Genomic DNA, 115,343 nt, shown 5'->3' with positions numbered 1-115,343 from the left:
GAGCTTCTGGAATCTCTATACCATCCTTAAACCATCGATAATGATTTTGAGCCCCCCTTACCACCGTTGTTATGGTGATGGTCTCCCCTGCATTTCGCGTGAAATTTTCAACAGCGTTCACTTTAGCTTGAGGGGCGTAGGTATATTCTCGAAATACAAAATCTGGTGAAGGTCCTATGGACATTGTTGTCAATAGGGCTACATAATCCAGATGTTCTTCTTCAAAATCACCAAATTCAAAGGCATTACCCCCAAACCTTAACGAAGACCTCCTGGTTTGTATGGCAGGATCATAGAGTCCAAAAAAGTCCGGCATTCTTCCGGATAACAAATTGTTTTCGACATTTAAAAAAATATTCAATCGACCCCGATTCAGCTGATGTGCATAGAATTGATCTAAAATAGCGGTTCCAGGGAACAAATTATCGTTGAGCACCAAAAAACTCAATTCGGTATTCTGGGTAATATCCAATGATTCAATTTCATTGAATGCGGCAGAAAAAGAAGAAAGCTCTAAATTTTGTGTCAAATCCAAACCTGTACCAGTGAATTGATTGGAATTAATATTGACGGATCTCAGCTCCGTATTTAAGGTCACATCCAGTGCTGGAAGTTCATTTTGCGATAAATTCAACCATTGTAGATTTAAGTTTTGCGATAGATCAATACTGGGCAATTGATTGGTGTAAGCGTCCAGTCTATTTAAATCGGGTTGATTGGTGACATCTAAAGTTGTTAAATTATTGGTATTGACATCCAGCGTTGTCAGCATGATATTTTGTGAAATATCAATACTATTCATAAGATTTCGGGGCAGAGTTAAACTCCTTAATTCTGTATTTGTCGTAAGATCAATGTCGAAAGGAAAAGTTCCAAAATTGTTTCTAATATCCAAACTCTGCAACTGAGGGACAGCAGCCATTGAAAAAGGAGCTGCGATCTCATGATTCCATATGGTTATATTGGTCAAGGTATTGGTATTCGGCAAGATGAAGGACTCAACATTTGTAGCAAAAAGCCCTAAACGTTCCAATCCGATCAATTCTGAAACATCCACCAAGGGAAAATCAATACTGCTTAGCTCCAAACGCTTCATAGCATCTCTTTGATTTGGATATAATATTGTAACATCTACCCTACTCCCAACTATTCTAAAGTCAATATCTCCTGTTAATAAGGACATATCAATAGTGGGTACGCTCAGTTGTGCAATATCAATATCTGTAAGGGTCGGAGTAACCGGAAAAGTCAGGGAGGTAATACTGGCGAATACGGATATATCCAGTTCTTCCAGATTTAAATTTTGTGAAAAATCAAGACTGGGAATTGTTGGAATTGGAGCAGCACTACTTGCCCTAATTTCAAATATCCTTAAAGCGGTGTTCTGAGATAAATCCAAACTTGCCAAAGCTTGATTGTTCCTAAATCGCAGCTCCTCAAGAAGTGTTAAATTGTTTAAAGGCAGGGTAGCAAATTGATTGGTTCCTGCATTGAGATTAACGAGATTGATAAACGCTTCCAAGCCTGTGAAGTCGGTTATATCATTTCGTGTTACCGATAGTACGGTGACTGCCTCCGCATCAGCATCTAAGATATCACCTGTTATTCCATTGGAATCAATCCCTTGATCTACCAAAAATTGTTCAAAATTAGGATCAGGCACCAAGGTTTGGCCGATGACTGTACTAAAAAAAAGTAAGCCTACAATGCATGTTAAAAACTTGTTCATTAGGGTCTTGTTTTTGTTAGAACCTTATTCTGAACGCAAGCTTATGTGCTATTATTGTAAGATGCGTACCACTCGCTCGGGTGGCACTCTTTTTTTGAAAAAACCCCTGTTTCCCGGGAGTATTAAAGGGATTGTTGCTTCCTGTATTCCGTAGGTGTCATACCGGTATGGCTCTTGAAAACTCTATTGAAGGATGTTTTACTTTTAAAGCCAGAGTCGAAACCAATGGCCAATATCTTTTCTTTATTCTTCGTGTCATTTTCCATGAGCCTCTGAGCCTCCATAACACGATAGGAATTAATGAAGTTGTAAAAATTTTGATCAAAACCAAAACGAAGCACTTCCGACAGATGATGGGCAGAAATCTCCAATAAAGTTGCCAAAGTAGCCTGGCTTAAATTCTGGTCTAAAAAAGGTTTATGTTCTTTCATATAAGCGGTAATATGAACCTTATAACGCTCATAATCTTCAGAGGTCAAGGAAGAATTCTTATAGGCCGAAGAAATTTTGGTTTCAAAAGCTTCTCTTTGCGGCTTTTTTTCCATTTCCGCTATATTTTGAAGCAATTTAGAATGTTCTTCCTGTAAATTCTCATGTGCCCTGTTCAATTGCAACTTTCGTTTTCGTACAACGACTAGAGAAAATAACAACAGAATACCCACGACAATGCTTAATGACAGTGTTTTTTTAAACCAACTTCCTATTTCGGCTACCTCCTTTTCTTTTAGGTTTAAGTCTTTTTCCATATCTAGAGTAACGGCTTCGCTATTGTTTCTGTTCAATTCTTTGTTCAGTTCCGTATAGGCCTTCTGCGCACGTAAAGAAGATTTCAAATCACCTAATTTTTCATAAGCCAAAGCACTATACTTTTCACCATCGGACAAAACAGTCTTCAATCCTTTGATTTTTGCCAAACCCCTTACTTTTTCGAGATAGGATAATGCTTCCTCATTTTCTCCCAATTCATAGAATGACTTCCCCATCAGTAAAAGGGCACTGGCCTGTTGTTTTGTGGAATCCCTCAATTGAGGCATTCGCAATCTTTCCATTACAATATCTACAGTTTTTTGGTATTCCCTCTTCTCAAAATAGACCTCGCCCAGCGCGCCTAGAGCAGAAGCCAATAACTCCTTATCCTCATAACGTTCGGCCAGAGCCTTGGTTCGTTCCGCAAAGACCGCGGCCTCCTCATACTTTCCCAACTCCAGGTAATTCATGGAAATACTATAAGTTGCGGCTGTTTTTACTCGATATCCTGTGCTATCCCCCAAAGCCTCATAGGTGGTGAGTACCTCTTCCATCGTATGAATAGATTTGTCGTAAGCATCAATATTATGATAGGTATTTCCCAAATTCACCATGACCACCAACTTGGTCCGTAAATCTTTTGGAATCGTTTCACAAATACGCAATCCTTTCAAGTATTGTGCAATGGCTTTTTGGGATTCTCCACGATTGTTGTAATACACAGCAAGGTTTACCAGCCCTAAGACCTGCATTTTTGGAAGCTTGTTCGCAGCAGCATATGTATAAAGGGAATCACTGAAAACCCTGTAAGTTTCATAATCCCCTTTTAAGTAAGCACTTCTAGCCTGGCCCAAATACCTATTGGCCAAAGCTTGGGGAGCATTATTGCTCACAGTGGTATCCTGACCATGTACGATAGTGCAGCTAAAAAGCAAGGACAGTACCATGAGTCTCAACGATAGATGCAAGGGAAACAAAAGGAAATTCGACATTTTAGGGGTTTTCGCTAAGATATAAAAAATGCTTTTTAAGATGTCTTGTATACTTTAAATCAGCCCTATCAACTTTAACATAAAAGTCATTACTGTCCCAGCTTTTTTGCAAGAATTATACTTAATTTTGCCTTACCAAAACAAACAACTTCCTTGAGAGTACTTCTCACATATTGGTTCATTTCATTATATTTTTTGGCCATGCTGCGCCCAGTGGCCCCTTTGTTTGAATATATTGTCAATCAGGATTATATCAGTGAATTTCTCTGTATCAATAAAGAGAATACAGCTTTGAATTGTAATGGGAAATGCTATTTAATGCAACGTCTTACGGAAGAAAATGAGGAAAAGAAAGGCAATCTTCCACCTATTGCTATGGAAGAATACCCCATTGGATTTGTATCTTTAATTTTCATTTCCATTCCCGAAGATATTCCTACCTCCAGTAAAAAAACAGCAGCCTTCCAAGATGGCTATGATTATTTATTTGAAACCTTCAATTTTCATCCTCCCAACACCATTGTTTAGTTCGTAATAATGCTTTCATACGGTTTTTCCTCCGCTATAGGAACCTATGCCGTATTTACAAGGATTTTGGCATTCTTGGGTCTTCATTAGGATTGCCCAATACACTGGGTATGCTAAAATTCTTAGAAAAATTATACCCAGAAATAAACAAAACAATACAAATAATGAAAATTATATATACCGTTTGTCTTTTCATGACAACATTGATACTAAGTGCCCAAGATACGGACAGTACCGATCAAAAATGGTCTGCGGGAAGACCCGATGGGCATGCTCCCATATCCGTTATGGCCGATCATATCCATAAAAAAGGAGAATGGATGTTCAGTTACCGCTATATGCACATGAATATGGAAGACCTAAAACAGGGCAGTGATGATGCTTCTTTTGCCGATGCCTTGGCCAATTATAGGGTTACACCTACCCAAATGCCTATGGACATGCATATGGTAGGGACCATGTATGCCATTAGCGACAACATTACGCTAACCGCAATGTTCAACTATATTTCCAAAAAGATGGATCATGTTACCCGTATGGGCGGTACCTTCAGGACCGAAGCTTCTGGCTTTGGCGATATTAAGATAGGTGCCCTTTATCAATTTTTCAATAAAAACAGGCAGACCCTACATGGTCAGATAGGTATTTCCATACCCACTGGTAGTGTTACGGAGGGCGATGTTACTCCCGCGTCTGCACCAAACGCAACAGTGCTGCCTTACCCTATGCAAATAGGAAGTGGTACTTTAGACCCTATTTTGGGAATTACGTATTTAGGACAAAACAACCTTCTTTCCTGGGGGTCTCAACTACAAAGTACTTTTAGATTTGGGGAAAACGAGCGGGATTTCCGCTATGGCAATCGTTATAGCTGGAATAACTGGCTTGGCATAAAAGCACTTTCCTGGCTAAGCTTCTCTGCACGAGTGGAAGGATTGATTGTTGAGGGAATCCAGGGAATAGATCCCAATTTAATCCCAACCATGGTCATCACAGCAGATACTGCTAATTCTGGAGGCACCTATATTAATTCCGGAATCGGATTTAACACCTATCTGCCCAATGGAGCACTGAAGAACCTTCGTTTTGGTTTTGAATTTGGATATCCTATTTATCAGGACCTAAACGGCATACAATTAAAAAACAAAGAAAATTTCACTATTGGAGCCCAATACTCCTTTTAAAATCTAACTACGATTTCCTTCCAAATTGAACTTAAAAAATTACTATTTGGAAGGAATCTTTTACCTTTATCAAAAGTTTACCCATGAAAAAAAGCACTTTAACTATTGTCTGTTTATTAGCCCTTTTTATATTTTCCTGCAAAGAAAAGAAAGAAGCTCCCGTTGAGCGTACTCAAATGCAACAAGTTATGGATATCCATGACGAAGTAATGCCAAAAATGGGAATATTGGGCAATTTGGCCAAGAAGATGCAACGTAAAGCAGACACTACGGCCCTAGGCTTGAAATACACTGCAGCCCAACAGGATTTAGAAGCTGCCCATACGGAAATGATGGATTGGATGAGTGGCTTCGGGGAACGATTTGACAGTAGTGAAATCATGAAAGGCAAAGCCTTGACGGATCAAAAACAACAATGGCTCAACGATGAGGAAGAAAAAGTCAAAGCCCTTCGCGAGCACATTAATAGTAGTATTAAAAATGCGGAAGCTTTACTAAAAGAAAATTAGGATAAATAAAACAATCCCTCCTTTTTATTTCCAACGCAAACTTTCCATAATGGTACGTATATCTTTTTGCAGATATATTGCCGCTGGTAAAATAGAATCATAATTGGGTCTCGCTTTAAAATAAAGAGACCCCGTTAGAAAGTGATTGATGCTGTCCGTTACATAAAATTGAGCCTGTGAAGCCGTATTCCCTTTAACCTCATAGAACATTCCGTACACCTTATTATCCGCATTGACAAAAGGCTGCTCAAAAAACCCATCAGCTTTTTTCATATGTTCCGAAGATAGTTTTTCGGCATCCAACACTAAAGCGCCAAGATTATCTTCAACAGCTTTATAGGTAATGAATATCGTAGCATTCATTGAGGGATACTCTAAAGTCAGGGCACAATCCTCATTTTTATCGGCCCATGCAATTTCATTGTACGCAAATGTATAGTCACATTGGGTTGCTAAGGTTTTTGTGATAGCTTCCGGATATTCTAACCGCAACATGGCCTCCGGTTTGGGAAGGACAGTTTCACCACAGCTCATAGCCAACAGGGCTACCGTTAATAACCCACAAAAAAGTCTATTCTTCATTTGGGAGGGTAATTTTAATTTGTTTCAATCTCTTTTTATCCAAACTCTCTACCACAAATTGATAGTTTTTGAACACTACTTTTTCGCCTCTTTTCGGGAAGTTTCCTGCAATCTCCAACACAAATCCCGCTATGGTCTCAGATTCTCCTTTTTGATCTTCAAAATCTTCTTCATCCTGGATATACACTACTCTATAAAAGTCTTTCAAGGTGGTTTTTCCCTCAAAGACGTAATTGTGATCGTCCAATTTGGAATACACCAGATCTTCATCATCAAATTCATCGCTAATATCACCTACGATCTCCTCAATAATATCTTCCAAGGTCACAATTCCGGAAGTACCTCCATATTCATCGACCACCACCGCTAAGTGATTCTTTTTTTCCTGAAATTCAGACAGCAAATTGTCCAATTTTTTATTCTCGGGCACAAAGTAAGGTTCTCTGATCAAAGAAGCCCAATTAAAGCTCTTCCGATCTAAATAGGGCAGTATATCCTTTACGTACAGCACTCCAAGGACATTATCCATATTCTCTTCAAAGACCGGAACACGGGAATACCCCTGCTTTTTTATTTCTTCCAGTACTTCAGAAAACTTCATTTCGGCATTCAAGGCAAAAATATCTATTCTTGGCCGCATCACCTGTTTGGTATCTGTATTCCCGAAGGAAACAATCCCTTCCAAAATCTTCTGTTCTTCTTTTGTCGTATCTCCTTCACTAGCCAGTTCCAAAGCTTGGGAAAGATGGTCCACACTCAGATTGGATTTCTGTTTCCCCAGTTTATCGTGTAAAAACAATGTCCCAGTGCGCATGGGCATACTCAAGGGCGTAAAAATAATATCCAATACATGCAAAGGGTAGGCCATAAAATGCGAAAAACTAATCCTATTTCGATTCGCATATATCTTAGGTAAAATTTCTCCAAACATCAATATCAAAAAAGTAGCCAATACAACTTCCAATAGAAATTTCACCGAAATAAAATCAAATAATGTATACTCCATATTGGCAAACAGAACATCGCCAATAGCACTGAATAAGAGTACCACTCCAATATTAATGGTATTATTGGCAATTAATATGGTAGCCAACAGCTTTTTAGGCCGTTCCAAAAGTTTTAGTACTGTCTTCCCGGTTGGTGTTTTTTCCTCTTCTATTTGATTCATATCTGTAGGAGATAGACCAAAAAAGGCAACTTCGGCCCCAGATATTAGCGCAGAGCATAGCAATAATAGAATAAGCACAATAAGTTCTAATGCGACTGCACTATCAAAAAAGGCAACATCCAATATAAAACTCAGGGGGTCAGGGTCCAATAGTTACGGTTTAATTTTAATTCTCTTAGAATGGTAAATCATCATCTTGTTCAGGTTCGTTTGCGGAGCTTGTTTCTTTGGAGGTATGCCCTGCACTTGTTGAAAGATGTTGCGGCGAAGTTCCTCCTGCATTGGATTGCGCATTGGAAATACTCTCTTTTTTCGTGGAGAGAAAAGTAAATTCCTGCACGTGCACCTCTGTAGTATATCGTGTAACCCCATCTTCGCCCTGCCATTGTCTATTTTTCAATCTTCCTTCCACATAAATCTTATCGCCTTTGCTCAGGTATTTTTCACATATCTCCGCTGCTTTATTGCGTACTACGATATTATGCCAATCTGTATTAGTGACCTTCTCTCCGGTTTGTCTATTGGTATACGTCTCATTGGTAGCCAAGGGAAAACGCGCAATACAATTCCCTCCTTCAAAATAATGCGTCTTTACTTCATCTCCCAGATGCCCGATCAACATCACTTTGTTTAATGTACCACTCATATTCTTTCTTCTTTTTTATGACACTCCATCAATAACATAAGATACGGATAAAGCCTTCTAATTTGAAAGCATTTTCTGCTTCATATATCAAAAATACGAATTTTTAAATGCATTTATAAAATCAGCAATCAAAACGGGGACAGCATAATCTTCCAGATTTTCTATAGCAATTCCATTTTTTAATTGCTCGTCGGTTTCCACGATCCAAAACTTCGTATGCAAATGTTGATGAGACAGTTTGTGTACAATCTTTTTGCCGGCATTGAACTCATAAGACCGTATTACCTTGCTAATGGGCACTACTTCAAAAAGTTTATCCTTTAGCTCTGACAACTCAATTTCCGTAGTAGATTCCCAAAGGGGAAATTCAAATAAGTTTTGCCAAATTCCTTTTCCCAATCGTTGCTGAAGTAGTGTTCTTCCTTGGGGATCTATTGCCATGATATAATTAAAGTAACGTTCCTTGACCTTATTCTTTTTTATTTTTACAGGCAATGTTGTCACCGTATTCTGTTGTAGGGACACACAGCTTTCATTGAGTGGACAGTGTAGGCAATACGGTTTTTTAGGGGCGCATTGAATAGCGCCAAATTCCATGATACCCTGATTGTAATCCCTAACATTGGAGGTATCCATTACTTCTCTTGCCAAGTTTTTAAAATAACGAATGCCTTCCGTGCTATTGATAGGAGTGTCTATTCCAAAGTATCGTGCCAGTACACGATATACATTTCCGTCCACCACAGGTTCGGGGGCATTGAAACAGATAGAGGCAATGGCGCTGGCCGTATAATCTCCCACTCCTTTTAATTTTAAAAGTCCTTTATACGAATTGGGAAAATTTCCCCCGTATTCTTCAGAAATCAGCTTTGCCGTGGCATGAAGGTTTCTGGCCCTGGAGTAGTATCCAAGTCCCTGCCATAACTTCAGCACCTTTTCTTCCGGGGCCTCTGCCAAATCGTGCACCGTGGGAAAATGTTCCAGAAACTTCAAATAATAGGGTGTTCCCTGTGCAACACGTGTTTGTTGCAACATGATTTCAGACAACCATATTTTGTATGGTTCGGTACTATTTCGCCAAGGAAGTGACCTCTTATTTTCGGCGTACCAAAGGAGAATTTTTTCAGAAAAGGACATCAATAAAAATACTAAAGTCCAAAAGTAATGGTTTAAAGACTTAAAATTAGTTCTTTAGGATAAAAGATTGAATTTAATTTATATATTTGCAACCCAAAAAAATTACACTAAGAAAATTATAAAAATAAAATGACTAAAGCGGATATTGTTACGAAAATCTCAGAAAAACTGGGAATTGAAAAAGGAGACGTTCAAGCAACTGTTGAATCTTTTATGGAAGAAGTAAAGTCTTCCTTGGAGAGTGGAGACAACGTATATTTAAGAGGGTTTGGAAGTTTTATCATAAAAACTAGAGCCGAAAAAACAGGTAGAAACATTTCAAAAAATACTACCATAAAAATTCCGGCGCACAACATTCCTGCATTTAAACCAGCCAAGGTTTTTGTAGAAGGAGTAAAAAGCAACGTACACGTTAAATAAAATATTAATCCAAAAAGTAGAATTTTATGCCGAGTGGTAAAAAAAGAAAAAGACATAAGGTAGCTACCCACAAACGTAAGAAACGTAGGAGAGCTAACCGACACAAGAAAAAGTAGTTCTAGCAGCTACTTTTTCCTTTTACACGTTCTTTGACATAGGAATTCTGAAAAAAGAATTTCGGCAGATGTATCTATCTGTTTCAATCATTGTTTAATCAATTTATCCCCTCGCGATACTATAATCGTGGCAGGGGTAAGTACAAATACATTCCAGGTGAATAGAGAATTGATCATACGATCTAGTTCCGATGCCGTAGATTTTGCCTTACTTAAAGATGGAAAACTAACTGAATTGCATAAAGACGAGGACAGTAACGATTTTGCTGTTGGCGATATTATGATTGCCAAAGTGAGAAAACCCGTTACTGGTTTAAATGCTGCTTTTGTAAACGTGGGCTATGAAAAAGATGCCTTTTTACATTACCATGATTTGGGACCACAGCTCTCCTCTATGCTTAAATTCATCAAAAAAGTCAGTACAGGTCGTTTAAAAGATTACACCTTAAAAGACTTTCCATTTGAAAAAGACATTGACAAAAATGGGGTCATCACAGACGTCATTAAAGCCAATCAATCCTTATTAGTACAAATTGTCAAAGAGCCTATTTCCACAAAAGGACCCCGTATAAGTTCAGAATTATCATTAGCTGGGCGTTATTTGGTTATGGTTCCTTTTTCCGATCGCGTTTCTGTTTCCCAGAAAATAGAGAGCAAGGAGGAAAAAGATCGCTTAAAAAGACTCGTACGAAGTATCAAACCAAAAGGGTTTGGTGTCATCATAAGGACTGTGGCAGAAGGCAAAAAAGTTGCAGAACTAGACAAAGATTTAGAAAACTTGCTGGACAAATGGTCCACCATGTGCAAAAAACTGTATAAAGCACCCCATCCGTCCAAAGTATTGGTCGAGTTGAACAGGGCTTCATCTATCTTAAGGGATATTTTTAACGATTCCTTTACTGCAATCCAAGTAGATGATAAAATGCTCTACGGTCAAATTAAAGACTATGTACAGGAAATTGCACCACAGAAAGAATCTATTGTAAAATTGTATAACTCTTCTGTACCGATTTTTGAAAAATTCGGAATAGAACGACAAATAAAAACTTCTTTTGGCAGAACTGCTTCCATGAGTAAGGGAGCTTATCTCATAATAGAACATACCGAAGCCCTACACGTTATTGATGTGAATAGTGGCAATCGTTCCAATAAAGCCAAAAATCAAGAAGACACTGCATTGGAGGTTAATTTATTGGCCGCTTCAGAAATAGCACGTCAACTTAGACTGCGTGATATGGGAGGCATCATTGTTGTGGATTTTATTGACATGTCCAGAGCCGATCATCGAAGAAAGCTTTTTGATCATCTTAGAGATGAAATGAAGGATGATAGGGCCAAGCATAAAATATTACCCCCTAGCAAATTTGGGCTTATACAAATTACAAGACAACGAGTAAGACCTGAGATGAATATAAAAACAAGTGAGGAAAATCCCAATGGCCAAGGCCAAGAAGTAGAAGCTCCCATTGTTTTAATCGATAAAATCAATGCCGATTTAGAAAAATTATTGAAAGGCCCTGCAGCGGGCAATGGCATTACATTGAACATTCATCCATTCATAGCAGCTTACTTAACAAAAGGGTTGATGTCCATGCGTTTCAAATGGTTTTTGGACCATAAAAGATGGATTAAAATACAACCAAGAGATGCGTATACGTATCTTGAATACCGTTTTAAAAACAACGACGGAAAAACCATATATTAAAACATTTAAAGGCGATACTAGTATTACTAGTGTCGCTTTTTTTTTACAATTAACTCTGGTTTTTGTACTTTGACAAAAAACTTAATCCCCGATATGAAAGAATACAAAGTAGAGTCGTTTATTCTGTATAGCAAGTTATCCTTGGATTCCAAACATATTTTAAAAGATTCCACAAAGAAAATTCAAGCTATTTTAGATGAATATGCTAAAGATGGTTGGCAATTATCTTCTACCGATGCGACTAATTTTGGTGCTGCCGTGTATTACTACCTTTATTTTGAACGTAGCATTTAAAGGAGATCGCCATTAGTATGTTTTTTTTACGCCTTCCTAAAATATTCTGGAGCCCTAAAGGCAACGATGTCCAAGGTTAAAATCTATTGGCTATTATCTTAAAAAATAAAAATTGCTATCTTGGCAATCGATGTGCCCTACAAAGCACTTCCTAACCAACTATAAAATGACTTGTAAAAATTGTACAGCGGCCCTATCTGCTGAAAATAATTTTTGTGCTTCTTGTGGTGCCAAAATAATCAAGGATCGCATTACTGTAAAAAACTTGATTGCCGATCTTTTAAATGCTATTGGATGGGATAATAAATACTTTAAGACCATTAAAGCGTTGATTCTTCAACCAGGGCAACTTTTCAGGGAATATCTAGGGGGAGCCCGAAAAAAATATATGACTCCTTTTAGTTTTTTGGGAATTGGGGTAACTATCGCTTTATTTATTTTCAACATTTTTTCGGAACAATTCATTGCAATTACAACGGAATCCAGTTCGCAAACGAATGAATTCATGATCAATTTTATGAAAGAAAAGTTTGGAGATGCCGTAGATACCGATCAAATGCGAGCCGATGCAGAAGCAACATCCCAGCAATACGCCTTACTATATTTAAAATATTTTAATGTGTTTGTCATACTTTTGATGCCATTATATGCTTTTATGAGTTCTCTTGTATATAGAAAATCCCATAGCTATGGAGAACATTTTGTGATTAATTGCTATATCCTTGGCCTGAGTTTTCTAGCAACTTCCATTTTCTTTGTGATCAGCCTTTTTACAGCTCCCTATTTTTATTATATCACCATCCTATTGCTTATTTTTTATTACACCTATGCCTATGGAAGATTGTATCAATTTTCCGTAAAACAGTCCGTAATAAAATTGTTAAAGTTTGTAGGGATACTGATCCTCTTCATTCCTGTTTTTCTAATTTTAATGGTCATTCTAGGAATTCTTGTGGCAATCATTATTGCTGTATTAAAAAGGTTTTAATTTTAATTGTTCCCCTTCCATTGCAACGAAAAACCTACACCCTGACTGAAGCTCAAAAAAAATTGGAACGTTATTGTGCCTACCAGGAGCGCTGTCATAGAGATGTTACTACCAAGCTAAAGGAAATGCATATGATTCCTGAAGCCATTGATAATATCGTATCAGCACTTATACAAGATAATTATTTGAATGAGGAACGTTTTGCCCGTAGTTATGCCCGAGGGAAATTCAACATTAAAAAATGGGGAAGAAATCGAATCGTAAATGAGTTAAAACAACGCAATATTTCCCGATACAATATTAAAGCGGCCTTGTCCGAAATAGATCCAGAACAATACCATGAGACGTTGGACACGCTTGTCGAAAAAAAATGGGCCAGTCTTACAGACACCGATCTTCAAAAAAAGAAAAGGAAATTATTGAACTACCTGTTATACCGAGGTTGGGAAAGCCAATATGTTTATGAAAAAATACAATCATTAGAGGTATAGTTTTCATATTCGAAAATTATTTCAAAATAACTACCCGCGATACACTACAATTTGTATATTTTTATTATTTTCGACAAATAGAAAATAATCACACCAATAACCAAATCATGAACACCAACAATTTCCTATTTTTTTTCTTGTTATTTTGTATCAATGCACATGCACAGGTTTCCTTCGAAAAAGGGTATATTATTGACAATGCGGGTAAACGGACGGATTGTTGGATTAAAAATGTGGATTGGCGACAAAATCCATCCGAATTTGAATATCGATTGACCAGTGATAATCCAATTCAAAAAGGATCATTGCAGAATATTACCGAATTTGCCATTCTTAACACACCTCACAAATACGTAAGGGCCAAAGTAAAAATAGAAGTATCTCCACGTGCCACAAAAGAGCTAAGCAAAACGAAAGAGCCATTGTTTGAAGAAAAAAATTGTTTTCTAAAAGTACTGGTAGATGGAAAGGCAAGGCTTTATGAATATAATAAGTCTAGAATCATCAATTATTTATTTCGTGTAGATAATGAACCTATTACAACATTAATCTTCAAGAAATATCTCCTTTCAACCTATAGCATAGCAGAAAACACTACCTATAAAAAACAGTTATGGGATGCATTAAAATGCCAGGATATTACTTCGAAAGATCTTAGTCGACTTAAATTTAAAAAAAAGGAGTTGATTTCTTTGTTTGGTAAATACCATCTATGCAATGGCATTGAATACACTGCATTAAAGAAGAAAAATACAAGAGAATCTATAAAGTTCGCCATTAAAGGGGGCGTAGGTTTTAGTCAAGCCGACATTACATTCAATGGGAGCAGTTCTCAGGATTTTGGCTTGGATTTCCCCAACGAGGCATCCCCTAGGATAGGAGTAGAAGTTGAGTTTATTTTCCCGTTCAACAAAAACAAATGGTCCTTTTTTGTGCAACCCTTGTTTCAATCCTATACCACTGATGGCACGAATCTTATGCCGTCGCAAGAAGTTGATTTTGACTACAAATCCATTGAAACTACCCTAGGGATTAGACATTATAGCTTTTTAACAGATAGTTCCAAACTATTTTTTAATGCCGGGATTATTATTGACGCTCCCATAAATTCCAGAATTGATTTTGAAAATAGAGTCAACGCCTTTGAAATTGAGACCCAAAGTGCCTTTAACTTAGGATTGGGGTATACTTTTAAAGATAGCTATAGTATTGAAGTTAATTATACTGCCAGCAGACAACTGCTTACAAATTTTGCAACAATATCCTCAACCTATACCAACTTCTCCTTAATTCTGGGGTATCGTATTTTTTAAGGTCTCTCAAAAAAACAATGGTTACACCTCCAAAGCCCTATGCGTTCTTAAAATAGCCTGTTCATTCTTCCAATCAATCCATTTTTGTCCTTTTACACGGCGCATCAAATTGTCATAATACCGCATAATAAATACATTATATAGGGCTTTGCCCAAATTTTTAGGGTTTCTGGGAATGGCACGAAGGCTCATGGAAAACCCAGGCGTAATATATTTCATATGGTGCCAGTATCCTTCGGGCATATACAGGATTTCCCCATGTTCCAAATGCGTTTTATACCCAGTGACATTTTTAAGGGCCGGCCATTGCTCATAATCCGGATTGGAGAAATCAATGCTTTCGTGGGTGATTAAGGCATGGGGAACTTTGTACAAAAATTTGTTCTGCGATTGCGAGAATAGAATACACTCTTTTTTTCCTTCAAAATGAAAATGGAAGATATTGGCCAAATCAATATCGTAATGCATAAAGGTATGGGAATCCATTCCTCCAAAAAATAACATGGGCAATCCTTTCATCAAGCGCAATCCAAAGTCCGGATAGCTAAAATCTTCCTGTAAGCGCGGCACTTCTTTTAAAATATTCCAAAGGAAAATGCGATATTTGGTAGGCTCTCTTTTCAAGAGATCAATATAATCCGTCATTTTCATTTTGGCATGAGGCTCATTGAAACCGTCTTCATGATCTACAGGTCGGTCATCATAAAGGGGTACCGTAATATCTCCGGCAATTTCCCTCATATATTCTAGGTTCCACTTGGTATAGGCGGGCCAATCTTTAACAAACTGTTCTATAACAACAGGTTTCTGAGGCTTAAAGTAATTGGCGATAAAAGCTTCTTTGGTAATTGTCTTTACCCTTGGAATATCCTTTAAATTCAATGATAGTCGTGTTGATGTTAACCATCAAATTTAAAAAAATACGGCAAATAAAATCTTAAAATTTTCTTATTCTCCTATCGTTTTTGGGCCAACTTTGCTTTTTCATTGCGTTCAATGGTATGATTTGGTCTCGTCCACTTTGGTTTTTCCCCTAAAGCTTCATATTGGGAATCAGCAGCTTCCACTGTTTTTGGCTGTGAAATCTTCGTAAAAGGCTTTTGCGGATTTAAGCCCAGTAATTTAAACATTTCCATATCCTCATTGACATCAGGGTTGGGTGTTGTCAGCAATTTATCGCCTGCAAAAATGGAATTTGCCCCTGCAAAAAAGCACATCGCCTGACCTTCCCTACTCATTTGAGTACGTCCTGCTGAAAGTCGCACTTGGGTCTCGGGCAGTACAATTCTAGTGGTTGCAACCATACGGATCATATCCCATATGGAAACAGGTTCCATTTCTTCCATGGGCGTCCCTTCTACAGGAACCAATGCATTGATGGGTGTGGACTCCGGCTGTGGGCTCAAAGAAGATAGGGCCACAAGCATTCCCGCTCTGTCTTCCAATTGTTCTCCCATTCCTATAATTCCTCCACTACAGACCGTTACATTACTTTTCCTTACGTTTTCTATGGTATCCAAACGATCTTCAAAAGCACGGGTAGATATCACATCCTTATAATAATCTTCAGAAGTATCTAGATTATGATTATACGCATACAATCCAGCTTCTGCTAAACGCTTCGCCTGATTTTCGGTCAACATTCCCAAGGTACAGCAGACTTCCATATCCAATTTATTAATGGTACGCACCATTTCCAGCACTTGTTCAAACTCAGGTCCGTCCTTGACATTTCGCCATGCCGCTCCCATACATACTCTTGAACTCCCGGAGGCCTTGGCACGTAATGCCTGTGCTTTGACATGGGAAACCGTCATTAAATCATTGCCTTCGATATCGGTATGGTAACGGGCAGCCTGAGGGCAATACCCGCAATCTTCCGGACATCCTCCTGTTTTTATGGATAATAAGGTAGATACCTGAACGGTATTAGGGTCATGATGTTCCCTATGAATAGTTGCCGCGTTATACAATAACTCCATAAGTGGGGTATTGTAAATTTCCATGATTTCTTCCTTAGTCCAATCGTGCCTAACTGTAGTCATATGTAATCTGTTATTGCTACTTCTGAAATTTTCATCAAAAATAGCCTTTAATAATTAGAAAACGTAAAAATCAAAACCTAAAAAAGACCTATCGACAAGATTATGTGACAGGCCTTTTCCTCGGTTTGGCTTGATTGAAAACTATTCTTCCGTTTCTTTATCCGAAGTATCCGCCTCTGCATCAGATGTGATCGTCGTCTCTTCGTCCACTCCTTTTCCTTTGAGGTATTCAGGCAATTGCATTCCCGCCATATTGAACATTTCCTGTAAAGGAGGTACGGATTTGTACATTCCAGAAATAAAGTTGGAAGTAGAATTTTTACCGTCTTTTCCGTTCCCACTATCCCAGACCGTAACTTTATCAATTTTAATATTCTTGATGGCCTCAGCCTGAGTTTTGACCAATTCCGGAAGTTTGTCCGCTACTAATAATAATACCGCATCCTTAGGGTTATCACCGGCTGCTTTCACAATTTCATCCAAACCTTGGGCCTGTTTGGTCAATACTTCGAACAATCCTTGGGCCTCTGCCTGTGCTTTGAACAAAATAGCGTCTGCTTCCCCTTTTGCTTTTCTACGGATACGTTCCGCTTCAGCTTCTGCATCGATCTCTGCTTTTCGTTTGTCAATTTCAGCAGGTACAATAACATCGGCCATCTGCGAACTTCGCTCCCGTTCTGCCCTGGCAATTTCTGCATCTTTTTCAGCCGCATAGGATTCTTCCAAAGCCTTTGCCGATTGTACTTTTTCTGCGGCAATCGCGGTACGCTCAGCTTCCGCCTCTCGCTGTCTTCGCAAAGAATCGGAATTCGCCACATTGATTTTTGCAATATTTTCCCCTTCTACGGCCTGGGCATTGGCCGCAGCAACCTGAGTTCGTTGATCTTGTACTGCATTGGCTTCCCCAATGGAACCATCTCTATTTTTTTCTGCTACGGATTTACGAGCAGCATTGATCGCATGTGCGGCCGCTTCTTTTCCTAGGGCCTCAATATATCCAGACTCGTCTACAATATCCGTGATATTTACATTGATCAATTTAAGTCCTACTTTCTTCAATTCCGATTCTACACTTTGGGAAATATTGGATAGGAACTTATCCCGGTCGGAGTTGATCTCTTCAATATCCATGGAAGCTACCACCAGACGTAACTGACCAAAGATGATTTCTTTTGCCAAATCCTGTACTTCTTGCATTCCTAATCCCAACAGACGTTCTGCAGCATTTTGCATTACTCCGGGTTCGGTAGAAATACCAATGGTAAACCTAGAGGGTACGTTTACCCTTATATTCTGTCTACTCAAAGCATTTGTTAAATCTACTTCAATAGAAATAGGTGTTAGATCCAAAAACTCATAGTCTTGGATCACAGGCCAAATGAAGGCTGCTCCACCGTGGATACATTTTGCGGAATTTCCGGATCCTACTTTTCCGTACACCACAAGAATACGATCGGATGGACATCGTTTATAACGACGTATGAATGAAATAATAATGATAAAGAGAAACAAGATTGCTACCCCGATGGCAATCAAGGTAGCGGATCCCGATTCTCCAAATTGTAATGGTAATGCTAACATAGTTGGTTATTTATTTAAGAGTTCAACAATTAATATTCCGTTATCGGTCACTTCCTTTACGCGAACAACATTTCCTAAGACAAGATCAGTATCTTCATCGGTCAAGGCATCGAGTTCCCGTAAGGTCCCTTGTACTGTAATACTCACTTTTCCCATGCTGCCGCGATCGGCCCCTATGGTCAAATACACTTCTCCTATAAGATTAAGGGCATTTTTTAAATTGAGGGTTCCACTGCTTTGCAGTTTTCCTAGATAGTAAAATAGGGAGGCCATGGCCAACATCATGAGCAAGCCACAAATGACCGATATTAAAATGGTAATTCCTTTTCCCAATCCGGCGTCCATACTGGCAATTCCAGCCCAGCCAAAGATGGCAAAAAAACCGGATAAGTTCTTAAAAGAGAGAAATTGAAAATCCACACCAGTATCCCCATCGATTTCGGCATCTACATCCCCATCGATTCCATCGGCATCTCCTCCAATGAACATGAGTAGAATAAATATCAGCATTACAAAAGTGGCTAATATCGCTGTAGTCCAATAAATCTTTTCAAACAAAGTCAAAGCGGTGAACCATGCTTCCATACATTTTCGGTTTTTAGGTTTACAGTGTTAAGATAGAAATAATTTGATTATTTTCTATGCGTTTTTGGTAAGTAGTACCGATACGGCATTTCCGCCGAAGCCTACGGCATTTACAATAATGGTATTGATTTTTTGTTCGGCCGGAACATCCTGTACATACGGAACTCCTATAAACTCTTGGCGCAGTAACATTAAAATCGCCAATTCTATGTTGAGCATTCCCGAAGCTCCGAAGGTGTGACCTACTTTCCATTTGTTAGTAGTCAACAAAGGCATTTTGTTACAAAAAATCTTTTCAATCGCATTTTTTTCTGATAAATCCCCTTTGATGGTTCCCGGCGCATGCATGACAATCACATCCACATCTTCAGGAGACATCCTACCTAAAGCCATCTTCATAGAATCCTGAAAACACTGGGCATCTGTCGAAATGGATATGTTGTGTTCCAAAGGTTCCGTTGCATACCCTATCCCTGCAATTATCGCAAGCGCATTTTTAACACCCCCTTTTTCCAAACAGGCCATTGCAGCCCCTTCTCCCAGTATCATGGAATTCTGTTTTTTATCCAAATCCATTGCTCGACAGGGATATCCCTGGGGTGTAATGGCTTTTTTCAAACTTCCATGTTCCACAGTGCTCTTTGCGTAAATTTTCAAGGCCTTCATTTGTGCCAAAGTAAAAGGCGTAAGAGGTGCTTCACTCCCTCCGACCATAAATTTATTCGCCATCCCACTGCTGATCCAAGCTACGCCATTTAAAAGTGCATGTAATGCGGTAGAACAGGTTATGGAATGCGAAATCTCGGGGCCCCTTGTTTGTAGATCATGGGCAATCCAGGATGAAATATTCCCTAAGGTAGTGGTAGGGGAGGCCAAGGTAGTAGCACGCTCTTTTTCAAGAAATTCTTCATGGTATTGCTCAAACAGCGCAGTTGCTCCTCTTGAAGAACCAACATTGATTCCAAAATTATCCTTTCCGGACCATCCTGCTATTTGCATTGCTTTTCGGGCAGCAAAGAGGGCATAAAGTACGCTAGCATCGAGATTCTTATATTTTGAATCTCCTTTTTTTAAGTCCGAAATCTCCTTTAAGGCATGTTCTGGCAAAGACGCCACCCAACTTGTACTGCCCCCAATTTTTTTTTCCGTAAAAGCGTGATTATGGTTCTTATAATTGTTCCAAATCTCTTCCAAAGAAATTCCTAAGGGAGAAATAGAAGCAATAGCGGTAATGGATATCAATTGCTGCAAGCTGGTTTTCTTTTCTGCAAAAATAAAAGTTCTTATCTTCATACTATACTTTAAAATCAAAAAAAAGAATGAATAATGAACTTGTACCGCAGCCAAGTTGGTGGAAAAGAAATTGGAAATGGGTAGTTCCCGTAGGTGGCTGCCTTACCATCATCATTCTTTTTGTTGTTTTTCTTGGCTCATTGTTTTACGGTATCACTACCGTGATGGAGGAATCACAACCCTACGAATACGCTTTTGAATTAATCAACCAAGACGAAAAAATCATTGAACTACTGGGCTCGCCCATTGAAAAAGATGGAATGGTACAGGGAAGCGTCAATTGGAACAATGGACGTAAATCCTCAAATCTAACCATACCCATTGCCGGTCCTAAAGGCAAGGGAACGCTATATGTTGATGCACGGGGCATCGATGATACTTGGACCTATGATAGGATAGAGGTTCTGATTCCCGATAATGGGCTCATTGACCTTCTTGAAACACAGAAAATAGAATAATATATATCTAGACAAGCTCCAGTGCTTTCTCGATACTGGAGTATATCTTTTGCAATTGCTGATCGGTGATTACATAAGGGGCCTGGATATAAATGGTATTGCCCAAAGGTCGTAAGAATACCCCATTGTCCATAAAGTGGGCAAAGAGCTTATCCCTTAGGTTTCCATAACGCTCCATTTGCACTTCCAAATCCAAGGCATAAATAATCCCCAACTGCCGCGTTTGTCTTACTTTAGGGTGTTTCTTTATCCGCGCATCGAACTCCTGATGCGCTGCGGTTATACGCTGAATGTTTTCTTGGATTTCCGTACTCTGCAGCAATTCTATTGCAGCCAAAGCAGCGCTACAGGCCAGCGGATTGCCCGTATAGGTATGTCCATGAAATAGTCCATGGGCAATTTCATCACTATAAAAAGCATCATACACTTTTTGGGAACAACTGGTGACCGCCATAGGAAGCAACCCCCCCGTTAAGGCTTTGGACATACACATGATATCTGGCTTGGATGCCATATGATCAGAGGCAAAATACGTTCCCGTTTTTCCAAAACCGGTCATGACCTCATCTGCTATGGTTATTACCTTGTGGGCTTTCAAGTATTCCAAAATGGTATTCAAGCCTTCCTTATCATGCATCTTCATGGCAGCAGCACCTTGCACCAAGGGTTCATAAATAATTCCTGCAACTTTTTCTTCTGCCAGATACTCTTTTAATAGATCCAAAATCGTCTGGATATTTTCCTTGCTGGGTACGGGAATCCGTTTTACCGCAATAAAGAAATCTTCAAAAGGGCCATTGTAGACCGACAGACCAGATACGGACATTGCACCAAAAGTATCTCCATGGAAGCCTTCTTCAAAAGCAAGGAGTACATTTCGTCTTTCCCCTTGATTAAAATGATACTGCAAGGCCATTTTAATTCCGATTTCAGTGGCTGTTGAACCATTATCCGAGAAAAAGAGTTTTTCCTGATTTTCAGGTAAAATCTTGATAAGCTCCTCCGAAAGTCGTACCGCTGGCTCATGGGTAAAACCACTAAAAACCACCTGATCTAATTGTTGCATTTGAGCATAAACCCGATCTAAGATATACGGATTGCAGTGACCGTACATACAAGTGTACCAGGAAGCAATGCCATCGATATAGGTTCGATCATTCTCATCGTATAGCAGTGACTCTTCTGCTTTTACAATTCCCAGCATCCTTGGATGTAATTTATGTTGGGTCAAAGGATGCCATAAGTGTTTTTTATCCCGTTCCGAAAGATTTTTGCTGCCCATAGAATTTTATATGTTGGCTTTATTTATCTTGCAAATATGGGAAATTCAGCCCAAATAAAATGTTAACCGACCATGCTTAAAAAAGCAATTCATTTTTTTACACCTGCTTACCAAAAATTGACCCATAGAACAGTACTTCTACTTTTAAGTGGTATTGCTCTCTTTGTACGCTTTCCTTTTTTCTTTCGCGATTATATAGATAGGGACGAGAGCACCTTTATTCTTTTGGGACAATCTTGGGTGGAAGGAAATCTGCCCTATACGGAACTTTGGGACTTAAAACCTCCTTTGGTGTATTTGTTTTTTGCAGGCATTATCGCTGTATTTGGAAAAAGTTTTTTTGCCATTCGACTTGTCGGTGCCCTGATGGTGGCCTCCACGGCCTTCTTCTCCTATAAAATCAGTGAACAACTGACAAGCTCCAAAAAAACTGCTTTCTGGACCGCCGTTGTTTGTATTGCCTTGCAAAGTATGTTTGGCAGCTTACAGGGGGTGATGTCAGAACATTTGTGCATTGCCTTCTTTATGCCCGCACTCTATTTGCTCCTTCAACGACCCAAATGGTACCTGTCTGCCCTGTCCGGGATTCTTATGGGGTGTTCTGTAATGATTAAATTAAATATGGCCTATCCCATTCTTTTTGTGGGACTCTATTTTCTTTTTGCCCGTTTTCGAAAAAAACAATTTAAGCTGGGTGTCTCCAATGCATTGGCTTTCGGTATCGCCATTGTTTTGGTCATCCTCGGAACTATTTTTCCTTATTACTTGGAAGGCCATCCAGAAATCTGGTGGAAATCTGTCATCCTCGCTCCTTTGGAATATTCAAGTTCAAAACGATATTCCATTTTTAAGCTGGCTCCTATGATTCTTGTCGTAGCTATGTTTTTGTTCTTAGCCTTTAGGAAAAAGCTTTTGGATAAGAAGTCTATGGAAATCCAAGTACTTTCCATTTCCATTCTTGGGGTATTGCTCTCCTTTATTCAGGGGGGAAGAATTAACGGGCACTACCTCATTCAATTGCATCCCATAATTATTGTCTTGGTTGGAATTGTAGTCAGCAAAATTTCTGTCTTTAAAAAATTTGACTATCGTCCTTTCGTATTTTTTTTGGTACTCCTACTCCCAATGGAAGCCTACCTAGAGTACACTGCCATTGTAAAGAATAAGATCAACAAAGGCCGTTTCTATAATGGGGAAGGAATAGATGTACCGCAATACCTCATGGACAATGCAATGGACACAAGCAATGTCCTATTTACAGAATATCATATTGGGTATTGGGTTTTAGGAACCAAACCTTTAACCAAGGCAGCCACACATCCCAGCAATATTTGCAGGGAAGAAATCTTTCCTTTTTATGACAATCCCAGAAAAACCACCATGGAAGAATTGCGGTTTATCCTTGAAGATATTCAACCCAAAACGATTGTAACGCGGAAGAATAGATTGGTTTTTGATAAAAAAGCCGTAGAAGCCAATACCTTTATCGATGCTTATTTACTAAAACACTATAAAAGCATCAAGACGTTGGGCAAGGCAGAAATTTATCAACGGTTAGAGCAATTCTAAGTTGCCCCTTAAAGCTGCCGCATACTTTTTAATCACCGCAGCATTGAAAGACGGTTCTTCTGAAATTCGTCCAATAACGGGGACTCCGGTTTTCTTTACAATAATGTCTTCTGTAGTCGGATGCGGATCTCCACTGAAAAGCAATGCTACTTTGTAGCCTCTTTGTTGCAACCATCCAATAGTTAAAAGGGAATGATTGATACTTCCTAAATAATGGCGTGAGACCACGATGACCTTATAATTGGGTTTAATAATATCTAAGATGGTATCATCATCATTTAAGGGAACCAAAAGACCTCCTGCCCCCTCAATGACAAGGGTATTTGTAGTACTTGGAGCTACAATTTTCCTCAAATCAATATGAACCCCATCTATTGCCGCTGCAGCGTGTGGGCTCATAGGTGTATTCAAAGCATAGCTATTGGGGTGTATTTTAGTTTTGGAATTAGAGATGAGATCAGCAATCTTATGACTATCCGAATGTGCTAAATCCCCTGCCTGAATAGGCTTCCAGTAATCTGCCTCCAAGGCCTCTGTAATAATGGCCGACGCGATGGTCTTTCCTACCTCCGTGGATATTCCCGTGACAAAAAATTGTTTCATTTGGACTAAGGTTTAGTGATCATATTACAGTTTAGACATTTGTATTTTCGCTTTTCAAAAAAAGGAAACAGTTTATGGAATATGCTCTTCCGTTCATAGTAGGTTTCCGATTTTTGAGCGCCACAATTTGGGCAAACAATAGGTTTGCCATGATCATCAATGGCATAATTTCTTATCTCATTATATATTTCCAGTGCTCTGTCCTTATCCAAGGTGTACACCTGGAGTTTTACCCCTCCAATGGCACTACTGATCAAAGGATCGGAATTCAAGGTATTTTCATCGCGTAAAAAGACGGGAATACCTTCCGATTCCAATTTCCCTTTAATAATTTGAACATCGGCCACGAATTCAAAAGCTCCCAACGTATAAAATTCTTGCTCCATTATTCTTTCAACTGATTTGACAATTCTTGTAATACTACTTTTATTTCTTCTTTTTTAGTATAACTATGGATACAGAAGCGCAAACGTTCCTCTCCTTCCGGTACCGTGGGCGAAAGTATCGGCTTTACCTCAAAACCTTTTTCCTGTAATTTCTTGGCCACAGCCTTCACTTGATCATTTCCCGGGATTATATAGCTATGAATGGCGGAATCACTGGGAATAAAGTTTTTTCGAAGTCCCACTTCCTTCAATTCTTCCTTAAAAGACGCTATGTTTTGTAGCAGTAACTTTCTGGATTGTTCCCCTTCTGAACTCTCCATAAAATTATAGGCCGCCAAAATACTGGCCAGGGCGTGCGGTGGCAAAGCCGTAGTATAGATAAAACTACGTGCAAAATTTATGAGATAATCCCTGAGTTCACCACATCCTAGGATTGCTGCTCCATGACATCCCATGGCTTTTCCGAAAGTGATAATGCGCGCAAACACTTTATCGGCAATTCCCAATTTTTGTACCAATCCTTCCCCATGGGTGCCGAAAACACCTATAGCATGGGCTTCATCAATAATTAAATGATAGTGATTTTCTTTACAAAAATGTCCAAAAGCCATCATATTGGGCATATCTCCATCCATAGAAAAAATGGCTTCGGTAACTATATATATTTCAGTAGCCTCATCGGTACGCTCTCTGGTAAGCAATGTTCCTATTTTCTTCTTGAGATCCTCCAGGTCGTTATGCTTAAACTTATAACTTTTGGCATTTCCCATTAGTATTCCGTCTCGAATACTGGCATGAACAAACTCATCATAAAAAACAAAATCCCCTCGTTGTGGCACTGCGGAAAAAAAACCGATATTGGCATCGTAACCTGAATTAAACACCAATGCTGTTTCTGCCCTGTGCCATTTGGCCAAATGACGTTCCACTTCCTGACAAAAGGCATGATTCCCGGAAATCAGACGAGATCCCGTTGCACCGTTCCTCATCGCATTTTTTTCACGTAATATCTCTGTTGTGGCTTCAAAAATGCTCGTATTTTTGGCAAACCCGAGATAATCATTGGAGGTAAAATCTACCGTATTCTGACAAACTGAAAGGGTACGAACTGCATTTACTGCTTCGCGCTTTTTCATTTTTTCTTTCAATTTTTTCGGAAAATTTACCATGGGCTAAAGATAAGGCATCCCATCATAAAAAGTAAAACCTCCTTCTTTTAAGGCTCTAATTAGCATTAAATAATATGATCACAACAGTGAAATCACGCACCCCAAATCATCAAAAACAAGACCTTATTTTCATTTATTTAGGGTACTCGCTTTAGAAAACACTTCGTTTTTGAATTACATTGTAGGAAATACAAACAAAAAATCCTTTATATCATGAAAAAAATCTTAAAGATTGATGGTGCCAAAGTATTGGGCAAAAAAGAACAAATTAAAATTATGGGAGGTTACGGAAGTTCTTTCAATTGTTGCGGCCCAAATAAATGTAGGGTAAACTTCCCAGGAGGGAGTTTTTGTGAGCCTGGAAGGTGCACTTCCAATGGCGGTTGTATTTTTTACTAGAAAATAAAGCCCATAGCAGGTAAAAGGATTCTTTACAGACAAGAATCCTTTTCTTTTTCTTAAAGTTTCCATATTCCATCATTGATTACAAGCAGCCCTAAAACCGTATACATTTTTAAATTATATTCGCTTTAGAAAAAGACTCTATATCATGCGAACTTTGATTTCTTTATGTTTTGTATTGGCAGGAACCGTATTCCTTCATAGCCAATCAACTTCTTATGAAATTTCCTTTGATAATGCGGTACACCATGAGGCCGAAGTAAAAGCGTCATTCCATGGGCTTTCCAAAAGAAAAACAGCTTCCTTTCGAATGAGCAGAACGTCGCCTGGGCGCTATGCATTGCATGAATTTGCCAAAAACGTTTATGGAGTAAAAGCTACAGACGGCAAAGGGAATGAACTGAAAATAACCCGGCCTAATCCCTACCAATGGGATGTAAAAGGGCATGATGGCACCGTTCATATGAAGTATACCTTATTTGCCAATCGCGGAGGAGGAACCTACGCACAAATCGATGAGACGCACGCTCATCTGAATATTCCAGCGACTTTTATGTTTGCCCCGGCCCTAAAAAACAACCCAATTCAAGTAACTTTTAAGACTAGGGAAGATTTGGGTTGGAAAATAGCAACACAATTAAAACCCCTTCAAAACAACACCTATACGGCTCCCAATCTGGATTATTTTATGGATAGCCCTACGGAAATAAGCAATTTCAGTATCCGGGAATTTCAGGAAACATCCAATGGAAAGTCATATAACATACGATTTGTACTCCTTCATGAAGGAACAGAGGCTGAATTGGATGATTATTTTGAGCAGGTAAAAGCTATTGTAAAACAGGAAAAAGCAGTATACGGGGAATTGCCCGATTTTGATTATGGCGAGTACACCTTTCTGGCATGTTATATGCCCAACGCTTCCGGTGATGGCATGGAACACCGAAACTCTACCATCCTTACGAGTACCCGAAGTTTAGCCAATGGTGGAATGCGCAGTAATATTGGAACCGTGTCCCATGAGTTTTTTCATGCTTGGAACGTTGAACGCATTCGCCCTAAATCTTTAGAGCCTTTTGATTATGAAGCAGCCAATATGAGTGGAGAACTATGGTTTGCGGAAGGTTTTACAAGTTATTATACAGGTTTAATCCTATGTAGAGCCAATATTAGGACGCCCAAAGAATACGTAGAAGGACTGACAGGGACTTTTAACTATGTTTGGAATTCACCCGCTCGGCAATTTTTCAATCCCATAGAGATGAGTTATCAGGCTCCCTTTGTAGATGCCGCTACTTCCGTAGACCCAGTGAATCGGGAGAATACCTTTATTTCCTATTATTCCTATGGCAGCGTTCTTGGCCTGGCTTTAGATCTTTCATTACGGGAACAAAATCTGAACTTGGACGATTATATGAAATTGATATGGAATACCTATGGAAAAACAGAAATACCCTATACCATTTCTAATTTGCACGAAGCGCTGAACAAATATGCCGGCAAGTCTTTTGGAGATCGTTTCTTTGATCAGTATATCTATAATAGCAACATGCCCAACTACGCTTCCTTATTCGACCAGGTGGGGGTTTCGTTGCAAAGAAATGATGACAAAGTTGCTTTTGGTGCCCGTGTAAATGATGCAGGAACTATCCAAAATAATCCTAGTATTGGTAGTCCAGCCTATCTTGCCGGAATGGATAAGGGCGATCATATTGTGTTCGTAGATAATAAAGCCGTGGATCAAAAGACCTCCTTTTCATCCTTATTGGAAAATTATGCGCCTGGAGATCAGATCAAAGTGACTTTTAATCGCTTTGGCAATCAAAAAAGTACTATAGTGACACTTTCCAAAGATCCAAGGTATCGAATTGGTTTCGTTGAAAAGCCATCTGAAGCCGCCTTAAGGAAAAGGAAAGCATGGTTAGCCCCAAAATAAGGTTGTTATGTCTACTTCCATTCAGTACACCAGAGCTTCGTCGGATGAAGAGCTAACTCAGATCCTAGCCATTCAAAAACGCAATATCAAAGCCCATTTGCAGGAGGGGGAAGATAAAATTGAAGGATTTATTACCGTGGGTCATGATTTTGAAATTCTTAAAAAAATGAATGATGCCTGTCCCCACATCCTTGCCAAGGATGGAGATACGGTTGCAGGGTATGCCCTGGTCATGCTACAATCTTTCCGCAATGAAATGCCCGTTTTAGCACCTATGTTCGAGACTGCGGACAAATTGTTAAAAGGAAAAAACTATGTGGTCATGGGGCAGGTTTGTATTGATAAACCCTATCGCAAAATGGGTATTTTTAAAAGCATGTATGCTTACTATAAAGATCAATTGAGTAGCATATACGATTGCCTATTTACCGAAGTGGCCACTGCAAACAAGCGGTCCTTAGGAGCACATCAGAGTGTCGGATTTAAAGTTCTGGATACCCAAATAACCGATGGAACTTCCTGGGAATTGGTGAACTGGGATTGGTAAACCATGTATGTTCAAAGGTCATTCAAGTTTTGGCACTACAATACTACCCCCCACCCAACATTTAAAGTAGACGGTTTTACCTGCCATATTCCGTGTAAAAATCATCTCCTTGGTTGGAGCTCTTCCTTCATAACTTTCTATTGCCTTACTAGCCCTTATACTTAATGAAGGGTCTACTTTAGCTGCTCTACGTGCCAAATCTGCCGCTTTCCAATACAAAGCTCTTTTATCAAAAGCATTGTCCCCGCAAATATTGGCACTATTGGCATACAACCTGGCAATCAGCAAAAAAGCGTTACCATGTGCTGGGTTTGCTTCGATGGCCTTTTGCGCAAAATTCCTTGCTTTGGGTTTGTTCTTTTTTTCGTAGGCACTTGCAATTTTATAGGCAATATTGGATTTTTTCAAGGCATTGGTTTCCAACTCCATTGCCTTATTGAAATCCGCAATGGCGCCAGGGTCATCTCCTTTTCGCTGCTTTAAAATACCGCTATACAGAAAAGCATCCGCAGAAGGATCTAATTGTAATTGCGCATCAAACAACTTTTGGAATATGGGTGCTTCCAGGCAATCTTTGGCAAACAATCTCCCCACCGCTTTTTTAATCCATACGATATCTTCTTTTCGTTCTTCGAATCTATTTTCGTAGAAAGGAATAAGGTTCTCACAAGCTGCCAAATTTCCCAACTTTACTTCAATGCTATTTAAAATCTTTCCATAATAACTGGAATAACTGGTATAGGATTTCAGTTTTCTTGATTCTTTTGTATTCAAATTCCCTTGCTCTTCTTTCATCAACAACTTCCCGATGGCCGCTGTCAATGTAGTGTTCTCTTCAGTGATTCTCTCAGTAACCTTATCGTAGACTTCGAACACCACCTCAATTCTCGTATGCTTGGCTTCATATAGATCCACAGCACTGGAAAAATAAAGGAAAAGCGCTTTAGGGTCTTTGAAATGCTTTGCCCCTTTCTTAAATGCCTGATCTAATTGTGCATAAATTTCCTTAGTGATAATCAATTTATGTTTGTATTTCAAGAGCACAATATCAACCATCACTTCCGTTTGCGATTTTTTTTCGGGAAAATAATTTATGCTATTGTTGTACAGCTCAATTAAATCATTGATGTACCTACTTTTCGCTTCAGTATTGGCCTCTTCTATTTTGTATTCCAAAATTCGCTCTCCATAGGAAAAATTGGCCCAATGTATATCAGGGCAGCTATCATACACTTTTTTCCAAGGTTCATAAGCTTCCCCATATCTTTTGGTTTTTACATAACCGTCATAAATAGAGAGATTTTCTTTACATTCAAGTTCTTGTGCGTTGCTCCATAGACTGCAGAGGAAGCCCATCATCAGGCAAATTTGTACTTTCATATCTGGTTGTATTTAATTGACATCCTATTCAACTTGATCGCCATGAAAAGTAGTAGTATTTGGAGGTAGAAAGTATTCATCAAAAATCGTGCCTTCAGCTCTTATTTTCGTCAAACAAGATAAAGTCGAGTAGTTTAGATGGTCTTTTATTCCCCATAGCATGGGAGAATTAAAAGGAGTGGAAAGGAAAGTTATCCCATATTGGGAAACAAAAAAGCCTTGGCATATATACCAAGGCTTTCTCTATATTTTAAAAAAAAAGTATTAATCTGCCAAGACAATCACTTTATTGTCTTTCATCTCTATGGTTCCACTATTGATAGGCAAAATAGTTTTCCCGTCCATACTGGAAAATTTATCTTGATATGCCTCATCGATAGTGATATCTCCTTGAATCTTAACAGTGCCTTCTTGAAGCAATGAAACGATAGGAGCGTGGTTGGTCAGCATTTGAAATTCTCCATTAACTCCAGGTACCGTTACTGAGGTAACTTCTCCTGCAAATAATGTAGCTTCTGGTGATACGATTTCTAAATACATTTTTTTAGTATTGTATACGTTATTCTACTTATGCCTCAGCCAGCATTTTCTCTCCAGCTTCAATAGCTTCTTCAATAGTTCCTTTAAGGTTAAAGGCAGATTCAGGAAGGTGATCTAATTCTCCATCCATAATCATATTAAATCCTTTAATGGTATCTTTTATATCAACCAATACTCCTTTCAATCCAGTAAACTGCTCTGCAACATGGAAAGGTTGTGATAGGAAACGTTGTACACGTCTCGCTCTACCTACAGCCAACTTATCTTCTTCGGATAATTCTTCCATCCCCAAGATGGCGATGATATCCTGTAACTCTTTATAACGCTGCAATAACTCTTTCACACGCTGTGCACAGTCGTAATGATCGTTACCTAATATTTCAGCCGTTAAAATCCTTGATGTAGAATCCAAAGGATCTACCGCAGGATAGATTCCCAACTCTGCAATTTTACGGGAAAGTACGGTTGTTGCATCCAAGTGGGCAAATGTTGTTGCTGGCGCTGGATCCGTTAAATCATCCGCGGGAACATATACGGCCTGTACAGAAGTAATAGACCCTCTTTTGGTAGAAGTAATACGCTCTTGCATCGCTCCCATCTCTGTAGCCAATGTAGGCTGGTATCCTACCGCTGAAGGCATACGACCAAGAAGGGCAGATACTTCAGAACCGGCTTGTGTAAAACGGAAGATATTATCTACGAAGAACAATACATCTTTTCCTTGTCCATCTCCGGCTCCATCACGGAAATACTCAGCAATGGTCAATCCAGAAAGTGCCACACGAGCACGTGCTCCAGGAGGTTCGTTCATCTGTCCAAAAACAAAAGTTGCTTTGGATTCTTTCATTGCAGCCTTATCCACTTTGGAAAGATCCCATCCGCCTTCTTCCATGGAATGCAAGAAATCGTCTCCATATTTAATAATTCCAGATTCCAACATTTCACGAAGCAAATCGTTTCCTTCACGTGTACGCTCACCCACTCCGGCAAATACGGAAAGACCCCCGTGTCCTTTTGCAATGTTGTTGATCAATTCCTGGATCAATACGGTCTTACCTACACCAGCTCCACCGAACAATCCGATTTTTCCTCCTTTTGCATAAGGCTCTATCAAATCGATTACCTTAATTCCGGTGAACAATACTTCTGTTGATGTAGAAAGCTCTTCAAATTTTGGCGCTTCTCTGTGGATAGGAAGTCCATCTTTACCCGCTTTTGGCAAATCTCCAAGGCCATCGATAGCATCTCCGATCACATTGAACAAACGTCCATAAACATCATCACCAATAGGCATTTGAATAGCACTACCAGTGGCATTTACTTCCGTACCTCTACTTAAACCATCCGTAGAATCCATAGAAATCGTCCTAAGGGTGTTTTCACCTATATGGGACTGTACTTCCAAGATTAATTTAGATCCATCTTTTCGAACTACTTCTAACGAATCGTAAATTTTTGGAAGATCTGTTCCTGATTGGAATTCCACATCAACTACCGGGCCGATAATTTGAGAAACTTTACCTGTAACTTTAGACATTACTTGCGAATTTATAATTTAGAATTATTGCTTTTAAAACCATTGGGCTCATTTCTTTACCCGTTTGTTTTTCAGGCTGCAAAGATATGGTATTCCCTTTTAAATAGAAATGGTTTTACCGCTTTTTTTAGCAATGAAAAAAGGCGCTGGATAAACAGCGCCTTTTATATTTTAATTTCTATGTTTTTTACTGGTTTATCGTCCAAGAAACGTAGTAGATGGCTCCAACATTTCCTGTTCCGACCGCTGTAAAATATTCCTCGTTCAACAAGTTGGAAGCTCCAACTTTAAAAACGGATTTGATACTGGGCACGGCATAATTCATTTGAGCGTCCAATACCGTAAATGATGGTACGTTGCCATCCGCAAAAGTAGCTTGCCAGAAATAAGAGTCGCTCCAACGGTAATTGATATTAAAACCAAAATTCTCGAAGAGCGCTGTGTTCCCAAAAGAAGCTTTTACCTTATGGTTAGGTGTATTAAATTGTGTTCTAAAATCAGGGAAACTTGCTTGATCAAATTCAAGATCAGTGAAAGTATAGTTTACACCTAAATCAAAATTTCCAAAAACCTTGGTATCTACTCCCAAGGTCACACCATAAGATTCAATATCTGCCAAAGAATTGGTATAGGTCTGAAAAACTGTAAAATCACCATTTTGCAAAGCCAGTAAAGAAAGTCCATTATCTCCTGCTTCCCCATATAAAGGAGAAATCACACGAGTGTTGGAAATAAAGTTTTTATATCGGTTATAATAACCGCTAACATCTATGGAAACCTTACCTAGTTGTGCACGATATCCTGCCTCGTATGCAGTTACTTCTTCTGGTTGTACCAAATCAGTATTCACCGTTGTAGGGGCACCCGCTTGTACCGAACTCAACGAAAATGCATTTTCATAGGCATCTCTTCCCGTTAATGTTGCCACACTCTGACCTGTAGCGGCTTGACCTGGAGCGCTAATATCAAAATCTTGGGAATAGCGATCTAAATTTGTTGGGGCAGATCCCACCAATATGGCATTTCCAACATTTAACCCAATAAAAAGATCCTGAGTGGTAGGATTTCTAAACCCTTGCTGAACCGAAGCCCGGATACTGTGATTTCTGCGCTCTCCTAAGGTAACAACAGCCGATAATCTTGGGGAGAGAAAGCCATCAAAAAATTCATTCTTATCGTAACGTAGCGATCCGGTCAATTTTAGACGCTCGTCCAATAATTTCTTTTGTAATTGTACATATGCACCAACTTCGTCATATTTAATGGGTCCGTCGGTATCGGTAAAGATAGTTCCTCCAGAACGCAGATCATATTGACGGTAGGAACCTCCCACTTGAATATCTACAACATCACCGGTAAGATGCGTAAAATTATAATTCCCTGCTACATGACGTAGTTTTGTATTATCGATAAAACGGGAACCTGTTGTTAAATCCCCATCAGCCGTAATTCTATCAAAGGCGGCTTGAAATTCAGAAGATCCAGGAACAAAACGTCCGGTATCTGCGGCCTGTCTAGCTAGGGCATGGGCTGTGGCTTCATCCAATTGCACACCGGTGCCTACACCTAAACGCGCCCCAATAAAAGTACGGGCATAATCCCCGAACCAATCTACATCTGATTTCCACGCTCTATTGATATTGATTCCCGTAAAACGAGTATCATATGAATTCCCAGAACCCTCCGAAGTGATATATCCTCTTAGGAAGAAATTCTTGTTCTTTACTTCTAATTTATGTTGTTGAAAAATAAATCCTTGAATAGAATATCTATTAGCTCCTTGGTAAATGGTATTTCCTCTACCGATTCTTGAATTCAGTGCAATTTCCAAATCATCTCCCAACGGGCGATAGTGGATGGACCCATCGAATTTAACGCTTTCCGCATCATAGTTTACTAAATCCTGCTCGGCATATCCTGTTCGGGATACTTCGGCAGAACCTACAGTTCCTGAAGGCAACCCTCCCAAAGCATCAAAATTCAACAAAGTGGATACCTCGTCTCCATAAATGTTAAGGCCGTCAAAATTGGGATCCGTTCGGGTTCCACCAGGATTCCCGATATCCTCAAAATTATTGGCGTGCCAATCTTCTCCTTTTAAATACGAAAAATTCGCTTTGACGGCTAACTTGTCACTGAATGCATGGGCCGCTCGGATTCCCACATCATAGTAATTATTATCTCCTGCTGCTTCTTGAGAAGTGAGTCCTGTCTTTAAATAAGAGCTTATTCCCTGAAAATCAAAAGGGCTTTTAGTACTTAAAAACAATACTCCATTAAAAGCGCCAGCCCCGTACAAGGCCGAAGAGGCTCCCGGTAAGATCTCAGCACTCTGCACATCCAATTCGGATACCCCGACCAAGTTACCAAGAACAAAATTTAGTCCTGGCGCCGAATTATCCATTCCATCGATCAATTGCAGGAAACGCGTGTTGGCAAAATCAGCAAAACCTCTCGTATTGATCGATTGGAAGGTTAAACTGTTTGTATTGATATCCACTCCTTTCAAATTTTCCAAACCGCTGTAGAAAGAAGCTGATGATGTATTTTTAATTTCCTTTAAACCAAAGCGCTCCACAGAAACCGGGGATTCAAAAATACGCTCAGGAGTACGCGAAGCAGAAACCACAATTTCATCCAGCAAGGTTTGCGCCTCGGCAAGTATAATGTTAAGTGTTTGGTTGTTTTCCGTTACGTCCATGGTAACGGTAGTGTACCCAAGATTACTAACCCTTAATTGAAAGGGGGGAACTTCAGATGTTTGTAAAGTAAACAGGCCGTCAAAATCAGTTACAGTTCCAATAGACTTTCCAACAATTACAATGTTGGCCCCTGCTACCGGCGTGTCATTTTGATCAACCACTTTCCCTTTTATGGTGGTTTGGGAAAAGCCGACCATCCCAAGCATTAAAAAGGAGAAAAAGAGTATTGTTCTCATATTTTGAATATGTTAAAATTAGTTAACAAGCAATATACAGTTTTTTTCATTCCAACAATAGGAAAATGAAAAAAATTATGCATGCATAATACTTTTATGATAAATTATCCTTCTTAAAAGTAAGGTATTCTCAATTCATAAAAAAAATAGGCCGTGATTTTTTTCACGGCCTATGTAATATTAACATTACAAAATTCTTATTCCACGGTCACTGATTTTGCCAAATTACGTGGTTGATCTACATTACAATCGCGCATTACCGCAATATGGTAAGACAACAATTGTAAAGGTATTGTGGTCAACAAAGGCGTTAAGGTTTCCAAAGTTTCTGGCACTTCCACCACATGATCGGCCAATTCTTTTACCGTTTCATCACCTTCGGTCACCACGGCAATGATTTTTCCTTTTCTGGATTTAATTTCTTGAATATTACTCACCACCTTCTCATAATGCCCTTTCTTGGTTGCAATTACGATTACCGGCATTTGTTCATCGATAAGGGCTATAGGCCCATGCTTCATTTCTGCAGCAGGATATCCTTCTGCGTGGATATAACTGATTTCCTTTAGTTTCAAAGCTCCTTCAAGAGCTACCGGAAAATTATATCCCCTTCCCAAATACAGGCAATTGGAAGAATCCTTATATACATCCGCTATGATTTCTACGAGCGCATTGGACTCTAGTGTTTTTTCCACTTTTGAGGGGATGCCTTCCAATTCCACTAAAAACTCATGGAATTTAGATTCCGAAAACACGCCTTTTTCCTTCGCCAGTTTTAAGGCCAAAAGGGTAAGTACGGTAATTTGTGTAGTAAACGCTTTAGTAGAAGCCACTCCGATTTCAGGACCAGCGTGGGTATATGCCCCAGCATGGGTTTCTCTGGCAATGGAAGACCCCACTACATTACATACTCCAAACACAAAAGCACCTTTTTCCTTGGCCAATTTTATGGCCGCTAAGGTATCTGCCGTTTCCCCAGATTGGGAAATCGCGATCAAAACATCGTTTTCCGTAATCACTGGATTTCTATAGCGGAACTCGGAAGCATATTCAACTTCTACAGGAATCCGTGCCAAATCCTCAAAAATGTACTCTGCGACCAATCCGGCATGCCAGGAAGTACCACAGGCTACGATAATAATTCTATTTGCGTTCAGGAATTTTTCGAGATTCTCATCCAATCCCGCCATTTTAATGATTCCCTGATCAGGTCGTAAACGTCCACGATATGTATCTAAAATTGCTCTTGGCTGTTCATAAATTTCCTTTAACATAAAATGATCATAGCCTCCTTTTTCAATTGCCTCTATGTTCATTTCCAATTCTAAAATATTAGGATAGGCTATAGCATCATCTTTTATTTTTCGAAGCTTGATTTCTTTACCCAGACGAACAATGGCCATCTCCTCATCTTCAAGATATACTGCATTGTTGGTAAACTCAATAAAAGGTGAAGCATCGGAAGCAATAAAATATTCGTTTTCCCCTATTCCAATAGCCAAGGGGCTTCCCAGTTTAGCCACAACGATCTCATCGGGTTTTTGTCGATCAAAAACGGCAATGGCATAGGCTCCCACTACTTGTTGCAGGGCTATTTGTACAGCCTTACCTAATTTTACATTCTCTTTCTTCTTTACTTCCTCAATTAGGTTGATCAAAACTTCGGTATCCGTTTCAGACTGAAAAACATATCCACGTTTGACCAACTCCTTTTTAATGGATTCATAATTCTCAATGATACCATTGTGAATAATTACCAAGTCTCCTGAATTGGAAAAATGCGGATGGGAATTGACATCGTTGGGAACACCATGGGTAGCCCATCTGGTATGCCCAATACCCAAGTTTCCTTTTAAAGAAATCGTTGATTCTGACTTCTGTTTTAAATCTTCCACCTTTCCTTTCGTTTTGGAAAGATTGATATCTTCTCCATCAAATAAGGCTACTCCTGCACTATCATAACCTCTATATTCCAAGCGTTGTAGTCCCTTTATAATTATTGGATAGGCTTCTCTATGCCCTATATATCCTACAATTCCACACATATTTAATTGTCTTTATTTAGTATTGGCAATTTATAACTGATAACAAATTTACATAAAGCGCACTAAAACCAGTATCACTTCATGGATATGATAACGAAGAAATAAACGCTAAGTTGTACGATTGGTCTAATTTAATTTGCTTCCGTGTAGAAAATCTCCAGTTTTAATCTTCTTTCATCATCTTCTGGAATATTACTTCCAAAAAGAACTGTACCAAAGGGATTTACTGTAGCCAATGTGGGAAGAGTCACTTCTTGTCCATCAGAAACCATAGCATTTGAAATTACCGGAATTCTAATATCGGATGTTACCGTAAGTCCTAAGGTAGCATTGTCTGCACCTCTAAGAATAATTTCATTGAGGTAATTGGTAATCCGTATGGTATAGCGTATTCCCCGATCATCACTATTGGTTTCCAAAACACCATCATATTGAGGGAAACTGGCCAAACCACTATCCGTGCTTATGGGATCTATAGCGGCATTGTACAAAACATCATTGGTTTCCGCATTGAATAGGAACAAGCGCAAAGGTTCTCTGGTACTGGCCAAGGGGTTTGCCAGAATACCAGCGTCCAGTTCTTCTCGATCTACATAGAATACCAGATTTGCCTCGTTGATGATCCAATTATTGGCCCGTATTTGTTCAATTACCGTATTTCTTCCTTCTTCGGTCTCATCAAAAAGTTCAATTTCCGCATAGGCCCCAGCGCCCCCTTTAAGATAGATCCTGGATGCATTTTCCCCAGAATCCAATTGATCGTTAATTGCCGCTGGGTAATCTTCACTAATAAAGGTATTTACTGCATTTCCCTGTATAGGCCCGGTTTGAGCAGGAGTTTGGGTAACTAGATTGATCGTATACATACGCTCCATCTTCTCTATGGTATCGTCCGAAGCATCGTCCGGGGTATCATTATCATCTTCTACATCATGATCATAGATTACTTCTATGTTGGCTTCGGCCAAATTCACCAAGAAAAGTAGATCTTCTACCTCACCATTGGTTCCGGGTAAGGGAGTGATAGAAATATGAATCCCTCTCAGGAAATCATTGAAGTTGGCCGGACTCAACAATTCCTGACTTCCTTCCATATCCAATAGGTTTTCCTGAAAGAAAGCTGGATCTAATGGAATACGTAATCCTGGAGGCAAGGTTCTGGCAATAGTCCCGGTTTCATCTTCCTCTGTTTCTTCATCATCTTCGGCTATAATAAATTGAATCTGACGATCACTAAATGCAGTGGCTCTTTGTTCAATACCCTCTTGTTCGGGGTCTAAAGGCCCTACTATGGATTGGGAAACAAATGTGGGTGAAAACTCCTGATTGGAGAAAAACTCTTGGCTTTCAACAAAATTAGTACTGGGATCCAAATCCCTTAAAAAGAAGGTAGATCGCCCTACATTTACCCTAAAACGTGCCGTTTCCCGATTACCGATTACACTATCTACAGCAAAACGTTGTGGAAAGCGTTGCCCAAAGGTAAAATCATCCACGTCATCAGTAAGCCCATCTCCATCAGTATCTACATTTAATGGGTCTGTACCATTTTGAGCCTCGATAGCATCTGTAACACCATCTCCATCACTATCACTATTGGGGTCTAAAGGATCTACATCGAACTCATCGTCTACCATATCCCTATCGGTATCCACATTGGTGGTAAGGAAGGGAATGTATAGGTTTACTTCCAATACACGTTCATTTTCCTCAATATTATCTCCAGAATCTTCCGTTGCCTGGGTGACATTACCAAAAAAAGGTTCCACATTCCCGGGAGAAGCGGGCAAGCTCAATTGTGATGTAATCTGTGCTTCCGTTCTACCGTAGACCGGGTCATTAAAAAATCCTAGTTGATACAATAGCAATCTGTTGGTCTGAACGGCATTGATTCTTTTATTGTATGCAAAAACATTGAAAGATTCCCTATCTGTATTGAAAGGTTCTTCTCCAATAACCCCATCCCCTATGGTGGTCAATTCTTCTTCACAAGAAAAAAAGGCTGTAACAAGCAAAAATACTGCTATAGCAGGAAGTGTAGATTTTCTAAAAAATTTCATGCAATCTATTTTAAGACTTCAGTGGTATAAAAATTAGCATATGCCTCTTCAAATTCCTGTAAAGGAACATAGGGCAGTACTGGTTTTTGTAAGTTGGAAATATGATCTTCCAAATCTTCTGGAAGATCTTCAGTAGCTAATATAACTGCATCGGAAAAATCTACCGCCACCTTTAACAAATTATTATAATTAGGTGTGGACAACGCCTGGATATTTTCTTCTTGGACACCATCAAAATTTATTTTCTTCTGCATGCCTTCATCCAAATTCCCTTCAAATCCTTTCCCATAAACAGAGGTTACTATCTTGCTATCGGCAAAAAGAGGTTCATCGGCATAGTATTGTTTCAGGTACAGGGGTAACAAAGAGGCCATCCAACCATGAACATGGATAATATCGGGAGACCAATTCAGTTTCTTTACGGTTTCTACAACCCCTTTAGCAAAAAAGATCGCTCTTTCATCATTATCAGGAAAAAGATTCCCCTCTTCATCCGAGAAAGTTGCTTTTCTTTTGAAGTACTCTTCATTATCAATAAAATATACTTGAATACGTTCTTTTGGAATAGAAGCCACTTTAATGATAAGAGGCATATCCATATCGTTAATTACCAAATTCATTCCCGATAAACGTATCACTTCGTGAAGTTGATGCCTACGCTCATTAATATTTCCAAACCTCGGCATAAAGATCCTAATCTGCCCTCCGTTACTATTCACCATCTTGGGTGTTTCATACGACATTAAGGAAACTTCATTCTCTGGTAGGTAAGGGACTAATTCGGAAGATACAAACAATATCTTTTTGCCATTCATAAAAGTCAAATTTTATTTATCGTGCAAAATTACAAAAATTATACAGATTAGCCTTAATTATAGTAAGTTTGCTAGCTTTTAATTGTAAATCATGCATGTATTCAAGACCAAAAACGAACTGAATTCCTATATTACCTCCAACAATTTTCGTGCCAACAACATTGGTCTGGTCCCCACAATGGGGGCGCTTCATAAGGGGCATTTATCCCTGGTAAAACAAGCAATCGCAGAAAATGATATTGCCATAGTGAGTATTTTCATCAACCCTACGCAATTCAATAATGCGGAAGATTTAAAAAAATATCCCAAGCCTTTGGAAAGAGATCTTTCCCTTTTGTCCACCATTTCTGATCGTATTGTTGTTTTCACTCCTTCTGTGAATGAAATTTATGCGAACAATATACAGTCAAAATCTTATGATTTTGGAGGCTTGGAGGATGTTATGGAAGGTGAATTCCGAGAAGGGCATTTTGATGGTGTAGGCACAATTGTACAGGAGTTGTTTGCCATAACAAAACCCGGAAAAGCATATTTTGGCGAAAAGGACTTTCAACAATTAATGATCATTAAAAAAATGGTAAGCCTAGAGCATATTCCTGTAGAGATCGTGGGGTGCCCCATTGTTAGAGAGGAGAGTGGTCTTGCCATGAGTAGCAGAAACGAACGTCTTTCCCCTGCACTGCGTCAAGAAGCTTCTTTTATATATAAAACACTAAAAGTAGCGCAGGAAAAATTCAGTTCGGCATCGATACAAGACACTTTGGATTGGGTCAAAAACCAATTCAACGCACATCCTGATTTGGATTTGGAATATATTCAAATTGCGGATATTGACACTCTAAAACCTGCCGAAAAAAAGAAAGAACATACAAAATATAGAGCCTTTATTGCCGTTTATGCAGATAGCGTGCGACTTATTGACAATATCGCGCTGAATTAATTAACTTTGCACCATGCAGATAGAAGTAGTAAAATCTAAAATACACCGTGTTAAAGTAACGGGAGCAGACCTTCATTATATCGGGAGTATTACTATAGATGAAGATTTAATGGATGCCGCTAACATAGTACGCGGAGAGAAAGTTCAAATTGTGAACAACGATAATGGAGAACGTTTGGAAACTTACGCCATTCCGGGTCCAAGAGGAAGTGGAGAGATTACCCTAAATGGAGCAGCATCCCGTAAGGTAGCCGTAGGTGATATTCTTATTCTGATTACGTACGCCAGAATGGATCTTGAAGAAGCCAAGACCTTCAATCCTTCGTTGGTATTTCCCAATGAAGAAAACAATTTGCTCCAATAGATTTTGAAGAATTCCCTTAAGAAAATCCTAAAAATACTATTGCCCATAAGTTTTGGACTCTTCTTTGTATGGTACTCCTATTCACTGACTACGCCAGAACAACGAAATCAAATTGTGACATCGATCAAAGATGCCAATCTTTTTTGGGTTGCACTATCCATATGCATTGGAATACTGAGCCATGTTTCCAGGGCCATACGATGGAATTACTTATTGGAACCTATAGGGTATCATCCCAAAATACGGAATAATGTCCTCATCATTTTCATGTCTTATTTTGCCAATGCCATTATTATACGCTCCGGAGAAGTGTTACGCCCTACTGCACTGACCACCTATGAAAATGTTCCCTTTGAAAAAGGCTTGGGCACCATAGTAACGGAACGCATTATTGATTTGGTCATGCTTTTTGCTTTAATTCTTATTGCCCTCCTGCTTCAAACCAATATCATTCTTGATGTATTGAATGAAAATGGAATAGGCTTGATCGGTTCTGCCGGAATACTTTTATTTGGTATTCTTGGTCTCTTTTTGGCTATATGGATCATCAGAAAGTCTTCCGCTCCCTTTGCCTTGAAGGTCAAAACTTTTTTAAAGGGTATTTTAGATGGGGTGCTCAGCATTTCAAAAATGCAACGAAAATGGGCCTTCATTTTCCATACGCTCTTTATTTGGACGGCCTATATTGCGATGTTCTGGGTCATTAAATTTACAGTGCCCGAAACTATTGGTTTGAGTTTTAGTCAAATTTTGGTTGCCTTTATCGCAGGGGCATTTGCAATGACGGCCACACCGGGAGGGCTTGGACTTTTTCCAGTGGCGGTAAGTAAGATTTTAGTACTGTTTGGAATAAGTCAAGTGGGCGGGGAAGCCTATGGCTGGATCATGTGGATCGCACAAACTTTAATGCTTGTTGTTTTTGGCGCAATATCTTTTCTCCTATTACCGTTATTGAACAGAAGGAACAGATAACTTTAAACCAGCCAAAACAAAGCAGTCATGAAATTTTTAATTTCCTTAGTTGCAATTTTAATGGGCGTCGCCATTAATGCCCAAGTATCCCAAGAAATCTTTGAATCTTATAAATTACAGGAAAAAAGAGACGTTAGATACTATATTCCAGAGGATTATACGCCTGAAAAAAAATACCCCCTGGTAGTGGTACTCGATGCCGAATACTTATTTGACAACGTGGTGGCCAACGCTAAATTTTATAGTGAATTTCAAGGAATGCCACAGGCAATCATTGTAGGCATCGATCAAAATGAAGATGAATTGCGCTGGTATGATTGCGAATTTGAAGAGGACACCGGACTCCCTACAGAAAAAGGAAAACAATTTTTTGAATTTATAGGACAGGAAATCATTCCTTATCTCGAGGACAAATACAATACCGCAGCTTTTAAAATGTTTGTAGGTTACGATATCACGGCGAATTTTGGAAATTTTTACCTTTTCAAAGAACAATCGCTTTTTGATGCCTTTATTTCAATTTCTCCTTTATTGGCCCCTGAAATGGAGAGTAGACTGCCGCAGCGATTGGCCGATATGGATAAGAAAATCTTTTACCACCTCATTGTTGAGGGCGAAAAAAATAAGGAAACCCCAAGGATGATGGCCCTGGATAAAGCCATAAAAGCTCTTGATAAAGAATCGCTGTATTACGTTTTTGATCAATATGAAGACACCAATGATATTACCATTGCCACATACGGTATTAGTAAGGCTTGGGATAATATTTTCAATATTTTCAGACCTATTAGCCCAAAAGAATACAAGGAGAAAATATTGGTTTCAAAAGAACCGGTATTCGATTATCTAAAAAATAAGTACACCACTATTAACGAGCTCTTTGGTTTTGAAAAACAAGTAGAACTCAATGATATCATGGCCATTTACGCGGCCTCCAGAAAGAAGGAAGAGTTTGAGTCGCTAAAACCCCTATCGGAGCTTTGCAAAAAGGAATTTCCAGATACGATGCTCGGTTTTTTCTTTGAAGGGGAATATTACGAACAAAAAGGAGAGCCCAAAAAGGCCTTGCGCACTTTTGAAAAAGCCTTTGGTATGGAAGAAATTGATTTTCTGACCAAAGAAATGGCCTTGGAAAAAATAGATGCCTTAAAAGCGGACTTTGGATATTAAATCAAAATCACCGGAAATGGGAGCTTTGTGATTCCCAAGACCTGGTTTTCCCTTATTCGAAATCTTCTATTCTGAATCCAGGCTACTCTTTTTACGTTTCCTTTTTTAAATTGCGGGTTCCCACCTCTTGGTTTTTACTTTGAACCACAATATCTTTAGCCAAAATCATGGAATAGATATATGGCCAAGACCAAAACTGCATTCTTTTGCCAAAATTGCGGTACCCAATATGCAAAGTGGGCCGGACAATGTTCTGCCTGCAAAGAATGGAACACCATTGTAGAGGAAGTCATTCAGAAAGAAGAAAAGACACCTTGGCAAAGCCCCTCCAATACTTCAAAAAAAATAGCAAAGCCCTTACGCGTCAATGAAATTAGTACGGAAAAAGAAGCTCGTTTAAACACTTTTGACCAAGAGTTCAACAGGGTTCTAGGGAATGGTTTGGTTCCCGGTTCCCTAACACTTTTGGGGGGCGAGCCCGGAATAGGCAAAAGTACCTTATTGCTTCAGATTGCATTGAAACTCCCTTATAAAACACTCTATGTTTCCGGTGAGGAAAGCGAGAAACAAATTAAAATGAGAGCTGATCGGATCCATCCCAATAGCGAAACTTGTTTTATCTTGACCGAGACCAAAACTCAAAATATATTTCAACAAATTGAAAGTGTTGTGCCGGATATTGTTGTCATAGATTCCATACAAACCTTGCATTCGGATTATATTGAATCGGCCGCAGGAAGTATTTCTCAAATAAGAGAGTGCACCGCGGAGCTCATAAAGTTTGCCAAAGAAACCAATACTCCAGTTATTCTTATTGGTCACATTACCAAAGACGGCACTATTGCAGGGCCCAAAATCTTAGAACATATGGTAGACACCGTGCTTCAATTTGAAGGGGACCGTAATTATGTGTATCGTATTTTACGGGCTTTAAAAAACAGATTTGGATCTACCGCTGAATTGGGCATCTATGAAATGTTGGGAAATGGGTTACGGGAAGTGAACAATCCCTCTGAAATTCTAATTTCCAAAAACAATGAAAATTTAAGTGGAACTGCTATTGCTTCTACAGTAGAAGGCATGAGGCCTTTAATGATAGAGATCCAAGCTTTGGTTAGCTCTGCAGTATACGGAACACCTCAACGTTCGGCTACAGGGTATAACGTTAAACGCCTCAATATGCTTTTGGCCGTATTGGAGAAACGTGCGGGATTTAAATTGGGAGCCAAAGATGTATTCCTAAACATTACCGGAGGTATTTCTGTAGATGATCCCGCTATAGATCTTGCTGTAATTGCAGCCATTTTATCGAGCAATGAGGATATTCCGGTAGAAAAAGGAAGTTGTTTTTCTGCAGAAGTGGGCCTAGCAGGAGAAATACGGCCTGTACAGCGGGTAGATCAACGTATTTCGGAAGCCGAAAAACTGGGTTTTACGGATATTTATGTCTCCAAAAACAACAAAATCACGCTAAAAGACACCAAAATTAATATTCATCTCGTTGCTAAAATCGAAGATGTTGCCAGTGCTCTTTTTGGATAGGGGTCCCAAAATTATCCTTACCTTTAATTCCTAGCTAAAATTCCATGTCATGAAGTGCATTGTTCTCAGTTTTCTTTCTTTTTTTTTATTGCTCAGCTGTAAAGAGCAAGAGAAATCACCTATAGATTCCTCCAATACCAAAACCTCCGATTACTTAAGTTTTGAAGGTAGGGATGATCAATTCACTGGTGGGATTAAAATGATCCCCATTACTACAGAAAAAGGCACTTTTAACGTATGGACCAAGCGTATTGGAAACAATCCCACCAAGAAAGTTCTATTATTACATGGGGGACCGGGAATGACACATGAAATCTATGAGGCAGCAGATGGTTATTTTCCTCAAGAGGATATAGAATATATTTATTACGATCAATTGGGGTCTTATTATAGTGATCAGCCCGATGATCTGAGCTTATGGACTACCGAGCGTTTTGTGGAAGAGGTAGAACAGGTCAGAAAAGCTTTGGGCATGGATAACAGTAATTTTTACCTTTTAGGACAATCCTGGGGTGGAATCTTGGCTATGGAATACGCCTTGAAATATCAAAAAAACCTCAAGGGATTGATCATTTCCAATATGGTGAGCAGTATTCCGGAGTATAATGCCTATGCCAAAGAGGTGTTAGGCCCACAATTAGACCCTAAAGTACTTGAGGAACTTCAGGCCATAGAAACCAAGGAAGATTTTAGTAACCCCAGATATGAGGAACTGCTCTTTGCGCATTATTACACGGAGCATGTACTGCGAATGGCTCCGGAAAAATGGCCAGAATCTATCCTAAGAACGTTTAAGCATGTCAATAGCCAAGTGTATGTGCATATGCAAGGGCATAGCGAATTTGGGATAACAGGAAATGCCACGTTGAAGGAATGGGACATCAAAGACCGTTTAAAGGAAATTAAGGTCCCCACTTTGGTTATTGGAGCCAAATACGATACTATGGACCCAAAGCATATGGAATGGATGTCCAAGGAAGTCCAAAACGGACGCTATCTGTTTTGTCCCAACGGGAGTCACTTATCGCAATACGATGACCAAAAAACCTATTTCAATGGGGTCATTCAATTCATTCAGGATGTAGACGCCCAAACTTTTTAGCCTAAGGCGCAGGATTTGGAATAGCACTGTGAATGCCTTCAATACCTTTCATCACCTCATCGGAAAGATCCACATCTATGCTCCCAATATTCTCTTTTAGCTGTTCCATAGAAGTTGCTCCAATAATATTACTGGTCACAAAGGGTCTTGTATTTACAAAAGCCAAAGACATTTGTGCTAAGGAAAGGTCGTTTTCCTGGGCCAACTCAAAATATTTTTCTGTAGCGGCTACTGCAGTCTGTCCACTATATCGATTATAATTTGGAAAAAGTGTCACTCTTGCATTTGCAGGTTGCTTGCCTCCCAAGTACTTGCCGCTGAGCACACCAAAACCTAATGGAGAATAGGGCAACAACCCTATGTTCTCACGATGGGCCACTTCTGCATTTCCTATTTCAAAAGTGCGATTCAATAGGCTGTAGGGGTTTTGTATGGTAATCATTTTGGGAAGCGTGGTATCCTTATTGCTCTCTGCTACATAGCGCATAGTCCCCCATGGCGTTTCATTGGAGAGTCCAACTTCCCGTATTTTACCCTGCTTTACCATATCTTTTAAGGTATGCAACACTTCTTGGATATTGTCTTCCCAAGCATCATTGGCATCATGATGGTAGTCGCGCTGACCAAAGAAATTGGTCTTTCTTTCGGGCCAATGCAATTGATACAGATCCATATAATCTGTTTGTAAACGCTGGAGACTTCCTTCAACCGCTTCAATAATAGAGGTTTTACTAAAGCCTGTGCTTCGTATATATTTTGTAAAATCAGCTTTTCCGGCAATTTTGGAAGCTAATACCACTTTATCCCTATTCCCTCGTTCTTTAAACCAATTCCCAATGATCTGTTCCGTGAGTGCATGATATTCTTTTCCTGCGGGGACAGGGTACAATTCTGCAGTATCAAAAAAATTAACGCCCTGTTCCAAAGCGTAATCCATTTGTTCAAAACCTTCTTCTTGGGTATTTTGCCGACCCCATGTCATTGTTCCAAGGCAAATTTTACTGACTTCAATACTAGTACGGGGCAATGTGGTATATTTCATGATGCAATTTTAAGGATTGCCCATGACGGGCAATCTGGATAATATAATGTCGTTGTTTTATTTCTGATTATTTGTCCAATTCCACAAGAATGGGGCAATGGTCGCTATGCTTTGCTTCCGAAAGAATAACTGCTCTTTTAAGTCGTTCTTCCAGAGGCTTACTGACCATCCCATAATCTAAGCGCCAACCTTTATTATTGGCTCTGGCATTGGCCCTATAGCTCCACCATGAGTATTGATGGGGCTCTTTATTGAAATGTCTAAAACTATCGATAAAACCACTTTCAATAAAATTTCCGATCCATTCCCGTTCTTCGGGCAAAAAGCCAGAAACATTCTTATTTCTGACCGGATCGTGAATATCAATCGCTTGGTGACAGATATTATAATCGCCCAAGATGATCAAATTTGGATGTGTTTTCGTTAATTCATTGACATAGTCCTGTAAATCGTCCATATATTTTAATTTGAACGTCAAGCGATCCATATTGGATGCCGATGGCAGGTACATACTCATAATGGAAACGCCATTAAAATCTACCCTAAGATTTCTTCCTTCAAAGTCCATATAGTCGATTCCCGTCCCATAAGCTACATGATCAGGTTCTTCCTTGCACAGTATCGCTACCCCACTATATCCTTTTTTCTGGGCACTGAACCAGTAGTGATATTTGTATCCTGCTTCTTCAAACAATTCCAACTCCAATTGTTCCTTATTGGCTTTTATTTCCTGAAGGCAAATTACATCCGGATCCGCGGTCTGTAACCAATCTAAAAACCCTTTTTTCAGAGCTGCCCTAATTCCGTTGACATTATAGGATACGATCTTCACTTGATAAAATTTTTCCCAAAAATAGGGAATGTTTCCTGTATCGGAAAATGGCGAATTCCCAATTATTTCCCAACATAAACAATCTTTACTCTTATCTTATTTAAATTCAGTCTTAATAAATACGCAACCTTATTTCGAAAATTGTATCTTGTCACTAAACCAAGCTATGATTACAAGAAAAACAATACTCCAGATGGTGTATGCCATCCTATTTCCCCGTATTCCCTTTATCTTAGGTATTACAACTTTGTCCGCTCCAAACAACACCCCCAAAATCAACATCCCATCTATTGAATTCATATTGAACCCTTTCTTACGTTTTTCATTCAAGGTGATGTCTCAATCGAATATCCTTTCAAAAAAATAGTACGCTAAACAAAAAAAGTTATTATGAAAAAATTATCTCTTCTCTTTATTTTAAGTATCGCATTCCTACACACTGCAAAGGGTCAGGATCAAGCCTCCGTAGTTCAAGCCCGAAACGAAATCAAAACCAATGCCTTCAACCTTATTGCATTTTCCTTTCTGGATCTTCAATACGAATACCTCTTGAACGAAGAGGCCTCTCTTGGGATCAGTGTGCTGTTCAATGTAGGAGAGGATGAAGATTTTTTTGATGAATTCCGTCAATTTTCTTTTACGCCCTATTACCGTCAATATTTTTCCAATAAATACGCTAAAGGTTTTTTTGTGGAAGGATTTGGCATGCTCAATTCCGGGGATTCTGATATCTTCTTTTTTGATGATGTTGCAAATCCCCCACAGGATACTTCCTATACAGATTTTGCCCTAGGGATATCCGTAGGTGGAAAATTTGTGACCAAAAGGGGGTTTATCGCAGAGATTTATACGGGAATTGGTCGTAATTTATTGGATTCTGATTTTGCTCCGGAAATCGTAACTCGGGGCGGTATTTCCCTGGGATATCGTTTTTAGCAAAGAAGCCTGTTACAAAATCCAATACCCTTTACTTCAGTTTTTATGAGAAAAAGATTAACCGTTTTACTGTTGTTTTCAATTTTGTTTTACGGATTTGGACAGCATAAGGACTCTATTCCCCAACATGAAATTAAACTTAATGTTTTTAATCTTCTTGCTTTTTATTCCGTATCTGCAGATTACGAGTATCTCTTAAACGAGGAAGGGGCCATAGGGGGAGGTTTTTTGTTCCATCTGGATAGGGACGATGATTTTGTAGAGAATACCATAGATTTTGCCCTGACAGGTTTCTACAGACATTTTTTCACTGGAAAATATGCCCAAGGCTTTTTTGTAGAAGGCTTTGGCATGCTCAATTCTGGTCAATTTGAAACTTTTGATTTTTCAAATCCTAGTACGAATTCCGCCAGAAACACGGATTCTTATACGGATATTGCACTAGGAATAGCTATTGGCGGAAAATTTGTTAGCCCTAGGGGGTTCATTACAGAAGTTTTTCTAGGATTGGGTAGAAATGTATTTCGGGATGGCGTTTCACCTGATATTGTCCCTCGTATTGGTATTTCCCTAGGGTATCGTTTTTAGATAAATTAACATCTCCTTATCTATTTGAGACCATAGCTTTTCGGGTTATAATACTTACTTTTGACGCCTTAAATGCTATAGATGAAGACCACTGCTCTATTTTTATGTTCCTTTTTATGGACTACAATGCTCCTCGGTCAAGAGGTGAAAAAGGATAGTGTAATATCCTTGGACGAAGTTATACTCCTGGATGCCAATAGAAGTAAAAGTGCTATTGGCATTACTCCATCTTCAACCATTGGCCCCAAAACATTTCAAAACTATAGTCCTATTGAAGCGGTCTCGGCCATCAATCAAATTGCGGGAGTATATATTTTATCCGGGGCATTGAACACTAACAGAGCCACTATACGTGGCATAGGGGCACGTACTCCTTTTGGCACGGATAAATTACGTCTATATTACAACGATATCCCCGTAACCAGCGGTAATGGATTTTCTACTTTGGAAACTTATGACCCTGAAAATCTTGGGCAAATAGAAGTGATCAAAGGCCCCAAAGGAACCGCTTATGGCACTAATCTTGGAGGCGCTCTTTTATTGAAAACCAAAGGCTTTGTAAAAGAAGCCACTCGTTTTTCCAACAATTTTACAACGGGCTCCTTTAATCTCGTTAAAAACAGTCTGAGTTTTAATCATGCTGAGGAAAAATTTTCTATAGGCCTGCAATATGGTCATTTTGAAACCGATGGCTTCCGGGAAAATAACAGTTTTGATCGCCATGGCCTCTTATTGCATTCCTCGTATAACATCAGTACCAATAGCAGCCTCTCTTTCTTAGTGAACTATGTAGACTATACCGCTCAGATTCCAAGTTCCCTGAGTCAAGATGCCTTTGAAGAGAATCCCAGACAGGCTGCTGCCAACTGGCTTGCCGCCCAAGGGTTTGAAGCTAATAAATACACGCTAATAGGACTTTCCTATGCACAAAGATACAGCCCCCGATTGCAACATATCAGCAGTGTATTTTATACCTATCTCGATCAATTTGAGGCCCGCCCTTTTAATATCGTCGATGAATTCACCAATGGTTTTGGCTTTCGAAGCCGTTTATTGGGCGATTTTCTCTTTTTAGGGCAAGATGCCCACTACAGTTTAGGAACAGAATTATACCATGATGAGTTTAACAATGGTACCTTTGAAAATTTATTTGCCGAAAACAATGGCAATGGGAGTTTACAAGGAAATCAGATTGGGGCCACCAAGGAATTCAGAAGACAACTCAATCTTTTCGGCACATTGACCTTGCCCTTGACCCCTGCTTTTCAAGCCCAATTGGGTTTAAGCGTCAACAAGACCAAATTTGATTTTAGAGATCAATTCAATACTGGAGCCGGAAATACCAGTGCGGAACGCAGTTTTGATGCCATTCTATTGCCCAGCTTGACGTTGAACTACGATTTCACGGAAAATCATTCCATTTATGCGAATATCAGCCGAGGTTTTTCCAATCCGGGTTTTGAAGAGACTTTGACACCAGATGGTGCTATCAATCCAGATATAGATCAGGAGACAGGAACCAATTATGAATTGGGAACGCAATTGGCCTTGGACCGTAAAAGATTCCGTTTAAATTTGGCCTTGTATCGCATGGATGTCCAGAATCTTTTGGTGGCGGAACGCATTGCCGAAGATCAGTTTATAGGCAGAAATGCCGGGAGTACCAAACATCAGGGATTGGAATTGGACGCCAATTATGCCATATCCATTGCCGCACAGCTGCAATTGACCCCCTTTATCAGCTATACCCTTAATGATCACAGTTTTGTAGATTTTAGGGATGGCGATGATGATTTTTCCGGGAATCCATTGACCGGTGTACCGAAACATCGGGTGAATTCGGGAATCCAGGTTCAACACACTTCCGGCTTTTATTGGAATACGACACATCAGTATGTAGGTGCTATTCCCTTAACAGATGCCAATACCTTATCTAGTGAATCTTTCAATGTCTACAACACACGAATAGGTTACAAAAAAAGGATTTTCAAAAGCATAACGGCGCAGGTAGATTTTGGCATTAACAATCTTTGGAATACAAGATATACGCGATCCGTAGTCATCAACGCCCGAGGTTTTGGCGGGGCGCAGCCTCGTTTTTTCAATCCTGGTGATGGAAGGAACTACTACGGTTCATTACAGTTGCGCTATACGCTATAGGTTTGTTCGATGGTTCTTCTACTTCAAAATTTGTTTGGTTTGTTCTTGCCATAACATAAAGGCATGTGGAACTGCATAATATGGATTGGTTTGATGCGTGCCTCCTTCTGTATATTCTGACGACACTTTAAGTTCCTTTGGTCTATTCTTTTCCAATAGCGCCACCATTTTATTAAACCCTTTCTTCATTTTTTCATTTTCCTGACTTCCCAAGCTTAGATAAATAAACCCTTTTAAGCTGTTGCTTTTTTTCAAACGATCATTCATTTTTTTTACAATACGATTATCCTCTCTCCAAAATGCTGGGCTATGACAGAAATACGCTTTAAACAATATCGGTTTCTCCATAAGGGCATACATGGTAAAAAGTCCGCCTCTGGAATGTCCAGATAACATGCGGTATCCATTTCCTCTATATTTTTTTTCTATAAACGGAATTGCTTCTTTTTCTAAGAATTCCAAAAATCGATCTCCTTCCCCCATGGCTTCAGACGCCTTGTCCCTGTGCATATATTCAGGAGTTAAATCTCTTTTTCTGTCCGTATTGGGAATTCCAACAATAATAATATCAGACAATGTTTGGGCATAGTTTAGGGTATGTACCGCATTTGCAACAATGTGATCGTGCGAAGTTCCATCCAAAGCAACTAAAATAGGATAGCGTTTGTTTGTATTTTGCCCATAGCCTTTAGGGAGATGAATCAGCAATTTTCTAGATTCATCCAAGATTTCGGAATGGAGTTCTTCAATGAAGTCGCCTCGTAATTGCGCTTTTTGGGCTTGGACTTCAATAATCACAAATACGGTCAACAAGGTTAGGATTATTGCGCTTAGTGCAATAAGAATTGTTCTTTTCATGGTCTCCCTGGTTTGAATAATTTTCTTCAAAACTAATACCATCTTTAAGGAGATCCTTATGCCACTAATGCGGCATTCTTATGTCTTTCCCAACCTAAATAATAGAAAAGTGCAACCCTGACAGGTATAGCACTTTTTCATTTTTAATTCCGCAAGAGCTTCCTTTTAGGATGCTACTTGATATTTCCCGGGTGTAAATTGAAAGGTTTTCATAAGTCGGGTCCAGGTATTGATCTGGGCAATGGCCAAGGTCAGGTAACAAACCTCCTCCTTGTTAAAAAAGTCAAGCAAAGGCTGATACACGGCATCGGTCAAAGGTCCAGGTTGGAGTTTTGTCAATGCTTCTGTAAAGCGTAACACCACTCTTTCTTTAGGGGAGAAATACGGTGTTTCTTCCCATACGCAAAGTGAGGACAAGCGTAGGGATGTCTCTCCCAAATGTTCCAATTCTTTGTGATGCATATCTACACAATAAGCACATCCATTTTCTTGAGCCACGCGCAAGCGAATCAATTCCAGCAATTGCCAATCCAGTGGAGACTGAGTCATAAAATTTTCTATCTCCCGAAGTTGTTCAAACATTCCTTTGGGAATGTCTTGATACGATATACGTTCCATTTCTTTGATTTTTAGATTTCCCCCAAAAATAGTTCCACTACTTCTTTCCTTCCCTTAAGACATCTTAAGAAAATGCATTGAACCGTAAAAGGAAGCTATGAACGACTTTTCCTTAACTCACTAAGATACTCGGGCGTTATATCTAAATAGGAAGCAATCATATACTGAGGAACCCTTTGGGCAAAGTTTGGAATACCATCCACCAAATGAAAATAACGCTCCCTGCTACTTCTTTTCATATACACCTCATCCCTCCGTTGCAAGGCTACCAGCATATTTTCGGATATGATCCTAAAAACCCGTTCCAATTTGGGGATTTTAAGATACATTGCTTCTAAGTCTTTTTTTGAGATTTGCAGTACTATCGTTTCTTCCAACGCCTGGATGGCATTTCTGGATGGAGTTTCCTGAGAAAAGCTCTCTAGATTGGTGACCCACCAGTTTTCTATGCCGAATAAACCAATATGTTCCTTTCCATCGGCATCCGATTGAAAATAACGCACAAGGCCTTCCAGAATAAAAAATCGGTATTGACATACTTTTCCCTGTTCCAGCAGAAAGTCCTTTTTCTTAAAACTGACTTTGGAAAGGTGTTCAAAGAACAAGGCAAATTCTACATCTGTAAGCTGTACATACCGATCGAAATAATTTCGCAGTTGTTCCTCCATACATTATTCTGGTATTTTTAGTAGTATAAAAATCAGAAAAAGCGATTTGGGATTATCCCATAAATATAGGGGATAAAATGCAATAGAACATCTTATCCCCCAGCGCTTATTTTCTTGAGATCAGAAGATTATTCTACCCGTTTTAACCAATGTTTCATATCCACTTCTTTTGCAATGATATCCTTAACATCGGCTATGGCAACACGCTGTTGTTCCATACTATCGCGATGTCTTATGGTCACGGTCTTATCTTCCAGACTTTGGTGGTCCACGGTAATACAAAAAGGTGTACCATTGGCATCTTGCCTTCTATAGCGTCGTCCTACGGCATCTTTTTCGTCATAAATGACATTAAAGTCCCACTTCAAATCGTTCAAAATATCTTCGGCCAATTCCGGCAAACCATCTTTCTTTACCAAAGGAAGAACAGCCGCCTTTGTAGGAGCCAATACCGCAGGAAGTTTTAATACGGTACGCGTTGTACCATTTTCAAGTTCTTCTTCTTGTAAAGCATTGGAAAACACAGCCAAGAACATACGATCCACCCCTATGGAAGTTTCTACCACATAAGGCACATAACTCTCATTTAACTCATGATCAAAATACTGTAGTTTTTTCCCGGAATGTTCTTCATGGCTACTTAAATCAAAATCGGTTCGCGAATGAATTCCTTCCAATTCTTTAAATCCGAAAGGGAACTTAAATTCAATATCCGCAGCAGCATCGGCATAATGTGCCAACTTCTCATGATCGTGAAAACGATAATTCTCTTGGTCCATTCCTAAGGACAAATGCCATTTCATACGGGTTTCCTTCCATTTTTCATACCATTCCTTTTGTGTCCCGGGACGCACAAAGAATTGTAGTTCCATTTGTTCAAACTCTCGCTGACGGAAGATAAATTGACGGGCAACGATTTCATTCCGGAAGGCTTTTCCTATTTGGGCAATTCCAAAAGGAATTTTCATTCTTCCCGTCTTTTGTACGTTCAAGAAATTCACAAAAATACCTTGGGCGGTTTCTGGCCTTAAATATAAATCCATGGCACTATCTGCAGAAGCTCCCAATTTGGTGCCAAACATCAGGTTGAACTGCTTTACATCTGTCCAATTCTTAGATCCGGATACGGGGCAGACAATCTCTAATTCTTCAATCAGTAATTTTACATCGGCCAAATCCTCTTTTTCCAAGGAACGGGCCATTCTTCCCATGATAGTCGAAATTTTTTCTTGATATCCCACTACTCTTGGATTGGTTTCCAAAAATTGTCCCTCATCAAAGGCATCACCAAAACGTTTTGCCGCCTTTTTTACTTCCTTGGTGATTTTAGTTTTGATTTTCTCTACATGATCTTCGATCAAAACGTCTGCACGATATCGTTTCTTTGAATCTTTATTATCGATCAGGGGGTCATTAAATGCATCTACATGCCCGGAAGCCTTCCAAATGGTAGGGTGCATAAAAATTGCAGAATCCAATCCCACAATGTTCCCGTTCATTTGAACCATGGCCTTCCACCAATATTCTTTGATATTCTTTTTTAACTCTGCCCCGTTCTGCGCATAATCATAAACAGCACTTAATCCGTCATAAATTTCGCTAGACTGAAAGACATACCCATACTCCTTTGCATGGGATATCACCTTCTTAAACGTATCTTCTTGTTTTGCCATTTGGCAAAAATAGAACATTCTCCCATTTTACTGGGAGTTCGCTTTGCAAAAAATAAACTTTTTGGAAACGGGACTACTTAAAACTGTAAAATCTTCGGGAGTGTATCCCCAGCCGGAAACCAAAATTGCCTCGCAAGATGGTTTACCCTACATGAATATGATTATTTTAATTCAAATTCAGAGGTTACCAGCAACCTTTCGTCCTCAAAAATATTGAACGTATAGATTCCCGGTGCCAAGGATCCTTCAGGAACCGTAATGACATCACGTATTTCTATCTCTTCTCCTTCAAAAATGATTTCTACACGTTTGCTATAGGTATTTCCATTTACAGATACGGTATTCGCGTTGTTTTCAATAATCTCTTTATTGGGGCCCAAAAATTGAAAATACAGTACTCTAACATCTTTTTCCGTATTTGGATTGCCTACCACCGTTGCAATACCCCTGAGCTTTTCAATTGTAGAAGCTTTATTGGTTCTGATCGGTCTTGTTCCCCTTAAACGGAAACCGCTCCCTTGGGCATTCCTCAGCTTTAAATAGTTTTTGGTTTTCAATTCTTCCCGCAATGCTTTATTGCTTTGGCGCAATAAAGCTTCTTGCTCGGCAAGCGTGGTGCTCGTCCCTCTCAATTCTTCTAGGAGGTTAGAGGTTTTTTCAAACTTTTCCGCCAACAGGGCATTGTTCTGCCTTAGGCGGCTATTTCTTGACTTAAGACTATCATGTTTGGCTTCCAATATGCGGAGTTCTTTTTGATATGCTCTTAATTTTTCAATATTAAAGTTGAGTTGCCCAACGGAATCCAGTAGTTGTTGGACTCTATATTTGGAGGCTTGTAATTCTATTTCGTTTACCTCATTTAAGGCAGACAGACGGTCCACATCGGCCTTCATCAAGGTCAGGTTTTTTACCAAAAGTTCTTTTTCACTTTCTAGGAAATTGATGTCGGCTTTTGATTGCGCATAACTATAATAGAAGGCAATTAGGATACCAATAATTACAGCAATAAGAGCTGCAAAAATTATTTTGTAATTTAATTTAGTATCTTGAACTTCCATTTAAGTAAGTGGGTAAAATTAAGCAGGTTATCGTCTAAGATTTGTTAAATAGTTGGTCGTCAAATATACTAAATGATATCAACACCATCCTAGTCCCCAGGGCCTGTTTTGGATGTAATACACATTTGCGTAAAGGTGAACGATTATTGTGTACCGTTTGTCGAAATAGCTTACCACTTACCGAGTACAATTTGATCGATGAATGCCCAATTGATCGTATTTTTTATGGTAGGATTGCCATAAAAAAGGCAAATTCTTTTCTTTTTTTCCATGAAAATGGCATCGTAAAAAACCTAATTCATCATTTAAAATATAAAAATCAAGAGCAAATAGGCACCTTTTTAGGCGATTGGTATGGCAGCATATTGGCCAAAAATGAGGACTACAGTGCTATTGATCTGGTATTTCCTGTTCCTTTACATAAAAGGAAGCAAAGAAAACGGGGTTACAATCAGGTTTCGGCATTTGGAAAACGTATTGCCCATCATCTAGGTGCTACATTCAGAGAAGACGTTCTGATCAAAACGGCCAACACAAAGACACAGACCAAAAAAAATAGGGGATTTCGATCGCATGCCGATAACGCATTATACATGCTACCCCAACCAGAGCAATTGCGCTATAAAAATGTTTTATTGGTAGACGACGTCCTTACTACGGGAGCTACTTTGGAGGCCTGTGCAACGCCCTTAAAACAAGTTGAAGGTGTTTCTATTTATATCATTACTATGGCGGTTGTCCCTTAATTTAACAACGGATTAACAGCAAAACCCTAACGCTTTTACCATTTTGGAAATAAAATTTTATGAAATAAGTTGTTTCTTTGTTCCTCAGATTATTGTGATTTTATGGTGCAACGTATTTTAGGCTGTCTTTTTATAGTAGTAATCCTTTTTTCCATTGTACAATGTGCACGTAGAGGAACACCTTCAGGTGGGGAGAAAGATGAAACACCTCCAGTATTGGTAAGGGCAGTTCCCGAGAATATGTCCGTTAATTTTAGTTCAAAGAAAATACGACTCTATTTTGATGAGTTCATCAAATTAAAAGATGTGCAGAATCAACTTATTGTTTCCCCTCCCCTAAAATATCCTCTTGAAATAACACCGCAGGGATCTCCAAGAAAATTTATTGAAATCAAGATAAAGGATACCCTGCGGGAGAATACCACATACACCTTTAACTTTGGTCAGAGCGTAGAAGATAACAATGAAGGCAATGCTAATAGTTTCCTGAGTTATATCTTTTCTACCGGCACCTATATTGACTCATTAAGCATTTTGGGCGTGGTCAAAGATGCCTATGATAAAGAAGTTGATCCTGCCATTAGTGTGATGCTCTATGAAATAGATAGTATGTATACCGATTCCACTATCTTTAAAAGACCTCCCAACTACATCACCAATACGCAGGATAGCACCAATATTTTTGAATTGAAAAACTTAAAGGCAGGAAAGTATTTTTTAATGGCTTTACAAGATATTTCCAACAACAATCTTTTTGATCAAAACGCAGATAAGATTGGTTTTTTGGCAGATACTATTACCGTGCCTTCAGACTCTATCTATCTCCTTAATCTTTTTAAGGAGATTCCCAATTATAGTGCGAGTGTGCCTAGTTTTGAATCGCGTTACAAAATTATCTTTGGGTATCTGGGAGCGGAAGAAACACCGCCAATTATAGAAACCCTAACTGAATTACCGGACAGTCTAAGAACATTGATCACCAAAGAACCAGAAAAAGATAGCCTTAATTATTGGATCAGTCCATTTAATCTGGATTCCATTGTCTTTAAAGTAACGAATGAGCAACTTCAGGTAATGGATACCTTTAGCGTAAAGTCCCGAAAAATTGCGGCAGACTCTCTTGTCCTGACTCCAAATCAACGCAGCACCCTAAGTTTTGAAAAAGCTTTTAATATCAGTGCAACTACACCTATTACGGCTGTAGACACCACTAAGATCAGTATGATGGACAAAGACTCCATAGCGGTTGCATTTACGACGAAACTAGATCGTATTAAAAATAAAGTGGATTTTGATTTTGAACATCAACCAGAACAACGGTATAATCTCTCGCTTTTGCCAGGTGCCATTACGGATTTTTATGGAGAACAGAATGACACGCTGGAATATCGCCTTTCTACAAGAAACTATACCGATTATGGCAATGTTCGCCTTACCATTACCGGTGCAGAATACCCCTTGATCATTCATCTCCTCAACTCATCGGAAGAAATAGAACGGGAAATTTATGCCACGGAAACCCAAGGTTTTGAGTTTAAAAATCTTGATTTGGGCACCTATACCATTAAGGTCATCTTTGATACAAATGGCAATGGAAAATGGGATACCGGAAACTTTTTAGAAAAACGACAACCCGAACGCGTCAGTCATTACCCTAAGACCTTGGAAGTAAGAGCCAACTGGGATCAAATTGAAAATTTCATTATTCCTGAACAGTAAAACTATCCCTATCGTTCAAAAACTTTAACTTTTCCCTAGTTTGTGCAATGCGCTCTATGGATAAGGTGGCATACAATACTGTTTCTTTCTCCGAGAAAACCAATTGCTCCCCTAGAGGGTCGTATACTGCGGAATGCCCCACATAGGCATGTCCACTTTCGTCTATTCCCACTCTATTCACCCCAATGCAATAAGCCATATTTTCAATAGCTCTCGCCTTAAGAAGTGTATCCCAAGCGGCTACTCTTGGCTCTGGCCAATTGGCCACATACAATACTAGATCGTAATCTTCCACATTACGGGCCCATACCGGGAAACGCAGATCATAACAAATTAAAGGGCAGATTTTGAATCCTTTATAGTCAACGATCAATTTCTTTCTCCCAGCCATATATACTTTATCTTCCCCTGCCAAGGTAAACGTATGTCTCTTATCGTAATAGGAATAATCTCCATTGGGAAGTACAAAAAACAATCGATTCGCATAGGTCCCTTTTTCAAAAAAAGCAATGCTTCCGACTAAAGCTATTTCTTTTTGTTTTGCCATGGACAACATCCATTTCAATCCCTTGGAGCCCTCATTTTCATTTAAGTGATGGGGGGTCATGGTAAAGCCCGTAGTAAACATTTCTGGAAGGACTACCAAATCTACTTCCGCTCTAAGTGCTTCTATCTTTTCAGAAAAATACGAAAGGTTCGCATCCGGGTTTTCCCAAATCAGCGGTGCTTGTATCAGGGCCACCCTTAGTTCTTTACTCATCTTATTCTTTTTTAAACTTCTTGTATAAATGAAATGCTTTTTTGTACCACTTCGGTCAATGCGAGTGGCAAGCTTTCTTCGTTCCAAGGGTGCTTTCCTCCAAATACATGATTGGCACCATTGATGATTTCAAATTTGCTTTTGCTGTTCCAGGCATGCAAACGCTCCCCTTCACTGAGAGGCACACTTTCATCGGCATTACCATGAATAATACAATGTGGAATGTGTAATTGGTCAACTGCATTTTTTATGGTCAACCGTGTTTCGTTAGCCTCAAAATCTTCGTAAAATTGATAATAATGCGGCATTTTTTGCTTGGTTCGTCCATTCACTACATACATTACACCATCCTTACGCCATTGTTCCAATGCTTCCCCGCTTTTTAGCATGCGCCTAAAATCACTTACTCCGGCCCAAGAAAGCACTTTTGCAATGCGTTTGTCTTCGGCGGCCTTAATTGTAACAATACCTCCTCTGGAGTGACCAATCAATATTATTTTGGACGTATTGAGGGGTATCTCTGCAGGGAACGTAGCAGTCATCAGCCAATCGATCACCACTTCCAAATCATCAAGTTCTTTGCTGAAATTGTTTTGTCCAAAGGCTTCCAAATCTGGAAAATCTATAGGCTCCTCTACAGTACCTCCGTTATAAGAAAAATTAAATTTCACAAAGCAAAATCCTGCTTTTGCAAAACTTTGAGCTACCAAATCCCAACACCCCCAATCCTTGAAACCTTTGTAGCCGTGACAAAAAACAACAATAGGTTGGTCATTAAGGACATCATTCCAATGCATGTCCAACACAATTTTCCTGCGATGTTTTCCCGCTATGGCAATATTTCTTTTCACCCCCATGGATAAGCTATTTTTTTCTTATCCAAAAATACAACTATATCCCTTTAAGACCTACCTCCGTGCTACTATCCCTCCAATAGTTCCTGTAACTCTGGTGCTTCTTGCATTTTTGCATGATCTAGGGCCGTATTTCCGCGTCCATCCTTTATACTGGCATCTGCCCCTTCTGCCAAAAGCAATTTTGCGATATCCAACCGATTAAAGGTAGCCGCATAAATTAAACTAGTACCTCCCATGGCATTCCTGGCATTGACATCGGCACCCTTTGCAATTAACTTCTCCGCCAAGGCGGTAAATCCTTTGAAGCAAACACCCATAAGTGCGGTATTTCCAGAGGCATCTTTCCCGTCAATTTCCGCACCTTTGTCCAGAAGTAATGAAACAATATCGCTTTGATCATAATATGTGGCCAAAATCAGAGGTGTAGAGCCTCTTTGATCTAACTCATTTACCCATTGCGGTTGTGCGGCAATCATCTTGGTCACAGCTTCACTGTTTCCAAGGCGTATTTCATTAAAAAATTGTTCTTTGTCCATATCACCAATAAAGTTAAAAAAAAGAGCCATAGTGGCCCTATAGCTCTTATCTTTTTCATAGCAATTGCTTTAAGAAAGCTTTAAAAACCTCCTTAAAAATCACATCAAAACTACAAAAACAGCTGTTTCAAACTATAAGAATTATATATTTAAAAACAATAAAACTATAATTTTTATTTATAAAAGTAGTATTTACAAGCCTTTCTTTTCTACAACTATTTTATTCCGTCCCAACATCCAACTTCGTCTTCTATACAAGTTGTGACCATCTTTCATACCTCTTCATTCAAGAAGGTTATTCTCTCTGCCCTGGCCCGAAATCCTCTGGAGCATTTTGGATTTGATTCATGGTTGCTGCGCCCCCAGAATCATTATAGACGCTCCATTCGTTAGCATTATAGATCGGATTTGCTTTTACAATGTCCGCTTTTCGCAATGCCCGACCATCTTCAAATTCATGCGCAGTCCCTGATCCATCAACTCCGATTACACCAAATATATCGATGGTTGTCCCGAAAGGGTCTACTAAAACAATAGTATCGTCACCATTGGAATTTGCCGGACTGTTCCCCGGTGCTTCCATATCTGGAGCAAAGCCATAGACCTGTTCAAATTCCTGGGCATTGGGAGAAATGACCAAGGTATTTTCTCCTCCTATATGCATATTGGACAGGTCAATTACGGCACTCACTTCTGTATTTGCATTCGTATAGCGTTGCAATGTCCACCCTTTTAAACTAAGGGTATTTTTCTCCGCATTGTACAGTTCTACAAATCGAGCTCCCGTATTATTATTCGGATCGGCAAGTTCTGAAATAAAAACAAATTCCGAACTGAATTCATCGATAAGTGGCGGGCACCTTTCTTCGTTAAATTGAATATCTGATCGATCGCGTATTCTAAGTTGAAAATCATCCCTATCTTTTACCAAAATTCCCGTAATACTGCCATTTCCTCTTGGCAATGGTGTTTCTTGAAAGTCTGAGAACCCGCTATTCAACAGTTTGATTTCGGCTTCTGTACAGTCTCTTAAAGTGCGAATCGTATTTTCTCTTGGCAATGCAAAAGGGAAATCGATTTCTTCCTCCTTGAATTCCATTCCTTCCAAGCGTACCAAGGTATTGATCATCGTATCGTTCAAAGAGGCCAGGGTGGTCACCTGAGGTGTTATTCCATTATCGCCATTACAGGCAAGGGTAAGGTGTTCCTGTACCAAAGCTCGTGGAAGCCTCCCTATAGATAAATTGCCAAATATGGATAATACACCTCCCAAGGTTAAGAGCCCTCTCCGTTTTCCTAGATAAAGTCCTTTTAATTGAATAAGAACGGTACTCCCAGGAGGGTAAAAAAGATGTGAATCCCGAAAGTCCATTTCCAATTGAATTCCTTCTCCAGGTGCTTCGGGATGATCCTGAAGGTGCAGGCTACCAAAAAAATTTCCCGCCTCATCAGAAGATATTACGTAAGCCCTTAACACCAAATCTTCTTGGATTTGTAGAATTTCTCCCTGATATAAGGCTTTAAGTGCCGAAAGCGTAATTGTGGGTTCCAAGCTATTCTGGCATTCCATGGACAAAGGGTCAAAGTTGACATCCTCCACACAACACAAACAAAGGAGCAGGAGGGGCACAAGGCCTAATTTTCGAGCATATAGAAATGATCTTATTTTCATGAATTTCAATTTTTATGTACAGGGTGCAAACCATGATTATTTTTAAGGTTGACTTTAAAAACTGATGGCTAGATTAATGAAATATGTACGCCCTCTTCCGTACCAATATTTTGGAGCAAATGAAGGGGTTCCGCTTAGGTTATCCTGAGACAACTGTCCAAAGTTTCCATTTCTGCTTTGTTCAAATCCACCAGTACGAAACACTGCATCAAAAAGGTTGTTCACACTAGCAAAAAGACTGATATAGGTATCCCGAATCAACCATGATTTTCCACCTACCAGATTCAACAAATACACATCGTCCAAAGGTCCTTGTTGTAATAAGGCATTGACATTCTCAGGGGTTGCCCCGGGAAAGGGAAGGCCTGTTTCTGGATCCAAGATAAAACTAGGAGTACGCGTTATGGCAGAAATACTAGCGTAATTATTGGTGAGGTAATTCGCTGAAGCGCCCAACCACCAATACTTGGGATTTCGGTATTCTATTCCAAATGCCATGGCTTTCTGTGGTCCCCGAGCTAATTTATAGTCTTTTAGCCTAGCAAAACCAAGATCTACATTGCCTTCTGGATTTATAAAGTCTTCCTCGCTGCCAGCAGTATCAAAATTAATGGTCAGCTTTGGATTACTTGCATATACATACTTTCCCACTGCGGCGGCAACAGTAAATTTGACCTCCGGGGATACTTCATATTCCAGCCCCAGTTCCCCTCCTATGTACAGCTCATCCAAATCTGTAATTACTTCCTGCACAAAGTCTGATCCCACTCCAGATTCCACAAAAAAGAAGTTGATGTCGGTGAGGTCCTGAAAACGATTATAAAAGCCGCTCAACCTGCCTGTCCATTTAGGCAATCGCATATGATAGTCCAAGTTAGTGCCCACAATACGTTCATTTTTTAGATTGGGAACCATTTCATTGTTCTCTCTCGGGTTTATAAATGTTTGCTGTATCAAAGGGGCACGGTTCCCGTAAATACCATTCCATTGTAATTGATGTCGTCCACTGAAGGCATAGGAAATCCCACCTTTTAGACGATAATTTGAAAATTGGGCAACTTCACTTTCTCCGAGGGAAGTGTTGAAAAAGCGTTCATTTTGAAACAGGCCTTCTCTTTTATAGGAGGTATTTGAATACTGGACTGCTGCGAAAGCATTCCATTTTCCCCTGTTGATTTGGGATTGTACAAAAGCTCTGGATGTGGAAACAAACATGCGATAGTGATAGTTGAAGATATCGCCATTCCGTCGCTCCACTTCCTGATTTATTGCATTTCTAGTATCTGAGAACACGTCGATATCTTCATGGAAATCCGCGCCCAATAAATCCCGTATTCGTGCAAAATTATCCGCTTTAAAATTTTGGTAGCTTCCTCCAAAATCGATTTTTAGTAGTTTCCCCAATCTAATATTTGCTACGGTATTGATACTGAATTGGGTTTCATCGACCACATCATCATACAATAGATAAGCTGCTTTCCCGTTGACTTCATTTGCCGTATAAAAATCTGTCCATCGCAATTGCGCATTTTGCTGAAAGCCTTCTTCTGCTTGATTTGCCGCTATAAAATTGGCTCCAATAGCACTGTTCAAGTAAAAGCTTGGTAAATAACGATAATAGGTAGGATCCGGATTAGGGGCGTTATAATATCCGAGTCTGCTGTTCTCCGTAACACCAGATCTATACGCTATTCCCGTATTCAAACGAAGGGTATTGGAGGTGTAATAATGATTGAACAATAGGATAGGAACCTTTGTTCTTCGTTCCCTTGAATTCCGAACAACCCCATCTTGCTCACCCCAATAGGGATTATAATTTCGTCCCACAAGTTCAAAAACTTCTGCTGTAATCGGTGCCGAACGCCCTCTTCTATTTGGGGAGAAAATTGCAGTGATTCCCAGACTATTCTTAGGGTGAAACCGATATTCCAGCGCTCCAAAAACAGCATAGGCATCATATAAAGTTCCGTCAACAATGCCTTCTGCCCCCCATCTTCTGGAAGAGGATACACTGTAAAACAAGCCTTTATCCTCCATCTTATTCGTATAAGTTGCCATAAAACGGCCTGCATAACTACGATTGGATTGAGAAGAGGACAAACGAATTCCAGGCCTGAATCCGGAAGGTCGCATATCAATATGCGTTGCCCCCAAAACACCTCCAAAACCATAGTCAGAAGGGTGTAAGCCATAGGTAATTTCCTGATTTCGGGTGACATCATTTAGGCCTCCCCATTGGTTCCATACGGCACTGCCCTGTACTAATCCATTCATAGGGATTCCGTTGATCATTACTTGGGTATTTCTAGCGTCCAACCCTCTAGGCCGAAAAAATACTTGTCCAAAATCAAAAGCCGCCCTACTCAAAAAGATATCTCTCGATGCCTGTAAAAAAACAGAGGGAGCATCCCTGCGCTCACCACTTAACAATACATCCTCAGAGATTTGAATAATGGTATTGGCCTTTTCAAGAACAGCTTGTTGTTCCAAAACCAATGTTCCTAGATGTAGGGTTTCGCCAGAATATAAAACAGGCAGCCTTATAGTGATATAGCCAGGTTTTGATATCATAAGTACATAACTTCCTTCCTCTACTACAGGAATGCCAAAGTTTCCCTTATCGTCCGAAGTTCCTTGAATTGTAGTACCTTCAAGTTGCACTAAGCATGAATAAAGCGGTTGTTTGCTTAACTCATCAACTATTTTTCCGTGAATTTTATATTGATTTTGACCGAAAGCATTGAAACATTGAATGGTCAATATGAAAACAAGGGAGGCTGATTTCCAATTCATAATAGTATGCTTTGTTCGTGTTGTTGGATTCAAATATATAGAATAATATCTATATTATATGATTATTTTAGTTTATTTTTGATGTATATAATCTAAATAATGATGAGAATATTCCTTCCCCTATTCTTTTGGGCTTACTTTATGACAAATGTTTCAGGGCAACAGAAAGCCAACTATACCCTTAGAACAGTAGCCTTTTATAATGTTGAAAATTTATTTGATGTAGTAGATGATTCTTTGACTTTTGATGATAGTAGAACCCCGGAAGGAAGATATCGCTGGAGTGTTGATCGGTACCAACACAAAATTGGCAATTTGGCAAAAGTAATCGCCGGTATAGGTTCAGAAATCAGCAAAGAAAGTCCGGATATTATAGGGCTATGTGAAGTAGAGAATAAAGCCGTGCTCCATGATCTTATCTCCCATTCGTATTTGAAGGAAAAAAATTATGGCATTATTCATTATGAGTCGCCCGATGAACGCGGTATTGATGTCGCCCTTTTATATAAAAAAGGGGTTTTTGTTCCCCGGTCTTTTAAAAGTCATCGTCTTTTACTGTTTGATATTGAAGGAAAACGCGATTATACAAGAGACCAATTGGTGGTTAGTGGCACTATGGATTCCGAAACATTCCACTTTATCGTAAACCATTGGCCTTCCAGAAGCGGTGGGGAACGGCGTAGCCGACCCTATCGTATTGCAGCGGCCCGCCTGAATTACAGGATACTGGATTCACTCACAAAAGGACATCCCAAAGCTAAAATCCTGAGTATGGGAGATTTCAATGATGACCCTATTGACGATAGTATGAAGAAAGTACTACAAATAGGAATCCGAAACGATTCGCTAGCTCCCTTTAGGCTGTACAATCCAATGGAAGCCCTCTATAAAAAGGGGGAAGGTTCCCTCGCCTATAGGGATCGATGGAATCTTTTTGACCAGATTTTCTTTAGCGCTACCCTTCTTCATGCTCCGGAAACCGAACATCACTTTTGGAAAGCAGGAATATACAGGCCCAACTTTATACGTACCCCCTATGGTAAGTACAAAGGCTATCCTTTACGTAGCTTTTCCGGGATAAACTATACCGCAGGATACAGCGATCATTTTCCCGTATACATCCATCTTATAAAGCGTGCTAATTAAAACCACTGATTCCAAGGCACACGACTTAGGAACAATACCAATCCAAGCCCATAAAAAATAGCGATCAGTTTAAATTTCTTATTCCCTTCCATCACTTTCTTGTGTTTGGACCATCCAATGGTAATCAAAACAATGGCAATAATATTGATCAAAGGATGCTCCACGGCCACCAATCTTGCCAAAGAATCCCCCATACTATCCTTCACGTTCCCAAAACCTCGGGGAGAAACAAAATAGAGTACTAATCCGATCACTAATTGAATATGGGAAAGAATTAATGCAAAGAGGCTTAGGCGTAAATCTTTACCCAAGGTAAACATTTTGTTTTGGGCCAATCCCAGAATAGCATTGGCAACGGCGAGAAAAAGCACCGCTAACACCACATAAGCCAAATAAGAATGTAAGTTGAGTATCGTTTCGTACATGTCTATAAATTTTATAGCTAAAAATAGTGATTTTTAGCCATAAAAAAACCCTGCCGATCAGCAGGGTTTTAAAAATGTTATTTCGTAATTATTTAAAGATGTAACGCAATCCTACTTGTGCTTGCCATCTTGAAGATTGAATTCCTCGATCATCGATATCCTCGATTCCATTTTCGAATCTAGAAGCATCGAATTGGAACTCTGGATCTGGTCCTCCTCTTTCGGTACGAATCAAAGCAACTTCTCCTCCACTTACGAAGTTTCTAACCCCCCAATCTTTATTCAATAAATTGGTGAAGTTGAAAATATCAATAGAAGCTTGTAAAGTATGTTTCTTTCCTTTCCAATTGATAGAGAAATCCTGTAAGAACTTGAAATCTACGACATGGCTCCAAGAAGCTCTATCGCCATTACGTTCTGCATGCTGACCTCTACGTTCTCTTAAGTAATCATTGCTCTCAATAAAACTGTTCAAGTCTTCCCACTGTTGTGCAGCCGTACGTACTACAGCTCCATCTCCATCAACAATATCTATCAAATTAATGTCATCCGGTCCGGCAGGGATAAAAATCAAGGCATTATCTCTAGAATCATCGTTCAATAAATCTGTAGAGCTAAACCTTCCTCCTTCAGCATAGATATAAGAGAATGGATTTCCTTGTGCTCCTTCATAATAGAAACCAACCGTACTCTTCACATTTTCATTCCATCTAAATTCGTAAGACATAAAAGAGTTCACACGATGTCCTTGAGAGAAATCGGAACGACTTACCGGGATATTGGAGTTTTTACCATTTACCGTCTGTATGTTTCTCCACTGAGAACTGTTCTGTGAAGAGGTGCCGTCAAAAATAGCGTTAGCATCTCCATAAGACCAAGAGGCCTGTCCTTGGAACCCATTGGTAAATGGCTTACGAATGGTCAAAGAAGTATTCCAAGAATTTCCTTCCTGTGTATTAGAAGCCAAGATAATTCTATTGTAGGTATCATCTATGGTATTTCTTCTGTCATAGAATGGTCTGTTATCCCTACCACTCAAGAAACCTTCTGGGCCTCTTATGTTCAAGTTTTCGTAGTAGATAGCGTTAATATTGTCGTTCCAAACAAAGTCTGCAGAAGCAACCAAGCCCCAGATAGGTAATTTCTGATCCACAGCAACATTAAACTTGAATACCTGCGGTAATTTGAAATCTGGTGCAAAAAGATCGATATTACCTCCAACACCTCCAGATCCTGGAGCAACACTTACAGGTTGGTCATTTACATCCGGGTTGAATGTTAATTCATCTGCAAAATCTCCCTCGTCGCTAAAACCACCAGTTACACCATTGTTATTGTATGTCCCTCCAGGCCATACTAATGGGATTCTAGAAGTAAATATCCCAAGACCCCCACGGATTTGTGTCGTGTTTTTTCCATTTACATCCCAGTTGAAACCAAATCGAGGGGAGAAATTTACTGTAGTTTCAATTTTTCTACCGACTCTGGCGCCTTGTAAATCTTTTCCAGCCGCTTCCAATAAACCAACAGTTCTATTGTTGAAATCATCATTTGCGATACCATCCTCAAAGGTTGGGATATCAAAACGAAGCCCCATAGAAAGCTTAAAGTCATCTGTGACCTGAAATTCATCCTGAATATAGAATCCATACTGCTTTAAATCAAATTCGGCAGCACCGGCAGACTCATCCCCAACAGTTCCATCTCCCAACAAAGAGTATCCTGTTTCATAGTCTTGCAAATTCTGATTTGCCAAGAAATCGTCTACAGATCCATAAGCGTAGAAACCAAAGTTACTGGCAAAGAACAAGTTCTTTACACTGGTAAATTCGTTATGGGTACCAATAGTAATGGTATGTGCCCCACTATAAATCTCAAAGTTATCTGTAATGGTAAATACATCTTGATCTAACAAGTTCGCTGTTGAAAACTGCTCTGCTCCAAATTGGATTCCCTGTCCAGAGAAACGGTTCAAACCATCAGAGATAACCACACTAGGGAATGGATTTCCAAAAGGATCTCTATCATCACGAACTCTGGTATATCCTACCAATAAGTTGTTCGAAAATTTATTTCCTATTCTAGAGTTCAATTCCAAGGCAAAGGAATTGGTAACTGTCTTAAAGAATTCTGATCCGTTTAAGAATGCAATTCTTCTGGTATTGGAATTTCTAGCTTCCAAGTTTTCTCCATCCACCAATCCATAACGGAAAGACAGATTGTTGTTGTCATTAATGTTCCAATCCAGCTTGGCCGTAATTTTATTACTTTCCAAGGTAGCGGTATTCTGATCAAATACGCCTGGGTCATAGCCGTACTGGCTGATCAATCCATCCCTTAATCGCTGAATATCAGCAGGAGAAGAATCTCCAGTATATTGCGAAACATTGAATGGCTGTGGCGTTTCGTCATCTTGTCTTTCATAGTTCAAGAAGAAGAACAGCTTATCTTTTATAATAGGTCCTCCTACTCTAAACCCGTAAGTTGCTGCTGTAAACTCGTCTAATTTTTCTCTCTCATCACCATCTCCGACCAAATCGGTTGGTGTTTTCCCTGCTAAAGATTCATTTCTTAAGAATCCATAAACAGAACCTTCCCAATTATTTGTTCCAGAACGTGTGGTTGCACTAATGGCCCCCCCGGAGAATCCAGAGATACGAACATCAAAAGGTGCTATCTGTACTTGAAATGATTCAATGGCATCCACAGAGAAAGGATTCACACCAGTCTGACCTCCGTTGGTTCCAGAACCTGCCAAACCAAATACATCATTGTTTACCGCACCATCAATATATACTGCATTAAAACGGTTATTCTGTCCTCCTAAAGAAATAGAGAAACCGTCATTTCCTTCGGTAATCTGTGCCTGTGGTGTTAAACGCACAAAATCCGCTACCGATCTGGAAGCTGAAGGAATGGTCTGAATATCACGTTGGGATACATTGGTTTCTGCACCTGTCTTATTGGAACTAAATGTACCGGTAGCATCGCCAGTCAATACAACGCCTTCCAATTCCGTAGCCGATTCTACCAAGACCGTACTTATACGTTTTGTTTGCCCTAATTGAAGCATTACATTCTCTTGTACAAAATCTTGAAATCCTACATAGGATATGGTTACCGTATAAGGACCTCCTGTACGCATACCGGAAATTCTATAAAATCCGTCAAAATCTGTTGCTGCACCATACTTGGTTCCTGATGGTGTGTGCACGGCAACAATACTTGCTCCTGGTAATGGCTCCCCTGCACTGTCGGTTACCTTACCACCCATGGATGATGTAGTAACCCCTTGTCCGAAAGTAATTGCAGAAAACAATAGCGCTGCAATCACGAAATACATTTTTTTCATTTCAGTTTGTGTTATTTAGTTTCGTTTCTCGCTGCAAAAGTGATTTATTTCTAATACCTGTACGTTAAGAGAACGTTAAATTAGCTGGAACAAAATTAACGTAATTTTAGCATATAAAAAACACAAAAAATATTGAAAAACAGAATGTTAATTCTATAGACAAAAATTCAAATTATTTCTTAAAAGATTGCAAAAGTTGCAATGTTGAGGAATCATGATCGGCAATAGCGCTACCCTTGATATCATTCAAAATTTTCGTAGCCAACTGCTTCCCGAGTTCTACACCCCATTGATCAAAACTAAAAATGTTCCAAAGCACCCCTTGAACAAAAATTTTATGCTCGTACAAGGCAATCAACGCTCCTAAACTTTTAGGGGTAAGTTGATCAATTAAAAGGGTATTCGTAGGTTTATCGCCCTCGAATATTTTAAAAGGAAGTAATTCTTTTATCTCCGTATCTGACAGTTTTTTCCCCTCCAATTCTTCTTGTACCTCTTCTGCAGTTTTTCCATTTAACAAGGCTTCTGTCTGCGCAAAGAAATTGGCCATTAATTTATGATGGTGATCTTGATCCCCGTGCAATGAAGATCGATATCCTATAAAATCTGCCGGAATACGTTTTGTGCCTTGATGGATCAGTTGAAAAAAGGCATGTTGGGAATTGGTTCCCGGTTCTCCCCAAATAATGGTTCCTGTTTGGTATCCTACACGTTTTCCATTACGGGCTACACTCTTCCCATTACTTTCCATAATACCCTGCTGCAGATAGGCAGAAAACCTACTGAGGTACTGGGTATACGGAATAATGGCTTCTGTTTCTGCTCCATAAAAATTATTGTACCAAATACTTATCAGTGCAAGAACTACGGGGATATTCTCCTTAAAATCTGCAGATTTAAAATGTTCGTCCATGTCATTGGCACCTTCTAAAAGTGCATCGAAATGCGCATATCCAACCGCTAGGGCAATAGACAAGCCTACAGCACTCCACAAGGAAAATCTTCCTCCGACCCAATTCCACATGGGAAATACATTTTCAGGGGCAATGCCAAACTCGCTTATCTTTTGGGTATTCGTAGATACTGCTGCAAAATGTTTAGCAATGTCCTCTTGGGAGGTATTGAACTCCTCGGACAAAAACCATTTCTTTATCGTGGTGGCATTGCTTAAGGTTTCCTGAGTAGTAAAGGTCTTGGAAACTACTACAAAAAGAGTTGTTTCCGGATTCAGCTCCTTTAAAATCTCATAGACATGATCTCCATCTACATTGCTTACAAAATGGGTTTTGAGATGGTTTTTATAAAATCGTAAGGCCTCCGTTACCATTGCTGGCCCCAGGTCCGAGCCCCCGATGCCAATATTGACGACATCTGTAATTCTTTTTCCCGTATACCCTTTATGTGCACCGGAAATTATAGCATCCGAAAAGGTTTTTATTTGCTCCTTTACCCGGTATACTTCTGGAACAATATTCTTTCCGTCAACATGGACCTCATCTGTTTTTTTTGCGCGAAGGGCAGTATGTAACACCGCTCTCCCTTCGGTCTGATTGATGGTATCTCCACGAAAGTAGGATTCAATAGCCTTTCCCAGCTTCATCTCTTCGGCCAATTCCAATAGAAGTGTCAGGGTCTCATCCGTAATTTTATTCTTGGAATAGTCTACCAGAAAGTCCTGCCATTTTATAGAAAACTTTTCTGCTCTCTGCGAATCAGAAGCAAAAAGGGTTTTTAAGTGGGTATTTTTGGTTTCGTTATAGTGTTGTTCTAATTTTTTCCAAGCGGTAGTAGTGGTTGGGTCAGTGTTCTCTAATGACATTTTATGGGTTGATGGTTAGTAATTCTTTTTGTGGTAATTCTTGGAATTCTATTTGGTCCAATACGGCTTTCATGGGTGCAATATGTTCAAAGTACTTCACCTTTAAGGAATCGGCCATAGGTTCTGCCGCCGGCAATTTCTCACGCAGCGGATCTACTTGTCTTCCATTTTTCCAAAAACGGTAGCATACATGGGGGCCTCCAGTATTTCCCGTCATCCCGATCCAACCGATTACATCGCCTTGCCGTACAAAATCGCCTTTTTTCACATTTTGCGCTTTCATATGAAGGTACTGCGTGCTGTAGGTGGCATTATGTCTGATCTTCACATATTTTCCATTACCTCCCCTGCGCGTGGATTCGGTTACCGTACCGTCGGCCGTAGCCAAGATCGGGGTGCCTATTCGGGCTGCATAGTCTGTTCCCTTATGCGGTCTCACCTTATAACCGTAATAGGCAATTCTTCGCTTTAGATTATAACGGGAAGACACTCTACTAAATTCAACAGGAGCCCTTAGGAATGTTCTTCTTAAGTTGTTGGCCTCATGGTCATAATAATCGGTAATATTCTTTAGGGAATCGGCAATAAACGGAAAAGCATAAACCGGTCGTCCGTTATGTTCAAAATAAGCCGATTGTATTCTTCCTGCACCCGCATAAATGCTGTCATTGATAAATTTCTCCTGATACACCACTTTAAATTTGTCCCCGCGCTGAAGCCTAAAAAAGTCAATGGTCCATGCGTAGATCTGCGAAAGATGATTGGTGATTTCATAATCGATTCCTTGTGCCAAAATAGCCTCCGATAGCGAACTTTCAATAACTCCAGAAGCTTCCCGAATTCTGTACTTCACTTCCTTACGCGCGGTATAGGCCCTAACGGAATCCCGCAAATCTATTACCGTATAATTGATGCGGTCATTTTGATAGATGAACAGTTCCGCATTGGCAGTGGTATCCTTAGACTTTAAAATGAGATAAGGCTTCCCAACATTAATTTTACGCACATCAAAGGTGTCTCTATATTTTTCGGAAATGGTCAATATTTTAGGGTAGTCTACTTTGTTTTCTGTCATTAATACCCCAAAACTATCCCCTTTTCGGACGGTGTCCCGTACTACCGTAAAATCATTGAGATTAAAACCAAATTCCTTTACTTCAATGGGTTTTTCTATAATGGCCTCTTCTTTTACTACTTCTGTATTCGCAGGTTTTTCTCCCTTGCATGAAACCAAAATCATTAGAATTACTATTGCGCCCCAGTACCTATGCATGCTAACGTATTACTTTTTTTCAGGATTAAAGATATGGTCTACCCACTGCTTTCCCCAATTATTTAACTCTTCATTTGAATATAGCTCTGGAAAAAATATGACTTTTTGAAAACTTGGTGGAAGAAATTCTTTCCAATTTGTTCCTCCAGTTGCATCTATCGGTGCTTTTTCCTTCCGCAAATATCTGTAAGCTGAGCCCATATGCATCAATGGCCAATTTACATTTGCATTTATATCTAAGGTCTTTAACGCTTCAACAAGCGATTTATTACCTCCATTTTTCTTAAGTTGTCGTTGGCATTTATGATAAATCGTATTTCCTTTGACTTGCTTGGCGATTCGAATCAATCTGGGGGTATACCGATATTCAAATTGCTTCAATGTCAGCGTCTTTTCCCCAGTTTTAAGGTCTGTAGCTCCTTTCTTCCAATAAATCTTCTCATAGAGCACTTCAATACTATGGGAAGCATCAAATTGATTCCTTTCGGAATGATGCACCAAGTGCTCTAGCGGTGTGGCATAAATCTCGATCATTCGGTATTGGGCCGACTGAAACCCGCTGGCGGGCAAAAGCGCCATTCGATACTGTAAAAATTGCTCCCGTTCCATGCCATTGATCATTACACTAAAGGATGAAATCAAGACGGTGTAGTAGCTATTGATCCGCTTTATTTTTTCGATAAAGAAATCTATATCTTCCGAACGGTCATCCACCAATTGTTTTTGTTCATGGAGGATCAGTTTAAAGTACAGCTCCGTAATCTGATGATACATGATGAAAATCTCTTCATCCGGAAAATGGGTTTTGGGAACCTGAATACTGAGCAGCGTATCCAAATGAATATAATCCCAATAGGTAAGGTAACGCTGATAGAGAAGGCCATCTAAATAAGAGCTTAAATCTTGACCTGAGTTTTTGTATTTTTCCTCAAGCTTGGAAATTTGGGATGCTAGATGCTCTTTTTTATCCATTCGATGCCTTTACTTCACTACAATTTTAAATTGGTTATTTAATGCGTTATATGCGTGTAAATCTGCTTTAATGGAACCAACGGCTAAATCTGCCTTAATACGGATGGGAATTTTATTTTCGTCATTGGAAACCCATAAGGATAAACTTTCCTTTTCTTTGAATACTCTTCCGGACTGCACGTAAGGCCTAAATTTTAAGCACTCCACTTTTCCAAATTTGGTTCTCAAAGTCTGTTTTCCCAAGTATTTCAATTTAAACTTAAAAATACCATCGTCATCATATAACATGTTCAGTTCAATAGATTCTCCTTCAACCAGGTCTTCACTTTTGAAATTATTCCTCAAATGATAAAAGGCAGAAATTAAATCCTGGATATCGTCCTGAATCGCAAAATTAAACTTTTTCTTGTTTTTTTTATCATTTAATATGGCTTCATCCTTACTATAATCAAAATTTATCTCTACATCTTTGGTATATCCTCCTTCATTTAATTTTCGAATAAATTTATAGGGCCTTCCATCTTTCTTTCCAAAGTAACTCTCATAAGTATCATCTACTTTAAAAAAAACTTTGGCCAATCCCGTTGTTTTTCCTTTTCCAACCACATGGTACACTGGCATGCCATTAATATTGTCCGATGTTACTTGAAGTGTAGCATAACTGGCATTTATCCACCCGTAATGGATTCGGAATTTTAACCACTCCCCAGCCTTAAAAGCAGACTTGGGTTTCTGGGCGCTCAAATTAAAGGCAACTATAAGTAAAAGAAGGGTGTAAAGTTTTTTCATAGTTATGCTTTTAAGATAAATGTACTAAAAGAGTCTCAAAGGTTTTAGAAGCTTACAATATCATAAACAAAATTTATTCCAAAGTATTGTATAAAAAAAGCCCAGTTAGACACTGGGCTTTCCTAAATAACCAACCAAACTTTAAATTATGAAAAACCAATACTTAAAGTCATAAGGGAACCACCCCTTATGGAGACAAATTTAAGGCATCCCTTTGGTACTATTTACGGGTTTAACGTTCTTTTACTAAAGTCTTAACAGTATTTTATGCTTCTAAGGATCAATTTAGTAAATCCTTAAGAAAAATAGATAAAATCTATAGTAAAGATGAAGTTCAAAAATTAATATCTATAGTTTAATTTGATAAGGCATAGGGAATATCTATAAGGTTCCACGGGATTCCTGTTCTCTTTCAATAGCTTCAAAGAGTGCTTTGAAATTTCCCTTGCCAAAGGACTTTGCACCTTTTCTCTGGATAATTTCAAAGAACATGGTAGGCCTATCCAAAACGGGTTTCGTGAAAATTTGCAATAAATACCCTTCCTCATCACGGTCAATTAAAATTCCCAATTCCCTTAGTGGCTCTAGGTCTTCATCGATTTCCCCAACCCTGTCCAGCACATCTTCATAGTAGGAGGAGGGTACTGTCAGAAATTCCACTCCTCGATTCCTTAGTGCCGTAACCGTATCAATAATATTATCTGTGGCTAGGGCCATATGCTGTACTCCGGCCCCATTATAGAAATCGATATACTCCTCAATTTGTGATTTTTTCCTCCCATCTGCGGGTTCATTGATCGGGAATTTTATACGCCCATTCCCATTGCTCATTACCTTACTCATAAGTGCGGTATATTCCGTAGAGATATCCTTATCATCAAAAGAGACCAACTGTGCAAAGCCCATGATTTTTTCGTAGAAATTACACCATTTGTTCATTTCGTTCCAGCCTACGTTCCCCACAATGTGATCAATATATTTGAGGCCTACATTTTCTGGTTTATAGTAAGGGTTCCACGCTTTAAATCCGGGCATAAAAACACCCTGATACTTCCTGCGCTCTACAAAAACATGGATGGTTTCTCCGTAAGTGCGTATGGCCGACATGCGAACCTCTCCTTCTTCATCTTCAATGGATTTGGGCTCAAAATACGATTCCGCTCCTCGTTTTGTGGTTTCTTCATAGCTCTTTGTGGCATCGTCTACCCAAAGGGCAATTACTTTAACTCCGTCGCCATGCATTTCAATGTGCTTGTTGATCTCTCCTCCTTCTGTCAAGGGGGATGTCAGCATTAAGCGTATTTTATCTTGTTTCAATACATAAGACACTTTGTCTTTTTGTCCTGTCTCCAAGCCCGCATAGGCCAATGGTTGAAATCCCCAAGCGGACATATAATAATGTGCCGCTTGCTTGGCATTTCCCACATATAATTCTATGTAATCCGTGCCCAATAAAGGTAAAAAGTCCTCAGCTTCTATATTTTCTTTAGGTAATTGTAATGACGTATTATCTAGTAATGACATGATGTTATTTTTTTAATGAATCAATAGGTAAAATGGTTCCGTTCCCCTGAAGTGGGTGGGAAGGTGTTTACCACATTGCCCTTAGGTGGGGCGTTATATCGATTCTATAGGACAACATCTTTCTTTGTATACTACAAATATCGGAAAAAAAATATATCAAATTCTTTTAAATCGATTAAAACCAATATCCTATGCTAAAAAACAAACGACCATTGCTTAGCTCGGGAGACCAGGAATAGATGACTTGCATGGGACCTATAAAGGATTCCCAGCCATAACCTGCTCCAAAACCCGAAAAGTCGGGAGCATCAAACCATTCACCCGTCCTAAATATATCATCGGCCACATTGGCGAAATTGGCTGCAAAAAGCAAATGATTTTTAGGAAGAAACTCATAGTCCAAACGCGCATAACCTTTTACAAAACTATTTCCGGGCAGGCTCAGAAAATCATATCCTAAAAAAGGGGTGAAATTATTGGCCAAGTTTCCGCCGTATCCTCCTAGAATAAAATCAAAAGAAGTTACCCCGGATGTTCCCAGCTTAAAGCCTCCTTCGGTTTCCAGGTTTAAGGAAAGGTTCCTGAACAAGGGAAAAGCAGCGCCCAAACGCGCTTTACTTACGGAGAACTCCTTAAAATTCTCCCTAAAATCCGATGAGAGTATGAAAAAATGAAAATCCCCATCAAAGTAAAGGCCCTTGGTAGGGAAATATTTATCGTCATAGGTATCTAGCTTTAGCTGCCCATAAGCACTGTAATAGGCACTTCTATCAAAAAAGGTTCTTCCATTTTCACGAAGGAAACCAGGTGCCGCTTGATTATTGGGAAGGTTCCCAAAAGTTCTAGTGCTGTATTTTACAAATCTATGCTCCACTCCAAGTGTAAGGGCAAATTCCTCTTGCCATACGCTCTGGATATAGAATTGATTGGTTAGTTCGGTGACATCCAGATTAATTGCGTTTACTGTAATATCATCGGATACCGGAAAGTTAGATCGAATAACGTTTAGATCCACTTCCTCCTCAAATTCATCAAACTTGGAATTAAACCCAAAACTCCAATACGATCCTTTATCCACATAATACTCCAAGTTGTATCGTACATTGTCCCCCAAAATAAAATCAAAGGAAGCAACATCATCATTCATTAAAAAATTCTTTTTGGTCAGGTTGATCAATGCAGCACTCTTATACAGATCATCGTAATGCGCGCCCATCCGAATAAAGGTTTTATTTGGTTTTTCCTTCAGTTTCAAGATAAGATCCACACTATCCCCATTAGCCGCCAATTTATAGCGTATGGTCTTAAAATTTCCTGTGGCCGACAAGTTCCCTATTCCTTTCTGTATTTTGTCGAAGGTGGTTCTTTCATTCAGGGCAAACCTCAGTTTTCCTTTTACGTATCCCCGGGTATAATTATCATTCCCCTTCAAAATCAATCGGCCTATGGTGATGGAATCTTTGGGCATTATTGGGTTTACTTTTATCTTTTCCCTTTTCTGTTGTTGTGCAATGGCCTTCAGAGATTCTGAAACCTCCTGTGCAGCGAGCTCACCGCTTTCAATAATGGCGCTTTTTTTATCAAAATCTATCACCGAAAAATCTTCGATATCGGGTCTTATGTAAATGTCGGTCTGTTTGGATTTCTCCTTCATGTCTTCCACAGTCCTATAATTATTGATCTGCAACAAGATTTCCGTAGCCGATTGTAAGGCTTCACGCCTTGAAAGACCATGCTGTACATCGACCCCGATGATAATATCGGCCCCCATTTTTCGCACCTCTTGTATGGGATAGTTATTGACTACTCCGCCATCGATCAAAATAGCGCCATTGAGTTCGGATGGTTCAAATAAAGTAGGTAAGGTACCACTTGCCATAATTGCTTCGGGGAGATAGCCCCGATCCAATAGCACTTCGTCCCCAGTTTCCACATTGGTGGCAATACAAAAAAATGGAATGGGCAATTGGCTAAAATCCTCTACATCCTTCACATGGAAGAGCAAGCGCACCAATTCATTATAGATATTTTGTCCACTTGAAATTGCCGAGGGAAAGGATATTTTGAAATTATTGAAGGGTAGGGCAAGGGCATAGCGTTCCGAATCATCCTTTTCATAAAAGGTTTTGGCATCCCTTGGGAAATTATCACGGATCAAGGTCGTAAAATCCGTATTTCTAAAAATAGAATCCAGCTCTTGACCCGAATAGCCCGAAGCATATAATGCCCCCACGATTGCTCCCATACTAGTCCCTCCCACATAATCGATCTGCACTCCTGCCTCTTCCAGTACTTTAATGGCACCAATATGGGCAAGTCCTTTAGCACCTCCTCCACTTAAAACCAACCCTACTTTAGCCTCTTCTTGGGCAAAGGCTATGGCTACTCCAAAGTAAAGTAGCACCACAAATACGAGTTGTTTTCTATAATCCATAGTCTATTTTAATGGAAGGTTTCATAGATTTTCTTTGCCTTTGACATTCCTACGGCCTTTGCCAAACTCTCTATAGACGCTTCTTTGATACGCTTCACAGATTTAAAACTTTTCAAAAGATCTTGGGCGGTTTTTTCTCCAACCCCATTAATATTTTCCAATTCCGAGTTGATTGCCGCTTTGCTGCGCTTATTTCGGTGAAAGGTGATTCCAAACCGGTGCGCCTCATTGCGCAGTTGCTGGATGATCTTTAAACTCTCGGATTTCTTATCCAAATATAAGGGTATGGGGTCATCGGGGAAGTAAATTTCTTCCAAACGCTTGGCAATGCCTATAATGGCTATTTTTCCTCTTAGATTCAGCTGGTCCAGACTTTTAAGTGCTGAAGACAATTGTCCTTTACCTCCATCGATGACAATGAGCTGGGGCAGCGACTCTCCTTCTTCCTGCAATCGTTTATAACGCCTATAGACCACTTCTTCCATAGAAGCAAAATCATCCGGACCTTCAACTGTTTTAATATTAAAATGGCGGTAGTCTTTTTTGGAAGGTTTTCCGTTCTTAAAAACAACACAAGCGGCCACAGGGTTACTTCCCTGAATATTGGAATTATCAAAACACTCAATATGTCTTGGCTCCTCTGAGAGTCGGATATCCAATTTCATTTGTGCCATAATTCTATTGGTATGTCTATCGGGGTCCGTGATCTTTACTTGCTTAAAACGTTCCTGTCTAAAAAATTTCGCATTGCGTTCGGACAGTTCCAATATCTTTTTCTTATCGCCCAATTTAGGGGTGGTCACCTTTAAATGTGGTGCTACTGTAACCTCAAAGGGCACAAAGATTTCCTTGGATAGGGATAGGAAACGTTGTCTAATTTCAATGATCGCCAATTGCAGCAACTCCTTATCGGTCTCATCTAATTTCTTCTTGATCTCCATGGTATGGGATCGTACGATTGATCCGTGGGACAGCTGTAAAAAATTCACATAGGCATAACTATCATCCGAAATAATGGAAAAAACATCTACATTGCTAATTTTAGGATTAACGATAGTGGATTTCACCTGATAATTCTCCAACACTTCTATTTTATCCTTCACCCGTTGTGCTTCTTCAAAACGCATTTCCTGCGCAAGGGACTTCATTTCCTTTTTGAAATAATGAATAGAGGATTTAAAATTCCCTTTGACAATTTGCCGGATATCGTCAATTTGCCTGTGATATTCCTCTTCGGTCTGTAAGTTCTCGCAAGGCCCTTTGCAATTGCCTAAATGATATTCTAGACAGACCTTATATTTCCCGGCATTAATTTTTTCATGGGAAAGATCGTAATTACAAGTTCGTAAGGGGTACACACTTTTAATAAGGTCTAGTAAAATACGGACCGTCTTCATACTGGTATAAGGGCCATAATATTCAGATCCATCTTTTATGATCCTTCTGGTAGGGAAAATTCTGGGGAAACGTTCTTTTTTGATACATATCCAAGGATAGGACTTATCATCCTTAAGCAATACATTGTAGCGAGGTTGGTATTTTTTGATCAGGTTGTTTTCCAATAAGAGTGCATCCGATTCGGTGGGCACCACAATGTGTTTTATATTTAGAATCTTTTTTACCATCACACGGGTCTTGCCATACTCGTGCTTCTTGGTGAAATAGGAAGAAACTCTTTTCTTAAGATTCTTTGCCTTACCGACATACAGGATCTTATCCTCCGCATCATAAAATTGATATACGCCGGGGCTATTCGGCAAGGTACTTAGTTGTACTTCTATCGGTAGTGCTGACATGTATTTTTTAAGGCTGATCTAAATTCTTTCTCTACAAAGTTAAATTAATGCCTTTTTCTGAAAGTACACAATGTTCTTTCCTTTTTAACGGCATTTATCCTTTACATTCTTTACTCCGCTAAAAAAGGCTTTTGTTTCCCCATTTGGAAGTACCTACTACTTCAAATTGTTAACGAACATGGAGTATTTTCTATTTATCTCAAGTATTTATATAATTCTTAGCATTTTTTTTAAAAAAATAGACGTATTTTTGTGTAACCTGCAATATTTTAAGTATAATTGTGGCCGGTTTGCTGAATCCTACACAAAAAGCAACGTTATTCGCATTAGTATTCCTATGTGAATATATCTGTAATTTATACGGGCCGTCATACGTAAATGCTTACATATTTTATCGCAATCTGTGTTAAATTTGTGCATTTCACCGATGATTCTGTGCATTTTATAGGTTTTAACGATTTTTTTATTTAAATTTAACCATCAAAATTTGTGATTACATGGACGGCTACCTCATAACTCTCGGAACCTACTTGGTACTAATGCTTTTTTTCAAAATCTATTTTTCTGCAGTCTCAAAGGAATAATTTTATCCTCTTCAGATTGATTTCCCCCTCATTCTGTCAACGCTTATGTTGAAAAAAGAACTTCGGAAAAAGTATAGTGCGCTTCGTAAGAATATACCTCCAGAACAAATATCCTCACATAGTATTGCCATTGCCAATAGGGCTTTGAAGTGTCCTATCTGGACCTATGAATACTATCATATTTACCTTCCGATTGAAGAAAAAACTGAAGTTGACACCTCGTATCTTTTGTCTATTTTACAAGGGAAAGATAAAAATATCGTTCTTCCCAAAATGGAACAAAACAGGAGTCTTACCAATTATTTATTGACCGATAACACCATACTTAAAAAGAATTCCTGGAATGTTCCCGAACCTCAAAACGGATTGCAAGTTCCTTCAACGACAATTGATCTTGTTTTTATGCCGCTCTTGGCTTTTGACGAGCAGGGGAACCGCGTAGGTTATGGAAAAGGGTTCTACGACACCTTTCTAAAAAGTTGCAAGCCCCAAGTACTTAAGGTAGGTCTTTCCTTTTTTGAAGCAGAGTCGCAGATTGCCGATGTGCTTCCCACAGATATTCCCATGGATTATTGTGTGACTCCTACTAAGATCTATAAATTTTCCTGAGTTTCTTTCGTCTTGACCGTTTTTCCAAACGCTTTTTTATTGAACACCAGTAGGATTCCTACCCCAGTACTTATCGCCATATCGGCAATATTAAATACAGGATCAAAAAAACTAAATTGCCTCCCGCCAAAATACGGCACCCAATCTGGCCAAATGGTATCTATCATTGGAAAATGCAACATATCCACTACTTTTCCATAAAACAAGCCTCCATAGGGTTCATCAGAGAACAAAGTAGCTACCTGGCCATTGCTATGATCAAAAATTACCCCATAAAATACAGAATCAATAATATTTCCCAGAGCACCTGCAAAAATCAAAGACACGGATAAAATCAATATTTTAGAAGAATGTTTGCGTATGGTATCATATAGCCAATATCCGATTCCCACAATGGCAAAAAGCCGAAATACGGTAAGAATCAGTTTCCCGGTATTTTCAGAAATGGGTAAAAAGTCACTTAATTTTGTACCCCAAGCCGCTCCGGAATTTTCAATAAAAAGAATTTTAAACCAACTGAAGACCTCTATTTGTTCCCTATACTCAAAATGGGTCTTTATATAGATTTTACTAAGTTGGTCAATAACCAATACGATTGCCACAATGAGCAATGACTTTCTTAAGTTCATTCTTTAGGATATAGATTTCACAAAAATAGCCATATTATTCCGTTTTTTTTACCGTGATATCCCCCGTTGTCGATCGGAGCAAGAAATGATGATCATTCTCTGGAATGTTTTCCTTTAGCACATTGCCATACTTGGAAACGGCATTGATTTTAGCGGCAGGACTCCGTACGATAATAGCACCACTTTGGGTCGTTATCTTTACATTTTCCTTTACCTTGTTCAATACACATTTTCCATCATTTAGCGCAATCTCCAAATTTTCATACCATCCCTGCACATCTACATTACTACTCGTCCCAAAAAGATGAACACGACTAAATTCCGGAATAGTCAACTTTAGCGCAATGGATATCACCTTGTGGGCACTCAATTTATCATTCGGATTTATGAAATTGGGACGGAAACCAGCACTAACGATCATGGTGCTTCCTTCTTGCTTTACATTAAGCTCCAAGTCTTTTTGATATTCCCCATCGATAACTGCCTCTGCAATGAGTTCATCATTCCCGGAAGTTGTCATAACAACCTCAAAGCAATTGTTGGCGTCTATTTGTATGGAAGTAATGGTGGTATTTACAACTGACTTTTTTACTATTTTTTGGGCACACAAAAAATGGCTGGATAGGAGCACCAACATATATATGGCCATCTTCATTGGAAACTATCCATAGATCAATATATCAGTTGTTTACAGACCCATATAGGTCCGAACAAAACTAGAATGGGAATTTTTAACAGTAAGTTCTTTACTTCTGCATGTTCTTAGCCTCAATACTTAAGGTAGCATGGGGAACCAATTTTAGTCGCTCTTTATTGATCAGCTTGCCTGTTACCCTACAAATGCCATAGGTCTTATTTTCAATACGAAGTACGGCATTCTTCAAATCCCGAATAAATTTTTCCTGGCGTATGGCCAACTGGGTATTTGCTTCCTTGCTCATGGTTTCCGACCCTTCCTCAAAGGCCTTAAAGGTTGGGGAAGTATCATCCGTACCATTATTACCGTCGTTCATATAAGAACTCTTAAGCAATTCTAAGTGACTTTTTGCTTTTTCAATTTTTTCTTCGATCAAAACTCTGAATTCTTCCAAATCCTTGTCAGAGTAACGTACTTTTAAATCTTGTGCCATTCTTTTAGTGTTTTTGTATAAACAATTTCGTTTTTATTTCATCAAAGGCAATTTCGGTGCCTTTATCCATATGTTCTTCAAAACTTAGTTCTGAGGTCAAGGTCTCCGTCTTAATATAATCCATATTGGTTTCCACAGCCTTTTCTACAAAACCATCTTTTAAAATTGTGATATCTATTTTATCAGTCACCTCAAAACCAGATTCTTTACGAATATTTTGAATTCTATTGATCAATTCCCTTGCCACGCCCTCTTTTCTGAGCGCCTCATTGATCGTTACATCCAAAGCTACCGTTAAAGGTCCTGCACTAGCCACCAACCAGCCTTCGATATCTTGTGAAGAAATCTCCACATCTTGTAGCTGTAAAATAATATTTTTATTTTCTATTTCAAGGGTTAATTCGCCCAATTGCTCTATTTTTTGGATATCATCCTGTTCCAATTTACCAATAGCAGCGGCAATCAACTTCATATCTCTTCCAAATTTTGGTCCCAAAACCTTAAAATTTGGTTTGATCTGCTTCACCAAAATTCCTGAGGCATCGCCTAGCAATTGGATCTCTTTGACATTGACCTCCGACTTGATCAAATCTGCCACAGCCATGATTTCTGCTTCCTGCTTCGCATCCATAACAGGGATCATTATTTTTTGAAGGGGTTGGCGCACTTTTATCTTTTCTTTCTGTCGTATGGATAATACTAAAGAAGAAATGGTCTGCGCTTTTTCCATCTTGCTCTCCAATTCCTTATTGACCAATGCTTCCTTATATTCCGGAAAGTTGGCCAAATGAACACTTTCAAAACTTTCCGTTTCCGTAGCTGCTATCAAATCCCTATATAGGCGATCCATAAAAAAAGGTGCTACTGGAGCGGATAGTTTTGCTACGGTCAGTAAACAAGTATATAACGTTTGATATGCCGATATCTTGTCCTGTTCATAATCTCCTTTCCAAAAACGTCTTCTACACAAGCGCACATACCAATTACTTAGATTTTCCTGTACATAATCGGAGATAAACCTGGTGGCCCGTGTAGGCTCATAATCGGCATAGGCCTCATCTACTTTTTTAATCAAACTATGTAGTTCGGATAAGATCCACTGATCTATTTCCGGACGTTGCTCCATTGGAATATCCGCTTCCTTATATTGAAATCCGTCAATATTGGCATATAGGGCAAAGAAAGAATAGGTATTGTACAAGGTTCCAAAAAACTTGCGTTTCACCTCAACAATCCCATCGACATCAAACTTAAGGTTATCCCAAGGATTTGCATTGGAAATCATATACCAGCGCGTTGCATCTGCCCCATGGGTGTCCATAGTTTCAAAAGGATCTACTCCATTCCCCAAACGTTTGGACATCTTTTTGCCTTCTTTGTCCAAGACAAGACCATTTGAAACCACATTTTTGTACGATACTGTATCAAACACCATGGTTGCAATTGCATGTAAGGTATAGAACCATCCTCTGGTCTGGTCTACACCCTCTGCAATAAAATCGGCAGGAAAGGAAGCACCTTCATCGATCAGTGCTTTATTTTCAAAAGGGTAATGCCATTGTGCATAGGGCATGGAACCACTATCAAACCAGACATCAATAAGATCGCTTTCCCTTTTCATAGGCTTACCGGAAGGAGAAACCAAGGTAATCTGATCTACAATATTCTTATGCAAATCAATTTTATCATAGTTGGATTCACTCATATCGCCTACCACAAAATCTGCAAAAATATCTTGTTTTAGCACACCCGCTTCCACTGCCTTGGCCATTTGCTCCTTCAGTTCTGCTACAGAACCTATCATAAGTTCTTCCTTACCATCTTCAGTTCTCCAAATGGGCAAAGGCACTCCCCAATATCGAGATCGGGACAGATTCCAATCATTGGCATTGGCCAACCAGTTGCCAAAACGGCCTTCTCCAGTAGCCTTAGGCTTCCAGTTAATGGTCTGGTTCAAAGCAAACATTCTATCTTTTACATTGGTCACCTTAATGAACCAAGAATCCAAAGGATAGTATAAAATAGGTTTGTCCGTACGCCAGCAATTGGGATAACTGTGTACATATTTTTCCACCTTAAAAGCTTTGTTCTCTTCTTTGAGTTTAATGGCAATTTCCACATCTATAGAGCGTTCGGGCGCTTCCCCATCGGCATAATAGGCGTTCTTTACATACTTCCCTCCAAATTCCTTAAGCTCGGGTCTAAATTTACCCTGAAGATCTACAAGAGGAACGGGGTTGCCATTTTCATCCAACACCAGTAAGGGTGGCACCTCGGGTTTTGCCTGTTTGGCCACAAAGGCATCATCTGCCCCAAACGTAGGCGCGGTATGTACAATTCCGGTACCATCTTCTGTAGTCACAAAATCCCCTACGATCACTCGGAAAGCGTGCTCAGAATGCTGATACGGCAATACATAGTCGATCAGCTGTTCATATCTCGCCTCCAACAATTCGTTTCCTTTGATTTCTCCGACGATCAAATACGGTATCTTTTTCTGATCTGAAGTATAGGAGGCTATATCCTCTGGGGTTTCAGCAGCTATAAATTTACCTCCAAATTGTTTTCCTACCAGGTTTTTCGCCAATACCACACAAGTAGGCTCAAAAGTATATTGATTAAAGGTCCTCACCAATACATAATCAATATTGGGACCTACGGTCAGTGCCGTATTACTGGGCAATGTCCAAGGTGTAGTGGTCCATGCCAAAAAATATACTTCTTCGGAAATTTGATCAAAGACTGCCGGAAGCGTCTCTTTTATCGCCTTAAATTGGGCGGTCACGGTTGTATCGGTAACATCTTGATATGTTCCAGGTTGATTTAATTCGTGCGAACTCAATCCCGTTCCTGCTTTTGGGGAATAGGGCTGAATGGTATATCCTTTATAGATAAGTCCTTTATCGTAAATCTGTTTTAGCAACCACCAGACAGATTCCATATATTTGGGTTTATAGGTAATATAGGGATCTTCCATATCTACCCAATAGCCCGTTTTTTCGGTCATTTCATTCCATACATCCGTATAGCGCATCACTGCTTTTTTACAAGCTGCATTATACTCCTCTACCGATATCTTTGTTCCAATATCATCTTTGGTGATTCCCAATTCCTTTTCTACTCCAAGCTCAATAGGCAATCCATGGGTATCCCAACCTGCTTTTCGTTTCACCTGAAAGCCCTTCATGGTCTTATATCGCGGAAAGATATCCTTAATGGTCCTTGCCATGACATGATGTATTCCAGGCATTCCATTTGCCGAAGGAGGGCCTTCAAAAAAGACAAAACTCTCTTTGCCTTCCCTATTGGTGACACTTTTTTCAAAAATTTGATGCTGCTTCCAGTATTCCTGCAAGTCTTGTGCAACTTTTGGTAAATCTAAACCCTTATATTCTGAAAATTTCATAATAACTACTTCAAATGCCACAAATTAAGGCTGCAAAATTATGAATTTTGATTGAATTTAAGGCAGTTCCATACGAAGGAAATACGCATTTCAATACTTCAAAATAATTTGCCTTATATCCTTAAAAAGTCCGTTTTCTATTTGTATCCGTATATTTGGTAACAATAAACACTTAACTAGTATTAATTATGAAGAAAATTATTTTACGTTCAGCCCTTGCATTGACCATGTGTCTTGCTTTAGTATCCTGTAGGGAAACCGCTGACAAAGCCAAAGCAGCATCCGAAGAAGCCGCAGCCGTTGGAGAAGAAGCCATGGAAAAAGCCGAAGAAATAGGGAAAGAAGCTATGGACAAGGCCAAAGAGGCTGGCCAAGAAGCTATAGAGAAAGCAGGTGAAGCTGGGGAAGAAGCTATGGAAAAGGCTAAAGAAATGGGGAAAGATGCCATGGATAAAGCCAAAGAAACTGGTGAAGAAGCTTTAGAAAAAGGCAAGGAAATGGGAAAAGAAGCCATGGATAAGGCCAAAAAAGCTGGAGAGGATGCTATGAAAAAAGCGGAAGAAAGTGGTAAAGAAGCCATGAAAAAGACCGAAGAGGCCATAAAAAATTAGATTTTCCTCAGAAAATTTCAAAAACAAAAGTATCCTTGGTAAAACGCCAAGGATATTTTTTTGCTAAAAATTAAAATGAATCCCTAGGATCAAGTTTGTTCCTGCAGCAGAAATTCCCGAAGAATAGGTGCGATACCGCTGGTTGGTAATATTCTCTACAGAAAGAATTCCTTTAATGGTTCTTGAAAATTGATACTGTGACCTAAGGTTTAAGGTATACCAGGAAGGCGCAAAGGGATTGCCATTAGCATCTGTGGCATACAAAAAAGGTTTATTTCGTTCTGAAGGTGCCAAATCTTCAAAAGGAATTTCCCCATTATAGTTTAAGAATACATCTGCTTTTAATCTTTGGTTTTTCCAAACAACGTGAAAATCTCCAAAAGTGGGTGGCACATGGCGTCCGGGAGAGTCGGTACCATCTTCTTCTTCCTCTATACCTTCCGTTATCGTAAGGTTGGACGAAAGGGATAAATTATCGGTCAGAAAGGCTTCAACACCAAATTCAAAGCCATAGACAAAGGCCTTGGCCGCATTCTGTATGGCCTGTACATTACTTAATTCCCCATTGAACTCAATTTCGGTTACTCCATTGAATTCAAAATCCCTTCGGACCAATGCGTCGACCAAATAAGTATAGTATGCTGCACCATTAAACACTACTTTGTCCTTAAAGTTTTTTTGCAAACCAAATTCAATATTATAGGCATATTCCGGCTCCAAATCAGGGTTGGGGACCACTACCGAACCGGGTTCTGAATCAAACACTTTGCCAATATCATCAATATTGGGCGCTCTAAAACCGGTAGATCCATTCAGGGTAAATTGCAAATCCGTCTTAGGGAACCAGCTCACGCCTATACTTCCGGTTAAAGCTCCTGTGCTTAAATCTGCCCTATCAAAAGGGAAGTCAAAAAAAGTGGACTCAAATTCAGCGTCTACCCACACATGGCTATATCGCAATCCAGAAAGCAGGGTAACATTTGGCTTTACTTTATATTCCGCACTAATATAACCCGCAGCAGTTTGCCAAGTAGAGCCATCGGGATAACGGGAAGCAGCATCAGAAACTACATTGGTCTCAATATTTCGTTGACTTCCATCCGAGTTCACTTTATTAAAAATATATTCAGCACCATAATACAATCTAAGGTCGCCAATTTTTTTGTTTTCGAAATCAATGCTTGTGGAAAGGGCATCTACCTTTTCCTTTGTGGAAAAAAGCGTCGGGTCTTGAAAGTCCCGATCATTTCTACTTTCCTCAAAATGCTGATAGGCTGTTGTTATTTTGAAGCCATCGTAAAACTTCCCCTTTCCTTTTTTGTTGATTTGAAGATTCCCCAAAAACCATTTTTGCGGGCCGTAAAACCATTCAGCAGATCGCAATCCGGTTCCATCCCTTCCCGGTCTGATCAAACGATCGTAGCGCGCATAGTCCGAGGTTTCCGAATAGATGGCACCAAGATTAAAATCCCAAATATTATTGGGTTTAAAAGTTACTTTTTGCAGTAAGTTAATTTGGTCGTAGCCCGTTGGCGCCTGTGTTCTGGGATCCTCATTATTTACAAGGACATCTTCCCCATTTCTACGAACCACCAAAGTATTTCTTAAATATTCATCCGGGCCGTGCTTTCCTATCCTTAAATCCCCAAAATCGCTATAGGTTACGCTCGTCAGAAAACCCCATCTTTTCTTGCCAAAATTAACATCGGCATGAATCGTATTCTCATTATTTGCAGAGGCATATCTATAATCCACATTTCCTGAAATTTGCAGACTATCCGTTTCTGAGAATTCCGGCATCTTTGTGAAGAAATTCATTACTCCTCCAATGGCATCACTTCCATATATAACGGATCCCGGCCCAAAAATGACCTCCGTATTTTTAACTGTAAAAGGATCTATGGAAATGACGTTCTGCAAATTTCCTCCCCTGAAAATGGCATTGTTCATCCGAACACCATCCACAGATAGCAATAAACGATTCGTGGCAAATCCTCGTATTGAAGGACTCCCTCCCCCCAACTGACTCTTTTGCACAAAAACTTTTCCGCTATTCTGCAGAAGATCTGCAGCCGTTTGGGGCGTTGAGAACGCAATGGCTCTGGCATCTATGGTTGCTATCTTTTGGGGAATATCTTTTTTCTGTTGTTCCCATTTGGAAATGGACATCACCACTTCGTCCAACTGCTCGGTCTTTATGGTCAAATAAAACCTTCCGTTACGCTTAAGTATAGCGGCCTTGGTACTTCGTCTTAACTCATAGCTACTCAATTCAAAAGTAATACGTTCGTCCATGGAAAAGATATTGAGGTCGCACTTTCCAAAAAAATCAGATACTACTGTTTTTGAACGATCCAGATTGGCCACCAGCACATTGGGAACGGGCTCATTGGTCTCACTATCCAAAATGGTAATTTCTTGGGCCAATATCCCTTGAAATACAAGCAAAAAAATAACAAAAACTAACTTCCGCATAATCAGCTAAAAACTTCGTTCAAAATAGCAAGTGATTTGGGTTTTCTAAATCCTTGCAAATGTAATTCAAAATAAAGAACAATCGAATTTAATAGCTCTTGGCGATCTTTTTTCCGCATTCTTATGCTATGCATTGCATCAAAATTTGTGCCCAAAAACATTTTGAAGTAAGATAAATTTTGACCTACAATCATGGGGTTCGTGGTCAACACCTCCGTAAAACATCCTTCTTGCAGATCAAAGTAGGGTAAATGGGCAATGGTATTATCGGGATAAAACCCCAAATATTTGGTGAGTTCCAATAAAAAAAACAAATGGAAGTTTGCCACATCATCATGAGTATCAAGCCATTGAAGTCCAGCTTCCAAAAAGTAAAATAGTCCCCCATTGGCCTCTTCCTCGAAAATACTATTTCCCAGCATTTCCGCTAAGAACAGGGCTATGGCATTTTTGGGGATCACGGTATGCAAACTTTGATACTGATACCCAATTTTTACCTCGCCTATTCGTTCCAAGGTTCCTTTATTTTTATGATTGGCGGTAATTTCCAATTGTGTCAGGGGTTGAAAATACGCTGTTTTTAACTTCCCTTTTTTCGAGGCCAAAACGCCACGTAGCAAATATGATTTTAATCCATCCGAAACCGTAAAGAGTTTTACGATCAAGCTAGTATCCCCATATTTTAGGGCAGATAAAACAATGGCTTTGGTGTGTACCTGCATGCACGGTGTTTTGGAATAGTACAAATATAAGAGGCCTGTCTGGTTCTGAAAACCAAACAGGCCCTATTTATATATTGATAAGAGTATCTTACTTAGATTACTCCTTGTGCCAACATAGCATCGGCAACCTTAACAAATCCAGCGATATTTGCTCCTTTTACATAGTTGCAATAACCCTCGTCGTCTTTTCCATACTCAATACAAGAGTCATGAATGTCGGACATGATTCCTTTTAAACGCTCATCCACTTCTTCCCTAGTCCAACTAATTCGCAATGAATTCTGTGACATTTCCAAACCGGAGGTCGCAACACCACCAGCATTGGAAGCTTTTCCAGGCGCAAAAAGAATTTTTGCTTCGTGGAATTCATGGATGGCTTCTGGAGTAGACGGCATATTTGCACCCTCAGCAACACAGATACATCCATTGGTGGTCAAAGTTTTTGCATCTTCTCCATTCAGTTCATTTTGCGTAGCACAAGGCAAGGCAATATCACATTTAACTCCCCAAGGCGTTTCTCCTGCAAAGAATTCTGCTGAAGGATATTTATCCGCATATTCCGAAATTCTACCTCTCTTATTATTTTTTAAATCCATCACATAGGCCAACTTCTCCTCATCAATACCATCTTTATCATAAATGTAGCCTTTGGAATCTGATAGCGTAAGTACTTTTGCTCCCAATTGCAATGCCTTCTCTGCAGCATACTGCGCCACATTCCCGGAACCAGAGATCACGACATCCTTGCCATCAAAGCTTTGCCCTTTTGTTTGCAACATACTTTGTGCAAAATATACGGTACCGTAACCTGTAGCCTCTGGTCGTATCAAGGAACCTCCCCAAGAACGTCCTTTTCCTGTAAGTACTCCGGTAAACTCATTCCGAATCTTCTTATACATTCCGAACAAGAAACCAATTTCGCGGGCACCCACACCAATATCTCCGGCAGGAACATCCGTATTTGGTCCTATATGTCTGTTCAACTCCAACATAAAGGCGTGGCAAAAACGCATTACCTCATCATCAGATTTTCCTTTGGGATCAAAATCAGAACCTCCTTTACCACCTCCCATAGGCAAGGTGGTTAAACTATTTTTAAATACCTGTTCAAAGGCAAGAAATTTAAGGATGCTCGCATTCACTGAAGGATGAAAGCGCAAACCACCTTTATAAGGACCAATGGCAGAGTTCATCTGGATTCGGTATCCTCTATTTACATGAATCTCACCTTTATCATCTACCCATGCCACTCTGAAAGAGATCAAACGCTCGGGCTCCACCATTCGAAGCAAGATATTTTTTCCGTTATAAATCTCATTTTTAGCAATGTAGGGAATCACAGTTTCAGCAACTTCCTGTACCGCTTGTATAAATTCGGGTTCATGACCATTGCGGGTCGCCACCTCATCCATGAATGCTTTTATCTTTGCTTCCATATATACTTGATTAGTTGTTTTTTATTGAATTAAAAATACAGGCGCAAAATTATGGTATTCTAATAATTTAGACGTTGTTTTTTTAAAAATTTGGCAAAAAATTATCTGATGGCCTGTTCCAAATCAGAAATAAGGTCTTCTGCATCTTCAATTCCGACACTTAAACGGATCAGCGCATCTACTACACCACTTTTCTCCCGCTCTTCTTTAGGAATACTGGCATGAGTCATACTTGCCGGGTGTCCTGCTAAACTTTCTACACCTCCCAAGGATTCTGCCAAGGTAAAAACCTTTAATTTCTCTACAATGGCTATGGCATTCTTATAATTGCTTCCTTTGGGCACAAAAGAAATCATACCTCCAAAATCCTTCATTTGTTTTGCAGCCACATGATGTTCAGGATGATCTTCAAAACCAGGCCAATATACGTTTTCAACCTTAGGATGTGCCCGCAAATATGTAGCGATGGCCTTACCGTTTTCGCAATGGCGCTGCATCCTAACATGTAGTGTTTTTATTCCTCTAATCACCAAAAAACTATCCATAGGGCCGCAAATGGCTCCACTGGCATTTTGTATAAAATAAAGTTGGTCGGCCAATTCTTTATCCTTTACGATGAGGGCTCCTGCAACAACATCACTATGTCCCCCCAGGTATTTTGTTGCCGAGTGCATCACAATATCAGCCCCTAAGTCCAAAGGTTGCTGTAAATAGGGAGTGGCGAAGGTATTGTCTACCGCCAGAATAATATGATGTTGTTTCGCCAAGGTAGCAACCGCTGCGATATCTATGATGTTCATCATAGGATTTGTGGGCGTCTCTACCCAAATCAATTTGGTCTTTGCCGTTATCTTCTCGGCTATGTCGGCAACATTCTGCATTCCTACGAAATGGAATCGAATGCCATATTTTTCAAAGATTTTTTTAAATATCCGATAACTTCCTCCGTAGAGATCATTTGTAGATATTACCTCATCTCCAGGATGCAATAGTTTTATCACCGCATCCATAGCCGCCAAACCACTTGCAAATGCCAAACCGTAATTCCCATTTTCAATACTGGCCAAAGCATTCTCCAAAGCGGTTCTTGTAGGATTGGCACTGCGCGAATACTCAAAACCCTGATGTCCTCCCGGAGTAGATTGTGCATACGTCGAGGTTTGATAAATGGGTGGCATTACTGCCCCATATGCCTTATCTGGTTGTTGCCCTCCATGAATGACCTTACTATTAAATTTTAAGTCTTTATCTGCCAAATCATAAATTTATGTACACAAATGTATCGTTATCTTTTGGAGAATCCAATGCATGTGTACCTTTGTACCATTAACTTAAATGAACTCTTATGCGAGCCCCTTTATATCTTCTTTTTTTTAGCCTACTATTTCTTAGTTGCACAAACGCCGACAAACTTGCATTTGAGCCTAAGACCTATCAGAATGACAAATGTAGTGATTGTCCTACAATTTCTATTGCAATTCCAAATATGCTGGAAACATCGACTATCGCCAATACCATCAATAATGCCTTAAAAGAAGAAATCATTGCGCAACTGACCTTCGATGACAACGGTCAATCTTTTGATACAATAGAAGGCGCTATGCAATCCTTTAGTAATGGATACGAACAATTAAAGGCCAAGTTTCCCGATGAAACCGTAAAATGGGAAGCCACCATTAAAGGGGAAATTATCTATGAGGATACCCATGTAGTGACCATTGCCTGCGACTCTTATATTTTTACGGGTGGGGCCCATGGTTATGGCAGTATCCGTTATTTAAATTTTGATAAGAAAAAAGGATTGGAGCTGGAAAATTGGGAACTCTTCGCCGATGCCGAGGATTTTAAACGTTTTGCGGAACTCAAATTCCGCATACAGGAGAACATTCCCCAGGATGACAATATCAATAGCACTGGGTATATGTTCGAGAACGAAGAATTTTATCTTCCCGAAAATATTGGCTTTACAGATGACGGTTTATTGCTACATTATAATCAATATGACGTTGCCTCTTATGCCGATGGGCCCATTGTTGTAAAGCTCCCGTATGATGAGATTAAAAATTATCTGGCGAGAAGAATTAAATCCTGAGGCTATGCAATGTCCTTTCCTATTTGAAGGTCAGTACTTTCATTAAAGAAAGGATGACTCCCAAATGGATGCCTTCATGAAAAACATTAAAGGCAATGGCATCTTCGGCGCTGTTTAAGACTACCTTAGGGGTTGTCGTATAGGCTTCAAATTCTTTAAAGATTCCTTTTTCATAATCTTCCTGAATCCATTCTGCCGTAGCAAAAAGATAGCCTTTTATTTTATCGATTTCCTCCTCGGTAGCCGTACCGTCCGGAATACTTCCTTTTTTAAATTTATCCACCAGTTCCGATTCCACACGCATAGGAAGATTACTCTTTTGGTATACCAGCAACTGTTGGGTCACTACAACATGAGCAATGTTCCACCAAATATTATTCCGATAGCCGTCTGGAATTTTCAGCAAGACCTCTCTTGGGGTTTCCGTTAAAAATTTATACAGGATTTTCCGGTTTTTTAGGCTAATGTCGAATAGTTTTTCCAAAATAGGTCTTTTTTTAAAGTATAGTTCATTCAAAAAATTAACATATCTATTTTTCTAGATATATTAATATGTTTATATTTGCACTATGGATATTAGCGAAATAAGCAAAGTGCTGTCCAATGTTACTCGGGTCAATATTCTGAAATGGTTAAAAACACCCGAATCGCATTTCCCGCCACATCAAGATATTGATCATTTTGACGATGGTGTCTGCGTAGGTTATATCCAAGATAAGGCAGGATTGTCACAATCCACCATATCTACCTACCTCAGTGCTATGCAAAAGGCCAAACTCATTATCCCTACACGCCATGGAAAATGGACGTATTACAGGAGAAATGAAGCTGTGATTACCCAGTACATTGAAACTTTACGTAAAGATTTATAATTTTTTTTAATATAAACAAATCGATATTTAGCGAAATGTAAATATGTATAAAAACAAAAACCTATGGAATCTAAATTGGAATGCCCAGAATTACAGTACACTCCATCAAAACGATCCTACTTTATTCAAAAAATAACCTTATGGCTCTCTCTTATCATCATTAGAGGGGCAGCGGAGATGTCTAAGATGAAATAAAGGCATCCTTTTAAGAAAAATTAACTCTTGTAAAACAACTATACTATGAAAACTATTGGACTTATCGGCGGAATGGGTTGGGAATCCACCAAAGTATATTATGAGTATATCAATCAACTTACAAACCGTGCATTGGGAGGATCCCACTCTGCAAAAATCATCATGGTTTCTGTTGAATTTTCTGAAATAGAACGTCTTTCACATGCCAATGATTGGAATGCTGTTGGCACTATAATGGCCGATGCCGCAATTACACTTGAAAAAGCAGGTGCAGATGTTATCCTTCTCTGCACGAATACCATCCATATGGTCAGTAAAGCCATTATTGCATCCGTAAACATTCCTTTTTTACATATTGCAGAGGCTACAGGAGCAGCCATTCAGGAACAATCCTTAAAAAAAATAGCTTTATTGGGAACTCGGTTTACCATGGAAAAAGATTTTTATACCAAAACTTTAGAGGAACGTTATGGTTTGGAAGTGATTGTTCCTGAAGCTACGGAAAGACAACAAATTCACAACATTATTTATCATGAATTGATTCAAGGGAAATTTACGGAAAAATCCAAAGCTTATATTCTTGAAATTATCCATAAACTTAAAAGTGAAGCTATTGATGGAGTGATTTTAGGTTGTACAGAATTACCTCTATTAATTTCTGAAAGTGAATTGGATATCCCCTCTTTTAATACCACATTGATCCATGCACAAAAAGCGGTAGATTTTGCATTGGAACAAAAAGAAATTTTTAGTTAAAAAATGAATTTTACATGACCGTACTTTTAGAAGAAATAGGTTCCTTTGCAATCTAAAAAGAAAATGATTCCATGAAAAAAATATATCACCTTAGTACTTGTGATACGTGTAAACGCATTATCAATGAATTACAACCACTGGATGGCTTTGAATTACAGGATATCAAGACCAATGCCATAACGGAAGCACAACTAGAAGTAATGCATGGATTGTCCGGAAGCTATGAAGCTTTGTTCAGCAAACGTGCAAGAATGTATAAGGAACGCAACTTAAAAGAACAGCAGCTTCAGGAAGAAGACTTTAAGGGATTAATTTTGGAGCATTATACTTTTTTAAAGCGGCCTGTGATTCTTGTAGACGATACCATTTTTATTGGCAATAGCAAAAAGGAAGTTGCAGCTGCCAAGGCACATATACAAGGGTGAGCAGACGAAACCTTGCCCTTCTTGCGGCCCTGGGCGCCACCACAATTTATGGGTTGAACCATTCTATTGCCAAAGGGGTAATGCCTACGCACATTCGTCCTTTTGGTTTCATTTTGGTGCGGGTAGTGGGTGCAAGCATACTCTTTTGGCTGGCTTCATTATTTGTACCCAAAGAAAAAATAGAGCGGAAAGATTGGGGCAGGATGGTCTTGGCCACCTTATTTGGGATGGTCATTAATATGCTTGCCTTTTTTAAAGGGCTAGAGTTATCTACGCCAATAAACAGCTCGGTATTGGTGACGATGACTCCCATTATTGTTGTTGTGCTTTCTGCCTTGCTCATCAAAGAAAAAATCTATTGGCGTAGAGGCTCGGGTATAGTTATTGGTCTTATTGGAGCTGTTTTCTTGATTTTATATGGGAACGAAATCAGGCAAGATGCTCCAAATATTCCTTTGGGAAATACCCTTTTTCTATTAAATGCCACTTTCTTTGGGCTTTACTTGATCACGATAAAAAAACTCACCACAAAATACCATCCCTTTACTTTAATGAAATGGTTGTTTCTCATTGCTATACCCTTTAATCTTCCCATAGGGTATCAAGAATTCATGGCTGTTGATTGGGGAAACCTTCCCTTTGATGCGATATGGAAAATAGCCTTTGTGGTTTTGGGCACTACCTTTTGCACCTACCTCTTCAATATTTTTGCCTTGCGAGAACTAAAAGCTTCTACTGTAAGTGCATTCACCTATCTACAACCCGTTTTGGGTATCTTATTTGCCATACTTGCAGGTCAGGATCAATTGACGAGCATTAAAGTTATTGCCGTTTGCTTTGTTTTATTAGGGGTGTACTTGGCGAGTAGGAAACCCAAGGCTTCCCCAATGAACAGCTAGAACTATTGGCATTTTATTTAAAGAGGAGATTATTTCGGTTAAAAAATGCTACATCGATATATGGGTGAGCAGGAAAAAAATCAAAAATAAACGACTTTCCCGGACCATATCCCTAATTATTATTTAGTTTTAGGACAGCGAAAAAAGGTCTTCTTTTTAAGGTGCCCAAAGCACAAGAAAATGTTAGTGGATCAAGACCTACCCTTATGGAAAATGTTATGAGATATTCAGAAATTCTATCGGAAATTTATGCCATTATTTGTGCTGAAAAAAATACAGGACAAGTGGCCTCCTATATTCCAGAGTTGGCCAAAGTAAATCCCGATCAATTTGGGGTGTACTTAAGCACTACTACAAACGATACCTTTGGCATAGGGGATTGGAAGACCAAGTTTTCTATTCAAAGTATCGCTAAAGTTCTTTCCCTAAGCCTGGCCTATAAAATGCTGGGAGACCAAATATGGAAAAGAGTGGGAGTAGAACCTTCCGGCAATCCATTCAATTCCTTGATACAATTGGAAACGGACCATGGAATCCCTAGAAACCCATTAATCAATGGAGGAGCCATGGTGATCTGTGATATGTTGGTGAGTCATTTGAAAGACCCAATACCCGATTTTTTACAGTTCGTTAGGGACATCTGTTCCAGTGTTGACATCCACTATTCCGAAGCCGTTGCTGCATCCGAAAAGTCTGTAGGGTATCGCAATATTGCGCTGTGCAATTTCATGAAGTCTTTTGGGAATATAAAAAACAGGCCGGAAGAGGTCTTGGATTTTTACTTCCATATGTGTTCTTTGGAAATGAATTGCCAAGAATTGACCAAGACCTTTATGTTTTTGGCCAAAGACGATTTTGTAAGTTCAAAAAACGAAAAAGTCTTGGAAATCGGGCAAGCCAAGAGGGTAAATGCCATTATGCAAACTTGCGGATTTTATGATGAATCCGGGGAATTTTCGTTTAAAGTAGGTCTTCCTGGAAAAAGTGGCGTGGGGGGTGGCATTCTGGCCCTCCACCCAGATAACTATTGCATTGCCGTCTGGAGTCCCAAATTGAATGAAAAAGGCAACTCCCATCGGGGCATGAAGTTTTTGGAGCATTTTACCACGAAAACAGCTTCCTCCATATTTTAATACTTCTTAGTTGCTATCCTCCTACACCCCAAGGGCTGAAAAGCCACCAAAGCAAGAGGACTGCGGTAATGAGTATAACAGTAAGCCATGTATCCCTGTTCCATGTAAATGCTGCGGTTCGCTGCCTTTGAAAGGTCACCAACACCAAGGACTCCGGTGGCTGTGGTTGTCCTAATTTACTGATCAGCATTAGAATTCCGGCACAGAAAAGAAAAAGGAACAGTGCAAAGTGTAAAAAATTAATTCCTAAAAAATACTCCAGTGCACTCCCTTCGGCAATCGTTAGGCTACCTTCATTCCCCATAAATTCTACAATCAATCTAAAAACGCCAATGGAAAACCCTGTCCATAGGGTAACAATAGCCGCTCGGGCATTGATCCAGGGAAAAAAGAGGCCTAGTAAAAATACTGCGGCTATAGGTGGCGAAATATAGGCTTGAACACTCTGTAGATAATGGAAAATACCTCCTCCCATAAGCGCATTCATAAAAGGAATCCATCCTAAACTCAATATCACCAGTACTACGGTGGCAATTCGTCCGAAACGTACCAAATCCTTTTGCGAGGCTTTCGGTTTAAGTTTCTGATAGAAATCAATGGTCAATAGGGTAGAACTGGAATTGAATGCTGAAGACAACGAACTCATCAAAGCCGCCAATAAACCTGCAATGGCCAATCCTTTTAGGCCACTGGGAAGAAATTCGGTAATCAAAGTAGGTAATGCCTGATCCGCATTCCCCATCGAAAAATCGATCATTCCTTTTTGCATCAAGGCGTAAGCGATTACACCCGGCAGAAAAAAAACAAAAACGGGTAATAATTTTAGATAGCCTGCAAACAAAGCCCCTTTTCTGGCATTGCCCACATCTTTCGCGGATAGCGCCCGTTGCACAATATATTGATCGGTACACCAATACCATACCCCTAAAATTGGCGCTCCAAAAAGCATTCCTGTCCAAGGGTACTCCGTATCGTCCATGGATCTCCATAAATTAAAAAACTGCCCCACTTCAGGATTTCCTTCTGTCTCTGATGCTAGGGCTATAGTGTTGATCATTTCTTCCCATCCTCCGATTTGATACAGTCCAAAAATTGTTATGGCTGCAGTCCCCAAGAGCAAAATGAAGGCTTGGACCATATCGGTATAGATTACCGCTTTCAGTCCTCCAAGAATCGTGTAGAATCCTGTGGCCACTACAGTGATAATGGCTCCTGTCCAAAAGGGTATTCCCAAGACCTCAAAAACCAAGGCTCCCGCAAATATGATCAAGGATATTTTCGTAATGATGTATGCTAAAATGGAAACTACGGAAAGGTAATTTCGACAAGCCCTGGAATAGCGTTTCTCCAAAAACTCGGGCATGGTATACACACTGGTTCTCAGGTAAAATGGAACAAATATCCATCCAAACAAAATTAGCACTAAGGAAGCCAGTATTTCAAAATTGGCCATAGGCATATCGGCCCTTGCCCCCGCTCCGGATACTCCCAAGATAATCTCAGAACCAATATTGGACGCAAACAAAGAAGCCCCTATCACCAGCCAGCCTTGATTTTTTCCAGCCAAAAAATAGTCCACCGCAGAAAAGGCGGCATTTTTCTTTCCTTTTGCGGCCCATTTGGCGATCCACAAAATAATTCCAAAGTAAAGGGCAATAATAGCAATATCAAAAAAACTCATAGTCATTGTTTTTATTCATAAGGTGGGAATCATAGAATTCCCCCAATGCTTCCTCCATCTACTTTAATGGCCGCTCCATTGATCGCGGCAGCAAGAGGGCTGGCATAATATGCAAGGGTATGGGCCACTTCCTCCGGTGTGGCAAAACGTTGTAAAAGAGAAGAAGTCCGCACCTCCTTGAAAAAATCTTCTTCCACAGCTTTTGCTGTCTTATTTTCGGCAATGGCTTTTTCTTCCAAAAAAGTGGCCGCACCTTCGGTCAAGGTAGAGCCGGGCACAATCGTATTTACCGTAACCCCCGTTCCTTTCGTTAATTGTGCCAATCCCCTGGACAAGGCTAGAAGAGCAGCTTTCGTAACGCTATAGGCAATTAAATCTTCGGGCACCAAAACCGCACATTCACTGGAAACAAACAAAATCCGTCCCCAATTGGCTTCCTGCATTTTTGGCAAAAAATACCGGGATAAACGCACCCCGCTCATCATATTCACTTCCAATTGTTGCTGCCAATCTTTATCTGTAGTATCAAAGAAGGATTGGGCGGTATACATCCCAACATTATTGATCAAAATATCAATTTTTGGTATCGCCTTTATGAGGTCGTCCATTGCATTACTTTTTGCAAAATCCATAGCAATTCCGGACACTTTGCTCTCGGGAACCATTGCGTTTAATTTTTTGATAGCGGCATTGAGGCTCTCCCGTTTTCTTCCGTTAAGAATCACATGTACTCCCTCTTCTGCCAGTACTTTTGCCGTGGCGAATCCTATTCCCGAAGTTGAGCCTGTAATAAAGGCCGTTTTTCCCTGAAGTTTTAAATCCATTTACCCTTGATTACCATTTTTTTAAGCCCAATAATTTTTCGCCCAGCTCCGATAGTACGGCAGTTTCATATTTGGTTTGCTCCCAATTTCGTGGATCTCCCGGAAAGGCATAACCTTCGGGTGCAATTCTGTTTTTCCAGGAATTAATACGCCATTCCTTTAAACTTTCATTGTCTTCTTCTGCCGGCATCATTGAAATGTATTGGGCAATACGCACTTTATCGCCAGATCGATTAGGACGGATACCATGAGGTTCAGAACTATTAAAAATAAGAAGATCTCCGGCTTCCATAGGTACTTTCACCAACTTATCGCCCAAATCGGAAACATCTGGTTTAAAGTGATCTCGATCTTCAGGTTGTGTCAACTTCCAACGATCATAATTGCGGTACAACCACGGAATACATTGAAATCCTCCCATATTTTCATCGGTCTGATCGGCCAGTGCCAATACTCCTTGAACATTTTGCGGTTTTGTTTCCGGGTCGTAATCCCAATGAATAAATCCTTTATACTCATGTCCCGGACGTATGGGGAAGTTCAAATTTGCCCGATCAATGGTTACCCAAAGTTTTTCGGTACCCCATACATCAACAAAGGCATCATATACTTTTTCCATTTGGCGATTGTTCCATAACAACTGGTGATTATACACTTCTACCATACCCGTTCCGGCCAATTCTTTCATTTGAATCTCTGCACGTGGATCAGTATACCAGCTCTCCTTGTCCTGGGGATCTTTTTCTTCAAACTCCCATAGGAAATCGGCGGTTTGTTGTGCCTGTTTCCTTGGAACAGCCTCTTTAATTACAACATAACCATTGTGCTTCCATGATTTCCATTGTTCCAGTGTAAGTACTCTTAAACTCGCTTCATTCGCTTCTTGTCGAAGCTGTACCGCACTACTTTTCGCCGTTGAAGGGTTTCCTGGAATATCGGTATGTTGATTCTCCAAGACTACTTTTGAACCCATCATTTTATTTGAATTGCTCATCTTCTTTGAATTTAACGTTTTACAATGGGTCAAAGTTCTGGTATTTCAAATCACGTGCTTTTACGAAACTTAACCAATACTTGTACAATATTGATTTAATTAAAGATTAATTCCTTTTAATATCTTAATTTAGTGAAATAATATGAAAATTCAATTAGAAACCATAGGCGCCAACGACAATAAATCTTTTGGGATGATGTTCAATCCCAGGATGAGCGATCTGTTCTTTTGGCACTTCCACCCCGAATATGAATTGGTTTATATTGACGGAGCCAATGGCACACGTCATGTTGGAGATCATATTTCCAATTATGAAGGCAATGATTTGGTCTTGATCGGTTCCAATATTCCGCACTTGAATTTTGATTATGGGATAAAAGGCAGTTATCGTAAAGTGGTGGTCCATATAAAAAAAGACTTTGTGGAAGGGCATATTCAGGGAATCCCCGAATTTGACAAAGTGGCACAATTGTTTAAGAAATCTGCTCATGGAATTGCATTTAAAGGCCCCATCAAAGAACAAATAGGAAATGCACTGTTTCACCTGGAACAAGAGCCACCATTTCAGCAATACCTGCAACTCCTGGAATTGTTCCGACTACTTTCAGCCTCTTCGGAAACCGTGCTATTGCATGATCAACCGTATACCATTAGTCATAATGATAAGGCTCAGGAACGCTTGCAGCGCATTTATGCTTTTGTAGATAATAATTATGACAGAAAAATAGATTTGAGCGAAGTTGCCGCCATAAGCAATATGACCAAAGAAGCTTTTTGTCGTTATTTCAAACAGACTACCCGTTACACTTTCGTTGCGTTTTTAAATCGCTATAGGATCAGTCAATCCAAACGCCATTTAATGTCTGGAAAAAGTGTCAGCGAAGCCTGCTATCGCTGTGGTTTTGATAGCCTTTCTTACTATAATAGAGTATTTAAAAAGGTGACCTCGGAAAACCCCAGGGATTTTCGGAAGCGTTATCTCTAAGGGCGCTTTACTTTGGTAAATGGCTTCTTCCCTTTACCGTGTGTATATTTTTATTTGGAATACATTTAGTTTTAATATCTTTAAAGCTCGCACAAAACAAGAATATATGTCCAAAGCAGCTTTTACCAAAGACCTTTCCTTACCGGCCATAGCCGCACCAATGTTCCTTATTTCGGGACCAAAACTCGTTATTGAATGTTGTAAAAATGGTATTGTTGGAACCTTTCCTGCCCTAAATCAACGCAGTAGTGAAGGTTTTGAGGAATGGTTGATCGAAATAAAATCAGAACTTAAAAAATTCGAAGAAGAAACAGGAAAGAAAGCTGCTCCTTTTGGCGTAAACCTTATTGTTCATCCCACCAACCCCCGTTTGGAGGCCGATCTTAAACTTTGCGTCAAGCATCAGGTCCCCTTGATCATTACCTCTTTAGGTGCGGTATCCCAAGTAGTCGATGCCATTCATAGTTATGGTGGTCTGGTCTTTCACGATGTCATCAAAAAGAGACATGCGCAAAAAGCAGCAGGAGCCGGAGTCGATGGCCTTATTCTCGTGGCCGCCGGGGCCGGGGGACATGCAGGAACCATTAATCCCATGACCTTGGTTTCAGAAGTCAAAAGCTTCTTTGATAAAACCATTATACTTTCGGGTTGTATCAGTACCGGAAGAGATATTGCTTCTGCCATGCAAATGGGCGCCGATCTAGCCTATATGGGCACACGTTTTATCAATACTACGGAAAGTAAAGCTCCGGAAGCCTATAGGGAAATGATTGTAAAGGCAGGTGCTAGCGATGTGGTATACACTGCAGCTATTTCTGGAGTACATGCCAATTTTTTGGCCGCCAGCTTACAAGCAGCGGGAATTACGGAAGAAGATTTAAAGAAAGATGTAAAAATTGATTTTGGAAAAGAGCTCGATACGGAAGCTAAGGCCTGGAAAACCATTTGGTCTGCAGGTCAGGGTGTAGCTCTTATTGACAATGTATGCTCGGTGGCAGAACTGGTAGATGATCTTAAAACAGAATTCAAAACAGCCATCTCTGAACAAGCACGATTGCTGGAAATCTATCCAAAATCCTAGTTTTTAGTAGCTATGTATGTAAAACGTAACATTAGTTGGGGAATCATTGTCCGATTTGCATGGCGCAATATTCTCTTTTTTACCCTTTGGGCAGGGCTTATTTTTTCTGTCTACTATTTTTTGGACTGGACCTTTATCGATATTCCCTTTCAACCCATTAGTGTTATCGGTATTGCGGTGGCATTCTATATTGGATTTAAAAATAGTCAAAGCTATGATCGTTTTTGGGAAGGTCGAAAAATATGGGGTGGTATTGTAAACTATTCCCGCACATGGGCCAATAATGTCTTGGGTTTTGTTATGGATGACCCCGAAGCGCAACGTATTCTTATTTACCGACATTTGGCTTGGATCAATGCCTTAAGGATTCAATTGCGCCAACCTTCTAGCTTTTCCATTAAAGAAAATAAGGCGGTTGAAAAAATGTTTGATCGGCACGGAGAACGAAATCCTGTTTGCGCTGGCTTGGATAGTTTCCTATCTCCCGAAGAAGATGCCGATTTGGAAAACAGAAAAAACGTGGCCACACATCTTATCAAGAATCAAGGGTTACATCTCAAAGAATTACTGAAAGAAGGGAAGATCACAGAGTTTGACAAACAAATATTCCATAATAATCTGGAAGAAATGTATAATCTCCAAGGGAAATGTGAACGGATAAAAAACACGCCCTTTCCGCGACAATATGCCTATTTCAGTACCGTATTTACATGGATATTTGTACTATTGCTGCCTTTTGGGCTTCTCTCTATTTTTGAAGAAGAGATTTCTGAGTTGCTCACCGTTTCCCAGCAGCAATTATTTTTAGGACTTATGATTCCTTTTTCCGTTTTATTGTCCTGGATTTTTATTACGATGGAAAAGGTAGGAAGCAATAGTGAGGATCCTTTTGAAGGTAGGATCAATGATGTTCCCATGACTGCCTTGTGTCGTACCATTGAAATTGACCTTAGGGATATGCTTAATGAAAAAAACCTTCCTGAAAAAATACAGGCTAAAGACAACATCCTCTATTAATGCCCTTAATACCCTCTCCCTACAACCCTCCATTTCTATTTAAAAATGGACATTTTTCCACCATTTATGCAGGAGTTTTTCGGAAGGTTGAAGGTATTGATCAGCAACGGGAACGTATTGACCTTCCCGATGGGGATTTTTTGGATCTGGATTGGAGTTATGCCCAAACCAAAACCGATAAAGTTGTCCTCTTAATCCACGGATTGGAAGGCAATGCCCAACGCCCCTATATTACAGGAAGTGCTAAGGCGTTCAATTTAAATGGGTATGATGTATGCGCTATTAACCTCAGGAGTTGCAGTGGCAGCACCAATCTTTTGTTTCGCTCCTATCATTCGGGCGCAACCGAAGATCTTATTGCCGTATTACATCATATCTTGGAAAAATACGCCTATACCTCCCTTTATTTAAAAGGTTTTAGCTTAGGGGGAAACTTGGTTCTAAAGTACCTTGGCGAAGGAAATGCAGTACCTGCAATGATCAAAGGGGCCGTAGCCGTTTCGGTACCTTGTGACCTTCACAGTTCCTTGATCCAATTGCTTATGCCTAAAAACCTAATCTATGCGAGGCGATTTAAAAAACACCTGCTCCAAAAATTGCGGGCCAAGCAAATACTTTTCCCTGATCAGATTAGCGATAAGGATATTTTAAAGGTCAAGACGCTAAAGGATTTTGACGATATTTATACCAGCAAGGCCCATGGTTTTAAAGACGGGTTGGATTACTATACCCAATGTAGTTCCCTACAGTTTCTCGAACATATTACCGTGCCCACACTGATCTTGAATGCAAAAAACGATTCTTTTTTGGGGCCCAGCTGTTATCCTATTGAAAAAGCGGAAAAAAACCCAAATTTACACTTGGAAATCCCCTTGTATGGTGGCCATGTTGGATTTCATGTTAAGAATAACGCTTCCTATACGGAAAAAAGAGCAATAAATTTCTTTGAAGACTACCTTTAAACTATGCTATTTCTTATATTTGTTTCTTAACCTTTTTACAGATGAAGAATATATTGAGCGCCCTGGCTCTAAGCGCATTGCTGATGAGTTGCGGTGGAAAAAAAGAAGAAAAGAAAGACGGTTTTGAAATGAGCCGTACGAAAACCGAAAGTAAGGCAGAAACCGTTCAAGAAGGCGTTCCCGTAGACATGAGCAACAAAGGTATAGGGCCTATTAAATCCCTTAGTTTTGATGCAGAGGTTAATACTGAAATGGCAGCAGCAGGAGAAATTCTTTTTGCTACAAAATGTACGGCCTGTCATATGGCAGAACAGCGTGGCATAGGTCCGGCAATGAAGGGGGTATACGAACGTAGAAGCCCTGAATGGGTGATGAATATGATGCTGAATCCTACAGAAATGGTAAAAAGCGATCCTATAGCAAAAGCCTTATTAAAAGAATATAACAATGCTATCATGACCAACTCCAATCTTACAGAAGATGAAGCACGGAGCTTGGCAGAATATCTGCGTACGCTATAGTAGCACCAGAATTTAGAAAAGGCCTGATCATAATATATATGGTCAGGCCTTTTTTAGTGCTCAATATGTAGTTTGTAACTGCTTTTAATTTTTAAAGGCCCCAAAGGTTATACCATTCCTTGCGTTCTTCCGACGTTTTTGCCTTATCCACGACCACTTTATAGGTAGGATCTTCCAATACATTTACTTCAATAATCTCATCCGCATTTTCCAAAAGACGTTTACAGTCCCTACTTAAATGTCGCAAGTGGACTTTCTTTCCCACTTTTTGATAGCGTTCCGTAATCTTGTTCAACGCCTCTATTCCAGACATGTCCGCTACACGGCTTTCCTGAAAATCGATAATTACCTCTTCTGGATCGTTCTGCACATCAAATTTTTCAGCAAAAAGTGTTGTGGAACCAAAAAATAAAGGCCCATATATCTCATAGTGTTTCACCCCATTATCGTCAACGTATTTTCTGGCCCGTATCCGCTTGGCATTTTCCCAGGAGTAGGCAAGCGCGGAAATAATTACTCCCAATAATACAGCCACTGCTAAATTATGGGTAATGGCGGTGATCAAAGTAACCAATACCATTACAACCACATCTGAATTGGGCATCTTTCGGAAGGTTTTAAAACTGGCCCATTCAAAGGTTCCAATGGCTACCATAAACATTAATCCAACCAAAGCTGCCATGGGCAACTGTTCTATAAGATTGGATCCAAACATAATAAAAACCAATAGCATTACTGCCGCCGTAATTCCGGAAAGTCTGGCACGAGCTCCGGCCGAAGTATTGATGAGACTTTGTCCAATCATGGCGCAACCTCCCATCCCAGAAAGAAATCCCGAAAGGATATTGGCAGTCCCTTGAGCAATACATTCCCGATTTCCGCTTCCACGTGTCTCGGTAATTTCATCAATAATATTTAGGGTAAGTAAACTTTCAATAAGTCCCACTCCTGCTACAATTCCAGCATAAGGAAGAATGATCTTTAGGGTATCCAAGGTCATTGGGATTTGGGGAATGGACAATGGCGGAAAACCTCCCTTGATCGATTCACCTGCATTCATGGTATCCGCAACGGTAAGCGTGTCAATACCAAACCCTATCACAATGGCCGAGATTACAATAATAGCTACAAGAGAAGAGGGAATTGCTTTGGTCAACTTTGGTAAACCCCAGATGATTCCCATAGTCAGTAAAGTTAATCCCAACATCGTATATAAGGCCGTTCCAGAAAGCAAATCCGTAGTTCCCTTTACATAAAAATTAGGGAATTGCGCCATAAAAATGATTATGGCCAAACCGTTCACAAAACCAAACATTACCGGGTGTGGCACAAGACGTATAAATTTTCCCAAGCGCAAAAAGCCAGCGGCAATCTGAAAAAGTCCCGCTAGAATCACTGTAGCAAAAACATAATTTAAAATAGTTTCCGGTTCTATTCCTGGAAAATTTCGTTTCAATTCCAGAATCAATCCAATAAAAACTACTGCTACGGCACCTGTAGCTCCCGAGATCATACCAGGTCTACCTCCCAAAATAGCAGTGACCAATGCCAGAATAAAGGCAGCATACAGTCCTGTTAAAGGAGAGAAACCAGGGATAAGGGCAAATGCAATAGCTTCTGGCACCAAGGCCAAAGCTACAGTAAGCCCCGATAAAATCTCCGTTTTATAATTTACTTTTTGGGAAAAATCGAATAAGTTTAGATACTTCTTCACACCTTAAGGATTTAAGGGGGCAAAATTAGTACTAATTGGGGAAACAAGCTATAATGCCGTAAAAATTAATGGATTCTGATTTTTTTGACATGCTTTTCCAACATTCCAAAAAAGAAGGCCCTATTATTTTAAAGCCTATATGGATTAAAAAACAATCGCCCCGAACACCATAGGTGCTCAGAGCGATCTCTAACTAAATAACCAACCAAAATCTTTACTTCAGCCTTGCTCAGTATGGCATGTGCAATCCGCACATATCCCTGCAAAACAAAAGTTATTCCTATTCCTATTATTTTCGCAAACGTTTTACGTTCATAATCGGATTTTTTGTCTTCTTTCGTTTCTTTCCGATGGTTGCTTTTCCAGATTTCAACTGTTGTATAAACCTTCTTCCTTTAAATTCATAGATGGTTTCACTATCTGGATGATACAACTCGATCGTACTGTCATTAATAACGTAGAGTTCAAAGTAATCATTGTCCAAAAAACTGTAGTCCAATGTTAAAGTTTTAAGCATTTCATCGGTTTCTGTGTCATACACCGAGTAATTCCCTTCATAATCCCAAATGAGGTCTCCCAGTGCGGTTCCATTTGCATCTACCGATGATCTAAAACTGCGGTTTCCATCAAGGGATAAAAACTGTAAATAGTTCTCATCATCAAACTCGGTAATTGCACCTTCCTGGCTCGTATACGTTTTTTCCCATGCTTCATACTCTTGTAAAAAATATTCCAGATTTTCATAGAAAACACGATCATAATCAAAATTGTTAATCTGATATCCATTTAAAAAATAGGAGGTGTTCAATGTGGGGTAGTACAATTCCAAAGTGTTGTTTCCCCGATCGTATACTTCCATAAGCCAAGTTCCATCAACATCATGATCTATTTCCACTGCACCTCTCAAAGCATCGTAGTATCCCACTGTAATTCCAAAACCATTTCCCGTTTTTCCAATACCTACAATATTGTTATTGGCATACAGGCGTCCATTTTGAAAAGAAATGGTAAACGCACGTTGCAAAAAGGGAATTTCACCATTGCCACGGGTCTCATTAATATCAACATACCAGAGGTCATGAGATTGTAATGCCTGCCCAACATTAAAGATTGGAGCATCTACAATATCGTCCTCTATGATCACTTCGGTATAGCAAGAGGTTACCAAAGTACCGATCACTAATAATCCTAAAAGTAGTTTTGCTCTCATAATATTCTGTTTTATGGTTCTATCTACTCCCAAACAATTCTCGTGCCAATATTTTTAAAGTGTTGATAATCAACATTTAACATCTAATTATTTTTTAATTACTTTTGATGCCTTTAATTTATCCCCATGAAAGAAAAAATGCGTTTTGCAGTTTTAGGCGGTGGAAGTTGGGCAACGGCCATTGTCAAAATGTTGACCGAAAACTTAGACAACATCGGATGGTATATGCGAAATACCGATGCTTTGAATCATATAAAAACTCAAAAACACAATCCCAATTATCTGAGTGCCGTGGAGTTTCACACAGAACAATTGACACTTACTGATGATATCAATGAAGCAGTTGCCAATGCAGATGTCTTAATTTTTGCAATTCCTTCAGCATTTTTGGAAACGGAACTTAAAAAATTGACACGATCCTTGTCTAAAAAAATCGTTTTTTCTGCCATTAAGGGGATCGTTCCGGAAACGGGTCTCATTGTTGGGGAGCACTTCCATGAAACCTATGACGTTCCTTTTAAAAATATAGGAGTAATTACGGGTCCTTGTCATGCGGAAGAAGTAGCCCTGGAACGTTTGTCGTATTTAACTATTGCCTGCAACGATACCTCAAAAGCAGAACTGCTTGCCGCTAAACTTCGAAGTCATTATATAAAAACGAAAATTTCTGATGATATCATTGGAACGGAATACGCCGCAATGCTCAAAAATATTTACGCCATTGCAGCAGGTATTGCCCATGGTCTTGGATATGGTGATAATTTTCAAAGTGTATTGATGAGCAATGCCATTCGGGAAATGAAACGCTTTATAAAGCGCGTCCATAAAATGAAACGCAACATCAATAATTCGGCCTATTTGGGGGATCTATTGGTCACGGGCTATTCCACTTTTAGCCGAAACCGAATGTTCGGAAATATGATTGGTAAAGGGTATACCGTGAAAAGTGCCATGATGGAAATGAATATGGTGGCAGAAGGGTATTATGCCACCAAGAGTGCCCATTTGCTGAACATAAAGCACAAAAAGAAATCAAGAACCCCGATCATCAATGCGGTTTATGACATTCTCTATAAAGAAAAAGAGGCCAAGCGTACGTTTAAAGCTTTGACGGAGCGTTTGGATTAATGCAATGTCACTTGATATAGGAGGAGGGAAAGCCGACCCCTATAGTTTTTTTGTGAAGTGACTGGAAACCTACTTCATAACGTTTTGGAATAATTTTCTTATTTTTAAGTAGCATCAATCAAATTAAAAATCATGAAAAACCTCCTCATAGCACTTTGCGTACTTGCATTTTTTTCCTGTAAAGAAACTTCTTCGCCAAAGAGTGCCCAAGTTAGTTTTGCGCAAAACAAAGATGGAGAAGATGAAATCTCTGGATACCTAGTGGTCCCAGAAAATAGAAATCAGCCCAACGGCAAAAAAATACAACTGGCGTACCGTGTCTTAAAAGCCAGAAATAAAAACACTAAAAAAGAGCCCATCTTATATCTGCAAGGAGGACCTGGAGGGGCCACATTGCTCATGGAGAGTTTTTGGCAAAACCATACATTGCGTTCCGATAGGGATATTGTGCTTATGGATCAAAGGGGTACGGGAAGCAGTAATGCCATTTGTACCGATTTTGGGGAAGCCATGATCGATATCCTAGCGCAAGATCTTTTGCCAGAGGAAGAATATTCCAAAATGCAGGAAATCATGACCAAATGCAAAAAGGAAGCCCAAAAAAACAAAACAGACCTTTCTGCTTATAATAGTCGTGAAAATGCTGCCGATTTTGAAAGTTTACGAAAAAAGCTGGGTTATGAGCGATGGAATATTCTGGGCGGATCTTACGGCTCAAGGCTAGGGATGACCATTATGCGGGATTTCCCCTCTAGTGTGCGTTCCGCTATTATCTTTGGAGTCTTTGCGCCAGAATCTGCTATTTATGCACATTTTATGAGCAATTTTAAATCTGCCTTGTTCTCTGCTTTCGAAGAATGTGAAAATGATTCTGATTGCAATACGCGTTACCCGGATTTAAAAGAAGCATTCTTTTCTGCACTCCATAAAATAGAACAAAAACCTATGGTATTTACCTACGACGGAAAACCATTTTATCTCAATGTGCAAGATGTATTATTGATTACACATCAATTACTATATTCCAGATCCACCGTAGGAATTATTCCTTCCTTTATCCAGGCGCTGCATACGCAAAATGAACCCGTGATTCGGCGGGCCCTGCGCCCTACTTCAATCACTACAAGGGTAATTAATTTTGCCATGTATATGTCGGTAATGGCCTATGAGGAACTTCCATTTAACGGAACTGCGGCATTCATGGCAGACCTTAAAAGCAATCCTGAATTTAGCACCGGACCCGCTTTTTTTCATTCCGATGCAAAAATCCTTGAAAATTGGCATTCACATCGTTCAGAAACCTTGGAGAATGATCCCGTAGTTTCCGCGATTCCCACCTTAGTGGTGAATGGACGATTGGATCCCATTACTCCAACCAGCAATGCAAGGCAGGCTTCAAAAAGTCTTCAAAACTCCTATGTTATGGAATTCCAAAGAGAAGGACACTCCGTATTTAACTCCTGTTTTTTTGAAATTTGTCAGGAATTTTTAGATGCGCCCGAAACCGCTCCAGATATGTCTTGCGCCCAAAAAGAGCATCCCTTATCCTGGTATTAAGGGGGTTGTTCCATCATACCCGTTCTCGATCCAAAGAAAAATCGGAATGGTCTTTTATCGCAGCCTTTAAATCCTGCTTATACGATAATAAGGTAGCCTGATCGTAGGCAAAAACAGCCTGCAATTCCTCAAAAACAACATCCATTAATTGTGAAATACTCTCGATATTAAAATACAGACGCCCTGTTCTCCGGATAAAGAAATCCATGGGGTTTTGCACCATTTCATAGGCAATTCCAAAGTGAAGTTCCGCTTTGGCCATTCTTGAGACATGATCTCCTTCCATGACTTCATATTTTTCCAAGATAATTTCGGTTTGTTTGCCATAGTTAGTAACTAAAAACCAAGCATCATATTCCGTAAAACCATCTGCTTTGATTCGTTCATGGACTGCTGCGATATACTTCTTTACATGTTTGAATTTCTTAAAGTCATTCCCGCAAAGAGGAATGCTGTCCGTGGTACATGGGGCTACCGTAGTATCATATTCCTCTTCCATTTTTTTGGCGATGCGATCCACGACGCGTTCTGCCATTTTACGATAACCGGTTAATTTTCCTCCTGCAATACTGATCAATCCTGTTTCTGAGGTAAAAATCTCATCTTTACGGGATAACTCAGAAGCTGATTTTCCTTCTTCATGAATGAGCGGGCGCAATCCTGCCCATGAGGAAATAATATCTTCCATCTCCAAATTTATTTTAGGAAACATATTATTTACGGCAGAAAGCAAATACATGGCATCTGCCAAGCCCACGCGTACCCTGTCTTTATCGTCGTTATAATTGGTATCTGTAGTTCCTACATAAGTAACCTTTCCCCTAGGTATGGCAAACATCATACGTCCATCGGGAATATCGAAATACACCGATTGTTTCACCGGTAATTTTTCATGGGGAAAAACCAGGTGTACCCCTTTGGTAAGATGCAGTCTTTTTCCTTTTTTGGAATTGTTCCTACTTCGCAGTTCATCTACCCAGGGCCCTGCAGCACTAATCACATACTTGGTGTTTATCTTAAATGCTTCTTCCGAAATGACATCCTTCACCTCTAGTCCTGAAATTTTATTATCCGTATAAATAAAGTCCTTTACTTCGGCATAATTCAGAGCTTGTGTGCCATGCTGTAGGCTGGTCTTAATATTTTCAATGGTCAATCGGGCATCATCCGTGCGATACTCTGCATAGTATCCTGCACCCTTCAGTATTTTTTTTGGCAATAAGGGTTCCAGGGCCATGGCCTCTTTCTTTTCCAACATTTTCCGTTTATCATCACCAGTAACCTGCGCTAAAATATCATATACTTTTAGACCAATGGAAGTTAACCATTTCCCATAGGATCCATTTTCTATTAAAGGCAATAACATCTTTTCGGGAAGTACCAAATGCGGTGCCAACTTATGGACAATGGCACGTTCCGATCCCACTTCCTTCACCAACCAAAAATCGAACTGCTTTAGGTAACGCAATCCTCCATGGATCAGTTTTGTAGATTTACTGCTGGTACCGGAAGCAAAATCGTTCTTTTCCAATAGAGCCACTTTCATTCCTCTGGATGCTGCATCCAGCGCTATTCCCCCTCCGGTGATTCCACCCCCGATTACAACAAGGTCAAAGGTTTCACTGGTCATTCGTTTAATAGTCTCGGCCCTATCAACGTTTGAAAATCGTACAATAGTATTCATTTATTCTTTCTTATTTTTTTCCCATTCCATGGTGCGTTTTATTGCTTTTTTCCATGTTCGGTACAATCGTTTTCGTTTTGTTTTTTCAAAAGTGGGCTGGAAGATTCGATCAATAGGTCTGTTCTGACCAATATCATCTTGCGACCATAGCCCAACGGTAATTCCTGCTAAGAAAGCAGCACCCATAGCGGTAGATTCTATCACTTGAGGTCGATGTACTTCCGTATTTAAAATATCGGCCTGAAATTGCATCAAGAAATTGTTGGCACAGGCTCCTCCATCTACTTTTAAGTTTTTTAGTCTTATGCCTGAATCTTGTTCCATAGCTTTGAGAATATCTTTGGTCTGAAACGCCAAAGACTCTAAAGTTGCTTTCGCCAAATGCGCCTTTCCCGTATCTCGCGTAAGGCCAAATATGGCCCCTCTGGCATACATATCCCAATAAGGTGCGCCCAAACCGGCAAAAGCAGGTACCATAACTACGGAGCTTTCGCCCTGCACAGAATTGGCCAGAGCTTCGGTTTCCTTTGCATCCGCAATCAATTCCAGACCATCACGCAACCATTGTATGGCAGCTCCCGCAATAAAAATACTTCCTTCCAAGGCATAATTGACCTTTCCATCCAAACCATAAGCTATAGTGGTCAAAAGACCATTTTCGGAAAATTGCGGTTTCTTCCCAGTATTCATGAGCATAAAACAACCTGTTCCATAGGTATTCTTAGCTGTTCCTTTCTTAAAGCAGGCTTGCCCAAACAAGGCCGCCTGTTGATCCCCCGCGATTCCAGCAATAGGAATTTTAACACCGTCCAATTCATAATCCCCAAAATGGTAGGCAGAAGGTTTCACCTCGGGCAACATGCTCGCCGGAATATCCATTTCATTGAGCAAAACGGTATCCCATTTCAATTTGGAAATATCAAAAACCATGGTTCTGGAGGCGTTCGTATAATCCGTAACATGAGCTGCACCTTTGGTCATATTCCAGACCAGCCAGCTATCTACCGTTCCCATGAGCAATGCTCCTTTTTCTGCTTTCTCTTTCGCTTCTGGAACATGGTTTAAAATCCATTTTACTTTGGTGGCAGAAAAATAAGAGTCCATGACCAAGCCTGTTGTTTTTTTAACATATTCAGTAATCCCCTTACTTTTTAA

Annotated in this window: 102 protein-coding genes (2 of these 102 only partly in view); 42 read left to right on the top strand and 60 right to left on the bottom strand. The window is 39.6% G+C overall.

What is annotated here, in order from left to right; all coding sequences use genetic code 11:
• Both ACEXOE_RS08960 and ACEXOE_RS08955 read right to left on the bottom strand, forming a co-directional pair.
• On the bottom strand, positions 1-1,729 hold the start of the coding sequence (locus ACEXOE_RS08960) for a T9SS type B sorting domain-containing protein (RefSeq protein ID WP_394748406.1). 3,179 nt of this gene lie to the left of the window's left edge; 1,729 of the gene's 4,908 nt are visible here — the first part of the coding sequence; its start codon is at positions 1,727-1,729; the stop codon falls past the left edge of the window.
• Between the two features lie 122 nt (positions 1,730-1,851).
• A complete protein-coding gene (locus ACEXOE_RS08955) occupies positions 1,852-3,468 on the bottom strand; it encodes a helix-turn-helix domain-containing protein (RefSeq protein ID WP_394748405.1) in 1,617 nt (538 codons plus the stop codon).
• A gap of 153 nt (positions 3,469-3,621) precedes the next feature.
• On the opposite strand from ACEXOE_RS08955, the gene ACEXOE_RS08950 reads away from it, so the two are divergent.
• The 3 genes from ACEXOE_RS08950 to ACEXOE_RS08940 all read left to right on the top strand — a co-directional run bounded on the left by ACEXOE_RS08950 (position 3,622) and on the right by ACEXOE_RS08940 (position 5,689).
• Positions 3,622-3,996: a hypothetical protein gene (locus ACEXOE_RS08950; RefSeq protein WP_394748404.1), complete on the top strand. Its 375-nt coding sequence runs from the start codon at positions 3,622-3,624 to the stop codon at positions 3,994-3,996.
• A 164-nt stretch (positions 3,997-4,160) separates the two neighbouring features.
• Entirely contained in the window at positions 4,161-5,180 is a 1,020-nt protein-coding gene (locus tag ACEXOE_RS08945; protein WP_394748403.1) for a transporter family protein, read from the top strand.
• Between the two features lie 83 nt (positions 5,181-5,263).
• Positions 5,264-5,689, top strand: coding sequence for a hypothetical protein (locus ACEXOE_RS08940; RefSeq protein WP_394748402.1), 426 nt, complete (start codon positions 5,264-5,266; stop codon positions 5,687-5,689).
• A 24-nt stretch (positions 5,690-5,713) separates the two neighbouring features.
• Here the strand turns inward: ACEXOE_RS08940 and gldD are convergent, their stop codons facing one another.
• The 4 genes from gldD to mutY form a co-directional block, all read right to left on the bottom strand.
• Complete coding sequence (gene gldD / locus ACEXOE_RS08935) at positions 5,714-6,271, bottom strand: gliding motility lipoprotein GldD (RefSeq protein WP_394748401.1); 558 nt, start codon at positions 6,269-6,271, stop codon at positions 5,714-5,716.
• A complete protein-coding gene (locus tag ACEXOE_RS08930) occupies positions 6,261-7,589 on the bottom strand; it encodes a gliding motility-associated protein GldE (protein WP_394748400.1) in 1,329 nt (442 codons plus the stop codon). Before ACEXOE_RS08930 ends, gldD begins: the two co-directional genes overlap by 11 nt.
• Positions 7,590-7,614: 25 nt before the next feature.
• Entirely contained in the window at positions 7,615-8,085 is a 471-nt protein-coding gene (locus ACEXOE_RS08925; RefSeq protein WP_394748399.1) for a single-stranded DNA-binding protein, read from the bottom strand.
• Positions 8,086-8,172: 87 nt separating this feature from the next.
• A complete protein-coding gene (gene mutY / locus ACEXOE_RS08920; protein WP_394748398.1) occupies positions 8,173-9,222 on the bottom strand; it encodes an A/G-specific adenine glycosylase in 1,050 nt (349 codons plus the stop codon).
• Between the two features lie 129 nt (positions 9,223-9,351).
• Between mutY and ACEXOE_RS08915 the strand changes: the two genes are divergently transcribed.
• The 6 genes from ACEXOE_RS08915 to ACEXOE_RS08890 all read left to right on the top strand — a co-directional run bounded on the left by ACEXOE_RS08915 (position 9,352) and on the right by ACEXOE_RS08890 (position 14,549).
• Positions 9,352-9,642: an HU family DNA-binding protein gene (locus ACEXOE_RS08915; protein WP_394748397.1), complete on the top strand. Its 291-nt coding sequence runs from the start codon at positions 9,352-9,354 to the stop codon at positions 9,640-9,642.
• 273 nt (positions 9,643-9,915) lie between these two features.
• Positions 9,916-11,463 (top strand): Rne/Rng family ribonuclease, encoded by a 1,548-nt coding sequence (locus ACEXOE_RS08910; protein ID WP_394748396.1) that lies wholly within the window; start codon positions 9,916-9,918, stop codon positions 11,461-11,463.
• Between the two features lie 93 nt (positions 11,464-11,556).
• Positions 11,557-11,757, top strand: a complete 201-nt coding sequence (locus ACEXOE_RS08905; RefSeq protein WP_394748395.1) for a DUF4177 domain-containing protein — start codon at positions 11,557-11,559, stop codon at positions 11,755-11,757.
• 166 nt (positions 11,758-11,923) lie between these two features.
• Positions 11,924-12,745, top strand: a complete 822-nt coding sequence (locus ACEXOE_RS08900) for a DUF3667 domain-containing protein (RefSeq protein WP_394748394.1) — start codon at positions 11,924-11,926, stop codon at positions 12,743-12,745.
• Positions 12,746-12,765: 20 nt separating this feature from the next.
• Entirely contained in the window at positions 12,766-13,236 is a 471-nt protein-coding gene (locus ACEXOE_RS08895; RefSeq protein WP_394748393.1) for a regulatory protein RecX, read from the top strand.
• A gap of 107 nt (positions 13,237-13,343) precedes the next feature.
• Complete coding sequence (locus ACEXOE_RS08890; RefSeq protein WP_394748392.1) at positions 13,344-14,549, top strand: hypothetical protein; 1,206 nt, start codon at positions 13,344-13,346, stop codon at positions 14,547-14,549.
• A 21-nt stretch (positions 14,550-14,570) separates the two neighbouring features.
• Here the strand turns inward: ACEXOE_RS08890 and ACEXOE_RS08885 are convergent, their stop codons facing one another.
• The 5 genes from ACEXOE_RS08885 to ACEXOE_RS08865 all read right to left on the bottom strand — a co-directional run bounded on the left by ACEXOE_RS08885 (position 14,571) and on the right by ACEXOE_RS08865 (position 20,053).
• Positions 14,571-15,431 (bottom strand): cupin-like domain-containing protein, encoded by an 861-nt coding sequence (locus ACEXOE_RS08885; RefSeq protein WP_394748391.1) that lies wholly within the window; start codon positions 15,429-15,431, stop codon positions 14,571-14,573.
• A 74-nt stretch (positions 15,432-15,505) separates the two neighbouring features.
• The gene (bioB, locus tag ACEXOE_RS08880; RefSeq protein WP_394748390.1) at positions 15,506-16,594 is read right to left on the bottom strand and encodes a biotin synthase BioB; all 1,089 of its coding nucleotides are present in this window, start codon (positions 16,592-16,594) and stop codon (positions 15,506-15,508) included.
• Positions 16,595-16,735: 141 nt separating this feature from the next.
• The gene (locus ACEXOE_RS08875) at positions 16,736-18,175 is read right to left on the bottom strand and encodes a flotillin family protein (RefSeq protein WP_394748389.1); all 1,440 of its coding nucleotides are present in this window, start codon (positions 18,173-18,175) and stop codon (positions 16,736-16,738) included.
• A 6-nt stretch (positions 18,176-18,181) separates the two neighbouring features.
• Entirely contained in the window at positions 18,182-18,760 is a 579-nt protein-coding gene (locus tag ACEXOE_RS08870) for a hypothetical protein (protein WP_394748388.1), read from the bottom strand.
• 54 nt (positions 18,761-18,814) lie between these two features.
• Positions 18,815-20,053: a beta-ketoacyl synthase N-terminal-like domain-containing protein gene (locus ACEXOE_RS08865; RefSeq protein WP_394748387.1), complete on the bottom strand. Its 1,239-nt coding sequence runs from the start codon at positions 20,051-20,053 to the stop codon at positions 18,815-18,817.
• 26 nt (positions 20,054-20,079) lie between these two features.
• Here ACEXOE_RS08865 and ACEXOE_RS08860 point away from each other — a divergent pair, with 26 nt between their 5' ends.
• Positions 20,080-20,511 (top strand): cytochrome c oxidase assembly factor Coa1 family protein, encoded by a 432-nt coding sequence (locus tag ACEXOE_RS08860; protein ID WP_394748386.1) that lies wholly within the window; start codon positions 20,080-20,082, stop codon positions 20,509-20,511.
• Positions 20,512-20,518: 7 nt separating this feature from the next.
• Here ACEXOE_RS08860 and bioA read toward each other — a convergent pair whose 3' ends face one another.
• Positions 20,519-21,793 (bottom strand): adenosylmethionine--8-amino-7-oxononanoate transaminase, encoded by a 1,275-nt coding sequence (gene bioA / locus ACEXOE_RS08855; RefSeq protein ID WP_394748385.1) that lies wholly within the window; start codon positions 21,791-21,793, stop codon positions 20,519-20,521.
• 72 nt (positions 21,794-21,865) lie between these two features.
• Here bioA and ACEXOE_RS08850 point away from each other — a divergent pair, with 72 nt between their 5' ends.
• Positions 21,866-23,362: an ArnT family glycosyltransferase gene (locus tag ACEXOE_RS08850; protein ID WP_394748384.1), complete on the top strand. Its 1,497-nt coding sequence runs from the start codon at positions 21,866-21,868 to the stop codon at positions 23,360-23,362.
• Here ACEXOE_RS08850 and bioD read toward each other — a convergent pair.
• The 3 genes from bioD to ACEXOE_RS08835 are packed head-to-tail and all read right to left on the bottom strand — an operon-like array spanning position 23,348 to position 25,487.
• The gene (gene bioD / locus ACEXOE_RS08845) at positions 23,348-23,965 is read right to left on the bottom strand and encodes a dethiobiotin synthase (RefSeq protein WP_394748383.1); all 618 of its coding nucleotides are present in this window, start codon (positions 23,963-23,965) and stop codon (positions 23,348-23,350) included. The genes ACEXOE_RS08850 and bioD overlap by 15 nt on opposite strands.
• Positions 23,966-23,970: 5 nt before the next feature.
• On the bottom strand, positions 23,971-24,351 hold the full coding sequence (locus ACEXOE_RS08840; protein ID WP_394748382.1) for a DUF2007 domain-containing protein: 381 nt from the start codon (positions 24,349-24,351) through the stop codon (positions 23,971-23,973).
• On the bottom strand, positions 24,351-25,487 hold the full coding sequence (locus tag ACEXOE_RS08835; protein ID WP_394748381.1) for an aminotransferase class I/II-fold pyridoxal phosphate-dependent enzyme: 1,137 nt from the start codon (positions 25,485-25,487) through the stop codon (positions 24,351-24,353). The genes ACEXOE_RS08840 and ACEXOE_RS08835 overlap by 1 nt, the downstream gene beginning before the upstream one ends.
• Positions 25,488-25,733: 246 nt before the next feature.
• Here ACEXOE_RS08835 and ACEXOE_RS08830 point away from each other — a divergent pair, with 246 nt between their 5' ends.
• From ACEXOE_RS08830 to ACEXOE_RS08820, 3 genes are all read left to right on the top strand, one after another.
• Positions 25,734-25,919 carry a hypothetical protein gene (locus ACEXOE_RS08830; protein ID WP_394748380.1) on the top strand — a complete coding sequence of 62 codons (186 nt, stop codon included), beginning with the start codon at positions 25,734-25,736 and terminating at the stop codon, positions 25,917-25,919.
• A gap of 151 nt (positions 25,920-26,070) precedes the next feature.
• Positions 26,071-27,858: a M61 family metallopeptidase gene (locus ACEXOE_RS08825; protein ID WP_394748379.1), complete on the top strand. Its 1,788-nt coding sequence runs from the start codon at positions 26,071-26,073 to the stop codon at positions 27,856-27,858.
• A gap of 7 nt (positions 27,859-27,865) precedes the next feature.
• Positions 27,866-28,405 carry a GNAT family N-acetyltransferase gene (locus ACEXOE_RS08820; RefSeq protein WP_394748378.1) on the top strand — a complete coding sequence of 180 codons (540 nt, stop codon included), beginning with the start codon at positions 27,866-27,868 and terminating at the stop codon, positions 28,403-28,405.
• An 18-nt stretch (positions 28,406-28,423) separates the two neighbouring features.
• Here ACEXOE_RS08820 and ACEXOE_RS08815 read toward each other — a convergent pair whose 3' ends face one another.
• From ACEXOE_RS08815 to ACEXOE_RS08785, 7 genes are all read right to left on the bottom strand, one after another.
• Positions 28,424-29,785: a tetratricopeptide repeat protein gene (locus ACEXOE_RS08815; RefSeq protein ID WP_394748377.1), complete on the bottom strand. Its 1,362-nt coding sequence runs from the start codon at positions 29,783-29,785 to the stop codon at positions 28,424-28,426.
• A gap of 264 nt (positions 29,786-30,049) precedes the next feature.
• Positions 30,050-30,325, bottom strand: a complete 276-nt coding sequence (locus tag ACEXOE_RS08810) for a F0F1 ATP synthase subunit epsilon (protein ID WP_394748376.1) — start codon at positions 30,323-30,325, stop codon at positions 30,050-30,052.
• Positions 30,326-30,353: 28 nt separating this feature from the next.
• The gene (atpD, locus tag ACEXOE_RS08805; RefSeq protein ID WP_394748375.1) at positions 30,354-31,862 is read right to left on the bottom strand and encodes a F0F1 ATP synthase subunit beta; all 1,509 of its coding nucleotides are present in this window, start codon (positions 31,860-31,862) and stop codon (positions 30,354-30,356) included.
• Between the two features lie 187 nt (positions 31,863-32,049).
• Positions 32,050-34,800, bottom strand: a complete 2,751-nt coding sequence (locus tag ACEXOE_RS08800; protein ID WP_394748374.1) for a TonB-dependent receptor — start codon at positions 34,798-34,800, stop codon at positions 32,050-32,052.
• A gap of 197 nt (positions 34,801-34,997) precedes the next feature.
• Positions 34,998-36,845 (bottom strand): glutamine--fructose-6-phosphate transaminase (isomerizing), encoded by a 1,848-nt coding sequence (gene glmS, locus ACEXOE_RS08795; RefSeq protein ID WP_394748373.1) that lies wholly within the window; start codon positions 36,843-36,845, stop codon positions 34,998-35,000.
• A gap of 131 nt (positions 36,846-36,976) precedes the next feature.
• Positions 36,977-38,905, bottom strand: coding sequence for a DUF4270 family protein (locus ACEXOE_RS08790; RefSeq protein ID WP_394748372.1), 1,929 nt, complete (start codon positions 38,903-38,905; stop codon positions 36,977-36,979).
• A 5-nt stretch (positions 38,906-38,910) separates the two neighbouring features.
• Positions 38,911-39,720, bottom strand: coding sequence for a glycogen/starch synthase (locus tag ACEXOE_RS08785; protein WP_394748371.1), 810 nt, complete (start codon positions 39,718-39,720; stop codon positions 38,911-38,913).
• 91 nt (positions 39,721-39,811) lie between these two features.
• On the opposite strand from ACEXOE_RS08785, the gene panC reads away from it, so the two are divergent.
• From panC to ACEXOE_RS08755, 6 genes are all read left to right on the top strand, one after another.
• A complete protein-coding gene (panC, locus tag ACEXOE_RS08780; protein WP_394748370.1) occupies positions 39,812-40,660 on the top strand; it encodes a pantoate--beta-alanine ligase in 849 nt (282 codons plus the stop codon).
• Positions 40,661-40,673: 13 nt separating this feature from the next.
• Positions 40,674-41,024 (top strand): aspartate 1-decarboxylase, encoded by a 351-nt coding sequence (panD, locus tag ACEXOE_RS08775; protein WP_394748369.1) that lies wholly within the window; start codon positions 40,674-40,676, stop codon positions 41,022-41,024.
• Between the two features lie 3 nt (positions 41,025-41,027).
• Positions 41,028-41,996, top strand: coding sequence for a lysylphosphatidylglycerol synthase transmembrane domain-containing protein (locus tag ACEXOE_RS08770; RefSeq protein ID WP_394748368.1), 969 nt, complete (start codon positions 41,028-41,030; stop codon positions 41,994-41,996).
• 27 nt (positions 41,997-42,023) lie between these two features.
• Positions 42,024-43,166: an alpha/beta hydrolase gene (locus tag ACEXOE_RS08765; RefSeq protein WP_394748367.1), complete on the top strand. Its 1,143-nt coding sequence runs from the start codon at positions 42,024-42,026 to the stop codon at positions 43,164-43,166.
• Positions 43,167-43,346: 180 nt separating this feature from the next.
• Positions 43,347-44,708, top strand: coding sequence for a DNA repair protein RadA (gene radA, locus ACEXOE_RS08760; RefSeq protein ID WP_394748366.1), 1,362 nt, complete (start codon positions 43,347-43,349; stop codon positions 44,706-44,708).
• Between the two features lie 49 nt (positions 44,709-44,757).
• Positions 44,758-45,810 carry a proline iminopeptidase-family hydrolase gene (locus ACEXOE_RS08755; RefSeq protein ID WP_394748365.1) on the top strand — a complete coding sequence of 351 codons (1,053 nt, stop codon included), beginning with the start codon at positions 44,758-44,760 and terminating at the stop codon, positions 45,808-45,810.
• A gap of 1 nt (position 45,811) precedes the next feature.
• On the opposite strand, the gene ACEXOE_RS08750 is transcribed toward ACEXOE_RS08755, so the two are convergent.
• From ACEXOE_RS08750 to ACEXOE_RS08740, 3 genes are all read right to left on the bottom strand, one after another.
• Positions 45,812-46,852 (bottom strand): aldo/keto reductase, encoded by a 1,041-nt coding sequence (locus ACEXOE_RS08750; protein ID WP_394748364.1) that lies wholly within the window; start codon positions 46,850-46,852, stop codon positions 45,812-45,814.
• A gap of 67 nt (positions 46,853-46,919) precedes the next feature.
• Positions 46,920-47,684 carry an exodeoxyribonuclease III gene (locus tag ACEXOE_RS08745; protein ID WP_394748363.1) on the bottom strand — a complete coding sequence of 255 codons (765 nt, stop codon included), beginning with the start codon at positions 47,682-47,684 and terminating at the stop codon, positions 46,920-46,922.
• 129 nt (positions 47,685-47,813) lie between these two features.
• Positions 47,814-47,984: a hypothetical protein gene (locus ACEXOE_RS08740; protein WP_394748362.1), complete on the bottom strand. Its 171-nt coding sequence runs from the start codon at positions 47,982-47,984 to the stop codon at positions 47,814-47,816.
• A 90-nt stretch (positions 47,985-48,074) separates the two neighbouring features.
• Between ACEXOE_RS08740 and ACEXOE_RS08735 the strand changes: the two genes are divergently transcribed.
• From ACEXOE_RS08735 to ACEXOE_RS08725, 3 genes are all read left to right on the top strand, one after another.
• A complete protein-coding gene (locus ACEXOE_RS08735; protein ID WP_394748361.1) occupies positions 48,075-48,620 on the top strand; it encodes a DUF3575 domain-containing protein in 546 nt (181 codons plus the stop codon).
• 45 nt (positions 48,621-48,665) lie between these two features.
• Positions 48,666-49,208 carry a DUF3575 domain-containing protein gene (locus tag ACEXOE_RS08730; protein ID WP_394748360.1) on the top strand — a complete coding sequence of 181 codons (543 nt, stop codon included), beginning with the start codon at positions 48,666-48,668 and terminating at the stop codon, positions 49,206-49,208.
• Positions 49,209-49,289: 81 nt separating this feature from the next.
• Complete coding sequence (locus tag ACEXOE_RS08725; protein ID WP_394748359.1) at positions 49,290-51,368, top strand: TonB-dependent receptor family protein; 2,079 nt, start codon at positions 49,290-49,292, stop codon at positions 51,366-51,368.
• An 18-nt stretch (positions 51,369-51,386) separates the two neighbouring features.
• On the opposite strand, the gene ACEXOE_RS08720 is transcribed toward ACEXOE_RS08725, so the two are convergent.
• From ACEXOE_RS08720 to ACEXOE_RS08700, 5 genes are all read right to left on the bottom strand, one after another.
• Entirely contained in the window at positions 51,387-52,226 is an 840-nt protein-coding gene (locus tag ACEXOE_RS08720; protein ID WP_394748358.1) for an alpha/beta hydrolase, read from the bottom strand.
• Positions 52,227-52,391: 165 nt separating this feature from the next.
• Positions 52,392-52,844 (bottom strand): carboxymuconolactone decarboxylase family protein, encoded by a 453-nt coding sequence (locus ACEXOE_RS08715; RefSeq protein WP_394748357.1) that lies wholly within the window; start codon positions 52,842-52,844, stop codon positions 52,392-52,394.
• A gap of 95 nt (positions 52,845-52,939) precedes the next feature.
• A complete protein-coding gene (locus ACEXOE_RS08710; RefSeq protein ID WP_394748356.1) occupies positions 52,940-53,512 on the bottom strand; it encodes a Crp/Fnr family transcriptional regulator in 573 nt (190 codons plus the stop codon).
• A 128-nt stretch (positions 53,513-53,640) separates the two neighbouring features.
• Positions 53,641-55,185: a glycine--tRNA ligase gene (locus ACEXOE_RS08705; protein WP_394748355.1), complete on the bottom strand. Its 1,545-nt coding sequence runs from the start codon at positions 55,183-55,185 to the stop codon at positions 53,641-53,643.
• A gap of 161 nt (positions 55,186-55,346) precedes the next feature.
• A complete protein-coding gene (locus ACEXOE_RS08700) occupies positions 55,347-56,243 on the bottom strand; it encodes a hypothetical protein (RefSeq protein WP_394748354.1) in 897 nt (298 codons plus the stop codon).
• Between the two features lie 146 nt (positions 56,244-56,389).
• Here ACEXOE_RS08700 and ACEXOE_RS08695 point away from each other — a divergent pair, with 146 nt between their 5' ends.
• Positions 56,390-56,989 carry a ComF family protein gene (locus tag ACEXOE_RS08695; protein WP_394748353.1) on the top strand — a complete coding sequence of 200 codons (600 nt, stop codon included), beginning with the start codon at positions 56,390-56,392 and terminating at the stop codon, positions 56,987-56,989.
• 102 nt (positions 56,990-57,091) lie between these two features.
• Positions 57,092-58,708: an Ig-like domain-containing protein gene (locus ACEXOE_RS08690; RefSeq protein ID WP_394748352.1), complete on the top strand. Its 1,617-nt coding sequence runs from the start codon at positions 57,092-57,094 to the stop codon at positions 58,706-58,708.
• Here the strand turns inward: ACEXOE_RS08690 and ACEXOE_RS08685 are convergent.
• From ACEXOE_RS08685 to ACEXOE_RS08665, 5 genes are all read right to left on the bottom strand, one after another.
• Positions 58,692-59,468, bottom strand: a complete 777-nt coding sequence (locus ACEXOE_RS08685) for an amidohydrolase (protein WP_394748351.1) — start codon at positions 59,466-59,468, stop codon at positions 58,692-58,694. The two genes, ACEXOE_RS08690 and ACEXOE_RS08685, sit on opposite strands and share 17 nt — an antisense overlap.
• 11 nt (positions 59,469-59,479) lie before the next feature.
• Positions 59,480-60,325: an alpha/beta hydrolase family protein gene (locus tag ACEXOE_RS08680; RefSeq protein ID WP_394748350.1), complete on the bottom strand. Its 846-nt coding sequence runs from the start codon at positions 60,323-60,325 to the stop codon at positions 59,480-59,482.
• 65 nt (positions 60,326-60,390) lie between these two features.
• Positions 60,391-60,891, bottom strand: a complete 501-nt coding sequence (locus tag ACEXOE_RS08675; RefSeq protein ID WP_394748349.1) for an ankyrin repeat domain-containing protein — start codon at positions 60,889-60,891, stop codon at positions 60,391-60,393.
• Positions 60,892-61,156: 265 nt separating this feature from the next.
• Complete coding sequence (locus ACEXOE_RS08670) at positions 61,157-62,533, bottom strand: DUF5689 domain-containing protein (RefSeq protein ID WP_394748348.1); 1,377 nt, start codon at positions 62,531-62,533, stop codon at positions 61,157-61,159.
• 54 nt (positions 62,534-62,587) lie between these two features.
• Positions 62,588-65,326 carry a carboxypeptidase-like regulatory domain-containing protein gene (locus tag ACEXOE_RS08665; RefSeq protein WP_394748347.1) on the bottom strand — a complete coding sequence of 913 codons (2,739 nt, stop codon included), beginning with the start codon at positions 65,324-65,326 and terminating at the stop codon, positions 62,588-62,590.
• A 102-nt stretch (positions 65,327-65,428) separates the two neighbouring features.
• Between ACEXOE_RS08665 and ACEXOE_RS08660 the strand changes: the two genes are divergently transcribed.
• Positions 65,429-66,472 (top strand): endonuclease/exonuclease/phosphatase family protein, encoded by a 1,044-nt coding sequence (locus tag ACEXOE_RS08660; RefSeq protein ID WP_449619016.1) that lies wholly within the window; start codon positions 65,429-65,431, stop codon positions 66,470-66,472.
• Here the strand turns inward: ACEXOE_RS08660 and ACEXOE_RS08655 are convergent.
• The 9 genes from ACEXOE_RS08655 to uvrC all read right to left on the bottom strand — a co-directional run bounded on the left by ACEXOE_RS08655 (position 66,469) and on the right by uvrC (position 80,856).
• Positions 66,469-66,897, bottom strand: coding sequence for a hypothetical protein (locus ACEXOE_RS08655; protein ID WP_394748345.1), 429 nt, complete (start codon positions 66,895-66,897; stop codon positions 66,469-66,471). The genes ACEXOE_RS08660 and ACEXOE_RS08655 overlap by 4 nt on opposite strands.
• Positions 66,898-66,985: 88 nt before the next feature.
• A complete protein-coding gene (locus tag ACEXOE_RS08650) occupies positions 66,986-70,249 on the bottom strand; it encodes a TonB-dependent receptor (RefSeq protein WP_394748344.1) in 3,264 nt (1,087 codons plus the stop codon).
• 172 nt (positions 70,250-70,421) lie between these two features.
• The gene (gene pgi / locus ACEXOE_RS08645) at positions 70,422-72,068 is read right to left on the bottom strand and encodes a glucose-6-phosphate isomerase (RefSeq protein ID WP_394748343.1); all 1,647 of its coding nucleotides are present in this window, start codon (positions 72,066-72,068) and stop codon (positions 70,422-70,424) included.
• Between the two features lies 1 nt (position 72,069).
• Positions 72,070-73,341 (bottom strand): M23 family metallopeptidase, encoded by a 1,272-nt coding sequence (locus ACEXOE_RS08640; RefSeq protein ID WP_394748342.1) that lies wholly within the window; start codon positions 73,339-73,341, stop codon positions 72,070-72,072.
• 9 nt (positions 73,342-73,350) lie between these two features.
• The gene (locus ACEXOE_RS08635) at positions 73,351-74,313 is read right to left on the bottom strand and encodes a tryptophan 2,3-dioxygenase family protein (RefSeq protein WP_394748341.1); all 963 of its coding nucleotides are present in this window, start codon (positions 74,311-74,313) and stop codon (positions 73,351-73,353) included.
• 9 nt (positions 74,314-74,322) lie between these two features.
• Complete coding sequence (locus tag ACEXOE_RS08630; RefSeq protein WP_394748340.1) at positions 74,323-75,102, bottom strand: DUF3108 domain-containing protein; 780 nt, start codon at positions 75,100-75,102, stop codon at positions 74,323-74,325.
• Positions 75,103-75,483: 381 nt separating this feature from the next.
• Complete coding sequence (hppD, locus tag ACEXOE_RS08625; protein ID WP_394748339.1) at positions 75,484-76,626, bottom strand: 4-hydroxyphenylpyruvate dioxygenase; 1,143 nt, start codon at positions 76,624-76,626, stop codon at positions 75,484-75,486.
• Positions 76,627-76,801: 175 nt separating this feature from the next.
• A complete protein-coding gene (locus ACEXOE_RS08620; protein ID WP_394748338.1) occupies positions 76,802-79,060 on the bottom strand; it encodes a patatin-like phospholipase family protein in 2,259 nt (752 codons plus the stop codon).
• 8 nt (positions 79,061-79,068) lie between these two features.
• Positions 79,069-80,856 (bottom strand): excinuclease ABC subunit UvrC, encoded by a 1,788-nt coding sequence (gene uvrC, locus ACEXOE_RS08615; RefSeq protein WP_394748337.1) that lies wholly within the window; start codon positions 80,854-80,856, stop codon positions 79,069-79,071.
• 629 nt (positions 80,857-81,485) lie between these two features.
• Between uvrC and ACEXOE_RS08610 the strand changes: the two genes are divergently transcribed.
• Positions 81,486-82,049, top strand: a complete 564-nt coding sequence (locus ACEXOE_RS08610; RefSeq protein ID WP_394748336.1) for a 5-formyltetrahydrofolate cyclo-ligase — start codon at positions 81,486-81,488, stop codon at positions 82,047-82,049.
• Here ACEXOE_RS08610 and ACEXOE_RS08605 read toward each other — a convergent pair.
• From ACEXOE_RS08605 to ileS, 4 genes are all read right to left on the bottom strand, one after another.
• The gene (locus ACEXOE_RS08605) at positions 82,034-82,678 is read right to left on the bottom strand and encodes a lipoprotein signal peptidase (RefSeq protein WP_394748335.1); all 645 of its coding nucleotides are present in this window, start codon (positions 82,676-82,678) and stop codon (positions 82,034-82,036) included. The two genes, ACEXOE_RS08610 and ACEXOE_RS08605, sit on opposite strands and share 16 nt — an antisense overlap.
• 34 nt (positions 82,679-82,712) lie before the next feature.
• Positions 82,713-83,333, bottom strand: coding sequence for a hypothetical protein (locus ACEXOE_RS08600; protein ID WP_394748334.1), 621 nt, complete (start codon positions 83,331-83,333; stop codon positions 82,713-82,715).
• Between the two features lie 91 nt (positions 83,334-83,424).
• Positions 83,425-83,808 (bottom strand): TraR/DksA family transcriptional regulator, encoded by a 384-nt coding sequence (locus ACEXOE_RS08595; RefSeq protein WP_394748333.1) that lies wholly within the window; start codon positions 83,806-83,808, stop codon positions 83,425-83,427.
• Positions 83,809-83,812: 4 nt separating this feature from the next.
• Positions 83,813-87,214, bottom strand: a complete 3,402-nt coding sequence (ileS, locus tag ACEXOE_RS08590) for an isoleucine--tRNA ligase (RefSeq protein ID WP_394748332.1) — start codon at positions 87,212-87,214, stop codon at positions 83,813-83,815.
• A 188-nt stretch (positions 87,215-87,402) separates the two neighbouring features.
• Here ileS and ACEXOE_RS08585 point away from each other — a divergent pair, with 188 nt between their 5' ends.
• The gene (locus ACEXOE_RS08585) at positions 87,403-87,825 is read left to right on the top strand and encodes a hypothetical protein (RefSeq protein ID WP_394748331.1); all 423 of its coding nucleotides are present in this window, start codon (positions 87,403-87,405) and stop codon (positions 87,823-87,825) included.
• 63 nt (positions 87,826-87,888) lie between these two features.
• Here the strand turns inward: ACEXOE_RS08585 and ACEXOE_RS08580 are convergent, their stop codons facing one another.
• The 4 genes from ACEXOE_RS08580 to ACEXOE_RS08565 form a co-directional block, all read right to left on the bottom strand.
• Entirely contained in the window at positions 87,889-90,300 is a 2,412-nt protein-coding gene (locus ACEXOE_RS08580; protein ID WP_394748330.1) for a TonB-dependent receptor, read from the bottom strand.
• Positions 90,301-90,302: 2 nt separating this feature from the next.
• The gene (gene recO / locus ACEXOE_RS08575) at positions 90,303-91,022 is read right to left on the bottom strand and encodes a DNA repair protein RecO (RefSeq protein WP_394748329.1); all 720 of its coding nucleotides are present in this window, start codon (positions 91,020-91,022) and stop codon (positions 90,303-90,305) included.
• Between the two features lie 92 nt (positions 91,023-91,114).
• A complete protein-coding gene (gene gdhA / locus ACEXOE_RS08570; RefSeq protein ID WP_394748328.1) occupies positions 91,115-92,458 on the bottom strand; it encodes an NADP-specific glutamate dehydrogenase in 1,344 nt (447 codons plus the stop codon).
• A 101-nt stretch (positions 92,459-92,559) separates the two neighbouring features.
• On the bottom strand, positions 92,560-93,714 hold the full coding sequence (locus tag ACEXOE_RS08565) for a cystathionine gamma-synthase (protein ID WP_394748327.1): 1,155 nt from the start codon (positions 93,712-93,714) through the stop codon (positions 92,560-92,562).
• Positions 93,715-93,803: 89 nt separating this feature from the next.
• Here ACEXOE_RS08565 and ACEXOE_RS08560 point away from each other — a divergent pair, with 89 nt between their 5' ends.
• The gene (locus tag ACEXOE_RS08560; RefSeq protein ID WP_394748326.1) at positions 93,804-94,550 is read left to right on the top strand and encodes a DUF3298 and DUF4163 domain-containing protein; all 747 of its coding nucleotides are present in this window, start codon (positions 93,804-93,806) and stop codon (positions 94,548-94,550) included.
• A gap of 19 nt (positions 94,551-94,569) precedes the next feature.
• On the opposite strand, the gene ACEXOE_RS08555 is transcribed toward ACEXOE_RS08560, so the two are convergent.
• Positions 94,570-95,034: a DinB family protein gene (locus tag ACEXOE_RS08555; RefSeq protein ID WP_394748325.1), complete on the bottom strand. Its 465-nt coding sequence runs from the start codon at positions 95,032-95,034 to the stop codon at positions 94,570-94,572.
• 85 nt (positions 95,035-95,119) lie between these two features.
• On the opposite strand from ACEXOE_RS08555, the gene ACEXOE_RS08550 reads away from it, so the two are divergent.
• The 6 genes from ACEXOE_RS08550 (at position 95,120) to ACEXOE_RS08525 (ending at position 98,830) form a co-directional block, all read left to right on the top strand.
• Entirely contained in the window at positions 95,120-95,422 is a 303-nt protein-coding gene (locus tag ACEXOE_RS08550; RefSeq protein WP_394748324.1) for an ArsR/SmtB family transcription factor, read from the top strand.
• Positions 95,423-95,485: 63 nt separating this feature from the next.
• Positions 95,486-95,617: a hypothetical protein gene (locus tag ACEXOE_RS08545; RefSeq protein ID WP_394748323.1), complete on the top strand. Its 132-nt coding sequence runs from the start codon at positions 95,486-95,488 to the stop codon at positions 95,615-95,617.
• A 45-nt stretch (positions 95,618-95,662) separates the two neighbouring features.
• Positions 95,663-96,373, top strand: a complete 711-nt coding sequence (locus ACEXOE_RS08540) for an aspartate/glutamate racemase family protein (protein WP_394748322.1) — start codon at positions 95,663-95,665, stop codon at positions 96,371-96,373.
• A gap of 71 nt (positions 96,374-96,444) precedes the next feature.
• Positions 96,445-96,798, top strand: coding sequence for an arsenate reductase family protein (locus ACEXOE_RS08535; RefSeq protein WP_394748321.1), 354 nt, complete (start codon positions 96,445-96,447; stop codon positions 96,796-96,798).
• Complete coding sequence (locus tag ACEXOE_RS08530) at positions 96,795-97,697, top strand: DMT family transporter (RefSeq protein ID WP_394748320.1); 903 nt, start codon at positions 96,795-96,797, stop codon at positions 97,695-97,697. Before ACEXOE_RS08535 ends, ACEXOE_RS08530 begins: the two co-directional genes overlap by 4 nt.
• Positions 97,698-97,915: 218 nt before the next feature.
• On the top strand, positions 97,916-98,830 hold the full coding sequence (locus tag ACEXOE_RS08525; protein WP_394748319.1) for a glutaminase: 915 nt from the start codon (positions 97,916-97,918) through the stop codon (positions 98,828-98,830).
• Positions 98,831-98,843: 13 nt separating this feature from the next.
• Here the strand turns inward: ACEXOE_RS08525 and ACEXOE_RS08520 are convergent, their stop codons facing one another.
• The 3 genes from ACEXOE_RS08520 to ACEXOE_RS08510 are packed head-to-tail and all read right to left on the bottom strand — an operon-like array spanning position 98,844 to position 102,329.
• Positions 98,844-100,511 carry a sodium:solute symporter gene (locus ACEXOE_RS08520; RefSeq protein ID WP_394748318.1) on the bottom strand — a complete coding sequence of 556 codons (1,668 nt, stop codon included), beginning with the start codon at positions 100,509-100,511 and terminating at the stop codon, positions 98,844-98,846.
• Positions 100,512-100,540: 29 nt separating this feature from the next.
• The gene (locus tag ACEXOE_RS08515; protein ID WP_394748317.1) at positions 100,541-101,335 is read right to left on the bottom strand and encodes an SDR family NAD(P)-dependent oxidoreductase; all 795 of its coding nucleotides are present in this window, start codon (positions 101,333-101,335) and stop codon (positions 100,541-100,543) included.
• 10 nt (positions 101,336-101,345) lie between these two features.
• A complete protein-coding gene (locus tag ACEXOE_RS08510) occupies positions 101,346-102,329 on the bottom strand; it encodes a phytanoyl-CoA dioxygenase family protein (protein WP_394748316.1) in 984 nt (327 codons plus the stop codon).
• A gap of 142 nt (positions 102,330-102,471) precedes the next feature.
• Between ACEXOE_RS08510 and ACEXOE_RS08505 the strand changes: the two genes are divergently transcribed.
• The 5 genes from ACEXOE_RS08505 to ACEXOE_RS08485 all read left to right on the top strand — a co-directional run bounded on the left by ACEXOE_RS08505 (position 102,472) and on the right by ACEXOE_RS08485 (position 106,895).
• A complete protein-coding gene (locus ACEXOE_RS08505) occupies positions 102,472-103,314 on the top strand; it encodes an AraC family transcriptional regulator (RefSeq protein ID WP_394748315.1) in 843 nt (280 codons plus the stop codon).
• Positions 103,315-103,420: 106 nt separating this feature from the next.
• Positions 103,421-104,395: an NAD(P)H-dependent flavin oxidoreductase gene (locus ACEXOE_RS08500; RefSeq protein ID WP_394748314.1), complete on the top strand. Its 975-nt coding sequence runs from the start codon at positions 103,421-103,423 to the stop codon at positions 104,393-104,395.
• 12 nt (positions 104,396-104,407) lie between these two features.
• Positions 104,408-105,412 (top strand): bestrophin family protein, encoded by a 1,005-nt coding sequence (locus tag ACEXOE_RS08495; protein WP_394748313.1) that lies wholly within the window; start codon positions 104,408-104,410, stop codon positions 105,410-105,412.
• Entirely contained in the window at positions 105,412-106,374 is a 963-nt protein-coding gene (locus ACEXOE_RS08490) for a YheT family hydrolase (protein WP_394748312.1), read from the top strand. Before ACEXOE_RS08495 ends, ACEXOE_RS08490 begins: the two co-directional genes overlap by 1 nt.
• 41 nt (positions 106,375-106,415) lie before the next feature.
• Positions 106,416-106,895 (top strand): c-type cytochrome, encoded by a 480-nt coding sequence (locus ACEXOE_RS08485; RefSeq protein ID WP_394748311.1) that lies wholly within the window; start codon positions 106,416-106,418, stop codon positions 106,893-106,895.
• A gap of 91 nt (positions 106,896-106,986) precedes the next feature.
• Here the strand turns inward: ACEXOE_RS08485 and ACEXOE_RS08480 are convergent, their stop codons facing one another.
• Positions 106,987-108,609 carry a SulP family inorganic anion transporter gene (locus tag ACEXOE_RS08480; protein ID WP_394748310.1) on the bottom strand — a complete coding sequence of 541 codons (1,623 nt, stop codon included), beginning with the start codon at positions 108,607-108,609 and terminating at the stop codon, positions 106,987-106,989.
• Between the two features lie 289 nt (positions 108,610-108,898).
• The gene (locus ACEXOE_RS08475) at positions 108,899-109,819 is read right to left on the bottom strand and encodes a nicotinic acid mononucleotide adenyltransferase (RefSeq protein ID WP_394748309.1); all 921 of its coding nucleotides are present in this window, start codon (positions 109,817-109,819) and stop codon (positions 108,899-108,901) included.
• A 126-nt stretch (positions 109,820-109,945) separates the two neighbouring features.
• Here ACEXOE_RS08475 and ACEXOE_RS08470 point away from each other — a divergent pair, with 126 nt between their 5' ends.
• Complete coding sequence (locus ACEXOE_RS08470; RefSeq protein WP_394748308.1) at positions 109,946-110,947, top strand: NAD(P)H-dependent glycerol-3-phosphate dehydrogenase; 1,002 nt, start codon at positions 109,946-109,948, stop codon at positions 110,945-110,947.
• 132 nt (positions 110,948-111,079) lie between these two features.
• Positions 111,080-112,504 carry an alpha/beta hydrolase gene (locus tag ACEXOE_RS08465; protein ID WP_394748307.1) on the top strand — a complete coding sequence of 475 codons (1,425 nt, stop codon included), beginning with the start codon at positions 111,080-111,082 and terminating at the stop codon, positions 112,502-112,504.
• A 13-nt stretch (positions 112,505-112,517) separates the two neighbouring features.
• On the opposite strand, the gene ACEXOE_RS08460 is transcribed toward ACEXOE_RS08465, so the two are convergent.
• Positions 112,518-114,188 carry a glycerol-3-phosphate dehydrogenase/oxidase gene (locus tag ACEXOE_RS08460; protein WP_394748306.1) on the bottom strand — a complete coding sequence of 557 codons (1,671 nt, stop codon included), beginning with the start codon at positions 114,186-114,188 and terminating at the stop codon, positions 112,518-112,520.
• Positions 114,189-115,343, bottom strand: the 3' portion of a protein-coding gene (glpK, locus tag ACEXOE_RS08455; RefSeq protein WP_394748305.1) for a glycerol kinase GlpK. 342 nt of this gene lie beyond the right edge of the window; 1,155 of the gene's 1,497 nt are visible here — the last part of the coding sequence; the start codon falls outside the window, past its right edge; the stop codon is at positions 114,189-114,191.

Origin of the sequence: Spongiimicrobium salis, from assembly GCF_043678055.1 — a bacterium.
GTDB lineage: Bacteria > Bacteroidota > Bacteroidia > Flavobacteriales > Flavobacteriaceae > Spongiimicrobium > Spongiimicrobium salis.
This window is presented reverse-complemented; position numbering and strand designations above follow the sequence as displayed.

What these genes read in the sequence shown, in the direction of transcription:
- ACEXOE_RS08955 (WP_394748405.1), bottom strand. Translation starts at nt 3,468, where the DNA reads ATGTCGAATTTCCTTTTGTTTCCCTTGCATCTATCGTTGAGACTCATG.
- ACEXOE_RS08945 (WP_394748403.1), top strand. Translation starts at nt 4,161, where the DNA reads ATGAAAATTATATATACCGTTTGTCTTTTCATGACAACATTGATACTA.
- ACEXOE_RS08940 (WP_394748402.1), top strand. Translation starts at nt 5,264, where the DNA reads ATGAAAAAAAGCACTTTAACTATTGTCTGTTTATTAGCCCTTTTTATA.
- gldD (WP_394748401.1), bottom strand. Translation starts at nt 6,271, where the DNA reads ATGAAGAATAGACTTTTTTGTGGGTTATTAACGGTAGCCCTGTTGGCT.
- ACEXOE_RS08925 (WP_394748399.1), bottom strand. Translation starts at nt 8,085, where the DNA reads ATGAGTGGTACATTAAACAAAGTGATGTTGATCGGGCATCTGGGAGAT.
- mutY (WP_394748398.1), bottom strand. Translation starts at nt 9,222, where the DNA reads ATGTCCTTTTCTGAAAAAATTCTCCTTTGGTACGCCGAAAATAAGAGG.
- ACEXOE_RS08915 (WP_394748397.1), top strand. Translation starts at nt 9,352, where the DNA reads ATGACTAAAGCGGATATTGTTACGAAAATCTCAGAAAAACTGGGAATT.
- ACEXOE_RS08905 (WP_394748395.1), top strand. Translation starts at nt 11,557, where the DNA reads ATGAAAGAATACAAAGTAGAGTCGTTTATTCTGTATAGCAAGTTATCC.
- ACEXOE_RS08900 (WP_394748394.1), top strand. Translation starts at nt 11,924, where the DNA reads ATGACTTGTAAAAATTGTACAGCGGCCCTATCTGCTGAAAATAATTTT.
- ACEXOE_RS08890 (WP_394748392.1), top strand. Translation starts at nt 13,344, where the DNA reads ATGAACACCAACAATTTCCTATTTTTTTTCTTGTTATTTTGTATCAAT.
- bioB (WP_394748390.1), bottom strand. Translation starts at nt 16,594, where the DNA reads ATGACTACAGTTAGGCACGATTGGACTAAGGAAGAAATCATGGAAATT.
- ACEXOE_RS08875 (WP_394748389.1), bottom strand. Translation starts at nt 18,175, where the DNA reads ATGTTAGCATTACCATTACAATTTGGAGAATCGGGATCCGCTACCTTG.
- ACEXOE_RS08870 (WP_394748388.1), bottom strand. Translation starts at nt 18,760, where the DNA reads ATGGAAGCATGGTTCACCGCTTTGACTTTGTTTGAAAAGATTTATTGG.
- ACEXOE_RS08865 (WP_394748387.1), bottom strand. Translation starts at nt 20,053, where the DNA reads ATGAAGATAAGAACTTTTATTTTTGCAGAAAAGAAAACCAGCTTGCAG.
- ACEXOE_RS08860 (WP_394748386.1), top strand. Translation starts at nt 20,080, where the DNA reads ATGAATAATGAACTTGTACCGCAGCCAAGTTGGTGGAAAAGAAATTGG.
- bioA (WP_394748385.1), bottom strand. Translation starts at nt 21,793, where the DNA reads ATGGGCAGCAAAAATCTTTCGGAACGGGATAAAAAACACTTATGGCAT.
- ACEXOE_RS08850 (WP_394748384.1), top strand. Translation starts at nt 21,866, where the DNA reads ATGCTTAAAAAAGCAATTCATTTTTTTACACCTGCTTACCAAAAATTG.
- bioD (WP_394748383.1), bottom strand. Translation starts at nt 23,965, where the DNA reads ATGAAACAATTTTTTGTCACGGGAATATCCACGGAGGTAGGAAAGACC.
- ACEXOE_RS08840 (WP_394748382.1), bottom strand. Translation starts at nt 24,351, where the DNA reads ATGGAGCAAGAATTTTATACGTTGGGAGCTTTTGAATTCGTGGCCGAT.
- ACEXOE_RS08835 (WP_394748381.1), bottom strand. Translation starts at nt 25,487, where the DNA reads ATGAAAAAGCGCGAAGCAGTAAATGCAGTTCGTACCCTTTCAGTTTGT.
- ACEXOE_RS08830 (WP_394748380.1), top strand. Translation starts at nt 25,734, where the DNA reads ATGAAAAAAATCTTAAAGATTGATGGTGCCAAAGTATTGGGCAAAAAA.
- ACEXOE_RS08825 (WP_394748379.1), top strand. Translation starts at nt 26,071, where the DNA reads ATGCGAACTTTGATTTCTTTATGTTTTGTATTGGCAGGAACCGTATTC.
- ACEXOE_RS08820 (WP_394748378.1), top strand. Translation starts at nt 27,866, where the DNA reads ATGTCTACTTCCATTCAGTACACCAGAGCTTCGTCGGATGAAGAGCTA.
- ACEXOE_RS08815 (WP_394748377.1), bottom strand. Translation starts at nt 29,785, where the DNA reads ATGAAAGTACAAATTTGCCTGATGATGGGCTTCCTCTGCAGTCTATGG.
- ACEXOE_RS08810 (WP_394748376.1), bottom strand. Translation starts at nt 30,325, where the DNA reads ATGTATTTAGAAATCGTATCACCAGAAGCTACATTATTTGCAGGAGAA.
- atpD (WP_394748375.1), bottom strand. Translation starts at nt 31,862, where the DNA reads ATGTCTAAAGTTACAGGTAAAGTTTCTCAAATTATCGGCCCGGTAGTT.
- ACEXOE_RS08800 (WP_394748374.1), bottom strand. Translation starts at nt 34,800, where the DNA reads ATGAGAACAATACTCTTTTTCTCCTTTTTAATGCTTGGGATGGTCGGC.
- glmS (WP_394748373.1), bottom strand. Translation starts at nt 36,845, where the DNA reads ATGTGTGGAATTGTAGGATATATAGGGCATAGAGAAGCCTATCCAATA.
- ACEXOE_RS08790 (WP_394748372.1), bottom strand. Translation starts at nt 38,905, where the DNA reads ATGAAATTTTTTAGAAAATCTACACTTCCTGCTATAGCAGTATTTTTG.
- ACEXOE_RS08785 (WP_394748371.1), bottom strand. Translation starts at nt 39,720, where the DNA reads ATGAATGGCAAAAAGATATTGTTTGTATCTTCCGAATTAGTCCCTTAC.
- panC (WP_394748370.1), top strand. Translation starts at nt 39,812, where the DNA reads ATGCATGTATTCAAGACCAAAAACGAACTGAATTCCTATATTACCTCC.
- panD (WP_394748369.1), top strand. Translation starts at nt 40,674, where the DNA reads ATGCAGATAGAAGTAGTAAAATCTAAAATACACCGTGTTAAAGTAACG.
- ACEXOE_RS08765 (WP_394748367.1), top strand. Translation starts at nt 42,024, where the DNA reads ATGAAATTTTTAATTTCCTTAGTTGCAATTTTAATGGGCGTCGCCATT.
- radA (WP_394748366.1), top strand. Translation starts at nt 43,347, where the DNA reads ATGGCCAAGACCAAAACTGCATTCTTTTGCCAAAATTGCGGTACCCAA.
- ACEXOE_RS08755 (WP_394748365.1), top strand. Translation starts at nt 44,758, where the DNA reads ATGAAGTGCATTGTTCTCAGTTTTCTTTCTTTTTTTTTATTGCTCAGC.
- ACEXOE_RS08750 (WP_394748364.1), bottom strand. Translation starts at nt 46,852, where the DNA reads ATGAAATATACCACATTGCCCCGTACTAGTATTGAAGTCAGTAAAATT.
- ACEXOE_RS08740 (WP_394748362.1), bottom strand. Translation starts at nt 47,984, where the DNA reads ATGAATTCAATAGATGGGATGTTGATTTTGGGGGTGTTGTTTGGAGCG.
- ACEXOE_RS08735 (WP_394748361.1), top strand. Translation starts at nt 48,075, where the DNA reads ATGAAAAAATTATCTCTTCTCTTTATTTTAAGTATCGCATTCCTACAC.
- ACEXOE_RS08730 (WP_394748360.1), top strand. Translation starts at nt 48,666, where the DNA reads ATGAGAAAAAGATTAACCGTTTTACTGTTGTTTTCAATTTTGTTTTAC.
- ACEXOE_RS08725 (WP_394748359.1), top strand. Translation starts at nt 49,290, where the DNA reads ATGAAGACCACTGCTCTATTTTTATGTTCCTTTTTATGGACTACAATG.
- ACEXOE_RS08720 (WP_394748358.1), bottom strand. Translation starts at nt 52,226, where the DNA reads ATGAAAAGAACAATTCTTATTGCACTAAGCGCAATAATCCTAACCTTG.
- ACEXOE_RS08715 (WP_394748357.1), bottom strand. Translation starts at nt 52,844, where the DNA reads ATGGAACGTATATCGTATCAAGACATTCCCAAAGGAATGTTTGAACAA.
- ACEXOE_RS08710 (WP_394748356.1), bottom strand. Translation starts at nt 53,512, where the DNA reads ATGGAGGAACAACTGCGAAATTATTTCGATCGGTATGTACAGCTTACA.
- ACEXOE_RS08705 (WP_394748355.1), bottom strand. Translation starts at nt 55,185, where the DNA reads ATGGCAAAACAAGAAGATACGTTTAAGAAGGTGATATCCCATGCAAAG.
- ACEXOE_RS08700 (WP_394748354.1), bottom strand. Translation starts at nt 56,243, where the DNA reads ATGGAAGTTCAAGATACTAAATTAAATTACAAAATAATTTTTGCAGCT.
- ACEXOE_RS08690 (WP_394748352.1), top strand. Translation starts at nt 57,092, where the DNA reads ATGGTGCAACGTATTTTAGGCTGTCTTTTTATAGTAGTAATCCTTTTT.
- ACEXOE_RS08685 (WP_394748351.1), bottom strand. Translation starts at nt 59,468, where the DNA reads ATGAGTAAAGAACTAAGGGTGGCCCTGATACAAGCACCGCTGATTTGG.
- ACEXOE_RS08680 (WP_394748350.1), bottom strand. Translation starts at nt 60,325, where the DNA reads ATGGGGGTGAAAAGAAATATTGCCATAGCGGGAAAACATCGCAGGAAA.
- ACEXOE_RS08675 (WP_394748349.1), bottom strand. Translation starts at nt 60,891, where the DNA reads ATGGCTCTTTTTTTTAACTTTATTGGTGATATGGACAAAGAACAATTT.
- ACEXOE_RS08670 (WP_394748348.1), bottom strand. Translation starts at nt 62,533, where the DNA reads ATGAAAATAAGATCATTTCTATATGCTCGAAAATTAGGCCTTGTGCCC.
- ACEXOE_RS08665 (WP_394748347.1), bottom strand. Translation starts at nt 65,326, where the DNA reads ATGAATTGGAAATCAGCCTCCCTTGTTTTCATATTGACCATTCAATGT.
- ACEXOE_RS08660 (WP_449619016.1), top strand. Translation starts at nt 65,429, where the DNA reads ATGAGAATATTCCTTCCCCTATTCTTTTGGGCTTACTTTATGACAAAT.
- ACEXOE_RS08655 (WP_394748345.1), bottom strand. Translation starts at nt 66,897, where the DNA reads ATGTACGAAACGATACTCAACTTACATTCTTATTTGGCTTATGTGGTG.
- ACEXOE_RS08650 (WP_394748344.1), bottom strand. Translation starts at nt 70,249, where the DNA reads ATGAAAAAAATGTATTTCGTGATTGCAGCGCTATTGTTTTCTGCAATT.
- pgi (WP_394748343.1), bottom strand. Translation starts at nt 72,068, where the DNA reads ATGTCATTAGAGAACACTGACCCAACCACTACTACCGCTTGGAAAAAA.
- ACEXOE_RS08640 (WP_394748342.1), bottom strand. Translation starts at nt 73,341, where the DNA reads ATGCATAGGTACTGGGGCGCAATAGTAATTCTAATGATTTTGGTTTCA.
- ACEXOE_RS08635 (WP_394748341.1), bottom strand. Translation starts at nt 74,313, where the DNA reads ATGGATAAAAAAGAGCATCTAGCATCCCAAATTTCCAAGCTTGAGGAA.
- ACEXOE_RS08630 (WP_394748340.1), bottom strand. Translation starts at nt 75,102, where the DNA reads ATGAAAAAACTTTACACCCTTCTTTTACTTATAGTTGCCTTTAATTTG.
- hppD (WP_394748339.1), bottom strand. Translation starts at nt 76,626, where the DNA reads ATGTCATTACTAGATAATACGTCATTACAATTACCTAAAGAAAATATA.
- ACEXOE_RS08620 (WP_394748338.1), bottom strand. Translation starts at nt 79,060, where the DNA reads ATGGATTATAGAAAACAACTCGTATTTGTGGTGCTACTTTACTTTGGA.
- uvrC (WP_394748337.1), bottom strand. Translation starts at nt 80,856, where the DNA reads ATGTCAGCACTACCGATAGAAGTACAACTAAGTACCTTGCCGAATAGC.
- ACEXOE_RS08610 (WP_394748336.1), top strand. Translation starts at nt 81,486, where the DNA reads ATGTTGAAAAAAGAACTTCGGAAAAAGTATAGTGCGCTTCGTAAGAAT.
- ACEXOE_RS08605 (WP_394748335.1), bottom strand. Translation starts at nt 82,678, where the DNA reads ATGAACTTAAGAAAGTCATTGCTCATTGTGGCAATCGTATTGGTTATT.
- ACEXOE_RS08600 (WP_394748334.1), bottom strand. Translation starts at nt 83,333, where the DNA reads ATGAAGATGGCCATATATATGTTGGTGCTCCTATCCAGCCATTTTTTG.
- ACEXOE_RS08595 (WP_394748333.1), bottom strand. Translation starts at nt 83,808, where the DNA reads ATGGCACAAGATTTAAAAGTACGTTACTCTGACAAGGATTTGGAAGAA.
- ileS (WP_394748332.1), bottom strand. Translation starts at nt 87,214, where the DNA reads ATGAAATTTTCAGAATATAAGGGTTTAGATTTACCAAAAGTTGCACAA.
- ACEXOE_RS08585 (WP_394748331.1), top strand. Translation starts at nt 87,403, where the DNA reads ATGAAGAAAATTATTTTACGTTCAGCCCTTGCATTGACCATGTGTCTT.
- ACEXOE_RS08580 (WP_394748330.1), bottom strand. Translation starts at nt 90,300, where the DNA reads ATGCGGAAGTTAGTTTTTGTTATTTTTTTGCTTGTATTTCAAGGGATA.
- recO (WP_394748329.1), bottom strand. Translation starts at nt 91,022, where the DNA reads ATGCAGGTACACACCAAAGCCATTGTTTTATCTGCCCTAAAATATGGG.
- gdhA (WP_394748328.1), bottom strand. Translation starts at nt 92,458, where the DNA reads ATGGAAGCAAAGATAAAAGCATTCATGGATGAGGTGGCGACCCGCAAT.
- ACEXOE_RS08560 (WP_394748326.1), top strand. Translation starts at nt 93,804, where the DNA reads ATGCGAGCCCCTTTATATCTTCTTTTTTTTAGCCTACTATTTCTTAGT.
- ACEXOE_RS08550 (WP_394748324.1), top strand. Translation starts at nt 95,120, where the DNA reads ATGGATATTAGCGAAATAAGCAAAGTGCTGTCCAATGTTACTCGGGTC.
- ACEXOE_RS08545 (WP_394748323.1), top strand. Translation starts at nt 95,486, where the DNA reads ATGGAATCTAAATTGGAATGCCCAGAATTACAGTACACTCCATCAAAA.
- ACEXOE_RS08540 (WP_394748322.1), top strand. Translation starts at nt 95,663, where the DNA reads ATGAAAACTATTGGACTTATCGGCGGAATGGGTTGGGAATCCACCAAA.
- ACEXOE_RS08535 (WP_394748321.1), top strand. Translation starts at nt 96,445, where the DNA reads ATGAAAAAAATATATCACCTTAGTACTTGTGATACGTGTAAACGCATT.
- ACEXOE_RS08525 (WP_394748319.1), top strand. Translation starts at nt 97,916, where the DNA reads ATGAGATATTCAGAAATTCTATCGGAAATTTATGCCATTATTTGTGCT.
- ACEXOE_RS08520 (WP_394748318.1), bottom strand. Translation starts at nt 100,511, where the DNA reads ATGAGTTTTTTTGATATTGCTATTATTGCCCTTTACTTTGGAATTATT.
- ACEXOE_RS08515 (WP_394748317.1), bottom strand. Translation starts at nt 101,335, where the DNA reads ATGGATTTAAAACTTCAGGGAAAAACGGCCTTTATTACAGGCTCAACT.
- ACEXOE_RS08510 (WP_394748316.1), bottom strand. Translation starts at nt 102,329, where the DNA reads ATGAGCAATTCAAATAAAATGATGGGTTCAAAAGTAGTCTTGGAGAAT.
- ACEXOE_RS08505 (WP_394748315.1), top strand. Translation starts at nt 102,472, where the DNA reads ATGAAAATTCAATTAGAAACCATAGGCGCCAACGACAATAAATCTTTT.
- ACEXOE_RS08500 (WP_394748314.1), top strand. Translation starts at nt 103,421, where the DNA reads ATGTCCAAAGCAGCTTTTACCAAAGACCTTTCCTTACCGGCCATAGCC.
- ACEXOE_RS08495 (WP_394748313.1), top strand. Translation starts at nt 104,408, where the DNA reads ATGTATGTAAAACGTAACATTAGTTGGGGAATCATTGTCCGATTTGCA.
- ACEXOE_RS08490 (WP_394748312.1), top strand. Translation starts at nt 105,412, where the DNA reads ATGCCCTTAATACCCTCTCCCTACAACCCTCCATTTCTATTTAAAAAT.
- ACEXOE_RS08485 (WP_394748311.1), top strand. Translation starts at nt 106,416, where the DNA reads ATGAAGAATATATTGAGCGCCCTGGCTCTAAGCGCATTGCTGATGAGT.
- ACEXOE_RS08475 (WP_394748309.1), bottom strand. Translation starts at nt 109,819, where the DNA reads ATGAGAGCAAAACTACTTTTAGGATTATTAGTGATCGGTACTTTGGTA.
- ACEXOE_RS08470 (WP_394748308.1), top strand. Translation starts at nt 109,946, where the DNA reads ATGAAAGAAAAAATGCGTTTTGCAGTTTTAGGCGGTGGAAGTTGGGCA.
- ACEXOE_RS08465 (WP_394748307.1), top strand. Translation starts at nt 111,080, where the DNA reads ATGAAAAACCTCCTCATAGCACTTTGCGTACTTGCATTTTTTTCCTGT.
- ACEXOE_RS08460 (WP_394748306.1), bottom strand. Translation starts at nt 114,188, where the DNA reads ATGAATACTATTGTACGATTTTCAAACGTTGATAGGGCCGAGACTATT.